This window comes from Methylobacterium gossipiicola (assembly GCF_900113485.1).
Lineage (GTDB): Bacteria > Pseudomonadota > Alphaproteobacteria > Rhizobiales > Beijerinckiaceae > Methylobacterium > Methylobacterium gossipiicola.
This window is the reverse complement of record NZ_FOPM01000005.1, coordinates 1-115343: the sequence shown is the minus strand read 5'-3', so window position 1 is coordinate 115343 and position 115343 is coordinate 1. Positions and strand designations below refer to the sequence as shown.

The window sequence follows — 115343 nt, the reverse complement described above, 5'->3', positions numbered from 1 at the left end:
GTGGGCAATGGGCCGACCGGCTGCCGCGCCTGATTCAGACCCGCCTGATCCAGAGCCTGGAGAATTCGGGTCGCCTGCGGTCCGTGAGCCGGCCGGGGGACAAGGTCGTCTCCGACTTCCAGCTGATCTCCGAGATTCGGGCTTTCGACATCGCCGCCGGGTCGGGCGAGGCCGTGGTCGATCTGTCGGCGAAGATCATCGCCGAGGGCACCGGCAAGGTGGTGGCCGCGCGGGTGTTCACGGCACGGGTGCCCGTTCCCAAGGTCGATGCCGGGACGGCGGCCGTGGGACTGGACGCGGCCCTGGCGCGGGTGCTGGGCGAGATGGTCGCCTGGGTGAATTCCGGACGCTGAAACCGTCCTGCTCGGGCTCCGCGCGACGTCCATCGAAGGGACGAACCCTCCGAAATCCCGTTACTCCATCACGGCGGCTTTCATGATCACCACCATGATGGCCTTGGCCGGCTCCGTGCCGATACACCGCACCGTATGGGGGCGGTCGCAACGGTAGCGCAGGGTCTCGCCCGTCCGCGCCCGCTGGACGGCGCCCGCGACCTCAACTTCGAGATGGCCGGCGGTGACCGTCAGGGATTCCACCGAGCCGCGCTGATGCGGATCGGAATCGAGGACCCCGCCGGGATCGGCCGAGACCTCGTACCATTGGAGCCATTCGACGGTCTTGATCCAGCCCACGATGGCGAGGCGCACCTTGCCGTCATCGGAGACCAGGATCGGCGTGTCGGCCCGCGAGGTCTTCTCGATGAAGGGTTCTTCGTCGCTGGTGGCCAGCACCCGCTCGATGGAGACATCCAAGGCCTGGCTTAGACGCCAGATCGTCGCCAGGGTCGGGTTGGTCTCGTTGCGCTCGATCTGCGAGATGATCGATTTGGCCACGCCCGATTGCTCGGCGAGTTCCGACAGCGACAGGTTGTAGGCCTTGCGCAGGCGCTGGATCGTCTTGCCGAGCTGGCCCGACAACAGCTGGGCACCCGTTAGGATATCGCGCTGCCGTCCCCGTTCGGGGGTCGTCACCTGATCGTCCATGGTCCCTGCTACCCGCCAGATCGTTCCATACATCGAACGAGCGTGCGGTACTTCAAACGCAATTTCCGGGTCGGCGCAAGGCTTTCGATTTCACGACCACAGGGCATGAAAGTGATGCACCGGCCCGTGACCCCGCCCCACCGGGACGGTGTCGGCGGCCTGAAGCGCCGCCGTGAGATAACGCTTGGCATCCTCCACGGCGTCCACGAGGGGGCGCCCATGGGCGAGCCCGGCCGCCACCGCCGCCGACAGGGTGCAGCCGGTGCCGTGGGTGTTGCGGGTGGCGACACGGGGGGCCGCGAACCGCCGCACGGTTCCATCGGCGCACAGGAGGTGATCGACGCTCTCGCCGCCCTCGCCGTGTCCGCCCTTGACCAGAACCGCCCGGGCGCCGAGGGCGAGGATGCGCTGCCCTTGGGCCACGGCATCGTTCTCGCTCTGCGGGGGCGCTTCTCCGATCAGCGTGCCGGTCTCGGGCAGGTTGGGAGTCACGAGGTCGGCGAGGGGGAGCAGCAGGCGACGCAAGGCCGCGACCGCATCGTCCGAGATCAGCCGGTCGCCGCTGGTGGCGACCATCACCGGGTCGAGCACAACGGGAATCCCCCTAGCCCGCCGCCGCAGGCCCTCGGCGACGGCCTCGATGGTGGCGACCCGCGACAGCATCCCGATCTTCACGGCGGCGACGTCGAGATCGCCGAACACGCTGTCGATCTGGGCGCCGACGAAATCCGCCGGCACATCGTGGATGGCCTGGACCCCGAGGGTGTTCTGGGCCGTCAGCGCCGTGATGACGCTGGCGCCGTAGGTGCGTAGGGCCGCGAAAGTCTTCAGATCGGCCTGGATGCCGGCGCCCCCGCCCGAATCCGAGCCCGCGATGGTGACGGCGATGGGGGTCATGATGGGGCTCCGGTTGCGGCGGGTCTACCGGGTGGCGCCGCGCGCGGCGAGGGCCGAATCGACCCGGTGGCGCAGATCGCGGGCGCGCGCCTCGGTGTCCTCGCCGCCGAACAGCGCCGAGATGACCGCGATTCCATCCGCTCCGGCGCCGATCACCGCCGCCGCGTTGCTGGAATCGATGCCCGCGATGGCGCCCAGGGGGAAGCCTGCGCCCCGCGCGAGCCGGCCCCGGAATACGATGCGGCCGAGGCCGTCGAGTCCCACGGGGGGATCGGGATTGTCCTTGCTGGTGGTGGCGAACACCCCGCCGATGCAGCCGTAATCCACGGGCAGGCGGTAGAGCTCGTCCGCTTGCGCGCCGGTCTTCAGGGTGAGACCGATGATCGCCGTACGGCCGAGGAGGCGGCGCGCTTCGGCCGGATGCAGATCGGACTGCCCGAGATGCACGCCCTCGACACCGGCCGCGAGGGCGAGGTCGACGCGGTCGTTGACGAGGAGCGGCACGCCGCTGCCCCGAAGCGCATCGTGGATCGCCCGGATGCGCGCGAGGGCGGCGCGGGCGTCGCTGATGGACTTTTCGCGGTATTGCAGGAGGGTGCAGCCGCCGCGCGCCGCCGCCGCCGCCATGGCGGCGAGGCGCTCCGCATCCGTGCCGCACACGCCCGTATCGAGGAGGCCGTAGAGGCGCAGATCCACCGGCACCGTCCGGGCCTGCGCGTCGTCCTGTCCGATCACGGCGTGTCTCCCGATCCTGTCGCGTTTAGTCTGTTGTAGGGACATGCGGAGAGCGCCGCAAAGGTGCGCGCCGTCCCTGGAGCGTGGTCGCCGCGACGGCGTTGCCCCTTCGAACGTAGCAGGACCGTACCGGATGGAACGCAGCCAGAAACAGAAGATGCTCGCGGGCGAACTCTACCATCCCGACGACCCGGAGATTCAAGCCGATTCTCACGACGCGAAGGCGTGGATGGTCCGTTACAATGCGTCGCTCGCGCTCTCGCCGGTCGAGCGCCGCGCTCTTCTGCGGGAGCGTCTCGCGGCGGTCGGCGACGGCGCCGTCATCCGGCCGCCATTCCACTGCGATTACGGCCTGCACATCACCCTCGAGGAGCACGTCTTCCTCAATTTCGGCTGCGTGATCCTCGATTGCGCCCCGGTCCATATCGGGGCGCGGACACAAATCGGCCCCGGCGTGCAGATTCTCACCGCCGATCATCCCCGCGATGCCGCGGCCCGTGAAGCCGGCCTCGAATTCGCGCGGGCGATCCGCATCGGTCGCAACGTCTGGATCGGCGGCGGCGCCCTGATCCTGCCGGGCGTCACGGTGGGCGACGATGCGATCATCGGCGCTGGCAGCGTCGTCACCCGCGACGTCGCGTCGGGCGACACCGTGGTGGGCAATCCCGCCCGCCCCCTGCCCCGGCGCGGGACGATCTGAATCCGGGCTCCGACCGATCGACCGCGCGCGCCGCCCGTTCATCGCGGCGGCGCAATGTGCCATGAGCGCGTGGCGGGAGAGACTACAGGTGGACGGGGGGACGACGGTGACCGACAGGCAGGGACGCGACACGGGCGCGCTCGCGAATCCGTCCGCCGTCGGGCTCGTTGCGGTCATCGTCGCGGCGACGGATGGCGAGCCCCGCGCCCTGACCGTCCAGGTGCCGGGTCAAGCCGGGGGCCGCTCGGACGGGTTGCCCGCCGGCCCCCTCGTCCCGGAGCATCCGACCCTGGAGCGTGGCCTGCGGGCCTGGGTCGAGCGCCAGACCCACCAGCGCCTCGGCTATGTCGAGCAACTCTACACCTTCGGAGACCGCGACCGGCAAGGCGACGAACCGCACGGGCTTCACACCCTGTCGGTCGCCTACCTAGCCCTCGTGCGCGAGGTCCGCCCCGGCGGACCCGCCGAAGCGTCCTGGCGGAACTGGTACCGCTACCTCCCTTGGGAGGATTTTCGCGATGGGCGGCCCCCGGCGCTCGCCGAGATCGAGGCGAAGCTTCTGGCCTGGGCCGGCGAGACGGCCGATCCGAAGCTGCGCCGCCGCCGCGAGGATCGGCTGAGCCTCACCTTCGGGCTGTTCGATGGTGCCTGGAACGAGGAGCGTGTGCTGGAGCGCTACGAACTCCTGTTCGAGGCGGGGCTGATTCCCGAGGCGCAAGGGCAATCGGGGGCCGCTACGCCCGGCGACGGCGCGGTCACCGGACAACCCATGGCCTTCGATCATCGCCGGGTGCTCGCCACCGCCATCGGGCGCCTGCGGGGCAAGATCAAGTACCGCCCCGTGGTGTTCGAGCTGATGCCGCCGACCTTCACGCTGTTCCAGCTGCAAAGAACGGTGGAGGCCCTGTCGGGCACCAACCTGCACAAGCAGAACTTTCGCCGCCTCGTTGCGCAGCAGGGTCTGGTGGAGGAAACGGAGGGCGTCACCAGCGGCGCCGCCGGCCGTCCCGCGCGCCTCGTGCGCTTCCGCCGCGAGGTGCTCCTGGAACGCCCGGCTCCGGGCTTTCGCCTCCGACCGGCCAAACGGCCCGGCTGACATTTGCACTGCACTGTCAAACGGTGCGGCGCGAAATCGTTATGCTCAAGTCCAGCATATCTGGACAAGGCCGTCCCGCACCCCTACGTTAGTCGGCACAATGCTCATTTTGAGCATAAGTGAGGACGAGCCCATGGCGGCCACCCTTCTTCCGACCTCCCAGGCGAATACGGCCGGTCTGCCCCTGCCCGACATCTACGCGCGGGTCAGCCGCCATGTGCCGGCCATCGAATGGCCCGCCCTCGCGGACGACGTGGCGGCGATTCTCGAACTGAAGAAGGCCCGCAACGCCGTCATCCTGGCGCACAACTATCAGGCGCCGGAGATCTTCCACACGGTGGCGGACATCGTCGGCGACAGCCTGGCGCTGGCCCGGGAGGCCGTGACGGTGGATGCCGACGTCATCGTGCTCGCCGGCGTTCACTTCATGGCCGAGACGGCGAAGCTTCTGAACCCGGGCAAGACCGTCCTGATCCCGGATCTCGGGGCCGGGTGCTCCCTCGCCGATTCCATCACCGCCGCCGACGTGCGCGGCTTGCGGGAGAAGTACCCCGGCGTTCCCATCGTGACCTACGTGAACACGTCGGCGGCCGTGAAAGCCGAATCGGACCTGTGCTGTACCTCCGGCAACGCCGTCGATGTGGTGCGGTCCCTGGGCGTGCCCCGCGTCCTGATGATCCCCGACGAGTTCCTGGCTCAGAACGTCCAGGCCCTGGTGCCCGAGGTCGAGATCCTGACCTGGGCCGGGCATTGCGAAGTGCACGAGCTCTTCACCCCGGCCGACATTCACGCCGTGCGCGAGAGCTATCCGGGCGTCACCGTCATAGCCCATCCCGAATGTCCGCCCGAGGTGGTGGCCGAATCGGACTTTTCCGGCTCGACTGCCATGATGATGAACTTCGTCACGGAAAAGCGCCCCCGGCAGGTGGTGTTGGTGACCGAGTGCTCCATGGGCGACAACATTGCGGCCGCCAATCCCGATATCGAGTTCATCAAGCCCTGCAACCTGTGTCCGCACATGAAGCGCATGAGCTTGAAGAACATCCGCCACGCCCTGGAGACCCTGACCCACGAGGTCACGGTGGAGCCGGACCTCGCCGACCGGGCGCGGCTGGCGGTGGAGCGCATGCTCGCGGTGCGGCCGCGATGAACGCGCACGCGCCCTTCTCCTTCGCGTCGCCCGACCGCGTCGTCGTGGTCGGCGCCGGGGTCGCCGGCCTCGCCACGGCCCTGCGCCTCGCGCCGCGTCCCGTCACCCTCGTCACCGCGAGCCCCCTCGGGCTCGGCACCGCCACGGGCTGGGCGCAGGGCGGCATCGCCGCCGCCATGGGGGCGGACGATGCCCCCGCCCTCCATGCCGTCGATACCCTGGCGGCGGGCGCCGGCCTGTCGGAGCCGGACGTTGCCGAACGGGTCGCGGCGGCCGGTCCCGGCCTCGTCGATTGGCTCGTCGGCCTCGGCGCGCCGTTCGACCGCGCTTCGGACGGAGCCCTCGCCCTCGGCTTGGAAGCCGCGCATTCGCGCCGCCGGATCGTGCGGGCGGGGGGCGATTCCACCGGACGCCTCGTCCTTGAAACCCTCGTTCGCGCCGTCGCCGCTTCTCCGTCCATCGACGTGGTGGTGGCGAGCGCCCGCAGCCTGATGCGCGATGCCGGTGGCGCCGTGGCGGGCCTCGTCTGTGAGCGCGACGGTACGGTCCTGCGCCTGCCGGCCCGTGCCGTGGTCCTCGCCACCGGCGGGCTCGGTGCCCTCTATGCTTCGACCACCAACCCGCGCGGCGCGCTGGGCGGCGGTCTCGCCCTGGCGGCGCGGGCGGGCGCGACCCTGCGGGACATGGAGTTCGTGCAGTTTCACCCCACCGCCATCGCGGTGGGAGCCGACCCCATGCCGCTTGCCACCGAAGCCCTGCGCGGCGAAGGCGCCCGCCTCGTCGATGCGGACGGCACCCCGATCATGGCCGGCATCGCGGGCGGCGACCTCGCCCCGCGCGATGTCGTCGCCCGGGCGATCTTCCAGGCGCAGGCCCGCGGCGCCCGGGTGTTCCTCGATTGCCGGGGCGCCCTCGGGGACCGCATGGGAACACGATTTCCCACCGTCGCGGGCCTCTGCGCCGCCGCCGGCATCGATCCACGCCGCGAGGCGATTCCCGTCCGCCCGGCGGCCCACTATCACATGGGCGGCGTGAGGGTGGACGCGTCCGGCGCCAGCACCGTGCCGGGCCTGTTCGCCTGCGGCGAGGTCGCCTCCACCGGGCTGCACGGCGCGAACCGCCTCGCCTCCAACTCCCTGCTGGAAGCCATGGCGTTCGCGCCCTGGATCGCCGAGGCCATCGAAAACGCGGCCCGGCCCGGCCGCGCCGAAGTCGAGCCCGAGCGGGTGCGCCCGATCTCCGACCTCGCCCGGATTCGCGCTGTCATGGAGACGCGGGTCGGTGTCGTACGCGACGCCGCCGGGCTCTCCGACGCCCTCGGTGACTTGGCGCCCTTGGCGCAAGCCGGTTGCGATGCGGCCCTCGTCGGCTTGGCGGTCGCTGCCGCGGCCCTGTCGCGCCGGGAGAGTCGGGGCGCCCATTGGCGCAGCGACCATCCCGATCAGGCCCCCGCGCGGCACACGCAGATGACCCTGGCGCAGGTTCTGGCCGCCGCCGAAACCGCCGCTTTCGCCTGATCGTTTCCGCCGGGCGCAAAGCCCCGATCCGCCCGGAAGGCCCATCATGACCGACGCCGCGCTCCTCGTTCCCCTGCCCCGCCTCATGGTCGAGCCCATCGTGCGGGCCGCCCTGCTGGAGGATCTCGGCCGGGCGGGCGACCTGACCACGGACGCCATCGTGCCGGCGGGTCTGACGATGAACGCCGTCATCGCCGCCCGGCAGGAGGGCGTGATTTCCGGGGTCGACACGGCCGTGATCGCCTTCGGGCTCATCGATCCCGCCGTGGCCGTCACCGTCGAGCGCGGCGATGGCGCCCGCGTGGCGCCGGGCGATGTGGTGATCCGGCTCGAAGGTCCGGCCCGCGCCATCATCACGGCCGAGCGGGTCGCCCTCAACCTCCTGTGCCGGATGTCGGGCGTCGCCACGGCGACGGCGGGGCTGGTCGCGGCGGCGCGCCCCCACGGCAAGGCCCGGATCGTCTGTACCCGCAAAACCACGCCCGGGCTGCGCGCTCTGGAGAAGCACGCCGTGCGGGCGGGCGGCGGCTCGAACCACCGGTTCGGCCTCGACGACGCCGTGCTCATCAAGGACAATCACGTCGCGGTGGCGGGCGGCATCGTCCCGGCGATCACGCGGGCGCGGGCCTATGCCGGCCATCTCGTGAAGATCGAGGTCGAGGTCGACACCCTGGCGCAACTCGACGAGGCCCTGTCGGTCGGGGCCGACGCCGTGTTGCTCGACAACATGAGTCCCGACCAGCTCACGGAGGCCGTGCGGCGGATCGACGGGCGTGCCATCGCCGAAGCGTCGGGCCGGATCACCCGTGACACCGTCGGGGCCGTGGCGGCGTCCGGTGTCGATCTCATCTCCTGCGGCTGGATCACCCACAGCGCGCCGATCATCGATCTCGGTCTCGACGACGCCTGACGGCGGGGGCGGTCAAGCAAACGCGCCACACTGTTGCCAGGGAGTCACGACGTCGCGGCAACCGATGCTGCAGTGCGGATTGAGCTTGGCTTTGGACCCCCAGCGTTTACGCATTGGGGACGCTTCGCACTGTAATGTGCGTCGAGCCGACCCCAACAAATCGACTGCCTTCGAGAGGCCCCGATGCGCCGTTTCGCCCCCGCCCTCACCGGGCTCGCCTGTGCGCTTGGCGCCCTGGCGACGCCCGCTTTCGCCTACGAGATCGATCCCCTCACCCGCCAGCCCCTCGACAACGCCCTGGTGATCCGGGTGCGTCCGCAGGCCGAGCCCGCCCCCGAGGCGGCCGCCGCCGCCGTACCGACGTCGAACGCCTCGCTGTCCCCGGCCGACCCCATGGCGTCGGCCGTGCCGCAGATGTCGGCGATCCAGCGTGAGCAGGTCGCTTATCCGGGCAACTACGCGCCCGGCACCATCGTGGTCTCCACGGCCGAGCGGCGCCTCTACTACGTGCTCGGTGGCGGGCAGGCCCTGCGCTACGGCGTCGGCGTCGGTCGTCCGGGCTTCACTTGGGGCGGTGTGCAGACCATCACGATGAAGCGGGAATGGCCCGATTGGCGTCCCCCGGCCGAGATGCTGCGCCGTCGCCCCGATCTGCCGCGCTTCATGAAGGGCGGCATCTCCAACCCCCTCGGCGCCCGCGCCATGTATCTCGGCAACTCGATCTACCGCATCCACGGGTCGAACGAGCCGGAGACCATCGGAACCGCCGTGTCCTCGGGCTGCATCCGCATGACGAACGACGACGTCGCCGACCTCTACACCCGCGCCAAGGTCGGCGCGAAGGTCATCGTCCTGCGCTGACCCCTTCAACGGACTCGGAGCGATACGAGAGGGCCGGTGGCAACACCGGCCCTTCTGCATTCGGGCTACTTCGACACCGCGAGGAAGCGCGACAGAAGCCATAGGGGCACCACCACCACGGCGCCGGCCAGGATCCAGCGGCCGAAATCGTGGAAGGTGTCGAGTCCGAGTTCGATGAGGCTGCGAACGGTGTCGTAGGCGTGCCAGAACAGCCGGCCGGGGGTGACGCCGAGCGTCGCCATGACGGCGCCGACGAGGACCGACAGGAACAGCAGCTTGACGAATACCGCCGCAGGCGAGCCGCCGATGAAGCGGCGCAGGGTCGAGCGGCGCTCCGGCTCGCCATATCCGCCGGCATAGGGCTGGCCCGGGAAGGGCTGGGGGCGACGCGGATCGTGATCGGGGCTCATGGCTGGATTCCTTGCGGCGCGCGGCCTGTTTCCCCCTAAGACCCACCGATGCCGGCGGAAGCGTGACCGAATCGACACACCCGGTCGAAACCGGATCGCCATTCGGGCGTTAGGCGGGTTGCTGCCGAGAGCCCAGGTGGCAATGCGCCTAGCTTTGTCCAAGTTCGAACGACCTGTTTTTGTGATGAGACGAAGCGATTCATGATCGACCACGCCCTGTTCGACCCGGCGACGATCGATCCGGAGACCAAGCGGCTCAATGCCGAGATCATCGCCGCCCACGCGGCCCAGCCCGACCCCTGGTCGATTCCCCTCGCGGAGGTTCGGGCGCGGCGGCGCCAGGGCACCAACGCGTCGCCGGCCATGCCGCGCAGTGCCCGCGCCGAGATTCTGACCATCGCGGGGCCGGGCGGGCCCCTGGAATTGCGGACGATCCGGCCCGACCCCAAGAAGTGGCAGAAGCTCCGGGGCGCCTACCTACACATCCATCGTGGCGGCTGGGTCTGGGGAGCGGCCGACGAGCAGGACCCGTGGCTCGAGCGCATCGCCGATACCTGTGGCTTCGTCTGTCTGTCAGTCGAATACCGGCTGGCCCCCGAGCATCCCTACCCGGCGGCCCTCGAGGATTGCGAGGCGGCGGCCCTATGGCTCGCGGGACCGGGCCGGGCCGAATTCGGCATCAACGCCCTCACCATTGGGGGCGAATCGGCCGGGGCGCAGCTCGCCGTGATGGTGCTGCTTCGCCTGCGCGACCGCCACAACCTGCCCCGCGCCTTCCGGGGCGCCAATCTCAACGCCGGCTTCTACGACCTCGGTCTGACGCCGAGCGTGCGCAATTGGGGTGACGAGCGCCTCGTGGTGAACACGAAGGACCTCACCACCTTCGCCAACGATTACGTCCGGGACGGGATCGACCGCCGCCGGCCCGACGTGTCGCCGCTCTATGCCGATCTACGGGGGCTGCCCCCGGCCCTCTTCACGGTCGGTACCCACGATCCGCTCCTCGATGACACCCTCTACATGTCGTCACGCTGGGCGGCGGCTGGCAATGGCGGGCACACGGCGATCTACCCCGGCGGCTGCCACGTCTTCGTGCGCTATCCCGGCGCCCTTTCGGAGCGCGCCCTCGAACTCATCGACCGCTTCCTCATGGCCCTCGCCTGAGCACGGCCCCGCCGGACCACGCCCTGCCCGAGGGTTTCGCGACCTGGTTCGCGGGGCGCGGCTGGGCGCCCAGGCCGCATCAGCTCGATCTTCTCGCCATCGTGCGTGGGGGGCGCTCGGCCCTCCTCGTGGCTCCAACGGGGGCCGGCAAGACCCTTGCGGGCTTTCTGCCGAGCCTCACCGCGCTCGCGGAGCGTCCACCGGCGAAGAAGGCGCGGGGGCTGCACACCCTCTATATCTCGCCCCTCAAGGCCCTCGCCGTCGACATCGCTCGCAACCTCGAAGCCCCCATCGCCGAGATGGGACTGTCAATTCGCGTCGAAACCCGGACCGGCGACACGCCCTCGCACAAGCGCACCCGGCAGGTGGAGCGTCCGCCCGACATCCTCCTCACCACCCCGGAGCAGCTCGCCCTCCTCATCGCTCACCGGGAGGCGACGGAGCTGTTCGCGAACCTCTCCTGCGTCGTCCTCGACGAGTTGCACGCCCTCGTCACCTCGAAGCGCGGCGACCTCCTGTCCCTGGCGCTGGCCCGCCTCCACCGCCTCAGTCCCGGCCTCACGGCCATCGGCCTGTCGGCCACCGTGCGGGAGCCGGACGACCTGCGGCGGTATCTGGTGCCGCAGCGCGTATCCCCGGTGGGCGAATCGCCCCCCATGGCCGACCTCGTGGTGGTCCGGGGCGGTGCCGCGCCCGACCTCCACATGCTCGACACCGGCCTCACGTTGCCGCTCGCCGGGCATACGGCGTGGCAGGCGATGCCGGCGATCTACGATCTCATCGGGCGGCATCGCACGGTGCTGGTCTTCGTCAACACCCGGCTTCAAGCCGAATACACCTTCCAGGAACTCTGGCGGATCAACGAGGAATCCTACCCCATCGCGCTGCATCACGGGTCCCTCGACGCCACCCAGCGCCGCCGGGTGGAGGCCGCCATGGCCGCGGGGCAACTCCGCGCCATCGTGTGCACCGCGACCCTCGACCTCGGCATCGACTGGGGCGACGTCGACCTCGTGGTCAATATCGGGGCGCCCAAGGGGGCGAGCCGGATCATGCAGCGCATCGGTCGCGCCAACCACCGCATGGACGAGCCCTCCAAGGCGTATCTGGTACCGGCCAACCGCTTCGAGATCCTCGAATGCCAAGCCGCCCTCGACGCCGTCGAGGCGGCGGCGCAGGACACCCCCGACGCCCGCCTCGGCGCGCCCGACGTGCTGGCCCAGCACATCCTCGGCATGGCCTGCGTCGACGCGTTCGATCCCGTTCAGCTCTACGACGAGATCGTCTCGGCCGCGCCCTACGCCACCCTGTCGTGGGAGGATTTCGAGGCGGTGGTCGATTACGTGGCGACCGGTGGCTATGCCCTGCGGGCCTACGAACGCTTCGCCAAGATCCTGCGCGGGCCGGACGGACTCTGGCGGGTGCGCGATGCCCGCACGGCGCAGCAATACCGCATGAATGTCGGCACCATCGTCGAATCAGCGAAGGTGAAGGTCCGTCTCGCCCGTGCCAACCGGGCGAAGCCCGGCGCCGTCCTGCCGCGCGGCGGACGGGTGCTCGGCGAGATCGAGGAAGATTTCGCCGACACGCTGACCCCCGGTGACACCTTCCTGTTCGCCGGCGAGGTGCTGCGGTTCGAGGGTCTGTCCGAGGACGAGGCACTGGCCACCCGCGCGGGTCCCGGCACCGATCCGGCGATCCCCTCCTACGCGGGCGCCAAGTTTCCGATCTCGACCTTCTTGGCGGCGCGGGTGCGGGCGATGATCGCCGATCCGTTCGAATGGGACCGCCTGCCGAAGCAGGTCTCGGACTACCTCGTGCAGCAGCGTACCCGCTCGATCCTGCCCGGCCCGACGGGGCTTCTGGTCGAGACGTTTCCGCGTTCGGGGCGCTACTACCTCACGGCCTTCCCGTTCGAGGGCCGTCTCGCCCATCAGACGCTGGGAATGCTCCTCACCCGCCGCCTCGAACGGGCGCGGATGCGGCCCCTCGGCTTTGCCGCAAACGATTACGGCATCGCCATCTGGATGACCCGCGACCTCTCGGCCCGCATCGCCCTGGAGCCGGATTTCCTCGAAGCCTTGTTCGCCGAGGACATGCTGGGCGACGACCTCGAGGCCTGGCTCGACGAATCGGCGATGATGAAGCGTACCTTCCGGCAATGCGCCGTCATCGCCGGCCTGATCGAGCGGCGCCATCCGGGGCAGGCCAAGACTGGGCGGCAGGTCACCATGTCGACGGACCTCGTGTACGACGTGCTGCGCAAGCACCAGCCCGACCACCTGCTCCTGCGCGCCGCTCGCCAGGATGCGGCAACCGGACTCCTCGACGTGAAGCGCCTCGGTGTGATGTTGAGGCGCATCCAGGGGCGCATCGTTCACAAGTCCCTCGACCGCGTCTCGCCCCTGTCCGTCTCCGTCATGCTCGAAATCGGGCGGGAAAAGGTCTACGGCGAAGGCGCGGACGAGATCCTGGCCGAGGCCGAGGCGCAGCTTCTCGAAGAGGCGCTCGGCTAAAGGTGGCGCCCCGCTCAATCCAAGACGAGGATGCGGTTTTGGCGCTCGGCGCACGACTCGAAAAGACCACCAAGGCCCCCGGCCTGACCCTCGCGGGCGAACACCTGACCTTGGACCTGTGCGGTGGTCTTTGGCTCTCCGCCCACCGCACCCTGATCGTGTCCGACCTCCACCTGGAGAAGGGCTCGGCATTCGCGGCGCGCTCGGGCCAGTTCCTGCCGCCCTACGACACCCGCGAGACCCTGGCCTGCCTGCACGAGGCGGTGGCGCGGTTCGATCCGGCCTGCGTCGTGGCTTTGGGTGATTCGTTCCACGACGCCAGGGGACCGGACCGGATGGAGCCGGGCGACCGCGCCATGGTGGCGGCCCTGCAGGAAGGGCGCGACTGGGTCTGGATCGCCGGCAACCACGACGAGGCGATCACCGAAGGTATCGGCGGCCGCTATGCCGACACCCTGACCCTCGGGGGCCTCACCCTACGGCACGAACCGACCGAGGTCGGCGTGGACGGCGAGATCGCCGGCCATCTGCATCCCTGCGGCAAGGTCGCGTTGCGGGGCCGTGCCGTGCGCCGGCGTTGTTTCGTCACCGACGGCCGCCGCCTGATCATGCCGGCTTTCGGCGCCTATGCGGGCGGCCTTAACGTACGCAATCCGGTCTTCGAGCCGCTGTTTCCCGGCGGCTTCACCGCGCACCTGCTCGGCGACGGACGGGTGTTCGCCATCGGCCGATCGATGCTGGTGAAGGATTAGGCGGCCCGCGTCAGGCGGCGATGAGGAGCGACAGGCCCGCCACCGCCGACAGGCCGAGGCGCAGGCGGCCGAGCCAGACGGGCACAAGGCCCCGCCGGGGCAGATCCTGATCGACGAGGCCCCAGGCGAGGACGAGGCAGCCCAGCATCCGCAGATCCCACGGGGCCGGGACCGCGAGGGCCGTCCAGGCGAGGAGCGACGGCACGATCGCGATAGCGTAATCGGCGCCGCCCCCGCCGCGAGCCGCGGCGGCACCCCAGCGGATGCCGCCGAGGAACGAAGCGATGACCGCGCCATAGGTCGACAGGACGGTGCGGGGGCTGAGGCCGATGGTGCCGAGGCCGGCATCGCCGCCGCTCACCGATAGGAAGGCGAAGCCGAGGAACGGAATCAGGCCCGCGATTCCGAGAATCAGGGCCACCGGCGGTACCGTCGTCACGCGCGCCATCGGCTCTCTGCTCGTCTCCTGGCATCCACCCCGGCCGGCTCATGCCGCCCGGAAGGATGCCCGCCCCATCTAAGCGGCTTGGGCCGCACGGGGGAAGGCGGCAGATACCCACACGGGTGGAATCCGGTCTTACGCTCGAGCGCTGCCGAACTCCGCCCTTCCGAGGAATCGAACGGAGTTCGGATGTGGGGAGCGTTCAGCCCCGACGCGGCGAAGTCGTCACCGGGGTGGGCGGCACCGCGCCGAGCAGGCTCATGGTCGGGGCGGCGGAGGCCGCCGGGGGCTCGTTGACGGCGGCATCGACGGGCTTGACCTTGAATGCCGCCACCAGAGCCCGCGCCGTGGCGAGATCCTTCGGATCGAGCTTGGCCGCCACATCGTCACGCTTCTTGGCCGAGTCGACATCACCGTGTGCGGCGGCGACGGAGAACCACAGGTAAGACTGGACGAGGTCCTGCGGCATGCCGAGGCCCCGGGCATAGAGCACGGCGAGGTTGTACTGGCTGTCACGCAGGCCATGCTCGGCCGCCTGTCGGAACCAGTGCGCGGCGGCGGCGTAGTTTGGCTTGGCCGAGGCCGTGGATGCTTCGGCCTGGATCACCGCCAGATTGTGCATGGCGCGGACATTGCCCTGTTCGGCGGCACGTCCGTACCAGGTCTTGGCGAGGTTGAGGTCGCGGGCCACGCCGATGCCCTTCTCGTGCAAGCCACCGAGCTTGTACTGCGCCGGCGCGTAACCGGCCTGTGCCAGGGCTTCGTAGAGCTTCTGCGAAAGAACGATGTCACGTCCGACGCCGCGCCCGTCGAAGAACCGGGTGGCGAGGTCGTAGACGGCCGCGCCGTCACCCGCGATGACGGCCTGACGCAGCCCGTCGAGATTGGCCGGGACAGAGGCGAGGTCGGCCGACAGGCTCGCCACGGCCGGAACCTGCGGCACCCGTGTCGCGCTGATCTTCTCGTCGGTGGCCTTGCCCGGCTCGGATTTGCTCGGCTCGGCTTTGGGGGCCGTCGTGGCGGCGGTCGTCTCGGGCTTTGCCGCTTCCGTCTTCACGGGCGGCGTGCTGGCGAGGGACTGGGTGGTGGTGGGCTCCGTGGCGGCGGTGCCGGTGCTTGCCGGCTGGTCGAGCCGGTGGACATCCGCGACGGTTTCTGGCGCGGTGTTGCGCGACTTGATGGCCTGGAGGGCGCCGAGCGCCAGGATGATGGCGGCCAGGCCGAGAAGCAGGGGCTTGCGGCGGCGGTCGATCTCGCCGCGCAGGCGATCGATCAGGCCGAGGGCCGTCGAAGGCGCATCCCCCCGGACGTCGGTGTCGGCGGAAGCCCGGGTGCGGACACCGGAGCCGTTGCCGGCGGCCTCCGCCTGCGCGACCTGCGCGGCGCGGCGCGCGGCCGCGATGAAGCTCGTCTTGATGTCGCCGTCCTGCGGGGCGGTCGCGGCGAACTCGGTGCGCTCCGCCTCGCGGACCGGACGTCGGGCGCCGGGCTCCAGGGGCAGGTCGCCGAGGATGTCGTCCGTAACGGAACGTACGGCCGGGCGGGCGGTGGGCCGCATCGCCGGGGCGGCGACAGGGGCGGCGGGCTTGGCCGCCATCTGAGCGGGCGGTGTCGCGGTCTTGCCGAGGAGGTACTCCGTCGCCGCGCGGGTCTCGGGTGCCACCGGAGCCGTGTCGGGCTTGGCGAACTGATTCGCGAGGCGTTCGAGGGCCGTGTGGACGCCGTTCAGGGTGGTTTGCAGCCGCTGTTCGGAGGCGGCGTGCTGGTCGCGCAGGTCGGCGAGGCCGGCCTGGAGGCGGCTGAGCTCGGCCTTGTCGGCGGCGGGCTCGATGGTGCCCGTGACAACCATCCGCTCGGTCACCGGAGCCTCGTCCCGCAGGGCCGAGACCTGAACGATGAGGTCGCCCATGGTGCGCTCGAGCCCGGCGAGGGCCGGGTCGATGGCACGGGTGTCGATGCGGGCGGCAAGCGCCAGCACTTGCTGCTCGAGGGAGTCGAGGCCCTCCGCCGAGACGGAATCGGAGGTGCCCATGCGGTCAACCTTCACGGAGAGGTCATGCAGCATGGCGCGGATGGCGGTGAGATCGGTATCGGGGGCGTCGGGCCGGCGAAGGCTCGCGCCAAGGCCTTCGATGCGCTCGATGAGGTCTCCGACGGGATTGATGTGAACGGCGTCCACCTTGGCCGAAAGGGCGTCGATGCGATCGATGATCGCATCCGAATCGGGCTGGACGGCGAGGACGGGGCCGTCGCGCAGGGCGTCGAGCTTGGCCGCCATGGCGTCGATACGGGCTTCGAGATCACCCTGCTCCGACGCATGGGCACCCGGCCGGATCTCGTCGGACGGGCTGCGCGACGCCGCTGCGCCGGCCTCCTGCGCGAGGGTGTTCTGAAGGCGCACGATTTCGGCGCCGATGGCGGCGACGTTGGCTGCCAGGGTCTCGATCCGCTCGGGCTTCGCGAGACCGGCGATGGCCGCGCGGATCTCCTGCAAGTCACGGAACAGGCCCTCGAGGGCCTCGCGGTCGGCAAAGGCCTCGGGTCCGCTGCCGATGACGGCGTCGACGCGCGCGCCAAGTTGTTCGAGGTCTGCGGTGAGGCGGGCCTGCGTTTCGCGCAGGGTCTCGCCGCCCAGACGCTCGACCGCCGTGCGGATCTGCTCGAGGGGCGCCTGCATCGCCGACAGGATGGCGGGGGGCGGTGCCCGTTCGATGCCGACGGCGAGGGCGCGCGTCGCCTGTTCGAGTATACCGACCTCGCGGTCCGTCGCGACGCCGTCGAGGGCCGCGCGCAGGCGGCCGGTCTCGTGACGCAGTTCCCCGATGACGGCGGCGGGCACCGTCGGACCGGCATCGAGTTCGCGCTGCCGCTGGCGGATCTCGTTCACCGCCTCGCGAACACCCCGGTTACGCAGCCCGGCCGGGCGCACGGCGGCGATCTGGCCGCTGACCTCGGTGATCCGGCGCTCGAGGTTCTCGAGGGTCTGGTTGGCCTTGTCCTGCGAGGCCAGGTGATCCTTCGCGATCCGGCGATCCATGGCATCGAGCCGCTCCATGAGCTGGGCGATGGCCAGGGTGGTCGTGTCGGGCATCGTTTCGGGGCGGGCCAGGGCCTGCTCGATGGCGATGGACGGCGCGACGTCGGGGGCCTCCGGGACGACTTTGGAAGCCTGCGGCGCGTCATGGACGGCTTCCGGCGCGTCATGGGCGGCTTCCGGCGCGACGGCGGCGGCGTCCGAGATCGGGGTCGGCTTCGGCTTGCGGGCGACGGCCGCCGACATCGGTCCGGTGCGCTTCACCGGGGCAGAGCGGGAGGCTTTCGCCGCATCGGAACTCGCGTCCGCCACAGGGTCCGGGGTGACGATGGAGGCGATCCACGTCTCGACGGGCACACCGGCCCGGCGCGCCACGTCACGGGCGGCGCCGAGGATGTCGGGATCGAAACCGTCGAGATCGATGGGGGCGGAACGTGTCATCGTCTAACCTGATTCGGCGAGGTCCGGTCTCGATTTGCGACACCGGACCTGGAGGGATGACGGCTCGGGGCGAAATCGCATCGTCTGACCCAACCATTAACATTCTTGGTAAAGAGTTGGTTAACCTCGACGCCGTTCGCCGGGCGGAACCGAAATGAGGGCGGGATTGTCTCGGCCCCCACTTTACCGCCTCGGGCGAGATGGTTTAGATGTGAACTATCAAAGCCGTGGGCCGGCGATTCGCGAGAACGCAAAGGCCACCGGGAACGGGAAGGACGCTGCGAGATGCCGAGCTACAAGGCGCCGGTCGAGGACGTTCTGTTCATTCTGAACGACGTGCTCGGGTTCCAACGTCAAAGCAATCTCAAGGGCTTCGCCGATGCCTCGCCCGATGTGGTCGAGGCGGTGCTGACCGAGGGCGCCAAGCTCGCCGAGGAGGTGCTGGCCCCCCTCAACGCCGTCGGCGACCGCGAGGGCTGTACCCGGCAGGCCGATGGCAGCGTCACCACGCCGAAGGGCTACCGCGCCGGTTACGATGCCTATGCCAAGGGCGGCTGGATGGGCCTCTCGGTGCCGGAGGAATTCGGCGGCCAGGGCCTGCCCCACACCCTCAACACCGCGATTCAGGAATTCGCCTCCGGCGCCAATCTGGCGCTGAGCATGTATCCGGGTCTGACCCAGGGGGCGATGGCGGCCCTCCTCGTCCACGGTTCGGACGAGCAGAAGGCGACCTACCTACCCAAGATGGTCGAGGGCGCCTGGACCGGCACCATGAACCTCACCGAGCCGCATTGCGGCACGGATCTCGGTCTCCTCAAGACCAAGGCGGTGCCGAACGGCGACGGATCCTACAGCCTCACCGGCACCAAGATCTTCATCTCAGCCGGCGAACACGACCTCTCCGAGAACATCGTGCACCTCGTCATCGCCCGGATCGAGGGCGCTCCGGCTGGCACCAAGGGTATCTCCCTGTTCGTGGTGCCGAAGTTCCTGGTGAATCCGGACGGTTCGCTCGGCGCCCGCAACGGCGTATCCTGCGGCTCCATCGAGCACAAGATGGGCATCCACGGCAATTCGACCTGCGTCATGAACTACGACGGCGCCACGGGCTGGCTCGTCGGCCAGGAGAATCGCGGCCTCAACGCCATGTTCGTGATGATGAACGAGGCGCGCCTCGCCGTCGGCGTCCAGGGGCTCGGCCAGTCCGAGGTCGCCTATCAGAACGCCGTGGCGTACGCGAAGGATCGGCTTCAGGGTCGGGCGCTCACCGGCGCCAAGGCCCCCGACAAGGCGGCGGATCCCATCATCGTCCACCCGGACGTGCGCCGCACCCTCATGGGCATCCGCGCCTTCAACGAAGCGGCCCGCGCCCTGATGCTGTGGACCGCCCTCCAGGCGGATATCGGCCACCGCTCCGAGGATGCGGCCGAGCGGCAGCGGGCCGAGGACCACATGGGTCTGATGACTCCGGTGGTGAAGGCGGTGCTGACCGACAAGGGTTTCGCCAATGCCGTCGAGGCACAGCAGATGTTCGGCGGCCACGGCTACATCGAGGAATGGGGCATGTCGCAGTTCGTGCGCGATGCTCGCATCGCCATGATCTACGAGGGCGCCAACGGCATCCAGGCCATGGATCTCATCGGCCGCAAGCTGCCGAAGGACGGCGGCCGCGCCATGATGGGCTTCCTCGCCGAGGTGCAGACCTTTGTGAAGGACCATGGTGAGGACGAGGGCTTGAAGCCCTTCGTCGGCCCGCTCCAGGCCGGGCTGAACGATCTCCAGGGCGCCACCATGTGGTTCATGCAGAACGCCTTCTCGAAGCCCGACAATGCCGGCGCCGGCGCCACCGACTATCTGCACCTCCTCGGCCTCGTGGCCCTCGGCTACATGTGGGCGCGCATCGCCAAGGCGGCGCTCGCCAGCCAAGCCGAGGCCGCGTCCGACCGGATGGCCGACAAGCTCGTGGTCGGCCGCTTCTTCATGGAACGGATGCTTCCCGAAACGGCCCTGCGGCTGGTGCGGATCAAGGCCGGGTCGGAGACGACCATGGCGCTTGCCGCCGAGGCGTTTTAGACCCCGCCGACGCAAGCTCTCCTCCTCCTCGCGGGGAGGAGCCGGCGGTGGGGTGGTCGGGTGCCCCTCAGCCGGTCGAGGCTGGCGGCGCCACCCCACCCGTATCCCCCACGAGGGGGAAAAACGCCCGAGTCTTTAGGGTCGAGACAGCGAGGACGCGCATGCCCGAGGCTTATATCTACGACCACGTCCGCACCCCCCGGGGACGCGGCAAGCCGGATGGGTCGCTGCATGAGGTGACGGCCCTGCGGCTGGCCGAAGTGGCGCTGCGCGCCCTGAAGGATCGCAACGGCCTCGATACGAAGCGCGTCGACGACGTGATCCTCGGCTGCGTCGATCCCGTGGGTGAGGCCGGCGGCGACATCGCCCGCGCCGCCGCCCTGGTGGCCGATTACGGCACCCACGTGCCGGGTGTGCAGATCAATCGCTTCTGTGCCTCGGGCCTCGACGCCGTGAACTTCGCCGCCGCGCAGGTCATGGCGGGCCAGCATGACATGACCATCGGGGGCGGCGTCGAATCCATGAGCCGCGTCGGCCTCGGCGCCTCGGGCGGCGCGTGGCCCGTGGACCCGGCCATCGCCATCAAGTCGTGGTTCATGCCGCAGGGCGTATCGGCCGACCTCATCGCGACCAAGTATGGCTTCTCCCGCGCCGATTGCGACGCCTACGCCGTCGAGTCACAGAAGCGTTCGGCCGCCGCCTGGGCCGAAGGCCGCTTCGCCAACGCCGTGGTGCCCGTGCGCGACATCAACGGCATAACGTTGTTGGCCACGGACGAGCACATGCGGCCGTCCACCGACATGCAGTCGCTGGGCCAGCTCAAGGCGTCGTTTATCCAGATGGGCCAGATGGGTGGGTTCGACGCCGTCGCCGTGGATGCCCATCCGGATGTCGAGGCCGTGGAGCACGTCCACCATGCCGGCAACTCGTCGGGCATCGTTGATGGTGCCGCCGCCGTGCTCATCGGCTCGCGCGACGCCGGGGACGCCGCCGGTCTCAAGCCGCGCGCCCGCATCCGGGCCTTCGCCAATATCGGCTCGGACCCGGCCCTGATGCTCACCGGCCCCGTCGACGTCACCCGCAAGGTGCTGGCCCGCTCGGGCCTCGGCCTCGGCGACATCGACCTGTTCGAGGTCAACGAAGCCTTCGCGGCCGTGGTCCTGCGCTTCCAGCAGGCGTTCGACCTCGATCCCGCCAAGGTTAACGTTTGCGGCGGCGCCATCGCCATGGGCCACCCCCTCGGGGCCACCGGGGCGATGATCCTCGGCACCGTTCTCGACGAATTGGAGCGCACCGGGAAGGAGCGCGCCCTCGTCACACTCTGCATCGGTGCCGGCATGGGCACGGCCACGATCATCGAGCGGGTCTGATCCGTTTCCGGTCCTTTGGATACGGCAACTGCCAAACCCCTCGAAACACTGGTAGATGGCGGCGCCCGTCGCGTCCGCGCGACGGGTTCAAACCATAAGAACTGGAAGAGACGCCACCATGACGCGCCTGCTCGCTACCCTCTGCCTCACCACCGCCCTGTGCCTGCCGCTCAGCGCCCGCGCCGACGACGCAGCTGACCGCGTGTCGGTGGCGAAGGAACTGGTGCAAAAGACCCTGATCAAGAACCTCGAGACCGGCTTCACCGGCGCCCTTGAGAAGACCGTCGCGACGATGCCCGAGGAGAAGGCCGAGGCCGTGCGAAAGGAGGTCCGCGCCGAGTTCGACAAGCAACGCGAGGTCATGCTCGACGGTCTGTCGAAAGCCTATGCCGAGAAGTTTACCCTCGACGAGCTGAAGCACCTCAGCGGCATCTACGACGACAAGACCTACCAGAAGTTCCAGGCCGTCAACGCCGATCCGGCATCCAGCGTCACGGCGATCTCGCAAGCTTCGGTGACGAAGCTCCTCAACATGCTCGCCATCGCGCAGGCCGGCGACAGCAAGGCCGGCACCCCGCCCCTGCCGACGCCGGTGCGCTAGGATCGCGGCGCGTGCCGGTCTCCCCCGTGCTCACGCTCCCCTGCCCTCCGGCCCGGATTCGTCCGATCCGGGGAGCGGGCTCAGGCGACGAGTCGGGGGGGCGTCGGCTCCGTGGTGGTGGACCCCGAATATCCCGTGACGGGCGGCAGATGTTCGATGGCGGGTCGGGCGAAGTAGTAACCCTGGAACAGGCTCGCACCCAGGTTCCGCAAAGTGGCGAGTTCGGCTTCCGTCTCCACCCCCTCGGCGATCACCGCGATGTCGAGGTCGCGGGCGATGGCGATGAGGTTGCCCACGATGACCTGCCGGCGCCGGTCGGTGTCGATGCCGCGCAGGAGGTCCATGTCGATCTTGATGAGGTCGGGCTGGAAGTTCGTCAGCAGGCTCAGGCCGGCGAAACCGGCGCCGAAATCGTCGAGTGCCGTGAGGAAGCCCTGCTTGCGGTACTCGGTGACGATGTTCGTGACATGAGCGGTGTCCCGGAACTTCTCGTTCTCGGTGAACTCGAACATGATCCGGTCATGGGAGAAGCCGGCCCGGCGCGCGGCTTCGAGGGACGAGCGAATGCAGGCCGCCGGCTCGTAGACGGCGTTGGGCATGAAGTTGATGGACAGGCGGGTCCGGTCGTCCGCCGGGAACAGGCGCCCGGCGAGGTCGATGGCCTTGACCCGCGCCGCCTGATCGAACCGGTAGATGGTCTCGGGTGTGACCCGTTCGAGGATGGCCCCGGCCGGCTGGCCCTCGGAGCCCCGCACCAGGGCCTCGTAGCCCCAGACGCGGCCCGCCGCGACATCGAGGATCGGCTGGAACGCCATGGTGAAGGTGAAGTCGAGGGCAGCGCCCTCGCCGCACCCTTTGCAGCGGGTCCGTGCAGTCATCGCCAGTTTCCTGAATGCGGTTTCTCCCCCCGCGTTCTCGGTCTGCACCCGCAAGTTTTGAGATTGGCTTAAGGGCATTCGGCCCGACTCTTCGACCCGAATTTTCGACCCGAACCCGAGGATCAGCGATGGATCTCACCAATTTTCGTTTCGAGACCGATGCCGACGGTATTGCCCTCGCGACCTGGGACATGCCGGGCCGCTCCATGAACGTCTTCACCAACGCGGTGATGGACGATCTCCATGCGGTCATCGACGCCGTGGTGGCCGATCCGACGATCAAGGGTTGCGTCATCACCTCGGGCAAGGACAACTTTTCCGGTGGCGCCGACCTCACCATGCTGCAGGGCCTCGGTCGGGCCTTCGAGACGCTCAAAGCCGAGCGCGGCGAAGAGGAGGCCATGCGCCACTTCTTCGAGGAGTCACGTCGGCTCACCCTGCTGTTCCGGAAACTCGAAACCTGCGGCAAGCCGTTCGCGGCGGCGGTGAACGGCATCTGCCTCGGCGGCGCGTTCGAACTCGCCCTGTCCTGCCATCACCGGGTGCTGTCGGACGATCCGAAGACCCGTGTCGGCCTGCCCGAGATCAAGGTCGGGCTGTTTCCGGGGGCCGGCGGCACCCAGCGCGTGCCCCGCCTGATGCAGACGGGCGACGCCCTCCAAATGCTGTTCAAGGGTGAGCAGATCCGCCCCCTCATGGCGAAGAACATGGGCCTCGTGCACGAGGTCGCGGGCAAGGATGAGATCGTCGGCAAGGCGAAGGCCTGGATCCTCGGCGGCGGCTCGGCCGTGGCCCCGTGGGACGTGCCGAAGTTCAAGGCGCCGTCCGGCAAGGTCTATTCGCCGGCCGGCATGATGACCTGGCCGCCCGCCAACGCCATCTATCGCCGCGAAACCCATGACAATTACCCCGCCGCCAAGGCGATTCTGGGCGCCGTCTACGAGGGGCTGCAACTGCCCATGGATCTCGCCCTGCGAGTCGAGAGCCGGTACTTCGCCAAGATCCTGCGCTCCAAGGAAGCGGCGGCCATGATCCGCACGCTGTTCCTGTCCATGGGCGAACTCAACAAGGGCGCGCGCCGTCCGAAGGATGTGGCCCCAACCTCCGTCAAGCGGGTCGGCGTCGTCGGCGCCGGCTTCATGGGCGCGGGCGTCGCCTATGTCTCGGCCCATGCCGGTCTCGACGTGGTTCTCATCGATCAGTCGACGGAAGCGGCCGAGAAGGGCAAGGCCTATGCCCACAAGCTCGTCACCGACCAGATCAACAAGGGCCGCGCCAAGACCGCCGACCGGGATGCCCTGCTGGGGCGGATCACCACCAGCGCCGACTACGCTGACCTCGCCGCCTGCGATCTCGTCATCGAAGCGGTCTTCGAGGACCCGGCGGTGAAGGCCGAGGTCATCGCCAAGGTCGAAGCCGCCATTCGGCCTGATGCGATCTTCGCCTCCAACACCTCGACCCTGCCGATCACCGGCCTCGCCCGGACCTCGGCCCGACCGGAGAACTTCGTCGGCATCCACTTCTTCTCCCCCGTGGAGAAGATGATGCTGGTCGAGATCATCAAGGGCGACCAGACCGGGGACACGGCGCTGGCCACGGCCCTCGACTACGTGCGGACCATCAAGAAGACCCCCATCGTGGTGAACGATGCGCGGGGCTTCTTCGCCAACCGCTGCGTCGGCGCCTACCTCCTCGAAGGCCACACCATGCTCAACGAGGGCATCCCGGCGGCCATGATCGAGAATGCCGGCCGTCAGGCCGGTATGCCCGTGGGGCCGCTCTCCCTGACGGACGAGGTGGCGGTCGATCTCGCCCTCAAGATCGTCAAGGCGACGGAGGCGCAACTCGGCCCCGACAGCATCGATCCAGCGCAGAAGACACTGCTCACCACCCTGGTGGAGGGCGAAGGCCGGCTCGGCCGCAAGAACAAGCGTGGCTTCTACGATTACCCGGAGGGCGCGCCGAAGCGCCTGTGGCCCGGCCTGAAGGCGCTGCAGACCAATCCGGTCGATGCCGAGGCGGTGGATTTCGAGGAGTTGCAGCAGCGCCTCCTCGTGGTCCAGGCCCTGGAGGCGGCCCGCACCGTCGGCGAGGGCGTGGTCACCGATCCGCGCGAGGCCGATGTCGGTTCGATCCTGGGGTTCGGCTTCGCGCCTTTCACGGGCGGGGCCCTGTCGTATATCGACTTCATGGGCGCGAAGGCCTTCGTGGCCCTGGCGCAGAGGCTGGAGGCCAAGCACGGGCCGCGCTTCGCGGTGCCGCAGAACCTGCTGGATATGGCCGAGCGCGACGGCACGTTCTACGGCGACGCGGCGGCTCGCAAGGCGGCCTGATACGACGCGCATCGTTTATTCGGGAAACGGGTGTCGAAGGGCATAGCCCTTCGCGGGTCCAGGGCTGGCCCTGGCCTTCCGTCGGGCTCCGCCCGATACCCGCCCAAGGGATGATCCCTTGCCCGAGGGAGATTCCTTGCCCGAGGGAGATTCCTTGGGAACCCCTAAACCTCGAGGCTGGCGCCCCGGCGCAGGTGTTCGTCGAGGCGGGGCATGATCTCGACGAAGTTGCAGGGGCGGTGGCGATAGTCGAGCTGGGCGGCGAGGATCCCGTCCCAGGCATCGCGACAGGCACCGGGTGAGCCGGGTAGGACGAACACGTACGTCGCATTCACGACTCCGGCCGTCGCCCGGGATTGCAGCGTCGAGGTGCCGATCTTGTCGTAGGAGATGCGGTGGAACACCGCCGAGAAGCCGTCCATCCGTTTCTCGAACAACGGTTCGAGGGCCTCCGGAGTCACGTCGCGGCCGGTGAAGCCGGTGCCGCCCGTGGTGAGGACCACGTCGACGGCAGGGTCCCGCGACCAGGCCTCGACCTGCCCCCGGATACGGTCGATCTCGTCCGGCACGACGGCCCGCGCGGCGAGGCTGTGCCCCGCCGCCGTGAGCCGATCCCGCAGGGTGTCGCCCGAGCGGTCGTCCTCAAGGGAACGGGTGTCCGACACCGTCAGCACCGCGATCCGCAGGGGAATGAAGCTTCGCGTCTTATCGGCTGCGACCATGGCTTTCGCGCCTCTCAACGATGGGGTCAGTTCCCCGCCGCCCGGAAAGTATCACAGGATTTGGTCTGGCCGCTGCGGTAGCCGGTCATGAACCAGCGCTGGCGCTGAGCCGACGAGCCGTGCGTGAACGAATCCGGCACCGCATAACCCTGCGACTGCTTCTGCAGCTTGTCGTCGCCGATGGCGCTGGCGGCATTCATCGCTTCCTCGATGTCGCCGGGCTCCAGGGCATTGTACTTGTCGTTGGAGTTCTTCGCCCAGACGCCGGCCAGACAATCGGCCATGAGTTCGACGCGCACGGAAAGCTGGTTCGACTCGACCTTGCTCGACGCCGCCTGCTGGCGCCCCTGGACCTTGCCGAGGATGCCGAGTTCGTCCTGAACGTGGTGGCCGACTTCGTGAGCGATGACGTACGCGTAGGCGAAGTCGCCCTTCACGCCGAACTTCTGCTCCATTTCCTTGAAAAAGGAAGTGTCGAGATAGATCTTCTTGTCGAGCGGGCAGTAGAACGGCCCCATGGCGGCCTGGGCCGAGCCGCAGCCGCTGCGAGTTCCGCCGGTATACAGCACCATGGTGGTGGGCCGGTATTGCCGTCCGGTCTGGTTCGGCAGGATCTCCTTCCAGACGTCTTCTGTGTTGCCGAGGATCGCGGCGGCGAAGCGTCCGCTCTCGTCCGTCGGCTTCGTGCCGCGTCTTGCCTGCGTCTGCGGATCGACCTGTTCCTGACGCGAACGACCGCCCCCCGTCATCTGCTCGGCGCCGCCGATGAGCACGGCGGGGTTGATGCCCGTCACCCAGCCGATAATGCACAGGATGACGATGGCGCCGATGCCGAGACCACCGGCGCCGCCGCCCGGAAAGCCGCCCCCACCGCCGCCTTCACCACGACGATCCTCGACATTGTCCGAACTGCGGAAATCTTCCCAGCGCATCTCTTCGCCACCACTCGTCCCGGACCGCGCGACGACGACGCGCGCCGGAACCAATCCCCGCGCGCGCCATACGGTTCCGCTTGGCTGCTGCCTAACCGCCTTGTGCTTTGCCGTCGAGGGCCGCGCGGAGGGTGCGAAAATCCCGCCAGGCGAGGCGCTTCTGTAGGGGCTGGCGCAGGAGGTAGGCCGGATGCAGGGTCGCGAGGACCCGGATCTCCCGGTCCCCCACCCGGTAGGGATAGAACCGGCCCCGCGTCTTCAGGATTCCGTCCTTCGTGCCGGTAATGGCCTGGGTCGAAAGCCCGCCGACGCAGACGATGATGTCGGGATCGGCGAGTTCGATCTGCCGCTCGATGAACGGCTTGCAGATGGTGACCTCCTGCGGCGTCGGATTGCGGTTGCCCGGGGGCCGCCAAGGCACGACGTTGGCGATGTAGGCGCTGGTCCGGTCGAGGCCGATGGCCGCCATCATCCGGTCGAGGAGCTTGCCCGAGCGGCCCATGAACGGCTTGCCGACGCGATCTTCGTCGGCGCCGGGCGCCTCACCGATGAACATGAGCTTGGAGGCCGGATTGCCGTCGGCGAAGACAAGGTTCTTCGCCGTGAACTTCAGCGGACAGCCGTCGAAGCCCGCCAGTAACTTTTCGAGGTCTTCGAGGGATGTCACGTCCTTGGCGCGGGCGCGGGCATCGCCGGCGGCGGCCTCGGGGCGCGCGGCGGCCGATTGTCCGAAGGTTCGGGCCGGGGACGGAGCCTCGCCACGGGGCGGCAACTCCCGGCGTGGTGGGGCGATGGGCTCCGGGGCCGGTTCGGCGACGCGCGCAGCGGGCCGCGGCGGGGCGTCCACCTCCGCGAAGCGATCGTGCGGCTCCTCGTCGAGCATGAGATCGACCCCCGCCGCGACGTGGAAGTCGAGGGTGGCGATGAGGTCGCGCTGGCGGTCTTCGCTCGCAGTCATAGCACCGGATGTGGCGTGTTCGACGCCTGTGGACAACCGGGCACGCGACCGCCACGGCGCTGCGCCCACGCCTTTCGCACCGCGCGACTCTTCACCACGACGGGGATCACGCTTCTCTGGCCGCTTGCGTTCCCATCTTGGAATCGGTTGAGAGTGATCGCAATCGGTTGTTTCGGCCTCGCTCGGCGGGGTGCGACAGGAGGATGACGGAATGGCACTGCCCGAACGCGAGGGGATGGATTTCGACGTGGTGATCGTCGGCGCCGGGCCGGCCGGCCTCGCCGCCGCCATCCGCCTGAAGCAGCTGTCGTCCGACGTCACGGTGGTGGTGGTCGAGAAGGGCTCGGAGGTCGGCGCCCATATCCTGTCGGGCGCCGTCGTCGATCCGGCCGGGCTCGATACGCTCGTGCCCGACTGGCGGACGGACGAGGACCGTCCCCTGAAGACCGCCGTGGAGCGGGACGAGTTCATGTTCCTGACGAAGAACAGCGGCGTCACCATGCCGAACCTGTTCTTCCCCAAATTCATGTCGAACCACGGCAACTTCGTCGGTTCGCTCTCCAATGTGACGAAATACCTCGCGGTCAAGGCCGAGGCGCTCGGTGTCGAGATCTATCCGGGCTTCCCGGCCGCGGAGGTGCTCTACGACGACAGGGGCACGGTGGTCGGCATCGCCACGGGCGACCTCGGCATCGGCCGCTCCGGCGAGCCGCGCGACGACTACACTCGCGGCATGGAGCTGCGCGGCAAGTACACGATCTTCGGCGAGGGCGCGCGCGGATCGCTCACGAAGACACTGATCGACCGGTTCAAGCTCAACGCCAACAGCGACCACCAGAAATACGGCCTCGGCGTCAAGGAACTCTGGCAGCTCAGCCCGGACAAGTTCCAGGCCGGCCTCGTGCAGCACACCATGGGCTGGCCCCTGCCGAACAAGGCCGGCGGCGGCTCGTGGCTCTACCACTTCGACGATCACCTCCTGTCCGTCGGCTTCGTCACGCACCTGAACTACGAGAACCCGACCCTGTCGCCGTTCGAGGAGTTCCAGCGGTTCAAGACCCACCCGATGATCCGCGAGACCTTCGAGGGGGCCAAGCGCATCGGCTACGGCGCCCGCGCCATCATGGAGGGCGGCTGGCAATCGGTGCCGAAGCTCGTGTTCCCCGGCGGCTGCCTCGTCGGCGATTCCGCCGGCTTCGTGAACGTGCCGCGTATCAAGGGCTCGCACAACGCGGTGCTGTCGGGCATCCAGGCGGCGGAGGCCATCGCGCAGGCCCTCGAATCCGGCCGCCAGGGCGACGAACTCGCAGCCTATGAGAATGGCTGGCGCGACAGCGCCATCGGCCAGGACCTGAAGCGCGTGCGCAACGTCAAGCCCCTGTGGTCGAAGTACGGCACCCTCGTGGGCGTCGGCCTCGGCGGAGCCGACATGTGGGCCAACACCCTCCTGGGCACTTCGCTGTTCGGCACCCTGAAGCACGGCAAGCCCGATCACGCCTGCCTCAAGCCGCTCTCCGAGGTGACGCCCATCGTCTACCCGAAGCCGGACGGCAAGCTGACCTTCGATCGCCTCTCGTCGGTGTATCTCTCGAACACCAACCACGAGGAGGACCAGCCGCCTCACCTCAACGTGAAGAACCTCGACCTGCAGAAGGCATCGGAGCACGACGTCTATGGCGGCCCCTCGGCGCGCTACTGCCCAGCCGGCGTCTACGAGTGGGTGGCTGATGCGGCCCAGAGCGACGGCGTGCGCTACCAGATCAACGCGCAGAACTGCGTCCACTGCAAGACCTGCGATATCAAGGACCCGAACCAGAACATCAACTGGGTGACGCCGGAGGGACCGGGCGGGCCGAACTACCCCAATATGTGACCCCGACGCAGCCGCAGGGCGGGAGGCCCGCATCGATCATTCCGGCCCATGCGCGGCGGCGTTACGCCTTGCGGGCCGGGTGGGAAGAGTCCAGTGTCCCGCCCGATCAAGCGCCGGCCCCGGTTCGGGCCGGCGCGCAGACTCCGTGAACGGTGCCCATGAACGGAAACGCCAAGACTTCTCGGATTGGCCGCCGCACCCTGTCGGCCCTCGCCCTCTGCCTCGCGGCGACCGTGTCGGTTCAGGCGGCGCAGCCCCGGGAATCGACCCCCCTGCCCGAGTTCGAGCCGGCGGAATCCCTGGAGGGCAACTTCCTCGCCGCCTATATCGCGGGGGCCTCGAAGGACACGGCGGCGGCAGCCAGCTTCTACCGCGAGGCCGTGAAGGCCGATCCGCGCAACACCGAACTGCTGGAGCGGGCCTTCGTGTCCCTCCTCGCCGACGGTGCCCTGCCGGATGCGTTCCGGGCGGCCGAGCGTCTCACGAGCCGCGACGGCACCAACGGCCTCGCGCAGCTCGCCCTCGGGGTGCGCCAGATCAAGGCCGGTCAGTTCGCGCAAGCGCGCCAGAACTTCGCCCGCAGCGGCCGGGGGGCGGCGGCCGACCTCACGGCGACGCTCCTCACCGCCTGGGCCTTCGCCGGGGCGGGCGACGGCAAGCGTGCGCAGGAAACCATCAACAAGCTGAAGGGCGAGCGCAACTACAGCACCTTCCGGGACTATCATGCCGGCCTCATCGCCGCCGTCACGGGAGACCAGGCCGAGGCCGAGCGCCGCCTGAAGGCGGCTTATGACGGCGACCACAACACCCTGCGGGTGGTCGATGCCTATGCCCGCTTCGAGGCCCAGGCGGGCCGTACCGATCTGGCGATCCAGGCCTACAGCGATTTCGACAAGCTGCTGCCGCGCCACCCCATCGTGCGCGATGCCTTGAATCGCCTGAAGGAGGGCAAGCCCCTCCCCCGCCTCGTCACCACGGCGCAGGAAGGGGCCGGTGAGGTGCTGTACGGCCTCGGCTCCGCCGGCTCGACGCAGGGCGACGAGTTGCCCGCCGTGGTCTACCTGCGCCTCGCCCTGTATCTCGCCCCCGAGCACGCCCTCGCGCGCCTGACCCTGGCCGATATCCTCGACCGGATGAAGCAGCCCGAGCGCGCCAACGAGACTTATGCGCAGATCCCGGCGAACTCGCCCCTGCGCCTCAATGCCGACGTGCAGATCGGCCTGAATCTCGAGCAGATGGGCAAGGGCGAGGAGGCGATCCAGCACCTCGACGCGGCCATGAAGGCCCATCCCAACGACATCGACGTCATCACGGCCCTCGGCAACGTGCAGCGCTCGCGCAAGAAGTACGAAGAGGCGGCCGAGACCTATAGCCGGGCCATCAGCCTCATCGGCGACCAGCCGGCCTCGAACTTCTGGACGACGTTCTACTTCCGCGGCACGGCCTACGAGCGGGCCAAGCAATGGGTCAAGGCCGAGGCCGACCTCAAGAAGGCCCTCGAACTCGTGCCGCCCTCGCAGCCGGCTGCCCGCGCGCAGGTGCTGAACTACCTCGCCTATTCCTGGGTCGATCAGAACATCAACATCGACGAAGCCTTCACCATGCTGAAGCAGGCCGTGGACGCGAGCCCGCGCGACGGCATGATCATCGACAGTCTCGGGTGGGCCTATTTCCGCCTCGGACGCTGGGACGAGGCCATGCGCGAGCTGGAGAAGGCCATCGAGCTGAAGCCCGGCGATCCGACGATCAACGACCACCTCGGCGATGCCTATTGGCGCGCCGGCCGCCGCCTCGAAGGCAAGTTCCAATGGCAGCACGCCAAGGATCTGAACCCCGATCCGGAGGAGCTCGAGAAGATCAACGCCAAGCTCAAGGACGGCCTGCCCGAACTCGACAAGCCGGCCGCCACCGCCGAGAATCCGCCCGCTGAAAAGGTGAATCCCGAACTACCGAAGGGTGCTCCGGCCCCGAGCGAGCCGCCGGGTGCAGCCGACAAGAAGAGCGGCGGCTGATTGCCGACGACTTGACGCGGACGGGGAAGCGGGGCCAGACCGGCGCCCCGATCCCCGAACAGAACGTCGAGAGCCCGTGTCAATCCTCGTCACCCGCGCTCCGGCGAAGATCAACCTCACGCTTCACGTCCTCGGCCGCCGCGCCGGGGACGGCTACCACGAGCTCGAAAGCCTCGTGGCGTTCTCGGGGGCGGGCGACGCCCTCTCCCTCGTGCCGGGCGGCGACCTTACCCTTACGGTGTCGGGTCCAACCGCCGGTCCCGCCGGCCCCCTGGACGACAACCTCGTCATCCGGGCCGCGCGTCACCTGGCCGCGCGCCGGCCGGGCCTGACCCTGGGTGCCTTCCACCTCGTCAAGCGCCTGCCCGTGGCGGCTGGGATCGGTGGCGGCTCGTCGGATGCGGCGGCTGCCCTGCGACTACTCGGTCGCAGCAACGGCCTCGACGCCGCCGATCCCGTGCTTCTGGAGTCCGCGCGGGCGACGGGAGCCGATGTCCCCGTTTGCCTCGATCCCCGGGCGCGGATGATGCGCGGCGCCGGGGAAAGCATCGGCGCCGCCCTCGGTATGGCGCCTCTCCCCGCCGTTCTCATCAACCCCGGTGTGCCCGTCGAGACCGCTCCGGTGTTCCGGGCCCTCGGCCTCGCCGTCGGCGAGCGGCATCGTCCCGAGCCGCATCCGGAGATTGCCTCGGGCGCCGATGCCGAAGCGGTTCTGGCGGCGATCGGTCCGGCCCGGAACGATCTCGAGAAGCCGGCCCTTGGCCTCGCCCCGGTCATCGGCGCGGCCCTGGAGGCGTTGTCCCGCGAGCCCGGCTGCCGGCTCGCCCGCATGTCGGGCTCCGGAGCGACGGTGTTCGGCGTGTTCTCCGACCGCTCCATGGCGGCGCGGGCGTCGCGCCGTATCCTGCTGGCCCATCCCGCTTGGTGGGTGAAGCCGGTCGTGCTGCGCTGACAGCAACACCACGCAATCCCGCGCAGTCGCCGCCCGGCGCGAGGAGAAGAATATCTTTACGGTGATGAAAGGGTCTTGCGGTTAGTGTGCCTCCGCCAGGGAGCGGTGGATGGACCAGACGAGAGAGACTTCCTGGAATCGGGACATGCTGCACGAGGCCATCTGCCTCGTCCTCATCGCTCTGTGTATCTGGGTCGCCGGGACGCAGCTCGATCTGTTCCGGCATCTCCTGAATTTGACCGGCGTGCAGCGGCTGCAGGACGCTTTCATGCTGGCGGTCTGCATGAGCGTCGGGCTCTTCGTCGCGTCCCTGAACAAGTCGCGCAAGCTCCGCCGGGCCGTCCTCGCGCGTGATGCTGCCCGTGATCAAGCCGATTTCGCCGGCCGCCACGACGCTCTCACGAAGCTCGCCAACCGCCGGATGTTTCAGGACGCTCTGGGACATCTCCTGTCGCGGTCCGATGCGGGAACGGTCGCGGTGCTCGCCATCGACCTCGACCGATTCAAGCCGGTGAACGATCTGCACGGTCGCGGCGCCGGTGATGCGGTTCTGTGCGCCGTCGCTGAGCGACTTCGCGTCCTGGCCCCTCCGAATGGGCTCGTGGCCCGGATCGGTGGCGACGCGTTCGCTCTGTTGGTGAACGGCCTCGACGGCGAAGCCGCGACGCACCTGGGCGAATCTATCGTGGCGAGCCTGGTGAAACCCGTGTCGTGGGAACAGACCCGCATCGAGATCGGCGCCACCATCGGCATCGCCCTCGGTTTGCCGGGCCACACCGATGCCGTGTCGCTCCTGCACGAGGCTGAAGTGGCCCTGGATCGTGGCAAGCGCGACGGTCGGGGGACCGTCTGCCTGTTCCACCTCGACATGGAGCGTGCCCTCAAGCGCCGCGCTCGCATCGAGGGCGATCTCTGTCTCGGCATCGAGCGCGGTGAGATCGAGCCGTTCTACCAGCCCGTGGTACGCTTGCCCGGCCGCGAACTCATCGGCTTCGAGGTTCTGGCGCGCTGGCACCATCCCGAGCACGGCCTCCTCGGTCCGAACGAGTTCATCGCCCTCGCCGAAGAGACCGGCATGATCTCCGATCTCACGTGGTCGATCATGCGCAGGGCCTTCAACGACGCCAGATCCTGGCCGGCCCACCTGCAACTCGCCATCAACATCTCGCCGCTGCAATTGCGGGACCGGATGCTGCCGCAGCGCATCCTCGCGATCCTGACCGAGACCGGGTTCGCCCCCGGACGCCTGGAGATCGAGATCACCGAGACCGCCCTCGTGAACGATCTCGACGCCGCGCGCGTCACTCTCAAGTCTTTACAGAATTTCGGCGTACGGATCGCCCTCGACGATTTTGGGACCGGCTATTCCAACCTTCACCACCTGCGCGAATTGCAGTTCGACAAGCTGAAGATCGACCGCAGCTACATCGCCTCGCTTCCCCTCGGGGAGGACCCGGGCAAGATCGTCGATGCGATCATCGCGCTCAGCGCGAATCTCGGCCTATCCACCACGGCGGAGGGAATCGAGACCGAGTCGAGTGTCGACCGCCTCGCCGATCTCGGCTGCACCTACGGGCAAGGCTTTCTGTTCGGTCGGCCCATGACCAAGCTGGCGACGGACGAACTCCTCGCGCAATGGTCGGATGCCAGCGGCAACATCGTGATCGCCGATCCCACGGCTGCGGCGAACGAACAGAGGATGCCCCTGGCCATCGCCGTCTGATTCCGTTTCGGATCAGCCAACCGGACTATGGCGAGCGCCGATCCTCTTCCCCGGAACGAGAGGCAGCCCTTCACGTCTCACTGACGCGAGCCGATCGACCGGAAGCGGCACGATCCGGTCCGCACGCGATCGGAGCGGAACCGAGAGGCCCGGGTGGTGCTGGAGCGAACGCGCTCAGTGCGCGCGAGCGATGCAGAAATCCACCACCTGCAGCAGGGCCTGCTTCATCGGACCTTTCGGAAAAAGCCCGAGGGCGTCGCGGGCCATGGCGCCGTAATGGCGGGCCCGTTCCAGGGTGTCTTCGAGGGCCCGGTGGCCGCGCAGGATGGTGAGTGCCGTCGCGAGATCCTCGTCCGACACGTCCCCCGCCTCCAGGGTGCGCTTCCAGAAGGCGCGCTCGGCGTCGGTGCCTCGGCGGAACGCCAGCACAATGGGCAGGGTGATCTTGCCCTCACGAAAATCGTCCCCGACATTCTTGCCGAGGCTTGCGCTGGTTCCGCCGTAGTCGAGGACGTCGTCCACGAGCTGGAACGCGATGCCGAGATTCATGCCGTAGGCGCGGCAGGCCGCCTGTTCCGCCCGCGGGCGCTCGGCGATGACCGGCCCGACCTCGCAGGCGGCCGCGAACAATTCGGCGGTCTTGGCTCGGATGACGGCGAGGTACTCGTCTTCCGTCGTCTCGGTGTTCTTGGCGGCGGCGAGCTGCATCACCTCACCCTCGGCGATCACCGTGGCGGCGGCCGAGAGAATGTCGAGGGCCTTCAAGGACCCGACCTCGACCATCATGCGGAAGGCTTGCCCGAGGAGGAAGTCGCCGACGAGGACGCTGGCTTCGTTGCCCCACTTGATCCGGGCCGCGACGCTGCCCCGGCGCATGTCGCTCTCGTCCACGACATCGTCGTGCAGGAGGGTCGCCGTGTGCATGAACTCGACGCTGGCCGCGAGTTTCACGGCGCCGTCGCCGGCATAGGCGCACATATCCGCCGTCGCGAGGGTGAGGATCGGGCGCAGGCGCTTGCCGCCGGATGCGATAAGGTGGTTGGCCACCTCCGGGATCATCTGCACGGACGAGCCGGTGCGCGACAGGATGGTCGCGTTGACGCGCTCCATGCCCGTGGCGACGAGGGCCACGAGGTCCGTCAGGCTCGCTTCCGGATCGGGACGGTTCTCGTCCAAGGGTATTACGACGCCCAAAACCCCGTTGCCTCCCAACCCGACGGCCGAATGCGGGTCCATTGAAACCGACCCGTATGCTCAAATCCGTCTTGCGTGACCGACTTCCGTGCGGCACCCCATTCGCATGGGCTCGGAGGCGCTGCAACACGCAGCATGCCGCAAGGCTCGCGGACCACGACCGAATCCGCCCCTCCCCCGACCGTTCCCGTTGGAAACCGCGATGACCGAACTCATTCGCAGCAACGATATCATTCTCATCGGGTTCGCCGAGTCCCTCCTCGTCGGCGCTGAGATTCCCGCCTTCGTCGCCGACAACCATATGAGCGGACTCGAGGGCTCCATCGGGGCGTTCGCGCGCCGGCTGCTGGTGCCGGCCGATCACGCGGCGCGGGCGCGGCGATTGCTCACGGAGGCGGGTCTCGCCCATGAACTGCGCGACGCCTGAGCCGGCCGCGTCCGCTTCCTGGCTCGGAGGCCGCCTGCGGCTGCGCCAGCCCGAACGCGGCGCCCATCGCGCAGGTACGGATGCGGCGTTGCTCGCGAGCCTCGTCCGGCCCTCCCCGGGCCTCACCGTCTGCGATGTCGGCGCCGCCACGGGGGCCGTGGGCCTCGCCGTCGCCCTCCGGGCACCGGATTGTCGCGTGATCCTGGTCGAGCGCGACCCGGATCTCGCCGCCCTCGCCTGGGACAACGCGACCCTGAACGGAGTGTCGGACCGAACCACCATCATCGCCGCAGACGTGCTCGCGCGGGGAAACGAGCGCCGCGCCGCCGGCCTCGTGCCGGCCCTCGCCGACCTCGTTCTGACCAACCCGCCGTTCTTCGAGACCGGTCGGCACCGGGCATCCCCCGTCGCCGGCAAGGCTGCGGCGCACACCTTTCCGGTGAACGGCCTCGACGGCTGGCTACGAACCTGCGTCGAACTTCTGCGCCCCCGGGGACGCCTCGGGATGATCCACCGCGCCGATGCCTTGCCGGACTGCCTCGACGCCCTGCGGGGCCGGTTCGGCGCCATTTTGGTCCGCCCCGTGCAGGCTCACGCCGCGGGCCCGGCGATTCGAGTCCTCATCTCGGCCGTGAAGGGGAGCCGGGCGCCGTTCACCCTGGCCGCGCCCCTCGTGCTGCACGCCCAGGACGGATCGTTCACACCCGTCGCCATGGCGCTGGCATCGGGCACGGCCTGGATCGAAGACGGCGACGCGCCCTGAGCGCGTTGGCGAAGTCGGGACCACGACCCATCTTTGAGAGAACCCACCCGTCCCGCGCGGCTTCCGCGTCCTTATCCTGACGAGACATCATGGCATTCACGATCCCGGCCGGGCTGCGGTCGCTCCTTCCCGCGCGCTGGCGCAAGCGCAAGCCCCGGGTCGCGGTGGTGCGTCTCGATGGCGCCATCGGAGCGGTGTCGCCGTTCCGGCAGGGTCTCTCCATGGCGAGCCTTGCCGCTCCCCTGGAGCGGGCCTTCGCGACGCCGCGCATCGCGGCCGTGGCCCTGGTGATCAACTCGCCCGGCGGCTCTCCGGCGCAATCGCACCTCATCCATCAGCGCATCCGGGCGCTCGCCGCCGAAAAATCCCTTCCGGTCTATGCCTTCGTGGAGGATGTGGCGGCCTCGGGCGGCTATATGATCGCCTGCGCGGCCGACGAGATCGTAGCCGACCCCACCTCCCTCATCGGGTCCATCGGCGTGGTCTCGGCGGGTTTCGGGTTCGACCGCTTCATCGAACGCCTCGGCGTCGAGCGCCGCGTGCACACGCAGGGCGAGGCCAAGGCGATGCTCGATCCGTTCCGGCCGGAGAACCCCGACGACATCGCCCGTCTTAAGCGGATTCAGGCCGACGTACAGGATCTGTTCACGACCCTGGTCCGAGGGCGCCGTTCCGGCCTCGATCCGAACGGCGAGAACCTGTTCACCGGGGCGGTGTGGACCGGGCGCCAAGCCGTGAGCCTCGGCCTCGTGGACGGGTTGGGCGATGCGCGGTCCAGCCTCCGCGCCCGTTTCGGCGCGGACGTGGAACTGGTGATGATCGCCGAGAAGAAGGGTTCGCTCATCGCTCGCATCCTGCGGCGAGCCGGTCCCGGAAGCACCGCCGGCTTGGCCGGCGAAGCCATCGCGGCCATCGAGGAGCGCACGGCTTGGGCCCGATTCGGTCTTTGAAGGCCGTTCCGGAATACCGAAAGATCATCCCTTCGGCGGATGCCGGGCCAAGCCCGGCAAATCCCAGCGTTCAGCGCGCGCAGGCTTCGCTGCCGTAACCGGCATACACGACCCGGACCTTGCGGGTGCAGGTCTCGGCCTGAACCGGGGCCGGCACGGTCACGACCTCGATGGTGGTGATCGGCGCCGGCATGGTCACGGCGGCGGGGTTTTCCTGGGTCGCGAAGGCGTTGGAGGCACTCATCACCAGCGGGGTGGCGACAAGGGATGCGGCGGCGATGGCGGTGAACACTGCGAAAGACGAGCGCATGGCGCGTTGATCCAATTGGTCGCCGGTCGATCGCGACGGCGAAGACTGCGTGATTGCTGGATCAACTTGGCAGGGAGCGTGACAGTTCCGGCAGCCCACGCCAAATGTGTCGGAATTGCGTGCGACGGCACACGGACTTCGCTTGACACCCCCGGCCCGCCTCTTAAACGCTGGCCGCCCGTTTCCGGACCGGATTGCCCATGTCGAGCGCCGTCGATCTCTCGCCCCAAACCTCGTTCCAGGGGCTGATCCTGACGCTGCAGCGGTTCTGGGCGGCGCAGGGCTGCGTGATCCTGCAGCCCTACGACATGGAAGTGGGCGCCGGCACCTTCCACCCGGCGACCACCCTGCGGGCCCTCGGGCCGAAGCCCTGGAGGGCGGCCTACGTTCAGCCGTCGCGCCGCCCGAAGGACGGGCGTTACGGCGAGAACCCCAACCGGCTGCAGCACTATTACCAGTTCCAGGTGATCCTGAAGCCGAACCCGGAGAACCTTCAGGAACTCTACCTCGCTTCCCTCGATGCCATCGGGGTCGATCTCAAGCTCCACGACATCCGCTTCGTCGAGGATGATTGGGAGAGCCCGACCCTGGGCGCCTGGGGCCTCGGCTGGGAATGCTGGTGCGACGGCATGGAAGTCAGCCAGTTCACCTATTTCCAGCAGGTGGCCGGCGTCGAATGCGCGCCCGTGGCGGGCGAACTGACCTACGGCCTCGAACGCCTCGCCATGTACGTTCAGGGCGTCGAGAACGTCTACGACCTGAACTTCAACGGCGGTGAAGGCGACGACAAGGTCACGTATGGCGACGTCTTCCTACAATCGGAGCAGGAATATTCGCGCCACAATTTCGAAGCCGCCGACACCGCGATGCTGTTCCGGCAGTTCACCGACGCCGAGAAGGCGTGCCGGAGCTACCTCGACGCCGGGGCGCCGACGGACGAGGCCGGCCCGCACCGGATGGCGCAGCCGGCCTACGACCAGTGCATCAAGGCCAGCCACGTGTTCAACCTCCTCGACGCGCGCGGGGTGATCTCCGTGACGGAGCGGCAGAGCTACATCCTGCGGGTGCGCGAGCTCGCGAAGGCGTGCGGCGCGGCCTACCTCCGGACGGCGGGCGGCGGCGCAGCCTGATCAGACCACCTCTTCTTCGAGCCAAACCGAGGGTTGGGCTCGAAGGAGGTCCGGCGGTCGAGAGCCGCCGCGCGGGCAGACCTCGATGGGTCGGGTTTATTGAGGTCTGGTCTAGTGCATCAATCCAGACGGAGGCTTCAGCCGAGTCTGGGAAAATTGATGCAAAACAAAAGCCTCGTGCTCTGGCGCATGAACGAAGTGATTGCGTCACAGCACGAGGATGCCGGGCTCTGCCCGACTTTCGCCGGAGGGGTAATCCCTTCGGGATCCCGATGAGGCACGGGGGATGCGGATGGATTGGATCGGGCGGGCGGGCATCATCGCCGTTTGTCTGTCCGCCTTGGCCGGTCCGGCCCTGGCGGACGAAACGCCCACCGACGTGGTTCGCCGTCTCTATGCCGAGCCCGGGGCAGGCGCGTCCCCCCTCCACACCACCCGCCTGCGGGCCCTGTTCGGCGCAGATGTGCGACCACGATCCGGGGGCGCTCTGACCTTCGATTATCGGGTGAACCACGAACCCGTCGCCCGCGACGTCACCGGCGATGTCAGCTTCGTCGAGACGCGTGCCGGTCCGGCGCGGGCGGAGGTCGATGTGAGCCTCGTCGACGACCGGCCGCAGCGCCTCGTCTACACGGTGGTCCGCGAGGACGGTGTCTGGCGTATCGACGAGGTTCGCTCGATGGGTGAACCGAGCTGGGTGCTGTCGGCCCTCCTGAAGGGAGACACCCACTGACGGTGGCCGCATGAGCGCCCCCGTCATCGCGGCGGTTCTCTGCGCGGCCGCCCTTCACGCGGGCTGGAACGCCGTCCTGCGCGGCGGCCTCGACCGGCTCTGGGCCTCGGCCCTGATGTGCCTCGGCATGGCGGCCGCGTCCGCTGTGGCCCTGTTGGTTCTACCCCTGCCGGCGCCCGCGAGCTGGCCCTATGCCGCCGCGTCCGGCGGGCTCCACCTCGGCTACATGTTCGCCCTCACGGCAACCTACCGCGCGGGCGAGCTCGGCGAGACCTATGCCATCGCCCGGGGCGCGTCGCCGGTCCTCGTGGCTTTGGCCGCCGCCGGGGTGGCCGGCGAGCGCCTTGGCCCTACGGCCTGCCTCGGCATCGGTCTGGTCTCGGCCGGGATCCTGTCCCTCGCCCTCCGCACGGGGTTCCACCTTAAGGCGCTGCCCGTCGCCATCCTGACGGGCATCTTCATCGCAGCCTACACCGTGGTGGACGGCATCGGCGTGCGGCTGGCGGGGGACGCCATCGCCTACACGGCGGCGATGTCCCTGTCGTGGTGCCTCGTCCTGCCGCTCCTCGTCGTCGCGTGGTCGCGGGGCATTCCCCGCGCCACAATGAGCCAGACCCTGTGGGGCCTCGGCGGCGGATTCGCCGCCATCCTGGCCTACGGCATCGTCATCTGGGCGATGCAGCACGACGCCATGGGGGCGGTCTCGGCTCTGCGCGAGACCAGCGTGGTCTTCGCCGCCGTCATCGCCCGTCTGTTCCTCGGCGAGGAGCTGACGGCCCGGCGTCTGGCGAGCTGCTGCGCCATCACCCTGGGGGCCGCGTGCCTCGCCCTCTCGGGGTGAGGCCGCACCCCTCGACACCCCGTTCGGCCCGTCTTATTGCCTGCCCATGCCCGATCTGCTCCTTGAACTCCGCTCCGAAGAAATCCCCGCCCGCATGCAGCGGCGCGCGGCGGAGGACTTGAAGAAGCTCGTCACGGACGCGCTGGTTGAGCGCGGCTTCCTCTATGACGGCGCCAAGGCGTTCGCGACGCCGCGCCGCCTCGCCCTACACATCGCCGGCCTGCCGGCGCGCGGCAAGGATGTGCGTGAGGAGCGAAAAGGCCCCCGCGTCGGCGCGCCCGACGGGGCGGTGCAGGGCTTCCTCAAGAGTTCGGGCCTCGCCAGCCTCGATCAGGCGACGGTCGTTTCCGATCCGAAGAAGGGTGAGTTCTACGTCGCCGTCATCGAGAAGCCCGGCCGCGACACCCTCGATGTCCTGGCCGAGATCCTGCCGGCGATCATCCGGGCGTTCCCGTGGCCGAAATCCATGCGCTGGGGCAAGGCGTCCGCCCAGCCCGGTGCCTTGCGCTGGGTGCGCCCGCTGCAATCCATCGTCGCCACCTTCGGCCCCGAGACCGAGACGCCCGAGGTGGTGCCGTTCAGCATCGACGGCATCGCGGCCGGGACCACCACTTACGGCCACCGCTTCCTCGCGCCCGAGCCCATCGAGGTCCGCCGCTTCGACGATTACGTCGCCGCCCTGGAGCGCGCCAAGGTCGTGCTCGACGCGGATCGGCGCAAAGACATCATCCTGCACGACGCCCGCGACCTCGCCTTCGCGCGCGGCCTCGAACTCGTGGAGGACGAGGGCCTGCTCGAAGAGGTGGCGGGCCTCGTCGAATGGCCCGTGGTGCTCCTCGGTACCTTCGACCCCGCCTTCCTCGACATCCCGGCCGAGGCCATCCGGGCGACGATCCGGGCGAACCAGAAGTGCTTCGTGCTGCGCGAAGCCGGTTCGGACCGTCTCGCCCCGGCCTTCATCCTCACCTCGAACCTCGTCGCCAGCGACGGGGGGGTGGCCATCACGGCCGGCAACGAGCGCGTCGTCCGCGCGCGCCTGTCGGACGCGAAGTTCTTCTGGGAGACCGACAAGGCGATCAAGCTCGAAGACCGGATGCCGAAGCTCGACACCATCGTGTTCCACGAAAAGCTTGGCACGCAGGGCGAACGGGTGAAGCGCATCGCGGCTCTCGCGCGGGAACTCGCACCGCTGGTCGGAGCCGACGCCGATTTCGCGGAGCGCGCGGCGCGCTTGGCCAAGGCCGATCTCGTCACCGAGATGGTCGGCGAGTTTCCCGAGCTTCAGGGCCTCATGGGCCGGACATATGCGGCTCTGCAGGGCGAACACGCGAGCATCGCGGCTGCGGTCGAGGATCACTATAAGCCGGTCGGTCCCTCAGACCGCGTCCCGACCGATCCCGTCGCCATCGCCGTGGCGCTGGCCGACAAGCTCGACACACTGGTCGGGTTCTGGGCCATCGACGAGAAGCCAACGGGCAGCAAGGACCCATATGCCCTGCGGCGTGCGGCCTTGGGCGTGATTCGGCTGATCACCGAGCGGCAGGTGAGATTGAGGCTGCTGGAGCAGTTCGACGCTGCCGGTCAAGCTTTGTCTCACAAGTCCGCTGACGCGCCTGCCAAGACGAAGACTAATTATCTCACCGACCTCCTGGCCTTCTTCGCCGATCGTCTAAAAGTCTACCTCCGCGACCAGGGCGCCCGCCACGATCTCATCGACGCCGTGTTCGCTCTGCCGGGCCAGGACGACCTTCTGATGGTGGTGCGCCGCGTTGAGGCGCTGGGCCAATTTCTCGAAACCGAGGACGGCAAGAACCTCCTCGCCGGCTACAAGCGCGCAGCCAACATCCTGCGCATCGAGGAGAAGAAGGACGGGCGCACCTATGAGGACGCACCCGATGCAGGCCTGGCGGCGCAGGGCGAGCCCGAGGAGCGTGCCCTTTCGGACGCCCTCGTCTCGGCGCGCGAGGCGGCCTCGAAGGCCGTCGCGGCGGAGGATTTCGCCGGGGCCATGCGGGCCCTGTCGAGCCTGCGCGCGCCCGTCGATGCGTTCTTCGACAAGGTCACGGTGAACGCCGACGATCCGGCCCTGCGCCGCAACCGCCTCGCCCTCCTCAACGCCCTGCGGGCCGCCACTCGCGAAGTCGCGGACTTTTCCCGCATCGAAGGCTGAGATCGTCTTCAAATAATCGCCACGGATCGGTGAAGCGCGACGGGCTCCCTCCCCTGGAAGGAAAGGGTTGGGGTGAGGTGTGGTCGATCTCGGAAGCGGTCACACCTCATCCTGTCCCTCGTCGGCAGGGTGCGGGGACCCGCGCGCACGATCCGTCGCAGCCAGTACGACGTCATCGGTCCTGGGGAATTTGCGCAAGAACGGCGGAGCATTGGGAACGGTCCCCCGCACTGTCCCGTTAGGTGCGCAGATTTACCTGACGGAGTTTTCTCGATGCGCTCTTCGCTTCTCGCCGCCGCCACCCTGGCGCTCGTCATCGGCGCCCCGGCCCTGGCCCAGGCCGAGACCACGGTCATCCACCGCGACGGTCCCGATGTCGTGGTCGAGCGGCCCGCGAGCGAGCGCAAGACCGTGGAAACCCGCGAGAGCGGTGACGGCTGCTCCTCGAAGACCGTGACGCGTGAGAACGACGTCGGTGACCGCAAGACCGTCACCAAGGAGGTTTGCGACTAAGCGTTCCACCTCGACAGATCAGGCCCGGCGAAAGCCGGGCCGCCCGATCAAGCGTCACAGCGCCTTGACGTAGCGCCAGGCCTCCATGCCGTCCTCGTAATAATCTTCGAGGACGGCAAAGCGCGTATACCCCCGCCGCTCGTACAGGCGGATTCCGGCGCCGTTATCGGCCCGGACTTCGAGACGCAGATGCGTGCGGCCGTAGGCCTTCGCATCCGCTTCGGCCGCGTCGAGAACCAGACCGCCGAGGCCCTGGCCCGCGCGCGACGGCGCGATGGCGATGGAGGAGAGCCGCGCGTTGCGGCTGCCCTTGCGGCGCTCCAACGTCGCGGCCCCGACGAGAACCTCCTGCCCCGTCCCGTCATCGGCCAGGGCCACCAGCACCGTCATGCTTGGCGACCGGATGGCGTGGCGGATCGCCCGGCGTTCGGCCCGGTCGCTCACGAAGGCTGCATGTTCCAGGGCGACCAGGGCGTCGAGATCCTCGATCCCCGCCGGACGGAGAACGATGTCCGGCGTCGTTTCCCGGCCCTGCGCGGCCGCGCTCACGCGGCGGTCCAGGGATAGGTCCAGGTTTCCGAGAGCGCCCGACCGCCGCCGCGCAGGAACGCCCGCAGGTCGGTCGTCTGCCCGGCTGCCGAAACGGTGACGTCGATGGCGGCGCGCATGCCTCCGGTCTGCGGATTGACCACCAGGGACGTCGCCGTGACGGTGGCGTTCGCGGCACTCGCAACCACCTCCACCCGGCTCGGATCGGCCTGATAATAAGCGAGATCCCCCCCGGCGAAATCCACGAGGAACCGGCGGCTCAGCGCCCCTTTCGCCTCTTCGGTCTTGGCGGTGCCGCTCGCCACCGTGGCGGCCGCGAAGGTGTTCACCACCCGCGCGCCGGGATGGAGCGGTTCGTCCGCCACGCTGCGCACCCTGTAGGACAGGCGCACCGGCTCAGCCGCCGGATAGGGCTGGCGCGGGCGCCAACAGGCGACGATGTTGTCGTTCGTCTCCGTGTCGGTGGGCAACTCCATCAGCATCACGGCGCCCTCCCCCCAATCGCCCTCGGGCTCGACGAAGTAGCCGGGCCGCCGATGATAGCCGGCTTCCAGATCCTGGTAGGACTCGAAACGCCGGTCGCGCTGGAGCAGGCCGAAACCCTTGGGATTGGTATCGACGAAACTCGAGAAGCGCCGCGCATGCGGATTGTCGAGGGGCCGCCACAGCCACTCGCCGCTGCCGGACGCAACTTGCAGCCCATCGGAATCGTGGAGCTCGGGCCGGTAATCGTCGGAATGGCGCCGGTCGTTCTCGCCGATAAAGTACATGGAGGTGAGCGGGGCGAGGCCCAGGGTGGCGAGGTCCGTGCGCGGAAACAGGGTGGACTGCACCGCGACCGTGGTCTCGTCGCCTGGATGCACGGTGAAGCGGAACGCACCCGTCAGGCTGGGACTGTCGAGCAGCGCGTCGATCACCAGGGCGTCTGCATTCGCCTCCGGCATCGTCACCCAGAACTCGCGGAACACCGGGAACTCCTCCGGGCCGCCCGCGCCTTCGACGTTCACCGCGAGGCCACGCGCCGAGAGACCGTAAAGTTCGTGGCGCCCGAGGAAGCGGTAGTAGCTGGCGCCCAGGAACACGAGGAGTTCGTCGAGCACCTTCGGACTGTTCAAGAACGAATGGATGCGCAGGCCCGCGAAGCCGAGATCCACCGGCAGGGGCTTGTCGATCTTGGTCCGGCCCATATCGAACAGGCTCGCCTGATACGCGATGGGCGTCGCCACCCCGCCGCGCACGAGGTTCACCGTCACGGGCCGATCGTAGAGGAAGCCGAGGTGGAACAGCTGGAGCCGGAACGGGCTGCCTTCGGCGCCGAGGAACGCCTTGTCGGGTTTGAAGCGGATGTCGCGCCAGGCGTCGTAATCGAGCTTGGCGATGGCGGCCGGCAGGGGCGACACCTTCGCAGTGTAGGCGATCTTGGAGAGGTCGCGGGCGCGACGCTCGACATCCGAAAAGCCGAAGGGCTTCGGAGCGCCCTCCTGCGCCCGGGCGGCCCCATCCCGGGTCAGGACCGCTCCGCCGAGCAGGCCGGTGGTGGCGAGGCCGGCGACGACGGCACGGCGGTTCGGGTCTGTCATGGTCTGAGCGCCTCGCGGGCCGTCGGGAGAAATCGCCCGCTTGATGACCCGTTCGCCCCAGCTTGGAAAGGGGGCGCTGCCCCCGAGCGCGGCGTTTGTGCAACATCGCGGCTCTGTGACGTCACGGCATGGGCGAAAACACAGTTTTTCCTTGTTGCGGGAAGGCCCTGGGGATATACGGCCGATGCCCAATTTCGCACGTGCCTGTGGCCGCGTGTCGGTTGGTGGGCATCCGGCCAACTGCCGGACAGCCGCCAGGGGTCTTAAAGGATCGATGGTCGATGGGGTGGATTCCCCCCGGCCGGCATCCAGGTGGCGTCACCGGACCCCGACAACAACCGGCAGCCGGAGGCGAAACCGGCGAACCCCGCTCTCCACGGGGGACGCAGCTTAAAGCAACGACGAACGGGCTTTTTTGGTCTCGTCGGCCCTCCAAAGGCCGACACCGAAGAGGCTTGTTTCTCTTTGCCCGGCGTGCGGTGGGGATCTCCCTTCCAATCCAAGGCAGCTTCCGGGAGCGCTTGCGCCCGCAACGCCCGTGCGTGTCTCCAAAGCACGCAGAGCGTCGTGGCGCAGTGCCCTCAGACGCCGGACGGCCCCGTGCCGTCCAGACATTCGACAGCGCGCCCCGCGTGAGGGCGCTCGCGAACCTGTGGGTTGGAAACATGACCGATCGCATCCGCGATTTTCTGCGCGCGCGTCGTGACCTGGGTCAGGACGAAGGCCCTGTCATGGTCCTCGACCTCGATGTCGTGCGTGACAACTACACGGCCTTCGCACGCGCCCTCCCCGACACGCGGGTGTTCTACGCCGTGAAGGCGAACCCCGCCCCCGAGGTCCTGCGTCTGCTCGCCGAGATGGGCTCGTGCTTCGACACCGCATCCATGGCCGAGGTCGAGATGGCGCTGGCCGCCGGCGCCACGGCGGACCGGATCTCGTTCGGCAACACCATCAAGAAGGAGCGCTGCATCGGCCGCGCCCTCAAGCTCGGCGTGCGCCTGTTCGCCGTCGATTGCGAGGCCGAGGTCGAGAAGATCGCCCGCGCCGCCGAAGCGGTCGGCGTGAAGGCCGGCGCGGTCCAGGTGTTCTGCCGGATCCTCTGCGACGGCGCCGGGGCCGAGTGGCCGCTCTCCCGCAAGTTCGGCTGCGTGCCCGAGATGGCCGTCGGCGTCCTTGAGCACGCGTGCCGCCAGGGCCTGCACGCTTACGGCGTGTCGTTTCATGTGGGTTCGCAGCAGGGCAACACCGAGGCCTGGGACGGGGCGCTCGCTTCCGCCGCCGCGATTTTTCGCGAGTGCGCCGACCGGGGCATCACGCTGTCCATGGTCAACCTCGGTGGCGGTTTCCCGACCAAGTACCTCAAGGCGGTGCCGGGCGTGGAATCCTACGGCAGCGCGATCTTCCGCGCGCTCACCAAGCATTTCGGCAACCACCTGCCCGAGACCATCATCGAACCGGGTCGCGGCATGGTCGGCAATGCCGGTATGATCGAGGCCGAGGTCGTGCTGGTTTCGAAGAAGTCCGAGGCCGAGGACGAGATCCGCTGGGTCTACCTCGATATCGGCAAGTTCGGCGGCCTCGCCGAGACCATGGACGAGTCGATCCGCTACGCCATTCGTACGGCCCATGACGGCGACCGAACCAGTCCCTGCGTGCTCGCCGGCCCGACCTGCGATTCGGCCGACGTGCTTTACGAGAAGGCGCCGTATCCCCTCCCCGTCTCCCTTTCCATCGGCGACAAGGTGCTGATCGAGGGCGCCGGGGCCTACACCACCACCTATGCGGCGGTGGCGTTCAACGGCTTCCCGCCCCTGCAGCAATTCGTGATCTGATACCGTTTCCGGTCGAGCCGTTCGTTTGTCGGGGAGCGCGGGTCCTTCTCCTACCAAGGGTAGGGACCCGTCGCCGTTCATCGTTTCGGGGCCATCGCCCGAAACCGTATCCGATGATGCGCGAGAGGGGCGAGCCGCACCCTCGCAACAAATCCATCCCGGACAGAGGGCTTCGGCCCGATGCGAGGATCGTTCGTCCCCCGCCCAAACGTCGGGAAAGGGTGTGGCCTTGGTTGAGATCCGTTCCGAACATCCGGACGACATCGTCGCCCGCGAGTTCCTGCTCGATCGCTGCTTCGGCGAAAGTCGTCGCCTGAAGACGTCCGAGCGCCTGCGCGAAGGTCGCCGCCCCGCCGAGGGCCTCGCGTTCACGGCGGAGGCGGACGGCCGCCTCGTCGGCACCATCCGCCTGTGGCATGTCGCGGCCGGGTCAGACCGCCCGGCCCTGCTGCTTGGCCCCCTCGCCGTCGATCCGGACTGTCAGGGCGCCGGCCTCGGCGGGCGCCTCATGCGGCACGCCCTCGCGCGTGCGGAGGCGCTTGGCCATGGTGCCGTGCTGCTCGTCGGCGATGCACCTTACTATGCCCGATTCGGGTTCTCCCCCGCCCTCGCGGCCGGTCTATCCATGCCAGGGCCGTTCGAGCGAGACCGCTTCCTCGGCCTCGACTTACGGCCGGGGGCCTTGAAGGATGCCGGCGGGCTGCTTCGGGCCACGGGCGCCTGGGGCGAGGCGGACGTTCCCCGTCCGGCCATCGCTGACGCGGCCGCGGCGTCGCGACGACGGGTGGCTTGACGCTCCGCGGCGGGCTCTAGCGGGTGATGATCGTCGTTCCGGCGAGATCGCAACGGCGGCGGAACGCTGCGTTCCGCTCCCTCCCAATGGCGCGCAGGACGGTCCCCGCCAGGGTGATGATGCCGGGATCACGATCCACGGGCTCGTCGACCGGAGCCGGCAGATTCGAGACGAGGAGTGCGAGCATGGGTCTGGTCCTTGAGTCAGCGTTGTCGGCAGGGGGCGTCCACCGTGTTTGTTGCAAGGCAATATCGAGTTGAGGCCGCAGGGCCGCAATTCCGGTGGATGGACGGGACACCTGTGCTGAAAGCATGGGTGGATCCATCGAATCTCAGTATCCCGTCCGGCGTGCGTGACCGCACGGTTGACCGACCGAGCGCCAGCCGCCACTGAACCCGTCGCGTGCGCGTCATCTTCGCCGACTAGGTGCGTCGGCCACGTCCAAGCCGAAGCCCGCGCGCCGCGACGTCCGCGTAAGTTTGCGCGTAAGTTTGAAGGAACGCCTACCCCATGACTGAAGCCGCCACCGCCTGGCCCGTTCACGCCCGCATCACCGGTCCCATCGTGATGATCGGTTTCGGCTCCATCGGGCGCGGCACCCTGCCGCTCATCGAGCGTCATTTCGAGTACGACAAGGCCCGCTTCACCGTCATCGAGCCCTCCGACGCGCACAAGGCCCTGGCCGAGCAGCATGGCCTGCGTTTTGAGCAAGTCGCCCTGACGAAGGAGAATTACCGCGAGGTCCTCACGCCGCTCCTCACCGAGGGTGGCGGACAGGGTTTCTGCGTCAACGTCTCCGTCGACACCTCGTCCCGCGCCATCATGGAACTGTGCCGTGAACTCGGCGCCTTCTACATCGACACCGTCGCCGAGCCGTGGCCGGGCTTCTACTTCGACAAGTCGAAGAGCCAGGGTGACCGTACCAATTACGCCCTGCGCCAGGACATCCTCGACGCCCGCGCGGCGAACCCCGGCGGCACCACGGCGGTGTCGTGCTGTGGCGCCAATCCCGGCATGGTGTCGTGGTTCGTCAAGCAGGCGCTCCTCAACATCGCGGGCGATCTCGGCCTCGACGTGGTGGAGCCCACGGACCGCGCCGGTTGGGCCAAGCTCATGCGCGAAGTCGGCGTGAAAGGCGTCCATATCGCCGAGCGCGACACCCAGCGCGCGAAGAACCCGAAGCCCCGCGGCGTCTTCGTCAACACCTGGTCGGTGGAGGGCTTCGTCTCCGAGGGCAACCAGCCGGCCGAACTCGGCTGGGGTACCCACGAGACCTGGCGTCCCGACAATGCCCGCGACCAGGAGAAGGGATCGCGCTGCGCCATCTACCTGCTGCAGCCCGGCGCCGACACCCGTGTGCGGTCCTGGACGCCGACCGCCCAGGCGCAGTTCGGCTTCCTGGTCACTCACAACGAGGCGGTATCGATCTCCGACTACTACACCGTCCTGGAAGGCGACCGCGCCGTCTACCGGCCGACCTGCCACTATGCCTACCATCCCGCCGACGACGCCGTGCTGTCCCTGCACGAGATGTTCGGCAAGGCGGCCCAGGTGCAGGCGAAGCACCACATCCTCGACGAGACCGAGATCGTCGACGGCATCGACGAACTCGGCGTGCTCCTCTACGGCCACGAGAAGAACGCCTACTGGTTCGGCTCGCAGCTCTCCATCGAGGAAACCCGACGCATTGCTCCGTATCAGAACGCCACCGGCCTCCAGGTGACGTCCGCCGTCCTCGCCGGAATGGTGTGGGCTTTGGAGAATCCGCAGGCCGGTATCGTCGAGGCGGACGAGATGGATTTCCGCCGCTGCCTCGAAGTGCAGATGCCGTATCTCGGCCCCGTGGTCGGCGTCTACACCGATTGGACCCCGTTGACCGACCGCCCCGGCCTATTCCCGGAGAACATCGACGAGAGCGATCCCTGGCAGTTCCGCAACGTGCTGGTTCAGGGCTGAGCCGAGTCTTCACGGTGTCGTCCGCGCCCGCGCGGGCGGCGCCGTGACAGCTTGCGCGATTCTATTCGTCCGTGGTGATCCGGGGATCGCCGCGGACGATTTGCGTTCGTGGGGGTCATTCGATTCCAAGAGGGAGCCCCGGCCGAAGGCACGTTTCGGCCAAACGTTAATTTCAAGAGAACTCTTGCGGAACACTTCCGGAACGCCTATCGTGTTCGCGATTTGTTTCTGCGGCGTCGGACCGCATCCATCTACCTCCGGGGCGAGTGTCCGCAATGTTGACCCGTAAGCAATTGGAGCTGCTTCAGTTCATCCAGCTTAAGATGAACGAGGGTGGCGTTCCGCCGTCGTTCGACGAGATGAAGGACGCCCTCGACCTGAAGTCGAAATCCGGCATCCACCGTCTGATCACGGCCCTGGAAGAGCGCGGCTTCCTGCGCCGTCTGCCGAACCGCGCGCGGGCCATCGAGGTGATTCGGATGCCGGAAAGCCTAGGCGGTGCCGGCATGACCGCCTCCGCCCCTCCCCCGGAGGCAAGGCGCTTCACGCCGAGCGTGGTGGAGGGTGGCAAGGGCAAGGCGCCGGTTCCGGCGGTCGCGTCGGCGCGTCCGCCGACGACGCGGGCCACCGATGGCGAGGGCCGGGCCATCACCATTCCGGTCATGGGTCGGATCGCGGCCGGTACACCGATCGCGGCGATCCAGGAACAGAGCCATTCCGTCACCCTGTCGCCGGACTTTCTGTCGGGAGGCGAGCACTACGCCCTCGAGGTGCGCGGTGATTCGATGGTGGAGGCCGGTATCCTGGACGGCGACCTGGTTGTGATCCGCAAGCAGGACACGGCGAATACCGGGGACATCATCGTCGCGCTCATCGACGACGAGGAGGCGACGTTGAAGCGTCTGCGCCGGCGGGGTTCGTCCATCGCTCTGGAAGCCGCCAATCCGGCCTATGAGACCCGCGTCCTCGGCCCCGATCGTGTTCGCATCCAGGGCCGCCTCGTCAGCCTGGTTCGACGTTACTGAAAGTTCTCACCCGGTCCCTCTGAAGAGGGCTCGGGCTCTTCCGCCTCCCTATCCGGAGCGGAGGCCGCTTTCGTGGTGACTGGCCTAATCATCGGGGCGACCGGACGCCAGGGTACGGTCTCGCCGAGGTCGCGCGCCGTCCTCACGATGGGGTCGCCGACCACCGGAAACCGGATCGTTGTCGCTCCGCGAACGGCGAGGAATTGCCTGTCGAGGACGAGTTTGGCCGCACAGCCCGGCGGAGCCTCACGACGGGTGATGATGAGATCGGCGCGGGCACAATCTTCGGTCAGGGCACGTTTGTCGAGGACGAGGGCGAGGACGCCACCGTTGGGCAGCCGGGCGGTACAGCCGAGGCGGTCGCACCGGGCATCCGGCGGGGCAGCGACGGCGCTGGGCTTGCGGTCATCGCCATCGGCCTTGAGCCACTGCTCCAGAACGAAAGCCGGCGGTTTGCCGAGTGTCGCGAGGCGACCGTCCGGGGCGCGGATCGCGGCGCCGCCTCCCTCCCGGTCGATATAGAGATCCGGCCGGATCGGATTGGCGGCAAGAACGATGCCCACGGCCATCGGCAGCAGGCCGAGCCAGCGCAGGCGCGAGACCGGCAGGGTGAGGGTGACGAGGCCGAAGGCCATGGCGGCGAGCGCGCCCGGGCCGAAGGCCGGAATGACCGTGACGGCGCGGTCGAAGCCGGCGATCCAGGCTGAGATCGCCAGCATTCCGCGCACGGCGAGGCCCATCAGCCACCACACCGGCTGATCGAGGGCGAAGGGATAGGCCAGAATCCCCAAGACCGCCGCCGGCATCACAGCGAGTGAAACGAGGGGCAGGGTCAGGGCGTTGCCGACGAGGCCGAAGGGTTGCAAGGTCTGGAAATGGTAGGTCGCGAACGGCGCCGTGGCGCATTGCGCCACCAGGGTCGTCGCCAGGGTGCCGATGATGGCGGTGGCGATCCGGATGGCGGTGCGGCCGAGGGGACCGAGGCCCTGCCCGCGCAGGCTTAAGGCCCCGAGCAACGGTGCGCAGGCGATGAGGCCGGCGACAGCGCCGAAGGACATCTGGAAGCTCGGGCCGAGTAAGCCGTCGGGCTCTCGCGCCAGGGCGATGATCGCCGCCAGCGACAGGTTGCGCATACTCAAGGCCGGGCGGTCCACCAGGATCGCCCCGAGCATCACCAGCGTCATGATGAGGGCGCGCTCGGCGGCGATGTCCCAGCCGGAAAAGACGCAATAGGCGGTGACGCCCAGCATGGCGCAGGCGGCCGCGAGCTTCTTGATCGGCCAGCGTAGGGCGAGGGGCGGCACCAGGGCCAGCAGCGCCCGCACGAGCCAGAACACGACGCCGGCCGCCAGCACCATGTGTAAGCCCGAGATCGAAACGACGTGGTAGATTCCGGCGGCGCGCAGGACGTCGTTGGTTTCGGCGTTGATGAGCCCCCGCTTGCCCGTCACCAGGGCGGCGGCGACGGCGCCCGCCTGTCCGCCGTTGGCGTCGGTGATGCGACGGGTCAGGGCGTTGCGGGCATCGTCGACGGCAGCGGCGACGCGAAGGGAGCGGGGAAGGTCGTCGGGCGGCGGACGAACCTGGATCGTGCCGACGAGGGAGCCCACCGCTCCGATTCCACGGAAATAGGCGTCGCGGGCAAAATCGTAGCCGCCCGGGCGCGCCGCGTCCGGCGGCGGCAGGAGGCGGGCCGTCGCGGCAATGCGGTCGCCGGGTTTGAGCGGTGGCGCCTTCTTGAACGACACCCGGACCCGGCGCGGCCGCGCCTCCGGCGCCAAGGTGCCGAAGCTCTCGACTCGAACGACGAGCCGCGCTCCCTCCTCCCGCTCGTCGAGGGCCTCAATCAGACCGACCAAGGGTGCGATGGTGGTTCGGGGGAGAACCGGCCCCGCCACCTGCGTGAGGCGGAATGTGGCGGCGGCGAAACCGAGGAAGCCCGCCACGAGGCCGAGGATCAGGCCAAGGGCGACGGGTCGGGCGGCCAGAAGCGGCGTTAGGGCGGCGAGGGCCGCCGCGACCACGAGGGGGGCCGCGAGGGCGGGCGTGCCGGAAGTGGCGGTGAAGCAGACGAGGATGCCGATGCCGAAGGCCACGGCGAGCCAGGGAAACAGCCGCCGCTGCTCGACCTCGCGGGTGAAGCCCACCGCGACGCCGCCTCGGAGACCGTCGAGCCAGAGGGAAGGCGCAGCCAGGCGATGGGCGGCCACCGCCCACACCCGTCCGGCGGTGCCTGCGCCCTCCCGCCCCATTCCGCCACGTCTCCGGGCGTGCTTCCGTCGTCCCCGAGCAGTGTCGGGGTGACGATTTCTTAACGCCCGCCGCGGCGCATGCTACACGCGCGTTCCAGGGCCGGTCGATCCGGTGCCGGTCCTCTTCCCCGCAGAAGTTCAAGCTCTCACTCGATGTCGTCTTCCGTCGTCACGCGCTTCGCGCCGTCCCCCACGGGCTATCTCCACATCGGCGGCGCGCGCACCGCCCTGTTCAACTGGCTGTATGCCCGGCGCTTCGGCGGCCGGATGCTGCTGCGCATCGAGGATACGGACCGCGAACGCTCGACGCAGGGAGCCATCGACGCGATCCTCGACGGGATGCGTTGGCTCGGCCTCGATTGGGACGGGGACGTGATCTATCAATATGCCCGGGCCGACCGGCACCGCGAAGCGGCCGAGAGCCTGCTCGCTTCGGGACATGCCTATCGCTGTTACGCGACTCCGGAGGAACTGACGGCCATGCGCGAGGCCGCGCGCGCCGAGGGACGGCCCCTGCGTTACGATGGACGCTGGCGTGACCGGGACCCGTCGGAGGCGCCGGCCGGCGTGAAGCCGGTGATCCGCCTGCGCGCACCCCTCGATGGCGAGACCGTGGTGGAGGACGGCGTCCAGGGTCGGGTGGTCTGGCAGAACAAGGATCTGGATGACCTCGTTCTGCTGCGTTCCGACGGCAATCCGACCTATATGCTCGCCGTGGTGGTGGACGACCACGACATGGGCGTCACCCAGGTGATTCGCGGCGACGACCACCTCACCAACGCGGCGCGCCAGCGCCAGATCTTCGACGCCCTCGGTTGGGAAGCGCCCGCCATGGCGCACATTCCCCTCATCCACGGCGCGGACGGGGCGAAGCTGTCGAAGCGTCACGGCGCGCTCGGCGTCGATGCCTATCGCGACCTCGGCTACCTTCCGGCGGCCCTCCGCAACTACCTCGTGCGCCTCGGCTGGAGCCACGGCGACCAGGAGGTGTTTTCTACCGACGAGATGGTGGCGGCGTTCGATCTGAAATCCATCGGGCGCTCGCCGGCCCGTTTCGACTTCGCCAAACTCGAGAACCTCAACGGCCTCTACATCCGGGGCGCGGCCGATGCCGACCTCGTCGCCGCCATCGATGCCGTGCTGCCCGCCCTCGGACCGGAGCGGGGCATCGCGCATCCCATGAGCCCCGACCTGCGGGACAAGCTCACGGCGGCGATGCCGGGCCTGAAGGAGCGCGGCAAGACCCTCGTCGACCTCCTCGACAGCGCCTATTACCTCACCGCCGCCCGGCCGCTCGCCCTGGACGAGAAGGCCAGGGGCCTCCTCGGCCCCGAAGCGCGCGAGCGCCTCGCCGCGATCCTGCCGGCCCTCGAAGCCCTGCCGGACTGGAATGCAGCCACGACGGAAGGGGCCGTACGGGCCTTCGCCGAATCGGCATCGGTCAAGCTCGGCCAGATCGCACAGCCCCTGCGGGCGGCGCTCACCGGCCGGGCGACGTCGCCGCCGGTGTTCGACGTCATGGCCGTGCTCGGCCGCGACGAATGCCTCGGCCGCCTGCGCGACCAGATCGGCGGCTGATACGGCGTCCGCTGATTGAAGCAATCGCTGGATCAGCGATCCCACGCAGCGTTTGAGTGTCGCCGAACTCCGCCGTTCCGGAGGGATCAGTCGGAGTTCGTACGATGCGCTTTCGGCTTGGAGGAGACGCGATCAGGAAGAATGACAATTCGGCCCGGATCTCGCTTCATGGCCTTCGTGAGGCGGGCGCTCAGTTGAAGGTGCTCCACCGATCCGTTAACCCGGTCCCAGTGTGAGCAAGTGCAGCATGCGTTGCCCTTGCGCCCCGGAGCCGCGTTGGCGAACCATCGCCACGCGGGCCGGCGCCGCCCCGCTGCCACGAAAGGGTCCACGTCTCCATGAGCGCCAACAGCACCATCACCGTGGGCGACGCGCAGGTCGAGCTGCCGATCAAATCCGGCACCATCGGCCCCGACGTCATCGATATCGGCAAGCTCTACGCCAAGACCGGCAAGTTCACCTTCGACCCGGGCTTCACCTCAACCGCCTCGTGCGAATCGAAGATTACCTACATCGACGGCGATGCCGGCGTGCTGCTCTATCGCGGCTACCCCATCGACCAGATCGCCGAGAGCGGCGACTTTCTCGAAACCTGCTACCTCATGCTGTTCGGTGAATTGCCGACGCCGGCCCAGAAGGCGGATTTCGATTACCGGGTCACGCGCCACACCATGGTGCACGACCAGATGAATCGCTTCTTCCAGGGCTTCCGCCGCGACGCCCACCCGATGGCGATCATGGTTGCCTGCGTCGGCGCCCTGTCGGCATTCTATCACGACTCGACGGACATCTCGGACGACAAGCAGCGCATGGTCGCGAGCCTGCGCATGATCGCCAAGATGCCGACGCTCGCGGCGATGGCCTACAAGTATTCCATCGGTCAGCCGTTCGTCTATCCGAAGAACGACCTCGACTACACCTCGAACTTCCTGCGGATGTGTTTCGCGGTTCCGTGCGAGGAGTACAAGGTCAATCCGATCTTCGCCCGGGCGTTGGACCGGATCTTCATCCTCCACGCCGACCATGAGCAGAACGCCTCGACCTCCACGGTGCGCCTCGCCGGCTCGTCGGGCGCCAACCCGTTCGCCTGCGTCGCCGCCGGCATCGCCTGCCTGTGGGGACCGGCCCATGGCGGCGCCAACGAGGCGGCCCTGAAGATGCTCGAAGAGATCGGGCATCCGGAGAACGTCGCGAAATACGTCGCCAAGGCGAAGGACAAGAATGATCCGTTCCGCCTGATGGGCTTCGGCCACCGTGTGTACAAGAACTACGATCCGCGCGCGCGGATCATGCAGAAGACCACCCACGAGGTGCTCGGCCAGCTCGGCATCAAGGACGATCCCCTCCTCGAAGTCGCCGTGCAGCTCGAGAAGATCGCCCTCGAGGACGAATACTTCATCGAGAAGAAGCTCTATCCGAACATCGATTTCTATTCCGGCATCACCCTCAAGGCGCTGGGTTTCCCGACCTCGATGTTCACCGTGCTGTTCGCGCTCGCCCGCACCACGGGCTGGATCGCCCAGTGGGCCGAGATGATCGAGGACCCCTCACAGAAGATCGGCCGCCCGCGCCAGCTCTATATCGGCCCGGAGAAGCGGGAATACGTGCCCATCGACCAGCGCGGCTGATTCGCGCTACGGCGAAAGGAGGGGCGTTCATCACCGGTCTTGACCCGTGGCGGACGCCTCTTTTCATTTTCGCTTGGTGCGCACCCTGACGATTTCGGCGTCCGAGATCCTCGAGCGAGTCAGGATTCGAGCCGAGGGGCCACCGTAGACGTCGGCAGACGGATGAGGCGCGGACGCCAGATGCCGAGCATCACGTTTGCCGTCGCCACGATCAGAAGCAGCCACAGGGTGTTTGCCTCTGCGCCGAGGGACTGGCCCAGCAAAGCCGGATCGCCCGTGCCGGCGAGGGCGGCGACGCTGAGTTCGGCCTCCTGACGCATCGGTCCCTGTACGTAGACCAGACCGCCCTCGAACATCAGCACGCCCGTGGCGAGCTTCACCCAGGCCCAGCCCGCCTTGTGGAAAACGCGTTGCGCCAGGGCGAGGAGGCCAGACAATAGGGTCAGGGCGAGGGATGGCAGGAACACCCAGGTTGCGACAGCCCCCATGGCGGCGCGCATCAGCGCGTAGCCCGATAGGGCGCTGGACGGGGGCGTGAAGCTCAGGAGCACGAGGAGGCACGCCATCGCCCCCATCAGGCCGATGGCCCCCATGGTGTGAAGGAATTTGAGCGTGCGCCGCACGGTGTCCGTACTCCCGTTCCGGATGGCTTGGCGCAAGGCTAGAGCATTTTTTGTCGGGGTGGAGGCCGGTTCGGTGCAAGACAGCGGTCGCGCCGGCCCTGGACTTCGTCGATCAGGCAGCTCGCGTGGCGCCGAGGACGATACGGGCGGCTTTGCGGCTCGGTTCGTCGCCATCGGTGAGCCGCATCAGACCGTCGATCCGCGACAGGGCTTCGACCTGCACATCGCGAGCGGCGCCGCCACTCAGCAGGGGACCTAAGGCCTCCGCCAGATTCGAGGCGGTGCAGTCGGCCTGGATGAATTCCGGCATGGCGTTCTGGCCGAGGATGAGGTTCGGCAGGACGATCGTGGGCACCTGGATCAGGCGCCGGGCCACAGCCTCTTCGATGCGGGAGACCTTGTAGGCCACCACCATGGGAACGCCGGCGAGCGCCAATTCCAGGGTGACGGTGCCGGACGCCGCGAGCGCCGCGCGGGCCCGTCGGAAGGCCGCGTGCTTGGCCGCTTCCCCGTGGACGAGACGTACGGGCGTACCCCAGGATCCGGCCAAGCGTTCGATGAGGGCCCGGTGCCGGGTCACGGCGGGTAGCACTGCCTCGATGGGGCCGAATTGCCGCGTCAGGCCGCTGAGGGTCGCGCCGAAGACCGGCATTAGCCGCTCGATCTCCGAGCGACGCGAGCCCGGCAGGATCACCAGGGTCGGTGGCAGGGCCATGCGGGCCACCGCCTCGTCGGCATCGGGCCGTAGGTCGTCGAGGCGCTCGATGAGCGGATGTCCGACATAGGTGCAGGCCGGTCCGCCGAGGCGGCGATGGGCGTCGGGCTCGAACGGCAGGAGGGCGAGGACGTGGTCGATGAACGGACGCATCCGAGCGGCCCGCCACGGGCGCCACGCCCATACGCTCGGCGACACATAATCGACGATTGGCAAGCCCGGCATCCGTTTGCGTACGCGGGACGCCACCGCGTGGGTGAAGCCGGGGCTGTCGATGATGACGAGGACGTCGGGCCGGGCCTCGACCACATCGCGTACGGTCTGGCGGATGCGACGCAGGAGGGTACGCAGGCGGGCCGCCACGGGCAGGTAGCCCATCACCGCGACATCATCGATGGGAAACAGCGAAGTGAAGCCTTCGGCCGCCATGGCCTCGCCTCCGACGCCGCCGAAGCGGATCGGCCGGTCGGACAGGGCGGCCAAACCGCGCATGAGCTTGGCGCCGAGTTGGTCGCCGGAATCCTCGCCGGCGACGAGCCAGATTTTTCTCCCAGGGGGAACCTCGCTCATGCGTCGAGGCTCACACCGGTGAGGAAGAGGCCCGCCCGGTCGGCCGCCGCGACGGTGGCGGGCCGGTCGATGATGAGGGTGAACCCGGCCTGGATCGCGAGGCCGCTGCATCCCGCAGCGGCGGCGTTCACCACGGTGCGGGGACCGATGGCCGGCAAGTCGACCCGTAGGTCCTGCCCGCGCTTGGCGACCTTCACCAGCACGGTGCCGGCTTGCGCCGCGCCGTAGCCGAACGGCTTGCGTCCGAGACCTCGGGCGCGGGCGAGCATACGGTCGGTTCCCTCCGGCCCTTCGACCGCGATGGCGCGCTGGGCGACCATGACGGCGGCCTGACCGACATCGTAAGGAGCTAAGGCGCTCAGGAGCGCACGACCGGCCGCGATGGATTCGGCGGCGGCGGCGTCGGGGCGAAAGCGGCCCATGATCCCCTCGGGACTGAGGAGATCGGGCGCAGCCTCGTGGACGCCGACGATGCCGTGGCCGTTCTCCTCCAGCAACGCGAGGGCGCCGCGCAGGAGCCGGTCGTCGCCGCCGCTGGCGATGGCCTTGAGGGCATCGCGGTTGCGCAGGGCCGCCGCCGCGTTGAGGATGGCGGCGGGATTTGGCCGGGAGACGCCGCCGGCCGGCACCACGCTCACTGGACCCCAGGCTTTCAGGATCGCCAACACCCCGGCGATGTCGAGGAGATCGACGGAGGCGGCCGCGCGCGCGCGCATCGCACGTTCGGCGAAGCCCCGGATCGCCAGGATCCGGAACGGGCGTCCGGCGCGGTCGAGGGATTCCGCCACGAGTTCGGGCAGACGCCCCGCCCCGGCGACGAGAACGAGGGGGGCCGTCAGCGCGGTCACGGCGCGCTCGGACTTTCGCGCGGGGTACAGATCGAGCGCTTTCCGCCGGCGCGGATGAACGCGACGATCTCGGCGACACCGCGATGCGAATCGAACTCGGCCGCCACGTCCTCGACCCGCTCCATGAGCGTACCCTCGGGCGCGAACAGCAGCCGATAGGCGCGGCGCAGGGCGTGGATATCCTCGCGGGCGAAGCCCCGACGCTGCAGGCCGATGATGTTGAGGCCCGACAGGTAGGCGCGGTTGCCGAGCGCCATGCCGTACGGGATGCAATCGTTCTCCAGCCCCGACAGGCCGCCCACGAAAGCATGCGCTCCGACGCGGGCGAATTGGATCACCGCCGCGCCACCGCCGAGAATCGCGAAGTCGCCGACGCTGCAATGCCCAGCCAGCATGACGTTGTTGGAGAAGATCACCCCGTTGCCCACCCGGCAATCGTGCCCGACATGGGAGTTGGCCAGGAAGGTGCAGTTGTCACCGACCGTGGTCTCGAGGCCGCCGCCGGCGGTCCCCGGATTCATCGTCACGCCCTCGCGGATCAGGCAATCGGCGCCGATGGCGAGAGTCGAGGGCTCGCCCTTGAACTTCAGATCCTGTGGCGGATGCCCGATGGAAGCGAAGGGATAGAGCCGCGTGCGCGGCCCGATGGCGGTCCGGCCCGCCACGACCACATGGCTCACGAGTTCGCAGCCGTCGCCGAGACTGACCTCCGGACCGACATGGCAGAACGGGCCGATCCGCACGTCCGCCCCCAGGGTGGCGCCATCCTCCACGATGGCGCTGGGGTGGATCCCCACGGGCGTCGTCACTCCGTCACCAGCATGGCGCCGATCTCGGCCTGGGCCACCAGGGTGTCGCCGACGCGGGCCTCGCCCTGGAACCACCACATGGTCTTGCGCTGGTTCAGCTTCGTCATGTGGTAGCGCACGGTGTCGCCGGGCACGACGGGCTTGCGGAACTTGCACTTGTCGATGGTCATGAAGAACACCTGCTTGGTGCGCAGCTCATCGGTCATGATGTGCCGGCAGCAGATCGCCCCCGCCGTCTGCGCCATGCCCTCGATGAGGAGGACGCCCGGAAAAACCGGCAGGCCGGGGAAGTGTCCGGTGAATTGCGGCTCGTTGATCGTGACGTTCTTGATGCCGATGCAGGACCGGTCACCGTCGATCTCGATGATTCGGTCGATCATCAGGAAAGGATAGCGGTGCGGCAGAAGCTCCAGAACCTTCTGGATATCGGCCGAGCCGAGTTCGCGCGGCATCTCGTTCATCGATCGAATCGTCTCTCTGGCGTGCGGCGACCCGCGATGCGTTCCGCCCAGCTCGGTTTGGGCCCGCCCTTTGGGTGGAGGAGACGTCTTTCGGCAGATTTCTCGCCCGATGCAACCCCCAACGACTGGCGCTACTCACCCGGCGAACTCGAACGACCCGAACCGAACCGCTGACAGCAACGTGATTTGGTCTGTCGGTCGATGTGAAATTCGCGAGTATCCAACCGATCGAAATCGCGCCATGACGTACTGTATCCACCGGATTCAAATTGATCGCAGCCACTCTTCCAGCCAAGGAGCCTGGAATTTTTTTGCACTGACATCCGATTCTTGAAAGCCGAAATTTTTTGCCCTTCTATCTCCACGCGGAAAAATGATATCCGGCTTCGCCTCGCGATAGGCGCCTTGAAACTTAACGCATGTGAGGACCGCTCGTGCTGGTGCATTGGATCAAGCTGTGCCCGCCTCCAAGGTGAACCGCTTCCGCCGGAAGCTCGAAAGTCTCGCGTCCCTCTCGCTTTTGGACGGCGACCTCGTGGACCGAATGCTCCTGAAGCAGGATCTCGCGCCCGCTCGGACAGACCTCGTCCCGCAGCATGAGCGTAGCGGCGGTCGTCTCGTGCTGATGGAGGGATTCGCGTGCCGATACCGGAATCTGCTCGGGGGACGCAGGCAGATCACCGCCTATCTGGTACCCGGAGATAGCTACGACCTCGATACGGTCCTGGAAAGCGACACCGACCATGCGATCATGGCACTCACCCCGGTGCGCGCGGTGCGCCTCTCGCCTGCCGAGGTGAGCGTGCTGATGCGGGAGGCGCCTGCGGTCGGTGAAGCTCTGCGCCGCGCCGCGCGCATCGAGGAAGCGACCTTGCGCGAATGGCTCGTCAATATCGGCGGCCGTCCGGCCCTGGCGCGGATCGCGCATCTGTTCTGCGAACTCGACTGGCGCCTGAAGGCGGTGGGCCTCGTGGAGGATGACCGCTTCGAGATGCCGATCACCCAGTACGATCTCGCCGACACGGCCGGTCTGTCGAGCGTCCACGTCAACCGGACGCTTCAGGATCTGCGCCGTCAGGGCCTCATCGCTTTGGCGGGGCGATCCCTGACGATCCTCGACCGCACGACCCTTCAGGCCCTGGGGGACTTCCAGCCCCATTATTTACGCCACCGCGTTGCGGCATGACGGATCGCGCACGGGCACGCCGTGCGCGATCCCGTCAATCCTTCGAGTCCTCGGCGGGGGCGCGTTCGGCGAGGCGGGCCAGGGTCGTGAGTTCGCGGAACCAGGCCCGAACGGGCTTGGCCGGGGTGCCGCCCCAGCGGCTGCCGGGGGGCACGTCGCGGTTCACGTTCGAGGATCCGGCGATCTGCGCCCCCATGCCGATGCGCAGGTGACCGACGACGCCGACCTGACCGCCGAGAACGACATAGTCCTCGAGGGTGGTCGAGCCCGAGATGCCGACGCCCGAAACGATGACGCAATGGCGGCCGATCACCACGTTGTGGGCGATCTGCACGAGGTTATCGATCTTGGTCCCCTCCCCGATCACCGTGTCGCGGCTGGCGCCCCGATCGATGGTGGTGTTGGCGCCGATCTCGACATCGTCCTGCACGATCACCCGGCCAATCTGCGGCACCTTGAGATGACCGCCCGGACCCATGGCGAAGCCGAATCCATCCTGGCCGATCCGCGCCCCGGGATGCACGATGACCCGGTTGCCCACGAGGGTGTGGATCAGGGTGACGCCGGCACCGATGGCGCAGTCGCGCCCAACTCGGACATTGGGGCCGAGGACGGCGCCCGGGCCGATGACGGTGCCGGATCCGATCTCGGCATCCGGCCCGATCACCGCGCCGGGATCGACGCGCACGCCGTCCTCCAACCGGGCTTGCGGATGGACATGGGCGCCCGGCGCGATTCCCGTCGAACCGAACAGGGAAGCCGGTCGCATGGCGTCCGGATGTAGTCGGGCCAGGATCCCCGCATAGGCACGGTAGGGATCACGCAGCACGAGGGCGACGGTCGTACTCGGGACGCGGGCGGCGAAGCGTGGGGAGACGAGGCACAGTCCGGCACGAGTCCCGCTCAGGGCATCGCCGTAGCGGGCATTGTCCATGTAGGCGATGTCGTCCGGGCCGGCGCTTTCGAGGGGAGCCGCCCCGCTGAAGATCGTCTCCGGATCGGCGCCGGAGGGCAGTGAAACGCCGACAGCCTCGGCGATGGCGCCGAGGCTGAGGGTGGTGTCGGGTGAGAAGAAGACGGGATCAGCCATGACCGGCAACGCGCCGCCCTCCGAAAAGGGCGACGCTCTCGGTGTTCTTAGAAGCGGGAGCCACCGGAGAACCGGAAGGCCTGGAGCTGATCCTTGCCGATCCGGAAGTTGGTGCCCGGAACCTTCACGCCCTCGTCCTTGGTCAGGGCGTAGGCGTAATCGAAGCGGATCGGGCCGAGCGGCGAGTTCCACAGGATGGAGGCGCCGATGGACGACCGGATCACCGCCTTGTCGTGGACGTTCACGCACTCGGGTTCGACGCCGATGGTCGCGGAGTTGAAGTTGCAGACGCCGCCGGGGGCGATGCCGTTGATGAAAGCATCGCCGTTGACGTTGAACTGCGTACGGCCATTGTAGCCGAACAGCGTACCGGCATCGGCGAAGACCGCGCCCTTGAGACCCAGATCCTTCGGGATACCCCAGATCGGGAATTGAAGCTCGACGGTGCCACCCACGTAGGTGCTGCCGCCGATGGCGTTGGACCGGCTGTCGGCGATGCCGACGTCACGCGGGCCGAGGCCGTTGGGGGCGAAACCACGGACCAGCGACGGGCCGAGGAAGAACTGATCGGTGATGCGCAGGGGCTCGTTGTTGAGCGCCGAGATGTGACCGCCCTGAAGGCGAATGAAGCCGACGACGTCCTCGTAGAATTCCTTGTAGTAACGGGCGTCACCCGTCACGCGGAAGAATTTCGAGTCGCCGCCGATGCCGGCGACGTCCGGCTTCAGCTCGGCGTAGAGACCGTTACGCGGCAGGCCGATATTGTCGAGGGTCGAATAGGCCAGCGTCAGACCGGCGAGCGACGTCAGGGTGTTGCCCTGTGATCCCTTGAGGGCGATGGAGGCCTCGCCGTCGAAGGCGCAGTTCGGGTACTTCGCCAAGCCAGCGAAGTCAGGACGCGGCACACCGTTAACGATGTCGTTCGCACCATACACTTGCGTGTACCCGGGAATCGGGTTCGAACAATCGTTGTACGGCCGCTTGAGCGTGTTCGGAACCTTCAGCTCGGTGTTGTAGAGCGAGTACCGCAGCGTGACGCCGAATTCTTCCGTGATCGGCAGGCCCACGCGAATCTGACCGCCGTAGACGGTGGTCTCGTAGCGCGAGAAGCGGGTCTGGTCGGAGTACTTGTAGAACGCATCGAAGCCGGCCGCGAGCCGATAGCCGAGGAAGTACGGTTCCGTGAACGAGAAGTCGATGCCGCGGGCGAACTGACCGGCAGTACCGGCGACACGCACGTACTGACCACGACCGAGGAAGTTCGATTCGGAGACCGAGACTTCACCGATGATTCCGTCCTGGGTCGAGTAGCCACCCGCGACGGAGAACGAACCCGTGGGCTGATCCTCGACGTCGATGTTGATGATCACGCGGTCGGCCGCCGAGCCCGGCTCGTTGGAGAAGCGGACCTTCTTGAAGAAGCCAAGGCCGTTGAGGCGACGCTCGGCCCGGTCCGTCAGCACGCGGTTGTAGGCGTCGCCCTCGGTGATATCGAGCTCGCGGCGGATGACGTAATCGCGCGTCCGGGTGTTGCCCCGGATGTTGATGCGCTCGACGTAGACACGCGGGCCGTCCTCGACCACGAAGCCGAGGGCCACCGTATGGGTGGCCGGGTCACGCTGTCCGGTGGGACGCACCTGAGCGAAGGGATAACCCTGACGGGCGACCTGGTTCGTGACGCCGCTCAGCGTCCGCTCGACATCCTCGGCGTTGTAGACGTCGCCGACCTGCGCCCGCACTTCACCATCGAGGCCACGGGCATCGAGGCCGGGCAGGCGCGAATCGATGGCGACGGCGCCGACCTTGTACTGCTGACCTTCGTCGACGACGATGTCGATGACCCAGCCGGCATCGGTCTCGGCCTCGACGTAGCGGGCATCGGCCTTCACGACCCGGAAGTCGGCGTAGCCATTCTTCAGGTAGAAGCGGCGCACGAGTTCGAGGTCGGCGGCGATCCGGTCGGGATCGTACACGTCGGACGTCTTGATGAACGAGAGGAAGTTCATCTCCGACGAGGACATGAGCTCCTTCAACTTCTTATCGGAGAATTCCCGATTGCCGCTGAAGTTGATCGCCTTGATGCCGGTCTTGTCGCCTTCCTCGATGACGTAGATCACGTCGAGGCGGCCGTTCGGCAGATCGACGGTGCGGAAGCTGACCTTGGCGCTGCCACGGCCCGACCGGCGATAGATTTCGCGGATGCGCTGAAGGTCGGCCGTGACGATGCCCTGATTGAAGGGGCCACGGGCCTTGGCCTCGACCTCGCCTTCGAGGGTGGCCTTCTCGACCTTCTTGTTTCCTTCGAACACCACGCGGTTGATGATGTTGTTCTCGCGAACGGTCACGACGGTGCTGCCGCCGCTGCGAGACACCTTCACGTCGGAGAACATGCCGCTCGCCAGCAGGTTGCGGCGGGCTTCCTCGGGAGACCCCGAGGCGGTGCCGGTCACGTAAGACCGGATGGTATCGGAATCGACGCGCTTGTTACCCTGGACGACGATCTGCTCGGCCTGCGCCGTGCCACCGAGAACCAGCCCAGCGGCTGTGGCGGCGACTAGGACGATGGTCTGCTCCGCCGACTTGCGTCGGCGCTTCCCCGTCATCGACATCATGTAATCGCCCGTCTCTTTTTATCAGTACGGGTTTGCACCCGCGGACGGGCGCCGGTTCTCCGGTCGTCCCGTCATCTGGTCTCAGGCTCAGCTTCTACCGGGTTTGCCGGTCGAAGCAAACGCCGGGGCGTCCGCCCCACAGGGGATTTCGGGGACACGTGGCGTTCCGGTCACGGGCGATGAACCATTCTCTTCGAACATGGTGAAGAAATCCTCACCACAATCCCCCTGCCCGGCGGATTCACCCGCCATGCTTGGGACTTGCGTCCGGTCCGACCGGCCGCCGAAGCCCGGTCAGGTGCCCCGCGCTCCCCAGGAGGCACCGAGGTTCAGCACGTCGTTCCAGGCCGCGAACAGCATGAGGAACAGTACGAGGGCGAGGCCGATTCGGAAGCCGATTTCCTGCGTGCGCTCGCTGAGGGGGCGGCCGCGCACGGCCTCGAAGGCATAGAAAAGGAGGTGGCCACCATCGAGGAGCGGCACCGGAAACAGGTTGAGGAGGCCGATGGAGACCGACAGCAACGCTATGAGGCCGATGAGGCCGCCGACGCCGCCGACCTTGGCGACCTCGCCCGAGACCCGGGCGATGCCGATGGGACCGGACAGCTGATCCGCCGATTCCCGCCCGGTCACGAGCTTGCCGATGTAGTCCACGGTGCGGTCGACCACGAAATAGGTCTCGTAGACGCCCTGCCCGATCGACTGCACGGGTCCGTAATGCACCAGCTTGGCCTCGTGCCCCTGCGGCCCGCGAATGCCGAGGCGCCCGAATCGGTGACGGCCGAACGGTGTACGCTCCTCGACCCCATCGGGGATCGCCGTCAGCACCTTCGTCTCGCCGCTGCGCTCGACCGTGATGGCGAGGCTGGAACCGGCGCTCGCGGTGACGGAGCGCTGCATGTCGGCGAAGCTCTGCACCGGGGAACCGTCGATGGCCCGGATGATGTCACCGGGCTGGAAACCGGCGCGCTCGGCGGCGCTGCCCGCGATCACCGCCTCGACGCGGGCCGGAACCTCGTAACGGCCGCCGAAATAGATCGACCCGGAGAACAGCACGATGGCGAGGAGGAAGTTGGCGATGGGGCCGGCGGCCACGATGGCGGCGCGCTTCCACAGGGGCTGCGTCGCGAAGCTCGTGGCGCGCTCCTGCGGGGTCATGCGGGCGACGGCCTCGGTGTCCGGCACGCTGGCGCCATTGGCATCGCCGTGGAACTTGACGTAGCCGCCAAGCGGTACGGCCGAGAGTTTCCAGCGGGTCCCGTGACGGTCGTTGAAGCCGAACAGTTCCGGGCCGAACCCGAGGGAGAAGGCGTGGACGCCGACCCCGCACCAGCGGCCGACGAGGAAGTGCCCCATCTCGTGCACGAACACCACGACGCTGAGCACGATCAGGAACGGGATCACGTTGCCGAAGAAACCGGCGGCTGTTCCGCCCATCGCAGTCAGAAAGTCCATCGTCGTTCCTCGCGGCGCGCAGCGGCCCACCGATTCGCCTGTAGCAGATCGGCACCCGGAGCGGCGAACGCAAATGCGTCAGGATGGTTGTGCCGCCGCACCGGGGCGAAGACCAGACGGAAACCCGGCTTTCCTGCGATCTCGGTAAAGACCGGACCGGCTCAATGGCCGCCCCCGCCCGCGAGGGCCGCGCGGGGGCGGCGGATAAACGGCACGGCGCAGGCCATGAGCAGGAAGAGGCCGGTGAGGACGAGGAACACGTCCGAGAAGCTCATCACCAGCCCCTGGATGCGGACGACGTTCATCATGGCTTTCAACGCCATGGCGTCCGGGTTGCCGCCCAGCCCCTCGAAGCTGCGCCGAGTCATCTCCAGGCGTTCGAGCACGGCGGTGTTGGTCCAGGTGAAGCGCTCGTGCAGGCGGGGGAGGTGGAGGTCCCAGCGGTCGTTCAGAACCGTGTTGATGAGCGCGAGGCCCACGGCGCCGCCGAGATTGCGCGTGAGATTGTAGAGGCCGGAGGCGTTCTTCATCCGGGCCGGTGGCAGGGTTCCGAGGGCGATGTTGTTGATGGGGATCATGCACAGCATCAAGGAGCAGCCGCGCAGGATCTGCGGCAGCAGCAACTCGCCGAAATCCCAGTCCTTGGTGAGACCGGTGACGATCCAGGTGCCGGCGGCGAAACCGATGAAGCCGAGCCCCATGGGAATGCGCGGATCGACCTTGCCGAGGAAGCGACCGGCAATGGGCGCGGTGGCGAACATGCACAGGCCGGAGATGAACATGGTCTCGCCGATCTGCAGGGCGGAGTAGCCGCGCACCCGCCCGAGATAGACCGGGTAGAGGTAGGTCAAGCCGTAGAGGCCGATGCCGAGGACGAAGCTGAACAGACAGCCGGCGGTGAAGTTGCGGTCCGAGAACGCCCGCAGGTCGACGATGGGCTCGGGCGCCGTGAAGGCGCGCCAGAAGAAGGCCGGCCCGGCGACGGCGCAAATCATCGCGCAGGCGAGCACCGCCTCGTCGGCGAGCCAGTCGTGGTTCGGCCCCTCCTCCAGCACGTATTCGAGGCAGCCGAGCATCAGTGCCATGAGAACGAGGCCGTACCAATCGAACCGCCGAAACAGGGCGAGGTTCGGCTCGTCGAAATCGACCAGCAGATACGTCGAGACCGTCACGACGATGCCCGGCACGACGTTCACCAGGAACAGCCAGTGCCAGTCGAACAAGTCGGTGAGGTAGCCACCCACCGTCGGGCCGATGGTGGGGGCCAGCGTCGCCACGAGGCCGATCATCGGCGAGACGATGGAGCGCTTCGAGGGCGGGAAGATCGTGAAGGCCGAGGCGAACACCGTCGGGATCATGCCGCCGCCGATGAAGCCCTGCAGGGCCCGCCAGACAATCATCTCGTTGATGCTCGTGGAGGTGGCGCACATCAGGCTCATGAGGGTGAAGCCCCCGGCCGAGATCACGAACATCCACCGGGTGGAGAGCACCCGCGAGAGGAAGCCTGACAGGGGAATCGCGATGACCTCGGCGATGAGGTAGCTCGTCTGCACCCACGGGATCTCGTCGCCCGATGCCGAGAGACCCGCCTGGATCTCCGCCAGCGACGCCGACACGATCTGGATGTCGAGGATGGCCATGAACATCCCGAACACCATGCAGACGAACGCCACCATGCGGCGGCGGTCGAGGGGGGGCTCGGCGGCTAGAACGGACATCGGTGCGCCCATGGCGGCGGCTCTTACGGCTGGACCGCGGCGGTGCGGGTCACCCCCGCGCGGGTATCGACCCGCACGGTGACGGAGAGGCCCGGGCGCAGGAGCCCTTCGCGGGCGACGTCCGCCGGCACGCGCACCCGCACGGGCAGGCGCTGGACAATCTTGGTGAAATTGCCCGTGGCGTTGTCGGGCGGCAGCAGGCTGAACACCGAGCCCGAGGCCGGCGACAGGGATTCGACGAAGCCGACGATGTCGCGATCCGGGTAGGCGTCCACGGCGATGTGGACGGGCTGGCCGGCCCGCATCCCCTCGACCTGGGTCTCCTTGAAGTTGGCGTCGACGCGGACGCTCTGGAGCGGCACCAGGGCGGCGATGCGCGAGCCCGGCGCCACGTAGGCGCCCGCCTCCACGGCCTTGTTGCCGATGACGCCGTCGAACGGCGCGTGCAGGACGGTGAAGGCGAGGTCGCGGGCGGCCCGCCGCTCGGCCGTCCGGAGTTCGGCCGCGAGGCTCTCGGCCTCCGCGCGCTGGGCCCGCAGGACCTCGACCTGGGCCTTCATGGCGACGAGGGACGCTTCGGCCCCCTTCTCGGCGGCTTGGGTGCGGTCCCGATCGGCCCTCGCCTGCTCGATGCGGGCTTTCGCGACGAAATCGACCTTCTCGAGCTGTTGCTGGCGCGCGTAATCCGCCGCCGCCCGCACGGAATCGGCCCGCGCCGCCTCGATCTGCGCCGCGCTCTGCAGCAACTGCGCCTGGGCTGCTTCCACCTGCCGGCCGATACGGGCGATGGCGGCCTCCTGGGTGGCGAGCTTTTCGTGCGCGGCTTCCTGGGCGAGGCGATAATCGCCGTCGTCGATGCGGGCGATGACATCGCCGGCCTTCACCGCCTGCCCGTTCACGACCGGGACCGCCGCGAGGTAACCCGGCACCTTGGCGGCCAGCACCGAGATGTCGGCTTGGACGTAGGCATCGTCCGTCGAGACGAAGAAACGTCCGACCGTCCACCACGTATAAGCCTTGTAGCCTCCTCCCCCGAGAATCGCGGCGGCCAGAAGGAGGAGGACGAGCTTTCGCGCGACCTTGCGCGCAGGACGCGTTGCCTCGGTGGCCGGAACGGTCGGGGGTACCGACGGCGCGGGTCGCGGGCCGGTGGCGCGTGCCGCCATCGTTTCCCCCTCCACAGGCACGTCGGTCTGCGAAGCGACGTCCCGATCCTCGGATTCACGCAGGGTCATGATCGCTCAAGCCGCCTCGAGTCTTGACCGAACCGTTCGGTCAACGCGATGTACGGGTTGAACCCCGGCTCGCCTCCCGCTAGTTAGATTGACCGAACGGTTCGGTCAAGGCTGGGAAAATTCGATGGTCAGTGGGGTGAGAGCGCCATCCGCGAGTCTCGGCGAAGGCGCTGCCCGGGGCGAGCGGACGTCTTCGGAAACCGACAAGAGGCGTCAGATCCTCGAAGGCGCCCGGACGGTTTTCCTCGCCTCGGGATTCGACGGCGCCAGCATGGGGGAGATCGCGCGGGCGGCCGGCGTCTCGAAGGGCACGCTCTACGTCTATTTTGATAGCAAGGAGCGCCTGTTCGAGGCCTTGACCATCGCGGAGCGCCAGGGACTGGCGGAGGCTCTGTTCCACCTCGACGCCGACGATCCCGATGTCGCCGGCGTTCTCACGCGCCTCGGTCATAGCTATCTCACGGAACTCGCGCGCCCCGACCATGTGGCGGTGATCCGGATGGTGATCGGCGCGACGGAAAAGTTTCCGCGCTTCGGCCAAGCCTTTTACGAGGCCGGTCCGGTGCAGGGCGTCACGCGCCTGACGACCTATCTCACGCGGCAGGTGGGGGCGGGGCGCCTCGTGGCGGCCGATCCCGAACTTGCCGCCCTGCACTTCCTGCACCTGTGTCAGGCCGGGCTCCTCACTCGCCTGCTGTTCGCCGTGGGCGAAGCGGTAACGGCCGAGGACATCACCCACCGGGTGGACGAAGCAGTACGGGTATTCCTCGCGGGTTACGGCCCGGAGGATCGCTGATCCGGGGTTTCCGAAGGGCTCGCCCTTCAAAACCCATTTTCAGGCGAAGGGCTGCGCCTGAATCAGGCCGCGAGGGCCTGCGTGCTCCAGGCGCGGACCTCTGCGTCGATGGCCAGAGCCTCGTCGACATCGGCCGGGGCCTGGCCGTGGATGCCGGCGAAATGCGTGCAGGCGCGCTCCACGAGGTCGCTGATTCCGTAGAAGCCGATGGCGCCCCGGATGAAGGCCGCGACGGCGATCTCGTTGGCGGCGTTCATCACCGTGGGCGCGGCGCCGCCATCCCGCAGCGCGGCGCGGGCGATGCGCAGGCACGGGAATCGGGCCTCGTCGGCGGCCTCGAAGGTGAGGCTCCCCACCGCCGCGAGATTCACCGGTCGACCGCGCGCGATGGTCAGGCGCTCTCCCAACCCGAGGCAATGCGCGATGGGCACCCGCATGTCCGGCATGGCGAGGCCCGCGGTCACGGCGCCGTCACGCCAGTTAATGAGGCCGTGCACGATGGATTGCGGATGCACGATCACGTCGAGGCGGTCGGCCTCGATGCCGAAGAGGTGATGCGCCTCGATGAGCTCGAGGCCCTTGTTCATGAGCGACGCCGAATCGATGTTGATCTTCATCCCCATCGACCAGGTCGGATGGGCGGCGGCCTGCTCGGGCGAGGCCGCGGCGATGCGCTCGGCGCTCCAGGTCCGGAAAGGGCCGCCGGAGGCCGTGATGGTCATGCTGGCGACATCCGCGACCTTGCCGTCGCCCAGCGCCTGCGCCAGGGCGTTGTGCTCGGAATCCACCGGCAGCAGGCTGGCGCCGTAGCGCTTGGCGTCGCGCATGAAGGCGTCACCGGCACAGACGAGACTTTCCTTGTTGGCGAGGGCCACGGTGCGTCCGAGGCGCAGGGCCGCGTGGGTCGGACGCAGGCCGGCGGCGCCGCTGACGGCCGCCATGACGATATCGGCATCCCGCGCGACGGCCTCCAGGACGGCGGTCTCGCCGGCTCCGTTCGGAATACCGGTGCCGGACAGAAGATCTTTCAGGAGTGGTCCCTGCGCGGCGTCCGCCAGGGCGACAAAATCGGCACCGATCTCACGGGCAAGCTTCGCGATGGCCTCGGCATCACGACCGCCCACGAGGGCGCCGACGCGAAAGCGCTCTGGGTGCTGGGCGAGGAGATCCGTGGTGGAGCGGCCGATGGAACCGGTGGCACCCAGGATGGAAACGGTGAGACTCAACGCAAACGTTCCTTCAGACCGCGCCCATGCGATGCGCGAGGAGATACAATCCAGCCAGCAGCGCCACGGCCGCGAACCCGTCGAGGCGGTCCATGACACCGCCATGGCCGGGAATCGAGCGGCCGGAATCCTTGACGCCCCAATGCCGCTTGAGGGCCGATTCGGCGAGGTCGCCGGCCTGGCTGAACACCGAGGCGGCGGCACTGACGAGGCCGACCACGAGGAGCGAGGTCGCCGCGAGGGGGCTCCAGCCGTAGCCGCGTGCCAGCATCACGAGGCCGATGCCCGCGAGGGTGCCGGCCGCGAGGCCGCCGAGGGCGCCCGACCACGTCTTCTTCGGGCTCACGGCCGGCATGAGCTTCGGACCTCCGAACGTCCGCCCGGTGATGTAGGCGACAACATCCGTCGACCAGACCACGGCGAACATCCAGGCCGGGCCGAGGATGCCGATGGCGGGATCGTCGCGTAGGCCCGGTGGCACCAGGGCGACGACGGTCCCACCCGCGAGGCCCGCCACGGCCCGGCCCCGTGCCGCCCCGTCCTGGGCCAGCACGAGGAGACCGAGGGTCCCGAGGGCCGCGACCCCAAGAAACACGATGGGCGCGGCGCCCTCGCGCAGGCAGAGGGACAGGGCCACGAGGGTCACGCCGATGAGGGTGAGCAGCAGACGGCGCGGTCCGGTACGGCTCATGCCGATCCATTCCGCCGTACCGACGAGGGCGGCGGCCAGCCACACGAGGGCGAACAGACCGCCGCCGATGATCAGGGCCGAGACGACGACGGTCGCCAGCACCACGCCGGAGACGAGGCGGAGTTGGAATTCGCGCCCCGCCAGGGGATTGCGCCGGATGCCGGAGGCGGCTTCGCTCGGAGTCGCCATCACCCGGTCTTGCCGCTGAGGCCACCGAAGCGCCGATCACGGCGATGGTATTCGCCGATCGCCGCGACGAATGCGTCGTGATCGAAATCCGGCCATAGGGCCGGCGTCGTCACGTACTCGGCATAAGCCGTCTGCCACGTGAGAAAGTTCGAGAGGCGCATCTCGCCCGAGGTGCGGATGACGAGGTCGGGGTCGGGGATGCCGGCGGTGTCGAGGGCCGCCGTGACCGCGTCGCTGTCGATCGCCTCGGCGGCCAAGCGGCCTTCCGCGCAGGCCCGCGCGAGGGCACGCAGGGCCCGGACGATTTCCTGCCGGCCGCCGTAATTGAACGCCACCACGAGGGTGAGGCCTGAATTGTTCCGCGTCATCGCCTCGGCCTCGTCGAGGAGGCCGACGATGTCGGGGGTCAGCCCGTCGCGGTCGCCGATGATGCGGACACGGACCCCGTTGCGGTGGAGATCGGCGAGATCGCGGCGCACGAACAGCTTGAGCAGTCCCATGAGGTCGGCGACCTCCGTCGGCGGACGGCGCCAGTTCTCGGACGAAAAGCTGTAGATCGTGAGGTAATCCACCCGCAGGTCGATGGCCGAGCGCACGGCTCGGCGTACGGCCTCGACGCCCCGCCGATGCCCCTCGACGCGGGGCAGGCCCCGGCTGGCCGCCCAGCGGCCATTCCCGTCCATGATGATGGCGACATGGGCCGGGGCCGGAAGGGCGAGACCGGCGGGAAGCGCAGGGCCACCCCGCGCGTCTTCGGCTCCAGCCTCGATATGACGCGCGCCTTCGATCCGCCCCAACGCGCCCCTCCCCTGCCCAATCCAGTCCGCTCACGAATCCCGCGGGTGCAGGAATCGTACCCGGGGATCCGGACCCGATTCCATAGCGTCGGATGCAGGCGTTCTTCCAGTCTAACTCGAACGATTTGAAGGCGCTGACGTCTCAAACCTGCATGATTTCCTTTTCCTTGGCGGCCAGGACACCATCGATCTCGGCGATGTGCGCGTCGGTGGCCTTCTGGACCTCGGCGGCCTGACGCTTCTCGTCGTCCTCGCTGATGGCGCCGTCCTTCTCCAGCTTCTTCAGATGGTCGAGGCCGTCGCGGCGCACGTGGCGGACGGCGACGCGGGCCTCCTCCGTGTACTTATGGGCAACCTTGACCATTTCCTTGCGGCGCTGTTCGTTCATCTCCGGCACGCGCAACCGGATGGTCTGCCCCTCGGTCTGCGGGTTCATGCCGAGATCGGACTCGCGGATCGCCTTCTCGACGGCGCTCACCATGCCGCGATCCCACACGGAGATGCTGAGGAGGCGCGGCTCCGGCACGCTCACGGTGGCGACCTGAGCCATGGGCATCATCGCGCCATACGCATCCACCTGGATGGGGTCGAGGATGCTCGGGGTCGCGCGGCCCGTGCGCAGGGACCCGAGGTCGCCCTTCAGGGAGGTCACGGCGCCCTGCATACGGCGCTTGATATCATTCAGATCGAATTCGGGGATGGCAGCCATGCGTTCAAGAGTCCCGACGCGAAGAGATTGAGGGGGGTCGGGCCTCAGGCCCGTTCAGCGGCTTCAATGAACCAAAACCCCGTGGCCCGCAAATGGCCTTCGGGGTTTGCGCGCCCCTGGATTCAGGGAACCACGCGGGTGGCGGGCGCTTCGCCCGTGAGGATCGCGCGGATCGAACTCGGGGCGTGCACGGAGCCGACCACGATGGACAGGCGGCTCTCGCGGGCCAGGGCGAAGGCGGCGGTGTCCATCACCTTGAGGTCGCGGGCAATGGCTTCGTCGTGGGTCAGGCAGTCGTAGCGGGTGGCGGAGGGATCGGTCTTCGGATCGGCCGAGTAGACGCCGTCGACCTGGGTCGCCTTGAGCACGGCCTCGCAGCGCAGTTCGGCGGCGCGCAGGACGGCGGCCGTATCGGTGGTGAAGAACGGGTTGCCGGTGCCGCCGGCCAGTACGATGACCTGGCCCTTGTCGAGGTGGTGCAGGGCCGGCTGCCGCGCGAAGGTCTCGCAGATCGTCGGCATCGACACCGCCGACATGGTGCGGGCCGGGACGCCAGCGGCGTTGAGGGCCGTCTCCAGAGCCAGCGAGTTCATCACCGTCGCCATCATGCCGAGCGAATCGCCGGTGGCGCGGTCGATCCAGCCGGCGGACGAGATGCGGGCTCCCCGGATCATGTTGCCGCCGCCCACCACGAGGGCGAGCTGGATGCCGGCCTCGCGGGTCCGGGCGATGTCCTCGGCGATGCCGGCGAGCGTCGGCGGATGCAACCAATAGCCGTCGGGGGCGGCCAGGGCCTCCCCGGAGAGCTTCACGAGGACGCGGCGAAACGGTGTGGTCTCCGGCATCGAGCCAGTCCCCTCAAAACCAGTCCCATCACGGACCGGAGAGCCAATCGGAAGCGGAGGGTGTCTAGCGCAAGCCGGGCCGAAACGTCGAGGGGCGGCGGCCTTTCGGCCACCGCCCCAAGATAATTTTAGCGAGATGTTTGTCGTCGGACCGAAGCCCGCATCAGCCGCGGGCGGCGGCGGCCACCTCGGCGGCGAAGTCAGGAGCCTCTTCCTTCTCGATGCCCTCGCCGAGGGCGTAGCGCACGAAAGCCTTCAGCACGACCGGCGCGCCGGCCTTGCCCTCGGCTTCCTTCAGGACCTGGGTGATCGTCTTCGAGCCGTCGTGCACGAAGGGCTGCTCGAGGAGGGTGACCTCCTTGTAGTAGCTTTTCAGGCCGCTCTCGACGATCTTGGCCAGCACGTTCTCGGGCTTGCCGGCGTTCTTCTCGCGCAGGATGTTGATCTCGCGGTCGAGGATCGTCTGATCGACGCCAGCGGCGTCGAGGGCCACCGGGTTGGTGGCGGCGACGTGCATGGCGATCTGGCGACCGAGGGTGGAGAGCACCTCCGCATCACCCTCGGACTCGAGGGCGACGAGGACGCCGATCTTGCCGAGGCCGTCGGCGACCTGGCCGTGGACGTAGGAGGCGATGACGCCCTTGGACACGTCGAGCTTGGCGACGCGGCGCAGGGTCATGTTCTCGCCGATGGTGGCGATGAGGTTGGCGAGGCTGTCCTTGACGGTGCCCTCGGCGCCGTCGAACTTGGCGGACTCAAGGCCCTCGAGGGTGCCGTCGGTGTCGAGGGCGAGCTTGGCGGCTTCGCGGGCGAAGCCCTGGAAGCTGTCGTTGCGGGCGACGAAGTCGGTCTCGGAGTTCACCTCGACGATGGCGGCGCGCTGGCCGACGGAGACCACGGCGACGAGGCCCTCGGCGGCGACGCGGCCAGCCTTCTTGGCGGCCTTGGCGAGGCCCTTCTTGCGCAGCCAGTCCACGGCGGCTTCGATGTCGCCATCCGTCTCGTTGAGGGCGCCCTTGCAGTCCATCATGCCCGCGCCGGTCTTTTCGCGGAGCTCTTTCACCAGTGCGGCGGTGATGTTGGCCATGGCCTGTCCTTTCTGGGACTCTTGAAGTTAGAGAGCCCGGCGCTCTGAAAAAAGCACCGGGCTTCAGGATGATGCTGTCGGAGGCGGCCCGCTGTCGGACACAGGTCCGGTGCGGGCCGCCCTGCGGGATCAGGCGGCGGCGGCGGCCTCGACGAAGCCACGGGCCTGATCGACCCAGCCGTCACGGCCGATGCGGCCGTTAAGCTTGAGGTCCGAATCGACCTTCGCGACGTCACCCTCGCTCATGGCAGCGAGCTGCCAGTAGTGGTAGATGCCGGCCTCGTTGAGCTTCTGCACGATCTGCGGGCCGGCGCCATTGAGCTTCGACAGGTCGTCGGGAGCGCCGCGGGGAGCCGAGAGCAGCTCGAAGTGCTCGGTGGATTCCACCAGGGCGGCGACGTCGGCCGCGTTCAGGGAACCGGCATCCTCGTAGGCCGGCAGCTCCTCGGCGGTGGGCTCTTCGGAGGCACCGAGGTCGATGCCGCTCGAACCCTGGCCGCGCGAGATACCGTCGATGGCGGCGCGGGCGATGAGGTCGCAGTACAGCGCGATGGCGCGGCCGGCGTCATCGTTGGCCGGGACGACGTAGGTGATGCCGTCCGGGTTGCAGTTGGTGTCGACGATGGCGGCGACGGGGATGCCGAGGCGCTGGGCCTCCTTGATGGCGAGCTGCTCCTTGTTCGTGTCGATCACGAACAGCAGGTCGGGCACGCCGCCCATGTCCTTGATGCCGCCGAGCGCCTTCTCGAGCTTGTCCTTCTCGCGCCCGAGCATCAGGCGCTCCTTCTTGGTGAGGCCTTGCGCGCCACCGTCGAGGATCTCGTCGACCTTGCGCAGGCGCTGGATCGAGCCCGAGATGGTCTTCCAGTTGGTCAGCATGCCGCCGAGCCAGCGGGAGTTGACGTAGTACTGGGCCGAACGCTTGGCGGCCTCGGCGATGGTGTCGGCGGCCTGACGCTTGGTGCCGACGAACAGCACGCGGCCACCCTTGGCGACGGTGTCGCTTACGGCCTGCAGGGCCTGGTGAAGGGCCGGCACGGTCTGAGCCAGGTCGATGATGTGGATGTTGTTGCGCGTCCCGAAGATGTAGGACTGCATCTTCGGGTTCCAGCGATGGGCCTGGTGCCCAAAGTGGGCGCCGGCCTCGAGGAGCTGACGCATGCTGAAATCAACGGCCATGATCTTCGTTCTCTCCGGTTATGCCGCCGTGGAGGAAGTGAACCGACCCCTCGGGGCCGCGATCACCGGAAACGCCCCATTCAGGCATGAGGCCGGCTCCACGTGTGGAATGGGCGGGGCCTTACCAGACGATTTTTAGAATGGCAAGGTTCTGGAAAGCAGAGTTTTGAAGTGTCGTCCGGATCAGCCGCCGAATACGGCGGCGATCTCCCCCTCGCCCATGATGCGGTAGGCCCCGGCATCGAGATCCCCAGGCAAGTCGAGGCCACCGATTCGGTCGCGGTGCAGGGCCACGACGTGGTTGCCCAGGGCCGCGAACATGCGCCGGACCTGATGGTAGCGCCCCTCGTGCAGGGTCACGGCCACCCGGGTTTCGCCGTGGATCTCCGTCTCGACGGGCAGCAGCGGCTTGTCCTCGCCCTCCAGCATCAGGGTGCCGGAGGACAGGATCGCGGCCTCGTTGCCCTTGAGCGGGCGGTCGAGGGTCACCTGATAACGTTTGGCGACATTGGATTTCGGCGCGATGATCCGGTGCAGCAGGGCGCCGTCGTCGGTGAGCAGCAGCAGGCCGGAGGTTTCCTTGTCGAGGCGGCCCACGGTGGAGAGGGCCGGATCGCGCCGTCGCCAGCGATCGGGCAGCAGGCCGTAGACGAGCGGGCCGGCTTCCTTGTGCGAACAGGTGACGCCGAGCGGCTTGTGCAGCATCAAGGCGACGCCCGGCGGCGGATCGAGGGGTTCGCCATCCACCAGCATGCGCTGGGCGAGATCGGGCGTCACGGGAATGCGCTGGTCCGAATCGCGCAAGGGCGCGCCGTCGAGGACGACGAGACCGGCGCCGGTGAGCAACCCGATCTCGCGCCGCGAACCGTAGCCCATATTGGCCAGCAGCCGGTCGAGGCGCAGGCTCGGGACCTTGCCGGGCCTGCTCACTTGCGCGCCTCGAACACCTTATAGCCACCCGAAGCGGCCTTGACCTCGACGGTCTTGAAGGCGGCATTGAGGGGCTTCTCGTACGGCAGGTGCATGTTGGCCGTGAGCCACAGGGTGCCGCCGGGACGCAGGGCCTCGGCCGCGCGGGCGATAAAGCCCTGGCCCAGCGCCTGGTCCTCGAAGCCGCCGTCATGGAAGGGCGGATTCATCACCACGAAATCGAGGCGACTGAGCCCGAGATTGCCGGCGCGGATATCGGCCCAGCGCAGGGTCGCGCGGGGATCGTCGACGTTGCGCCTCGCCATCTCGACGGCACGCCGATCGATGTCGATGAGGGTGAGCGCCGTCACCTTCGGCGAATGCAGCACGGATCGGGCCAGCACCCCGAGCCCGCAGCCGAAATCGGCGCCGCTACCCGCGAGGGGCGGCAGCAGCGACAGGAGCAGGGCCGAGCCCGGATCGAGGCGATCATAGGAGAAGATGCCGGCCTGCGAGCAGAGGGCGAGGTTATCGATGTGGCGCGGACCGCCCTCCTCCAGTGCGGCGTCGAGGTCCTGCAGCGTCTCGGGCCGCTCGACGAGGCAAATGCGGTGGTGGCGCCGGGCGCTCTCGGCGACGGGGGCCCCGAACCCCGTGAGTTCCTTTGCGAGGCGCGAACCGCCCCGGTCCTTCGGAGCGAGGGCCGTGAGGTGTCCTCCCGGTCGCAGGGCGCGCAGGGCTTGGGCGAGGACGTAGCGCCGCTCGATGGTGCCGGCGGGTGCCAGCACGTCGATCCGCTCCAGACTGGCGGACGCGACGTCCTCCAGGCGTGCTGAGCCGGGGATCAGGGGCGAGACCTGAACGGCCCCGTCAGAGCTCTCGGTGAGTTCGGCGGGCGGCAGGCCGTAGACGGCGTGATGGAACGAGGCGGTGGACATGATGATGTGATTCCGCCGCGACGGCGCACGCGCGCCCCGGCGGCTCTAAGCATGAACGAATGATGGACGTCGGGTTTCAGCGGGCCTTCCCAGAACTCCGGGCCCCTGGGCGGCTCTCCCTGGGAGGCCGACCACGGAGCGGGAGTTTTATGGAAGATACTCAGCCGCGTGGGAATTCCAGGCCCATCTCGCGGTAGCGCGCGGGATCGTCGGCCCAATTCTCGCGCACCTTCACGTGCAGGAACAGGTGGACAGTCTGCTCGGCGGCTTCGGCGATCTCGCGGCGCGCCGCCTGCCCGATGGCCTTGATGGTCTGGCCGCCCTTGCCGAGCACGATGGAGCGCTGACTCTCGCGCTCGACGAAGATCGTCTGCTCGATGCGGACGGACCCGTCGGTCCGCACCTGCCACTGATCGGTCTCCACGGTGGAGCGGTAGGGCAATTCCTCGTGCAGGCGGTCGTAGAGTTTCTCGCGGGTGATCTCGGCGGCGAGCATACGGATCGGCGCGTCCGAGACCTGATCCTCGGGGTAGAGCCACGGGCCTTTCGGCATCATCCCGGCGAGCGTCGTCTTCAGGGTGTCGATGCCGTCGCCGTTGAGCGCCGAGACCATGAAGGTGTGGGTGAAGGCGATGCGCTCGTTGAGCGAGGCGGCGAGCGCCAGGAGGCGGTCGCGGGGAATGAGGTCGATCTTGTTGAGAATCAGCACCTTCGGGCGCTTCACGTCGGGGAGCTTGGCGAGAATCGCCTCGACTTCGTCGGACACGCCCTTGCGCGCATCGATGAGCAGGCAGACGGCGTCGGCATCCGAGGCACCGCTCCAGGCGGAATGCACCATGGCGCGGTCGAGGCGGCGTTTCGGCGCGAAAATCCCGGGGGTATCGACCAGGATGATCTGCGCCGCGCCATCCATGACGATACCGCGCACCAGCGCCCGCGTCGTCTGCACCTTGCGGGAGACGATGGAGACCTTGGTGCCCACGAGACTGTTGAGCAGGGTGGACTTGCCAGCATTCGGAATACCGATGAGGGCGACGAAGCCGGCGGCGGCGTTCTCCGGCATCGGCGCTGCCGGCTGCGGCACCAGCGGCGGCAGATCCCGCGCGTCGTCGTGATCGTTCTCGAAATCGGGATCGGACATCGTGGGGTCAGGCATCGGGGGGATTTCCTTCGCGGACGTCCGCCGACGTCTCCTGGGTTAAGGGGAGATTCTGGGCCGTTTGTGGATTGAGGCCGAGCACTTCCCGCTCCAGCACGAGGCGGGCGGCCTCCTGCTCGGCGAGGCGCTTCGACGGGCCGGTGCCGAAGCCGGGCGCGAAGCCTTCGACGCGGGCGGCAATGCGGAACACCGGCGCGTGGTCGGGGCCGGAGCGCTCCACCACCTCGTAGACGGGGATCGGCAGGCCGCGACCCATGGCCCATTCCTGCAGGGAGGACTTGGCGTCGCGGCCCCGCGGCGCGGCGGTGTCGACACCCGGCGTGAACGCGGCCTCGACGATGGCCCGGGCCTTGGCATAGCCGGCATCGAGGAAGACGGCGCCGAGGATCGACTCGCAGGCATCGGCCAGGATGGTCTGGTTGCGGCGTCCGCCGCTCTGGACCTCGCCGGGGCCGAGGAGCAGATGGGGTCCGACATCCCAGGCCGTAGCGACGGCGGCGCAGGTCTCGCGCCGAACGAGGCCCGCGAGGCGACGGGACAGCTCGCCCTCATCTGCCCCCGGAAAGGCCTCGTACAGCAGGTCGCCGATGGCGAGGCCGAGCACCCGGTCGCCCAAGAATTCCAGGCGCTGGTAGCTGCCGAGCCGTCCGTTGCCGCTGGCCTTGCTGACATGGGTCAGGGCGAGGGTCAGGAGCTTCTGATCAACGAAGGCATGGCCGATCGCGGCTTCGAGCACGGCGAGGCCGGGCTTCGGACGGGGCGCGCGCCGCGCCCGGCTGGAGGGACGCGCCTCTTCGTCCACGATGATCTGCAACCCTAGTGAATGGTGGTGAACAGCCGGCCCCAGCGGACTTTCGCCGGCCAGTTCCAGATCTGCCACGCCGGCGTGCCTTCGTCGATGGAGAAGAAGATCATCTCCGCCCGGCCGACGAAATTCTCGAACGGCACGTAGCCGACGCTGGAGAGATCGCGGGAATCCGTCGAGTTGTCGCGGTTGTCGCCCATCATGAAGAACCGGCCCTCCGGCACGACGTAGGGCTCGGTGTTGTCCCAGTAGCCGTTGTCGCCGTCACGCTCGATCACCCGGTGGGTGACGCCGCCCGGCAGGGTTTCGAGGTACTGATCGACCTTCACCTGCTCGCCGTAGGGACCCGTGGTCTCGTAGGGCGCGATCTTCTCACGCTTCACCGGCACGTCGTTGATGTAGAGCAGACCGGCCTTCATCTGGATCTTGTCGCCCGGCAGGCCGATGACGCGCTTGATGTAGTCCGTGGCGTTGTCCTTCGGCAGCTTGAACACCGCGATATCGCCGCGCTTCGGGTTGGCCGCCCAGATCCGCCCGTCCGCCGTGAACGGCAGGTACTCGCTCAAGGGGAGCGAGTATTTGGAATAGCCATAGGAGTATTTCGAGACGAACAGGTAGTCGCCGATGAGGAGCGTCGGCACCAGCGATCCCGACGGGATGTTGAACGGCTGGAACAGCAGCGTGCGGACCACGAGGGCGATGAGCAGGGCCTGCCCGCCGACCTTAAGGGTCTCCTTGATGCTGGCCCAGGTCCCGGTCTCGGCGGCCTTCAGGTCATGCTTCGTCTGGTGGTCCACGCGGGCACGTTCCATCTGGCTGGCCTTGTCCGGTTCGCTACGGGAGGCCGGAATTCGAGTGTCGTCGGCTGTCGACGGTTGAGCGGCGGCATAGACCATGCGCCGGGGCGCCGCAACGCGACGGGGTCGGGTCGGCGGCTATGGGGTGTTCGACGGCACCGCCTCGATGATCACGAAGGCTTGCGCCATGGGCGGATCGTCCGTGAGGGTGATGTGGATCCGTGCCTCGTGTCCGGCCGGCATCATGGCGGCGAGCCGCGCCGCCGCCGCCCCGGTAAGCTCCAGGGTCGGGCGGCCGCCGGGGAGATTCACCACCTCCATGTCGCGCCAGAACACCCCCTGCGCGAGGCCGGTGCCGAGGGCCTTGGCGCAGGCTTCCTTGGCGGCGAAGCGCCGGGCATAGGACGGCGCGCGGGCGGCGCGGCCATCGCATTTCGCCCGCTCGCCCTCGGTGAACACCCGGTGGGTGAAGCGCTCGCCGTAGCGTTCGAGGGAGCGGGCGATGCGGCGGATGTCGCAGAGGTCCGAGCCGATCCCGACGATCATGCGGGCGTTCCCGCGCGGGCCGCGTCCATGGCGGCCCGCATGTCGCGGATGGCCTGGGGCAGGCCGACGAAGATGGCCTCGCCGATGAGGGCGTGGCCGATGTTGAGTTCGGCGATCTCGGGCAGGGCCGCCACCGGCCCGACGCTGTCGAGGGCGAGGCCATGGCCGGCATGGATCTCGAGGCCGAGGCCGGCGCCATGGGTCGCCGCGCGGGCGATCCGGGCGAGTTCCGTGGCGACGCGGGCCGCGTCACCCGCCGCGACCGCCTCGCAATAGGTGCCGGTGTGAAGTTCGACCACGGGGGCACCGAGGCGTCGGGCCGCCTCCATCACGGCCAAGTCGGGCTCGACGAACAGGGAGACGCGCACGCCCGCTTCACGCAGGGCCGCGATGCGCGGCGCGAGGTGATCGTGGCCGCCGACGATGTCGAGGCCGCCCTCCGTGGTGCGCTCCTCGCGCTTCTCCGGCACGAGGCAGGCGGCGTGGGGCTTCAACCGAATTGCCATCGCCACCATCTCGTCGGTGGCCGCCATCTCGAAATTGAGGGGCACCGTGAGGATACGGGCCAGCGTCTCCATGTCGGCGTCGCGGATGTGCCGGCGGTCCTCGCGCAGGTGCGCCGTGATGCCGTCGGCGCCGCCTTCCACGGCGATGCGCGCCGCCCGGATGGGGTCGGGATGGGCGCCGCCCCGCGCGTTGCGCACGGTGGCGACGTGATCGATGTTCACGCCGAGGCGCAGGGGCTGCGAAGAAAGGGGACGTGCGGACATGGTTCTGGCGTGCTCCAACGCGATCCCGCTCGGGATCGTCGCGGCCCGGCCATTCTCCCCGAGCGCGCGCTCGATGCCTACATAGGCGCAGCACGCACGAACGGGGATACGGCACGCCATGGGAATTCTCGACGGTCTGCTCGGCCACGGCAGCGACCTCTCGCCGGCGGAGGTCAACGAACAGCTCTCCGGCATCCTCGTGCCGGGCGAGATCGTTCAGGTAGCCTTCCGGATCATCCGCGACCTCATCGTATTCACGGACCGGCGCCTCATCCTCGTGGACAAGCAGGGGATCACCGGCCGCAAGGTCGCGTACATGACTGTGCCGTACCGGGCGATCACCTGCTTCTCCGTCGAGACGGCGGGCAATTTCGACCTCGATTCGGAGTTGAAGATCTGGGTCTCGGGCCGTGAGCCGATTCAGAGAACCCTGAAGCGCGGAGCCGATATTCTGGGGATTCAGCAGGCTATCGCGGCTTCGCTTCGGTGAATCGGAAGTCAGGCGAACGGTCGGCGTTCCTTGACATCCTGGCGGAATGATTTAAGCGCCAGCCCTCGCGTTCGCTCCGGCTGGGGGCTGAACGGACGGTGCCGATTCGTCGGCACAGGGGTCGGGTCCGTCCAACGGGCCGTCTCCGTCGTCCGGTGTCTCCGCCTTCGATCAACCGCTCGGGCCTTCAAACGGCTCGAAGGGCTTGGCGCCGGAGGAACCGCGTATGAACCGGCCCGACGCGTTTTGCCTACAGCACAACAGTTTCGTCGGGTCCCTTGGACATGAAGGGCCCGTTAATGCCTCTTTACGAACACGTCTTCCTGGCGCGCCAGGACGTGACGACCCAACAGGTCGAGACCATGGTCGAGACCTACAAGGGCGTCATCGAAGCCAACGGCGGCAAGGTCGAGAAGATCGAGATGTGGGGCGTGAAGTCCCTCGCCTACCGCATCAAGAAGAACCGCAAGGCTCACTTCACCCTGCTCAACGTCGATGCTCCCCCGGCGGCCCTCGCCGAAATGGAGCGCCAGATGCAGATCTCCGAAGACGTTCTGCGCTTCATGACCGTCCGCGTCGAAGAGCTCGAGTCCGAGCCGTCGGCGATGATGCAGAAGCGCGACCGCGATGACCGTAAGGATCGTGAGCGCGGCCGTCGTCGTGACGACGAAGGCTTCGGCGGCGGTGGTGGATTCGGCGGCGACCGCGAGCGCGGCGACCGTGGCGATCGGGGTGACCGGTCCGAGCGTAACTTCGGCGGGGAGGCTTAAGCGATGGCATTCGGTGCTGGACCCGGCGCGGCGCCTGCCGCTGGTGGTGGCGCGGGCGGCGGACGTCGTCCGTTCTTCCGTCGTCGCAAGACCTGCCCGTTCTCGGGCGTGAACGCGCCCAAGATCGACTACAAGGACGTCAAGCTCCTGTCGCGCTACGTCTCCGAGCGCGGCAAGATCGTGCCGTCGCGCATCACGGCGGTGTCGGCCAAGAAGCAGCGTGAGCTCGCCCAGGCGATCAAGCGCGCCCGCTTCCTCGGCTTCCTCCCCTACGTGATCAAGTAATCGCGTCGCCCCGGCCCGGTGATCCGGACCGGGGCACCCCGCGCGGCTTTGCGCGAGGGTTTCGTACCGGCCGTCGATGGTGAGGGCCGGGAGTCGTTGGGGCTGGAAACGCCTCTAACCCTGCCCGTGATCGGGACAGTGGGACAGCGGGATCCATGGGTCAGTTTTTCGGTATCGGCATCGGCGCGGGCCTCGTCTCCGCCCTCCTCTTCGGCCTATTGCTGAAGGCGACGCCCCTCGCCATCCTGCTCTATCTGCTCGCCCCCCTGCCGATCCTCATCGTCGGGCTGGGCTGGAGCCACCGCGCCGCCCTCGTCGCCGCCTTCACCGGAAGCCTGGCGCTGGCCCTCGTGGTGCAGCCCTTCCTCGGCATCGGCTACCTCGCCTATCTCGCCCTGCCCGCCTGGTGGCTGGCCTACCTCGCCCTGCTCGGCCGGCCCGGTGCCGACGGCACCATGGAATGGTACCCCACCGGCCGGCTGCTGGCCTGGACCGCCGGCACGGCGGGCCTCGCCTTTGTCGCCGTCGCGGTGATCGTGGCGCCGAACTACGAGACCTTCCATACGCAGCTGCGCGACATGACCCGCAGCATCGTGACGATCCAGATGCAGGGACGCGGAATGAACCCCGCTCCCGCCAAGCCCGTTGCACCCGCCGACAGCACCAAATCGGACGAGGCCAAATCGCCCGAGTCCCAGCCGGACGAGCCGAAACGGGCGGATGCCCTCCGCGAGGACGTGGCGGACGCCATCGCCCGCGTGGCGCCGGGCCTGGCGACGCAAGGGCTCGCGGTTCTCCTCGTCTTCTACCTCTGGGCCGCCGGCCGCATCGTCAAGATCTCGGGGCGCCTGCTCCGTCCGTGGCCCGACCTGCCATCCACCCGGATGCCGCGAGCGGTCCTGGCAATCCTCGCCGGCTCCCTCGTGCTGACGTTCGTCTCCGGCTATCCGGGCGTGCTCGGCGTCGCCCTCGCGGGGGCCCTGAGCGCCGCCTTCGCGATCCAGGGGCTCGCCGCCTTCCACGACCGCAGCCGGGGCCGCCCCGGGCGCCTCGCGCTGCTGCTCGGCCTCTACCTCATCCTGTTCGTCACGCAAGGCGTCGCCTTCGTGGCCCTCACCCTGTTCGGCATCGCCGACACCGCCCTCGACCGGCGCCGTCCCAAGGACGTGTCCGGATCATGAGCCCCGCCGCCGATCGACGGCGGCTTTCACCCCCCAACCGAAGGACCACCACCATGGAAGTCATCCTCCTCGAGCGCGTCGCCAAGCTCGGCCAGATGGGCGAGACCGTGAACGTGAAGCCGGGCTACGCCCGCAACTTCCTCCTCGCCCGCGGCAAGGCCCTGCGCGCCACCGCCGGCAACAAGAAGCACTTCGAGACCCAGCGCGCCCAGCTCGAAGCCCGCAACCTCGAGCGCAAGACCGAGGCCCAGGCCGTCGCCGAGACCCTCGAGGGCAAGAGCTTCGTGCTCATCCGCCAGTCGGGCGAGACGGGCGTGCTCTACGGTTCGGTCTCGACCCGCGATCTCGCCGAAGTCGTCACCGCCGAGGGCTTCACCGTCGGCCGCGACCAGTTCGCCCTCAACCAGCCGATCAAGACCCTCGGCCTGCACACCGTCCCGGTCGTGCTGCACCCCGAGGTCGAGGTCACCGTCACCGTCAACGTCGCCCGCTCCCCCGAGGAAGCCGAGCGTCAGGCCCGTGGCGAGTCCACCACCGAGCGTGAGGCGTTCAACCTCGACGACCTCGGTCTCGAAGTCGGCGCCGCCCTCGCCGAGGCTGGCGACGACCGCGAGTAAGACCCGTTCCCGTCCCTCGGGGCGGTGGACAATGGGGAACACGGCCCGCACGGGTTGACTTGTTCCCCATATGTTCCAGCATGGACGCCCGCGTCTCGCCCGAGTCGCGGGCGTTCGCGCGTTCATGGCAGAAGCCCTCCGGGCCTCGCCCGACGGACCGCCGGACGGGGAGCCGTCCGCCTATGGCCGGTTTCGTGAGAGACACTTAACCATGCCGGTCCATGGTCGGCCCCAGTATGATGGCGGACGGGAGTCTCGGATCCCCCGTTCGCCCAGGTGAAAACGAGTCGGAGCCTCGAGTCAGTCCATGGCCCTGCCCAATGCCCTGGTGGCGAACCTTCAGCCGGTGACGCAGGAATTCCGCGTCGCGCCCCACAACATCGACGCGGAGCAGGCCCTGCTCGGCGCGATCCTGGTCAACAACGACGCCTATTATCGGGTCTCGGACTTCCTCCTCGCCGAGCACTTCATGGAAGATGTCCACCGCCGGATCTTCGAGGTGGCGGCGAGCCTGATCAAGGGCGGCAAACTCGCGACCCCCATCACCCTGAAGACCTATCTCGGCGACGCGGATCTCGGCGGCCAGACGGTGATGCAGTACCTCGCCCGCCTCGCGGCCGAGGCCACGACGGTGATCAACGCCGGCGATTACGGCCGCACCATCTACGACCTCGCCATCCGGCGCCGGCTCATCACCATCGGCGAGGATCTGGTCAACGGCGCCTACGAGGCCCCGGTGGAATCCTCGCCCCGCGACCAGATCGAGGGGACCGAACGCCGCCTCTATGAACTCGCCGAATCGGGCAAGTACGACGGCGGCTTCCAGAAATTCTCCGAGGCGCTCACCACCGCCGTCGACATGGCGGCCAAGGCGTATCAGCGCGAGGGCAAGCTTTCGGGGATTGCCACGGGCCTGTCCGACCTCGACGCCAAGATGGGCGGCCTGCAACCATCGGATCTCATCATCCTCGCCGGACGCCCGGCCATGGGCAAGACCTCGCTGGTGACGAACATCGCCTTCAACATCGCCAAGGCCTACCAGGGCGAGAAGGGCGCGGACGGTATCGTCAAGACGGTCAACGGCGGCATCGTCGGGTTCTTCTCCCTCGAAATGTCGGCCGAACAGCTCGCCACCCGCATCATCGCCGAGCAATCGGGCGTCCCCTCCTACAAGATCCGCCGCGGCGACATCCGGCCGGAGGAGTTCTACAAGATCACCGACGCCGCCCGGGACATGCAGACGATCCCGTTCTACATCGACCAGACCGGCGGCATCTCCATCGCGCAGCTCGCCGCCCGCGCCCGGCGCCTCAAGCGCCAGAAGGGCCTCGATCTCCTCATCGTCGATTACCTTCAGCTCCTGTCGGGTTCCGGCAAGCGCTCGGACAACCGCGTGCAGGAGATGACCGAGATCACCACGGGCATGAAGGCCCTGGCGAAGGAACTCGCCGTGCCGATCATCGGCCTGTCCCAGCTCTCGCGTCAGGTTGAAAATCGCGAGGACAAGCGACCCCAGCTCTCGGATCTGCGTGAATCGGGCTCCATCGAGCAGGATGCCGACGTGGTGATGTTCGTGTTCCGCGAGGAATACTACGTCAACAACAAGAAGCCCCGCGAGGGAACGGAGGAGTTCTTCGCCTGGGAAGCCGAGATGAACCGCGTCCACGGCAAGGCCGAAGTGATCCTGGGCAAGCAGCGCCACGGCCCCACCGGCACCGTGGAACTGCAGTTCGACGCCAACATCACCCGGTTCTCGAACCTCGCCCAGTCGGACCGGATTCCCGATCAGCATATGTGATCGGATTTCCCGCAGCGCGCGCGCCGACCTGAAGGAAGTGAGACAGCCTGTGATCGAACCGAGCCACGGCGCCACCCTCACCATCGATCTCGGGGCCATCGCGGCGAATTGGCGTCGCCTCGCCGCCGAGGCGGGCGGGCTCACTTGCGCCGCCGTGGTCAAGGCCGATGCCTATGGCTGCGGCCTCGCTCGGGTGGCCCCGGCGCTGTGGGCGGCCGGATGCCGGACCTTCTTCGTGGCGCATCTCGGCGAGGCCGTGGCGGCCCGCGCGCTCCTGCCGGAGGCGACGCTCTACGTCCTGAACGGACTTCTGCCCGGCACCGGGCCGGCGCTCGCCGCCCACGGCTTACGGCCGGTCCTCGGATCGCGCGACGAACTCATCGAATGGGCGACCCTGTGCGCCGCTTCGGGAGTCCCCCTGCCGGCGGCGTTGCATGTCGATACCGGCATGAATCGGCTCGGGTTCTCCGTCGCCGACGCCCTGGTCCTGGCGGGCGATTCCCTCCTGGCCCAAGCCGGCATCGATCTGCTGATGACCCACCTCGTCAGCGCCGAGTTGCCCGAGGACGATGTCAACGCCCGGCAGGCGGCGGATTTCGCGCGGCTCCGCGCGGCGCTTCCACATCTGCCCGCTTCGTTCGCGAATTCGTCCGGGGTCTACCTCGGCGCATCCGCGCATCACGATCTGCTGCGGCCCGGCTACGCCCTGTTCGGCGGCAATCCCACGCCGGGGCGACCCAACCCGATGCGGCCGGTGGTGCGCTTGGACGCGGCGATCGTCCAGGTCCGCACCGTCACGGGCGGCGAGACCGCCGGCTACAACGCCCGCTGGACGGCGGACGGTCCGCGCCGCCTCGCCACCCTGTCGCTGGGCTACGCCGACGGCTATCCCCGGTCCGCGAGCGGCCGGGGCGCCGCCCTCGTGAACGGTGTGCGCTGCCCCATGGTCGGCCTCATCTCCATGGATCTCGTCATCCTCGACGTCACCGATGCGCCGGAGCCCAAGCGCGGCGACACCGCGCTCATCATCGGCGACAGCCTCGACATCGACACCGTGGGGCGAGCGGCCGGAACCATCGGGTACGAGATTCTGACGGGTCTGGGTTCTCGCTATGTTCGCCATTATGTGACAGGAACCGGGGCCTGAGGGCCTCTCCCGGACCCCGCGGTTCCCGTCACGATGGCCAAGATCCAACAGACATTCGTGTGCCAGTCCTGCGGCGCGGTCTACAACCGCTGGCGTGGCCGCTGCGAAGCCTGCAACGGCTGGAACTGCATCGTCGAGGAGAGCAGTGCCGCCGGCCCGCAATCCGGTCCGGTCAAGACGCGGCCGAGCCGGGCCAAGGGCCGGGTGTTTCCCCTGGAGGGCCTCACCGGCGCGGTGAAACAGGCGCCGCGCATCCCGTCCGGCATCGGCGAACTCGACCGCGTCACCGGCGGCGGCTTCGTGCGCGGATCGGTGATCCTTCTGGGCGGCGATCCCGGCATCGGCAAATCCACCCTCTTGATGCAGGCCACCGCCGCCATGGCGCGCACGGGGGAACGTGTCGTCTACATCTCGGGCGAGGAGGCGGTGGCGCAGGTGCGCCTGCGGGCCGAACGCCTCGGGCTCGCCGACATGCCGGTGGAGCTCGCCGCCGAGACCAACGTCGAGGACATCGTCGAAACCCTGTCGCAGGGCACACCGCCGGCCCTGTGCATCATCGATTCGATCCAGACCATGTGGACCGAGACGGTGGAATCGGCCCCCGGCACGGTCACGCAGGTGCGCGGCTCGGCCCAGACCCTGATCCGTTTCGCCAAGACCGTCGGTACCGCCGTGATCCTCGTCGGCCACGTCACCAAGGACGGCCAGATCGCCGGTCCCCGCGTGGTCGAGCACATGGTCGATGCGGTCGCGTCGTTCGAGGGCGACCAGGGCCACCATTTCCGCATCCTCCGGGCCGTCAAGAACCGCTTCGGACCCACCGACGAGATCGGGGTGTTCGAGATGACTGACCGGGGTCTGGCCGAAGTGCCGAACCCCTCGGCCCTGTTCCTCGCGGGCCGTGACCATGCCGCCCCCGGCACGGCGGTCTTTGCCGGCATGGAGGGGACGCGGCCCCTCCTCGTCGAGATTCAGGCCCTGGTGGCGCCCTCCTCCCTCGGGATGCCGCGCCGGGCCGTGGTCGGCTGGGACCCCAACCGCCTGTCCATGGTGCTGGCGGTGCTCGAAGCCCATGGCGGCATTCGGCTCGGCACCCACGACGTCTATCTCAATGTCGCGGGCGGCCTGCGGATCACCGAGCCGGCGGCGGATCTGGCGGTCGCCGCCGCCCTAGTCTCGTCCCTATCGGGCGCCGCCCTACCGCCCGAGACGGTGTATTTCGGGGAAATCGGCCTGTCGGGGGCCATCCGGCCCGTGGCGCAGGCGCCGGCCCGGCTGAAGGAAGCCTTGAAGCTCGGCTTCGCCAAGGCGGTGACCCCGCAGGGGCGTGGCGACGGCGGCGGCGACGGATTTCCAACCGAAGCCCTGCGCCACATCGCCGACCTCGTGGCCGGCATCGCCAGCAACGGCCCGCGCCGGGTCGGTTCGGGGCGGGGACAGCGCGCGGTGGAATACGACGAAGACTGAAGCTCACCCCCCGAGGTGGAACGGGTTGAAGTCCGTGTCGCGATCGAGGTGATCCTCCCCCTCCGCCCGCTTGAGCCAGCCGATCAGCGGCAGGCTGACTGGGAGCGCCGCGACTTCCCAGGCGACCTTGAGCGCCCAGGCGCCGAAGCCGATCCGCCCGAGCTCATCGAATGCGAAGACGCCCGCGAAAGCGAGGGTCACGAACAGCGTGGTGTCGATGGCCTGCCCGACCATCGTCGAGACGATGAGGCGCAGGGCGAGGAAGCGCCCGGCGGTGCGGAGCTTCATCCTGGCCAGCACGTAGGCATTGGCGAGTTCGCCGAAGAGATAGGCCGCCATGCCGGCGAGGGCGATGCGCGGCGTCGATCCGAGCACGGTCTCGAAGGCTTGCTGGTGCGGCCAGAACGGCGCCGGCGGCAGGGCGGCGGCGGCGGTGTAGCTCGCGATCCAGACGATCTGCGCGGCGAATCCGGCCCAGACCACACGCCGCGCGCTGGCATAGCCATAGACCTCCGTCAGCACGTCGCCGAACAGGTACGACAGGGGGAACACGATGACGGCGGCGCTGAAGGTCAGCCCGGCCAGGGACACGATCTTGCCCGCCAGGATCAGCGAGACGATGAGCACGCCGCTGAACAGGGCGGCGATGGGCACGAGGTAACGCCGCTCGCTTCGGTCTCGCATCGCACCTCCGGCCCATCGACCCCGCCACGGGATAGCGGCCGCGAGGGTGACGGCCAGGGTTCGGCAGGATATACAGGGCCGCGGCCGGGGGAAGCCGCAGCATGCCCCTGTCGTCGCCGCAACTCCCTACGAAGTGACAATCGCCCGCGATGCCGTTCTCCGTTCTCGATCTCGTCGTGCTCGGCATCGTCGTGGTGTCCGCGTTGCTCGCGGCCGTGCGTGGGGCCACCCGTGAGGTGCTGGCCATCATCGCCTGGGTCGCCGCCGCGGCCGTCGCCTGGAAGCTCTATCCCCTGCTGCTGCCCACCATGAGCCAGCACCTCACCAACGCCACCGTGGCGCTGGTCGCCTCCATCGCGGCGATCTTCCTCGGTACGCTCATCGTGGTGTCGATCCTCACCGTGAAGGTGTCGGACATGATCCTCGATTCGCGCATCGGCGCCGTGGATCGGTCCCTCGGCTTCCTGTTCGGCGCCGGGCGCGGCTTCCTCATCTGCGTCATCGGCTGGGTGTTCCTGGCCTGGCTCGTTCAGGGCAAGATGCCCGATTGGGCGGCCCAGGCCCGCAGCCGGCCAATGCTGGAGAAGTCCGGCGAGGCCCTGGTGGCGCAGCTGCCGGAGAATCCCGAAGGTCTCCTGAAGCAGTTCAAGAAGCCGAAGGTGGAGACCCCGGCCGACCCCGTCGAGCCGCCGGAAGGCGATGTGCCGGTCCAGCGCCGCAGCGACGCCACGTCTCCGGCCACGGCATCCCCGACAACCGCATCCCCAGCCACGACGGCGCCGCGACGCTGATCTGCGCGTCCGCGCTTGGTGCCGGCGCGCGGGCCGCTTACATGACGGCTTGTTGACAGCGCCGCTCGAGCTCCGCGTCGGGCAACCCAGGGATCCGCCTCACATGTCTGCAGCGAAACCGAGTGCCCGGTGCGAAGCACAAGCGGCGGCCGGAACCGTGGACGGCCTCGACCGCGACGGCGACACCCTGCGCGAGGAATGCGGCGTCTTCGGCATCTTCGGCCACCCGGATGCTTCGGCCATCGTGGCGCTCGGCCTCCACGCCCTTCAGCATCGCGGGCAGGAGGCGGCCGGCATCGTCTCGTATGACGGCTCGGTCTTCCATTCCGAGCGGCGGCCCGGCCTCGTCGGCGATTCGTTTTCGGACGGCGAGACCATCGCGCGCCTGAAGGGACAGGTGGCCATCGGGCATGTCCGCTATTCCACGACCGGCGGCACCATCCTGCGCAACGTGCAGCCGCTCTTCGCCGAACTCGCCAGCGGCGGTCTGGCGGTGGCCCATAACGGCAACCTCACCAATGCCCTGTCGATCCGCCGCGACCTCGTGCGCGACGGCGCCATCACGCAATCGACCTCCGACACGGAGGTGATCCTGCATCTCGCCGCCCGGTCCCGCGCCCCCCGCATCGTCGCGCGCTTCACCGAGGCCCTGAAGCAGATCGAGGGTGCCTACGCCATCGTGGCGCTCACCAACAAGAAGCTCATCGGCGCCCGCGATCCCATGGGCATCCGCCCCTTGGTGCTCGGCGAACTCGACGGTCGCTACATCCTCGCCTCCGAGACCTGCGCCCTCGACATCATCGGCGCGAAGTTCATCCGCGACATCGAAAACGGCGAGATCGTGGTGATCTCCGAGGAGGGCATCGAGTCGATCCGGTTCGCCCCCGCCCGGCCAATGCGGCCGTGTATCTTCGAGTACATCTATTTCGCGCGGCCCGATTCCGTGGTAAACGGCAAGAGCGTCTACGCCGTGCGCAAGAATATCGGCCATGAACTCGCACGGGAATCAGCGGCGCAGGCCGACGTGGTGATTCCGGTTCCGGATTCCGGCGTGCCGGCGGCTTTGGGCTTCGCCCAGGAAACCGGCCTGCCCTTCGAGATGGGTATCATCCGCAACCACTATGTCGGCCGCACCTTCATCCAGCCGACCCAGTCCGTCCGCGAACTCGGCGTGCGCATGAAGCACTCGGCCAACCGCGCCGTGGTCGAAGGCAAGCGCATCGTCCTCGTCGACGACAGCCTCGTGCGCGGCACCACCTCCATCAAGATCGTCCGGATGATGCGCGAGGCCGGCGCGCGCGAGGTGCATTTCCGCATTGCCTCGCCGCCGATCACCTATCCCGATTTCTACGGCATCGACACGCCGGAGCGGGAGAAGCTGCTCGCCGCCACCCACGACCTCGAGGGCATGCGCCGCTACATCGGCGCCGATTCCCTCGCCTTCCTGTCCATCGACGGTCTGTACAAGGCCATGGGCGAGGAGCGGCGCGACGAAGCCTGCCCGCAATACACCGACCATTGCTTCACGGGCGACTATCCCACTACCCTGACCGACATGGCCATCACCGGCCCCCGGCGGTTGGCCATGCTGGCGGAAGCCGACTGAACCCATGACCACCGCTTCGCAGACGTCCCTCGCGGGGCGCGTCGCCGTCGTCACGGGCGCATCCCGGGGCATCGGCCGGGCCACCGCCCTCGCCCTCGCGAAGGCCGGGGCGCATGTCGTCGCCGTCGCCCGCACGCAGGGGGCCCTGGAGGAGCTCGACGACGCGATCCGGGCCGTGGGTTCGAGCGCGACCCTCGTCCCCCTCGACCTCACGGATTACGACGCCATCGACCGCCTCGGCGCGGGCCTCCACGAGCGGTGGAAACGCCTCGACATCGTGGTCGGGAATGCCGGCATCCTCGGCAACCTCACGCCCCTCGGCCACGTGACGCCCAAGACCTGGGCGCAGGTGATGGACATCAACGTCACGGCGAATTGGCGCCTCATCCGCTCGTTCGATCCGTTGCTGCGCGCGTCCGATGCGGGGCGTGCGATCTTCGTGACCTCCGGGGCCGCCCAGAAGTGCAAGGCCTATTGGGGACCGTACTCCGTCTCCAAAGCGGCCCTCGATGCCCTGGTGCGGACTTACGCCGCCGAGACCGAGCGGACGCCGATCCGGGCCATGCTGGTCAACCCCGGCCCCCTGCGCACGGACATGCGCCGCGCCGCCATGCCGGGGGAGGATCCCGAGACCCTGCGGACACCGGAGGACCTCGCCCCCCACATCGTCCGGCTGGCCGACCCCGCCTGGACCGAGACGGGCCGGATCTTCGATTTCCCGAGCGACCGCCTGCTCACCCCGCGGATGGCGGACTGACGGCTTCGCCGCTCTCCCGCCGTCCCGAAGGACCGTGACACCATGATCGACGTTCGCTGCATCTGCGCCATCGGCCAACGGGGCCAACTCGGGCTCAATGGGCAGCTCCCGTGGGAGGGCAACACCGATCCCCTGTTCGTCGAGGACGTGACCCGGTTCTTCGCCCTCACCATGGGGCACGTGCTCATCGCCGGGCCGAAGACCGTGGCTTCGGTGCCCGACTTCGCGTTCAAGGACCGCACCATCGACGTGATCCGCAGCCACGAGGACCCGGAAGCGGTGCTCAAGCGCTATCCCGGCCGGCGCATCTTCGTCGGCGGCGGAATCGCCGTGTGGAACGTCTATGCCAAGTACATCCAGCATTGGGACGTGACCCGCCTGCCCTACGACGGCGAGGCCGACCGCTGGTTCGATCCGGCGTGGCTCGTCGGTGGACCGTTGCGGACCTAACGGCACCAGGGGCGTCCTGGCGGGTTGAGAAGGGCCCACCCGCTGCGAAGGCGCCCGATGAGCCATCACACCTACCGATTCGGCATCGAGGAAGAGTATTTCCTGGCCGATGCCGAGACCCGGGGCACACCGGACCGGTCGCTGTCCGCCTTCCACGACGCGGCCGGCGCCGCCCTGCCGGCGATCGGCCGCGAACTTCTCGAATCGCAGGTGGAGGCCTGCACACCCCCCTCCGACAGTTTCGCCGAGGCTCGCGACGTCCTTGCGCATCACCGTAAGACCCTGGCGCGGATCGGCCGTGAGCACGGTGTGCTTGTCTTCGCCGCCGGCACCCACCCCGTCGCGGCGTGGTCCCGCCAGGCCGTGACGCAGGGTGAGCGCTACACCGGTATCCTGGCGGATGTGGGCTTGGCTGGGCAGCGCAGCCTGATCTGCGGCATGCATGTCCATGTCGAGGTGCCGGACCCCGACGCGCGGGTCGATCTCATGAACCGGCTGCTGCCGTTCCAGCCGCTGCTTCTCGGTCTCTCGGCCTCGTCGCCCTTCTGGCAGGGCAGGCCGACGGGCCTCGCCGCCTACCGCCTCAGCGCCTTTGGGGAGTTGCCCCGTACCGGCCTGCCGAACCTGTTCGCCGACCGCGCGGCCTACGAGCGTTATGTCCGCATCATGAACCAAGCCGGCTCCATCGCCGATGCGAGCTTCCTGTGGTGGTCCCTGCGCCCGTCCATCAAGTTCCCGACCCTGGAACTGCGCATCGCCGATTCCTGCACCCGGCTCGACGATGCGATCACCATCGCGGCGCTCTATCGTTGCCTCGTCCGCTGCGCCGTGCGGCGACCCGACATGAATGCCGATCTCGACGGCGTCTCGCGGGCGCTCGCGCAGGAGAATCTGTGGCGCGCCCAGCACGCGGGCACGGCGGCGGAACTGATCGACGAGGCGCGCGAAACGGCACTCCCCTTCGCGGAAGCCCTCGACGACTTGCTGAGCCTGATCCACGAGGACGCGGACGCCCTGGGCTGCATGGGCGAAGTCGAAGCCGCCCGGCGGATCGTCCGTGACGGCACCAGCGCAACGGGTCAGATCGCGGCCTCCGAGGGGGCCGGGGGTGAGACGGTCCAATTCTCCGTCGTGGCGGTCGTGGATTGGTTGGCCAAGACGACGCGGGGCGAGACCGTCTCGGGTTGAGACGCCCCGCTTTTCAGGCGTTAGGACGTGGGCGAACGCCCGCTGCGTTAGCATCACGACTTGGTTCAGGCGAAGATAGAGCCTTCACGCCATGTCGGACGCCATCACCCGCCGCATCGTGCTGTTTCTCGACGGGACGTGGAGCGACGACAACGGCAAGAGCCCGTTGACGAACATCGTCCGACTGCGCGAGGCCCTGAAGATCGGGATCGACACGCACAAGGCCCAGACCGTGCCGGGCGATGTCCCGGTCGAGGGCCAACGCCTGAAGACCGATCGGGGGGAGATCGAATACGTCGTCTCTTACGATTCCGGCGTGGGAACGGGTCCGTGGGACTGGGTCTCGGGCGGTCTGACCGGCATTGGATTGGACGCCAAGATCCGGCAGGCCTACCGCTTCCTCAGCAAGCATTATCGGCCGGGCGACGAGATCCATCTCATCGGCTTCTCGCGGGGGGCCTACACGGCCCGCAGCATCGTCGGCTATCTGTTCGCCGCGGGGCTGTTGAAGCCCGAGCACTGCACGCAGGAGCGCGAGGAAGAAGCCTGGCGTCACTATCGCACGAGCCCGGTCGACCGGAACTGCGGACATCGGCATGCGCTCGAACCGTTCCTGCATGACGGCGATCGCCTAAGGATCAAGTCCCTGGCCGTGTTCGATACGGTGGGGGCGCTCGGGATTCCGAGCCGCCTTCTCCTCGCGGCGAACCGGCGCTGGTTCGAGTTCCACGACACGCGCTTGTCGTCCATCGTGGAGAACAGCTTCCATGCCGTGGCCATCGACGAACACCGTCCCTCCTTCGAAGCCGCCCTGTGGCACAGGCCGAAGTCAAAATCTGTGACAAACACCCATGTGGAGCAGGTGTGGTTCCCCGGCGCCCATGGCGATATCGGCGGGGGCTATAGCCGGTGGAACGAGGGCGAGGCCGGTCGTCAGGACATCGCGTTCGCGTGGATGCGTCGGCGCCTCGTGGATCACTTGGGCCTCCACTTCGCAGACCTCGACCCGAATGCATCGATCCCGGCCCTACGCTGCGATCCCACCGCGCACCTGACTTCGCCCATCCACCGACCCTGGGACATGGTCGATCACATCCGCTCGCAGGCTGCCCGAGCCATCAACCAGACGCGGCCCCTGGCATCCTATGGCTCTCCCACGAAAGGGCGCGGCACCGTCGCGGTCGGGCTCGTGGCGAACGAGGACCCGATCGGCGAGATGATCCACATCAGCGCCCTGGCCCTCCTCGATGCGGCGGAGGAGCCGACCATCACCCTCGCGTGGGAGAAACTCTCCCGACGCTATCCCTATCGGCCACCGAACCTCATCGCGGTCCTGCCCCTCATCGCGTTCACCTACCGGGCCTGGGACCCGACGGCCTGGGCGATGTGGAAGCCGTATGCCGATGCCATCCCCCGCGTCACCGCAGAGCCCAGAACCCTGTCGATCGTGGGTTGGGACGGGCAGATCCTTCCCGCGCAGCCGCCGGAGGCGTCCGAGGCAGCGTCCGAAGACAACGTGTTCCGCTATCTCGGTTCGGACCCGGCGGCCTTCGGTCTGTCCCGGGCCTCAACCCTTGTTGTCTCGGTCGAACGGGTTCTTGGAGGTCCGGAGCGACAGGCGGATCGGTACGCCGGGTAGCTCGAACGCCTCCCGCAGACCGTTGACGAGGTAGCGGGTGTAGGATTTCGGCAGGCCGTCGAGCTGGTTGCCGAACAGGGCGAAGTGCGGCGGGCGGGCCTTCACCTGGGTGGCGTAGCGGATCTTGATGCGCCGGCCGGACACCGCCGGGGGCGGGTTGCGCTGGGTCGCCTCGCTCAGCCAATCGTTGATGCGCGAGGTTGAGACGCGGGTGTTCCACACCTCCTCGGCGCCGACCACGGCCTGCATGAGCTTGTCGATGCCCTCGCCGGCCAGCCCCGAGAGCGGCACCACGGGCACGCCGCGCACCTGCGGCAGCAGGCGGGTGCAATCCTCGCGCAGCTTCTTCAGGAGGCCGTTCTGGTCGGCCACGAGGTCCCACTTGTTGAGGCCGATGACCAGCGCCCGGCCCTCGCTCTCGATGAGGTCGATGATGGTGAGATCCTGCTTCTCGAACGGGATCGTGGCATCGAGGAGCACCACCACCACCTCGGCGAAGCGCACGGCGCGCAGGCCGTCCGACACGGCAAGCTTCTCGAGCTTGTCGTCGATGCGGGCCTTGCGGCGCATGCCGGCGGTATCGTGGAGCTTGATCCGGCGGCCGCGCCACTCCCAGTCGAGGGAGATCGAGTCGCGGGTGATGCCGGCCTCGGGTCCGACGAGGAGCCGTTCCTCGCCGAGCATCCGGTTGATGAGGGTCGATTTACCCGCATTCGGGCGGCCCACGATGGCGACCTTGAGGGAACGGTCGGACGGGTCCTCGTCCGCGTCGTCCGGGTCCGGCGCCGGCAGGGCCTCGGACAGGGCGTCGTGGAGTTCGCCGATGCCCTCGCCGTGCTCGGCGGAGAACGGGATCGGGTCGCCGAGGCCGAGGGAGAACGCCTCGTAGGCCCCGGTCAGGCCAGCGCCGCTCTCGGCCTTGTTGGCGATGAGGATGACGGGGCAGCCGGCCCGGCGCACGAGTTCGGCGAAGGGCTGGTCGGCGGGCAGGATACCGGCGCGGGCGTCGATGACGAAGAGGACGACGTCGGCCTCCAAGATCGCCGCCTCCGTCTGGGCGCGCATGCGTCCCAGCAGGGAATCGGCATCGGCCTGTTCGAGGCCGGCCGTGTCGATGATCCGGAAGACGAGACCACCGAAGTTGACGTCGCCCTCGCGCCGGTCGCGGGTCACGCCGGGGCGGTCATCCACCAGGGCGAGCTTCTTGCCCACGAGGCGGTTGAAGAGGGTCGACTTGCCGACATTCGGCCGGCCGACGATCGCGACGGTCGGCATGTCCATGGTGTGCTCGATTCAGTCGGTTGGGATCGGGAAGCTTGGATCAGCGCGTGACGGGGGGCGGGGCCGCCGGTTCGGGCGTCGCCGCCGTCACCGTCACGGGGCCACCGGCCACGAGGGCGGCGTAGACCTCGATGCGCTGGCGCAGATTCTGCGGCGCCTGCGGATCGGCGTTGATCTGGTCGAACCAACGCCCGGCCGCGTCGTATTCGCCGCGCCGCAGGGCGACGAGGCCGAGCATCTCGCGGGCGGTGTGGCGGAAAGCGCCGGTCGGCGCGGCGAGGCCCTGGAGGCTCGCCAGCGCCGCATCCGCCTGCGGTCCGTCGAGGCGCAGGAGCGCGGCGCGCAGGCGGGCGAGGTCGCGCAGGGCGTCGCTCACGCCCGTATCGGCCGCGAGGGCGTCGTATTCGGTCGCACCCGCCGCGGCATCGCGCTTCGCGGTCTCGGCGGCGGAACGGAAGCGAGCCAGCAGGCGATAGCCGGCCGGCGCGTCGGCTTCGAGGGCCGCGAAGGCCTTGTCGGCCTCCTCGGTCTTGCCGTCATGGGCGAGGCGATTGGCGGCGTCGAACCGCTCCGAGGCCGCGTCGGCGCGCACCCGCTGGTCGTGCTGCCAGTAGCGCCAGCCGCCGACCCCCGCCACGACGAGGACCGCCACAGCGATGATCGCGCCGCTGTAGCGACGCCAGATCGCGGCGATCTGATCCCGGCGATAGTCCTCGTTGACCTCGCGGATGAACTCGTTGTTCTCGGCCATGCTGCCTCACGCCATCCGGGCACCCGGACGACCACGTCACGAAAGAGGGAGGTCTGCGCCTAGCACAGGCCCGCGCCGTTGGCGACTGGGGTACCGAGCGGTGTCCTCAGGGCTGTTCTGGCTAAGGGCCTGTCAGGCCTGCCCCGGCCAAGCCACGACGCCGATGAGCAGCGGGTGCAGGTACTTGCCGAACACGAACCAGACGATGAAGCCGATGGCCACCGCCAGGGCATCGTTGCGCCATCCGGCGGGCGTGGCCACCGGGCCGTGCTGGGCCGCCACCGCCGTGGGACTGAGCGCCCGGCGCTTGGCGCTGATGCGGGCAACGACGGCCCAGGCCAGGAAGGCGCCGAACAGCAGCATCGAGCCGAGATCGCCGTTGGCGAGGAGATGGGCCGTGGCCCAGATCTTCACGGCGAGCAGCATCGGATGCTTCGCCTTGGCGCGGATATGCCCGGGGAGATACGCCGAGGCCAGGACGATGAAGGCGAGAAGGGTGAGGAGCAGGGCGAGGTGACGGGTCCAGACCGGCGGATTCCACACGGCGATGTAGCCGGACTGGCGATAGAGGTGGAAGCCGTAGGCGATGAGCACGAGGCCGACGAGCGACGCCCCGGTATAGATGAGCTTGTACCGGCTTTCGCCGACCTCTCCGATGATTCCGGCGCGCTTCGTCCGCGCCATGGAAAAGGCGTGCGTGCCGAGAAACAGCACGAGGCCGAGGATGAGGATCAGCATGGCGGGCTTTCACGGTTGAAGATGGGGATGGCCGCGATGTGCGATGCCCCGGCAATCTGTCTGTAACGGTTCAAAACCCAAACTCGCCGGGATGTCCAGGCACACGCGATGACGCGCCGCTTCCTCACCGCCCTGCTGCTTGGCCTCCTCGCGGGCGGGGCGCGGGCCGCCGCCGAGCCGCCGCTCTCGGCTCTGACGCTGATCGGACCGCCGAGCGTGATGTTCAAGGCCGGCCGCGACGCCTGTGATGGCGCCGACGTACCCGACGCTTCGGCCCGCGCCTTTCGCGAGCCGTCGGGGGCGGTCGCGCTCTTCGGGATGCACTATCGCAATCGCGCCCTGCGGGGGCCGTCCCTCGACGCGCTCAAGCTCGACTGCGCCGTGGTCCTCGAGTCCGGTGAGAAACCAGATCCGGCCCTTTACGACGACCGGTCCTGGATCACCGCCACCTGGACGGACGACGGCAAAGCCGTGGCCGCCCTCCTCCACCACGAATATCAGGCGAACGAGCATCCTGGGCGCTGCCGCTCCAAGGTCTATCTGGCGTGCTGGTACAACACCGTGGTGGCCGCCGCCTCCGGGGATGGCGGGCGGCATTTCGCGCGCGGCACGCCGCCCGTGGTGGTGGCCGGGGCGCCGTTCCGCCAGGAGACGGGTCAGGGGCGCCATCGCGGTTTCTTCAACCCGTCGAACATCTTCGGCGACGGGCGCTGGCGCTACATGTTCGCCTCGACCACGGGGTGGGACGTCAGGGGCAGCGACCAAGCCGCCGGGGTCTGCCTGTTCCGAACCGACGATCCGGCCGACCCGACGCGCTGGCGGGCTTGGACCGGCACGGGCTTCACGGCGGCGTTTCCCGATCCGTACGCGAAGGCGGCCCCGACCCCGGCCACCTGCGCGCCCATCGCCCCCTTCCCCACCCCGGTCGGCGCCGTGGTGCGCCATCGCGGCAGCGGCGCCTGGATCGCCGTGTTCATGGCGAAGGCGGCGGAGGCATTCCCCCGATCCGGCTTCTACTGGACGAGTTCGCGCGATCTCCTGACCTGGGACAAGCCGCGCCTGCTCATGGCCGGGGCGACCCTGTACGACGATCCGTGCGCGGCACCGGGCGGCCTCATCGCCTACCCGTCACTCCTCGATCCCACCGCGAGGGGTCGCAACTTCGACGATACCGGCGACTCGGCTTACCTCACCTACGCGACCCTGCGCACGGACGGCTGTCACATCACCTCCGACCGCGACCTCGTGCGGCAGCCCCTCGCCATCAAGGTCTGGCCATAGACTTCGAAGGTCTGTCAGGTGCGTCGCCCTCAGAGCTTGCACGCCCCGGCGAGGGCGGTGTTCTCGGCTTGCGTGAACAGGCGTGAGCGGATGAGGAAGCGCTTATCGCGTCCGTTCTCGAGGGAGAACATGCCGCCGCGCCCGGGCACCACATCGAGGATGAGGTGGGTGTGCTTCCAGACCTCGAATTGCGGCCGGCTGATCCAGAAATCGGCGCCCGCCACGGTTCCGAGATGGACGTCGCTGTCGCCCGTGAGGAACTCGCCCTGCGGGTAGCACATGGGCGATGAGCCGTCGCAGCAACCGCCCGACTGATGGAACATCACGGGCCCATGGTCGGCCCGCAGCTCGTCGATGAGGGCGAGGGCCGCGGGCGTCGCGGTGACGCGCAAGGGGGTGCCGTCGGTGCCTGCCTGATCGGCGGTGGACGGGTCGGAGACGGCGGTGTCACGCATCGGGCAATCCTCACGCGGGGTTTCGAGCCGGGAAATAGGGCGGCGAACGAAAAAGCCCCGGCCTTTCGGCCGGGGCAAGGTGATCTCGGGGGTGAGATTTTTTAAAAGAAGCCGAGCTTCTTGGCCGAGTAGCTGACGAGCATGTTCTTCGTCTGCTGATAGTGATCGAGCATCATCTTGTGGTTCTCACGGCCGATGCCGGACTGCTTGTAGCCGCCGAAGGCCGCGTGGGCCGGATAGGCGTGGTAGCAATTCGTCCAGACGCGGCCGGCCTGAATGGCGCGGCCGAAGCGGTAGGCGCGGGTTCCGTCGCGGGTCCAGACGCCGGCGCCGAGGCCGTAGAGGGTGTCGTTGGCGATGCTGAGCGCATCGGCATCGTCCTTAAAGGTCGTCACCGAGAGGACGGGGCCGAAGATCTCCTCCTGGAAGATCCGCATCTTGTTGTGGCCCTTGAACACCGTCGGCTTCATGTAGAAGCCATCGGCGAACTCACCGTCCTTGACGTTGCGCTCGCCGCCCGTGAGGCATTCGGCGCCTTCCTGACGGCCGATATCGACGTAGCTCAGGATCTTCTCGAGCTGCTCCGAGGACGCCTGGGCGCCGATCATCGTGGCGGGGTCGAGGGGCGAGCCCTGCGTGATCGCCTCGACGCGTTTGATCGCCCGCTCCATGAAGCGGTCGTAGATCGACTCGTGCACGAGGGCGCGGCTCGGGCAGGTGCAGACTTCGCCCTGGTTCAGGGCGAACATGGTGAAGCCTTCCAGCGCCTTGTCGAAGAAGTCGTCGTCCTCGGTGGCGACGTCCGAGAAGAAGATGTTCGGCGACTTACCGCCGAGCTCCAGTGTCACGGGAATCAGGTTCTGCGAGGCGTACTGCATGATGAGGCGACCCGTGGTCGTCTCACCCGTGAACGCGATCTTGGCGATGCGGGGCGAGGAGGCGAGCGGCTTGCCGCATTCGAGGCCGAAGCCGTTGACGATGTTGAGTACGCCCGGCGGCAGCAGGTCGGCGATGAGTTCGGCCACCACGAGGACCGAAGCCGGGGTCTGCTCGGCGGGCTTGAGCACCACGCAGTTGCCGGCGGCGAGGGCGGGCGCGAGCTTCCACACGGCCATCAGGATGGGGAAGTTCCACGGGATGATCTGGCCGACGACGCCCAGGGGCTCGTGGAAGTGGTAGGCTACGGTGTCGTGGTCGATCTCGGAGATCGCGCCTTCCTGCGCCCGCAGGCAGCCGGCGAAGTAGCGCCAATGGTCGATGGCGAGCGGGATATCGGCGTGGGTGGTCTCGCGGATCGGCTTGCCGTTGTCCCAAGTCTCGGCGAGGGCGATGAGATCGAGGTTGTCCTCCATCCGGTCGGCGATTTTGTTGAGGATGCGGGCGCGTTCGGCGGCCGAGGTCCGGCCCCAGGCTTCCTTGGCGGCGTGGGCAGCGTCCAGCGCCTTGTCGACGTCGGCGGCCTCCGAACGAGCGACTTCGCAGATGACGCGGCCGGTGAGCGGCGAGGTGTTCTCGAAGTAGCGGCCGGAGACCGGCGCGACCCACTGGCCGCCGATGAAGTTGTCGTACCGGGCCGAGAACGGCGCCTTGGTACCGGCGTTCAGGAATTCAGGCTTGTTCATGGCTCATTCCTCCGATGTTGTTTTTGTGCGGGTAGACAAGGCCAGCCGGCGGATGGATGCAAGATAGACCTTTGGCCAACCGTGTCTCGGCTTCACCCCTCATGGCGTTCGGGCGTGCGGCGGGATGTTAGATCCGTTGCGGTGCCGCGGCGACCCGGTTTCGGCGCAGGGCCGGACACGGAGGGACGTCGTGAGGGGATGGCCTCGCTCTCGACACCGTGGCGGAACACAGGACGGGGCCGGGCGCTTCGCTCCCACACACTTCACACCATGTCCCGCCCGGTTTCGAGGATCGCTCTTGTCGGTGACCGCTTCGCCTGCCCCGGTGCCCTCCGGCTCCGCCCCCGTCTGGAACGGTCCGCGATTCGGCGAGTTCGTCGGCATCGTCGCCCTGATGATGGCGGTGACGGCCATCTCCATCGACAATCTGCTGCCGGCGTTTCCCCAAATCCAGGCGGAGTTCAGGGTCGCGGACCCGAACAGGCTGCAATGGCTGATCTACATCTACATGATCGGCTTTGGCACGGCGCAGATCGTCTACGGCCCCCTGTCGGACACCTACGGTCGCCGGCCCGTGCTCCTGGCGAGTCTCGCGATCTACGGCGCCGGCACGGTGCTGGCCATGGTGGCGCCCTCCTTCGCCTGGCTTCTCGCCGCCCGGGTACTCCAGGGAATCGGCGCCGCCGGCGGGCGGGTTCTGTCCACCGCCATCGTACGCGACCGCTTCGCCGGGCGCGAGATGGCGAGTGTGATGTCGCTCATCATGATGGTGTTCCTCATCGTGCCGATGATCGCCCCGGCCATCGGCGGCGCCATGCTGCACCTCGGCTCGTGGCATTACGTCTTCGTGTCGATGCTGGCATTGGCCGGCCTTCTCGTGGCGTGGTTCACCCTACGCATGCCTGAGACCCTGCATCCCGCGTACCGGCGGCCGTTCTCCTTGCCGGCGGTGGGGCGCGCCGTCTCGCTCACGTTCCGCAACCGCGCCGCCGTCGGTTACGCCACGGCGCTCGGCCTGCTGACGGGGTGCATCATGGGCTATGTCGGCTCGGCCCAGCAGGTGTTCGACACCGGGTTGTACCATCTCGGTGCCCTGTTCCCCCTCGCCTTCGGGCTCGTGGCCGGCGCCATGGGGGCCGCGACCCTCGTCAACGCCCGCCTCGTGCGCCGGATCGGGATGCGGCCCCTGTCGCATGCGGGGCTCACCGCCTTCGTGATCGTCGCCGCCGGACAGGTGATGGTGGGCCTCGCCTATGGCGGACGGCCGCCGCTGGCGCTGTTCCTCGGCATCCTCGCCGCCAACCAGTTCCTGCTCAGCTTCGCCATGCCGAACTTCAACGCCCTGGCGTTGCAGCCGCTCGGCGAGATCGCCGGCACGGCCTCGTCGTTCCTCGGCTTCTACACGACGATCCTCGGCGCCCTGTGCGGCTTCCTCATCGGGCAGGCCTTCGACGGCACGGTGCTGCCCATCGGCTTCGGCTATGCCGGGCTCGGCGCCCTCGCCCTCGTCGTGGTGGCGTGGACGGAGCATGGGCGGCTGTATCGCGGCGGTGTGTCGGGGTGAGGGCTTAACCTCGTCTTCAAACCCTCGGGGTCATGGTTTGTTCTCAATCGAACAGACGGAGCCCCCGACGTGCCCGGCCGTATCCATGACGGAACGCTTCTCCTCGCGCGGCTGCTCCTCGCCGCCGCCCTGTTGCCGACGGGAATCGCCCGGGCCCTGAACGTCGCGGGCTTCGCCCTGACGTTGGCCGGCACCGGCCTGCCCTCCCCCAACCTCGTGGCGACGTTCGCCGTCGTCGTGCAGGTATTCGGCCCCCTCGCCCTCGTCGTCGGAGTGCTGCCGCGCGCCACGGGCGGCGCGCTCGCGGCCTTCGCCTTGGCCATGGCGGTGCTGCTGCATCCGTTCTGGCTGTTCTCCGGCCCGGCGGCCATCGCGGAGCGTACCCTGATGCTCGCGGATCTGGGCCTCGCCGGAGGCTTCCTCATCTACGCCCTGACGGGTCCCGGCGCCTGGAGCTGGCAGGGCTGGCGGGCGAGCCGTCTCTTCCAGGCCCCGGCCCGCCCGGCTCAGCCCAAGTCCGCCGCGCCCAAAGCTGCCGCCGCGCCCAAAGCCGCGGCCGCGAAGGCCCCCCGGCCAAAGCGCCCGTCCACGCGCGCGCCGGCGCGCACAGCCGCCTGACCTACGGAACGACCCGGCCCGGCGCCGCCTCGCGCCGGCGCTGACCGGACACCTCGGCGCCGGCATCCGGCGCGAGGCGGCGGAAGGCGAACACCGACAGGACCGAGATCGCCGCCACGGCGTAGAAGGCGAACGGAAAATCCTCCGCCCGGATTTCGGTGCGGCCGTGCCAGCCGGCCGCCCCCTCGAGGGCCAGCGCCCCGAACGAGACGCCGAGGCTGAGCGACAATTGCTGAGCGACGCTGGCGAGGCTCGTTCCCGCGCTCATGTCCTTGGCGTCGAGGTCGGCATACGCAATGGCGTTGACGCAGGTGAATTGCAGCGACCGCACACAGCCGCCCACCAGCAGGATACAGACCATGACCGGGTGCGGCGTCTGCGCCGTGAACAACCCGTTCACCGCGAGGAAGCCCGACGCGACGACGGCGTTGACGAGCATCACCGGCCGGAAGCCGTAGGTCCGCAGGATACGTGGACCGACCAGCTTGATCAGGAGGGCGCCGGCCGCCGCCGCGAAGGTCAGCAGCCCCGATTGCAGGGGATCGAGGCCGAACCCGATCTGCAGCATCAGGGGTAGCAGAAATGGAATCGCCCCCGTGCCGATGCGAAACAGGCTGCCGCCCGTCACCGCCGCGCGGAACGTCGGATAGCGCAGGAGATCGAGCCGGATCACCGGATGCGCCACCCGGCGCGAATGGCGGAGGTACAGCGCCAGGAGCACGATCCCGGCGGCGAGGCATCCCCACGACACGCCCTCCGGCAGGAGGTGCCGGCCCGTCGAGGCAAGGCCGAGCATCAGAATCGCGAGGCCGAGACCGGAAAGAAGGAACCCGACGATGTCGAGGGGCGGCCGCGCCGGTTCGCGGACATTCTCGAAGAAGACGGTTGCGAGTCCGATCCCGGCGATCCCGATGGGGATGTTGATGAGGAAGATCCAGCGCCAGTCGAACGCCGTGGTGATGAACCCGCCCAGCGGCGGCCCCATGATCGGCCCAATGAGGGCGGGAATTGTGAGGTAGGCGAGCGCGCTGACGAGTTCGTTTTTCGGCACGCTGCGCAGGATCACGAGACGGCCGACCGGCACCATCATGGCGCCACCGATGCCCTGGAGGAAGCGGGCCGCGACGAAGCCCGCAAGGGAACTCGAGGCGGCGCAGGCCAGGGAGCCGGCCATGAACACCCCGAGGGCCGCCCGAAATACCGTGCGGGCGCCGTAGCGGTCGGCGGCCCAGCCGCTGATGGGAATGAAGATCGCGAGGCTGACGAGGTAGGCCGTCAGGGCGAGCTTGAGGGCAATGGGATCCTCGTTCAGGCTTCGGGCGATGGCGGGCAAGGCCGTGGCGATCACCGTCGCGTCGGTGTTCTCCATGAACAGGGCCGTGGCGACGACGAGGGGGACGATCTGAGACGGGCGCATCGGAGGGCAAGAAGTCTTCTGGGCGCGTACGGGTTGCGTATCGGCGCTGGAAAAGTCGCGTTACAGCGCGAAAGAGCAGCACTTATTGCTGCATCATGGATGAAATCGGGGCGGCCAAACGCGTAAACCCGGCGTGGCGCTTGCGCCACAGGCCGGCGCCACCGGGCCGGTGGCGGGCCGAAGACCTTTCCCCCGGGTCGCCGGCCCCGCTAAGCTGTCGCCCAGCATGGACGGGTTTGCGCCGGTCGCGGACAGACAGTCCCGAACGTTCGCAAGAGCCGTCCCTTTCGTCCTTCGGTCAAGGTTCCTGGATGCCCTCGCGCTTCAAACGTCGTCTCCGGGTGCCGGGCATGAGCGCCGGTCTGGCCCTGCTTCTGGCCATGTCCGGCTGCGGCACGGTCCTTCTCAACGACACCGGTTCCCTGAGCCGTTACGACCGCCTCGTCAGCAGCGACGAGGTCGCGACCCGGGCGAAAATGTACATGGATCGCGCCGCCATGGCCCGCGCCCGCACGGTGCGGATCGTGCCGACGGCGTTCTCCGAGGCCGTGTCGGGTCCGGGCCTGACCCCCGTCGAGCGCCGCCTCGTCGCCAACGCCGCCGACCGCGCACTCTGTTACGAGCTGTCCCTGCGCTACGACGTGGTTTCGGGCCGCAAGGCGGATCTCACCGTGCGGGCCGCCGTGACCCGCATCGAACTCACGGGTCTCGTCGGTGCCGGCACCACCATCGCCACTTCGGCGGGCGTCAGCATCGCGTCGCAGGCGGGCGTGGGCTTTGCCACCTCCATCGGCCGCGTTCCGATTCCCCGCCTGCCCATCGGCCTCGGCAGCCTCACCATCGAGGCCGAGGCCCTCGACGGACGCAACGAGCAGCGCGCCGCCATGGTGTGGGGCGGAGCCGCCAACTCGTTCACGAGCCAGCCGCGCTTCTCGCCCATCTCCGACGCCTACGACCTCGCCGGCGATTTCGGCCAGGATTGGGGCGGCTACCTCGTGACCGGCGTCGATCCGTTCAAGGCGCCCCTGGCGATCCCGAGCTACGACCGCATCCGCGTCACGACGCTCGGCGAAGCACCCCTCGATCCCGATTGCGAGGCGTTCGGCCGCGCCCCGGGCCTCGACGGCATCGCCGCCGACTACATTGGCCTGCCGCCGGAATACACCGACAAGGGGCCGACCGCCCCGGTCAACTGAAGCGATCCGGCCGAAGCCATGCGGCCGGGGGATATCCCCCCGCATCCGGAGATTCCGCCTTTGCGCGGGTCGGGCTCGCATGATACTGGCCCGTGCCAACTCGATGACGCCGGAGCCGGCGTCTCAGGCCCGTTTGGGAGTTGGTTCATGGCCCGCATCACCGCAGATTCCATCATCGAGGGCCTGACCTTCGACGACGTCCTCCTGCGACCCGCCGCCTCTTCGGTGATGCCCACGGAAGTGAGCGTGGCGAGCCGCCTCACCCGATCCATCCACCTCAATCTGCCGATCCTCGCCTCCGCCATGGACACCGTGACGGAAGCGCCCATGGCCATCGCCATGGCGCAGAACGGCGGCATGGGCGTCATCCACCGCAACCTCGAGCCGGAGGAGCAGGCCGAGCAGGTTCGCCTCGTCAAGAAGTACGAGTCGGGCATGGTGCTCAACCCCATCACCATCCACCCCGACGAGACCCTGGCCGACGCCTTCGCGCTGATGAAGCGCAACCGCATCTCCGGCATCCCGGTGGTCGAGCGCGGCCCCAACGGCTCGCGCGGCAAGCTCGTCGGCATCCTCACCAACCGGGACGTCCGCTTCGCCACCAATCCGGGCGAAACCGTCGCCGAACTCATGACCCGGGACCGGCTCATCACCGTGCGCGAGGGCGTGAACCAGGACGAGGCCAAGCGCCTCCTACATCAGTTCCGCATCGAGAAGCTTCTGGTGGTGGACGACCACTACCGCTGCATCGGCCTCATCACCGTCAAGGACATCGAGAAGCAGGTCGCGTATCCGGGCGCCGTCAAGGACGAGCAGGGCCGTCTGCGCGTCGCCGCCGCCACCACCACGGGCGATGGCGGCTTCGAGCGGGCCGAGCGCCTCATCGACGCCGGCTGCGACGTGGTGGTGGTCGACACCGCCCACGGCCACTCGATCAAGGTGCTCGACGCCGTGCGCCGGGTGAAGCAACTCTCCAACACCGTGCAGATCGTCGCCGGCAACGTCGCCACCCGCGACGGCGCCCAGGCCCTCATCGATGCGGGCGCGGACGCCATCAAGGTCGGCATCGGCCCCGGCTCCATCTGCACCACCCGCATCGTCGCGGGTGTCGGCGTGCCCCAGCTCACCGCCCTGATGGAGGCCGTGGAGGCCGCTGACCGGGCCGACGTGCCGGTCATCGCCGATGGCGGGATCAAGTATTCGGGCGATCTCGCCAAGGCCATCGCGGCCGGCGCCTCCGTCGCCATGCTGGGATCGCTGCTGGCGGGCACCGACGAGGCCCCCGGCGAAGTGTTCCTGCACCAGGGTCGCTCCTACAAGAGCTACCGGGGCATGGGCTCGGTGGGCGCCATGGCACGCGGCTCGGCCGATCGCTACTTCCAGGCCGAGGTCAACGACACCCACAAGCTCGTGCCGGAGGGCATCGAGGGTCAGGTCCCCTACAAGGGGCCGGTGGCGGCGGTGCTGCACCAGCTCGCCGGCGGCCTGCGCGCCGCCATGGGCTATGTCGGCGCTCCGACCATTCCGGAGTTCCAGGACAAGGCGCAGTTCGTCCGCATCACCAATGCGGGCCTGCGGGAGAGCCACGTCCACGACGTGACCATCACCCGCGAGAGCCCGAACTATCCCGGCCGCGCCTGACACTCAAAGTCCGGAACAGGAGCAGTCCCATGCGCGTGCTCGTCGTCGGTGCCGGAGCCACCGGAGGGTATTTCGGAGCGCGTCTCGCCGAGATCGGGCGGGACGTGACCTTCCTCGTGCGCCCGGCCCGCGCCGAAAAGCTTGCCGCCTCGGGCCTCCGGGTGAAGAGCCCGCATGGCGACTTGACCATCCCGGCGCCCAAGACCGTGACGGCCGCAGCCCTGCCGGAGGCCGGGGCCTTCGACCTCGTGTTCCTGAGCTGCAAGGCCTACGACCTCGACGCGGCCTTGAACGATGTCGCCCCGGCGGTCGGACCCGACACCGCGATCCTGCCCGTCCTCAACGGCCTGCGCCACCTCGATGCCCTCGACGACCGGTTCGGAGCGGAGCGGGTGCTCGGCGGCACCTGCGCCATCGCGGCGACGCTGGGGGCCGACGGCACCGTCCACCAGATGAACGACCTCCACACCCTCACCTACGGCGAGCGTGACGGCAGCCTGTCGCCGCGCATCGAGGCCATCGATGCCCTGATGCAGGGCGCCACCTTCGAGCCGCGCCTCAGCCGCACCATGCTGCTGGAAATGTGGGAGAAGTGGACGTTCCTGGCGACGCTCGCCGGTTCCACCTGCCTCATGCGGGCGACCATCGGCGATATCGTCGCGGCCCCAGGCGGCCGGGCCTTCATCGAGGCCCTGCTGGAGGAATGCCGGAGCATCGCGGAAGCCTCCGGCCACGCTCCCAGAGAAAAATTCTTGGGCCGCACCCGCGCCACCCTCACGGCGGAGGGCTCAGGCTTCACCGCCTCGATGCTGCGCGACATCGAGAACAAGGCACGGATCGAGGCCGACCAGATCATCGGCGATCTCATCGCCCGCGCGCCCGACACGGTCGGGCATCCGCTGCTCGACCGCGTCTACACGCATCTGAAAGCCTATGAGGCCCGCCGCGCCCGCGAAGACGCGTAGCACGGCCCAGCGAAGAGCCGCCAGGGCTCTGCCCTGGACCCGCAAAGGGCTTAGCCCTTTGAACCCGATATTAGTAGCGCGGGCCGGGCGGGGGCGGATTGCCGTATTCGAGCTGCGTCTTGGCATCGGGCCGGCGCGGTGGCGGGGTCGGATCGGTGGCCGCCGGGGCCGTCGCGCAGGCGGCGACGAAGAGCATCACGAGGCCGGCGAGGCCGAGATGGATGACGGGGGGCATGGGGTTCTCTAAAGCTCCGGGCGCCGGACGAGGCGGCCCCACTCCCGGTCTGATCTGAAAATGTGACCCAGCCTCGTCACAAGCGTGGCCGTATCGCGGCGTCGCCGCAACCCGAAGGAATTTCACCCTGACGCCCCCCGCCCGCCTCTCCGCCGCCATCGAAGTCCTCGCCGACATCGCCGCGCGCCGCCGTCCCGCCGCCGATGCCCTGAAGGATTGGGGCCTCGCCCACCGCTTCGCCGGCTCCGGCGACCGCGCCGCCATCGCCAGCCTCGTCTATGACGCCCTGCGCCGCCGTGCCTCGGCCGCCTGGATCATGGATGACGACGCCCCGCGCGCCCTGGTGGCCGGCATGTTGCGTCTGCAATACGGTGTCGCCGCCCCAACCATCGCCGGCCTGTTCTCCGGCGAACGCTTCGCGCCTGAGCCCCTGTCCGATCACGAGCGCGGCCGCCTCACGGACATCACCCTCACGGATGCCCCCGACCATGTCGCCGGCGACGTCCCCGAATGGGTCCTGCCCGCCCTCGAGAAGACGTTCGGTGCCGCCCTCCTCGACGAAACGCGCGCCTTGGCGCGTCGGGCGCCCCTCGATATCCGCATCAACACCCTCAAGCATAGTCGCGAGGTGGCCATGGGGGGCCTGACCCACCTCGCCCCCGTGGCGACGCCGCATGCCCCCAACGGCCTGCGCATCCCCATCGGCGAGGACGGACGTGGCCCGGCCCTCCACGTCGAGCCCGAATTCCTGGATGGTTGGTACGAGATTCAGGACGAGGGCTCGCAGCTTGCGAGCCTCCTCTCCGGTGCGCGGCCCGGTGAGACCATCGTCGACCTCTGCGCCGGCGGCGGCGGCAAAACCTTAAGTCTCGCGGCGATGATGGCCAATGACGGTCGCCTGATCGCCAGCGACGACGATCCGCGTCGCCTCGCCCCCATCCACGAGCGCCTGCGCCGGGCCGGGGCAAAGGCGGAAGTTCGCACGCCGCGCGGCGGCCGGGCGCGCGCGGACGTCCTCGGCGACCTCGACGGCACCGTCGACCGGGTCCTCGTGGATGCGCCCTGCACCGGAGCCGGTACCTGGCGGCGCAATCCCGACGCCAAGTGGCGGATGCGCCCGGGGGCGCTGGCCGCCCGCGTCAATGAGCAAGCGGCGGTCCTCGACCGGGCCGGGCTCCTCGTCCGGCCGGGCGGGCGCATCACCTACATCACCTGCTCGCTGTTGCCCGACGAGAACGACGCGGCGGTGGCGGGCTTTCTTGCCCGCACGGGCGCGGCTTTCCAGGTCCTACCAGCCGCCGAAGTGGTCAGGGCGACGAAATCCGATCTCGCGCCCTTCCTCCGCTTCACCGACCATGGCCTGCAGATGAGTCCGGCCCTGACCGGAACGGACGGGTTCTACGTCGCCACCCTGGAGCGCCGGGCCTGAGGGGAGCGCATCCCCAGCCCATCGCGGGCCGGAGGGCGACCTCTCCGTTGCACCGCGCCGACGCCTCGTCTAACTCCGGTTCCATGAATACCGACCACGACAAGATCCTCATCGTCGATTTCGGCTCGCAGGTGACGCAGCTCATCGCGCGGCGCGTCCGCGAGGAGGGCGTGTATTGCGAAATCGTGCCGTTCACGAAGGCGGCCGAAGCCTTTGCGGAGAGCCGACCCAAGGGTGTCATCCTTTCGGGCGGCCCCGAATCGGTCACCACCGACGCCTCGCCGCGCACCCCGCAAATCGTGTTCGATTCGGGCGTGCCGGTCTTCGGCATCTGCTACGGCCAGCAGACCATGGCGGCGCAGCTCGGCGGTGAGGTCGAGGCCGGACACCATGCCGAGTTCGGCCGCGCCGAAATTCAGATCCTGTCCGACTGCCCCCTGTTCAAGGGCGTCTGGCATGTCGGGGAGCACTACCCCGTCTGGATGAGCCACGGCGACCGGGTGACGAAGCTGCCCGACGGCTTCACCACGGTGGCGATGTCGCCGAACGCGCCGTTCGCGGCGGTTGCCGATGAATCGCGGCACTACTACGCGGTCCAGTTCCATCCGGAAGTGGCGCATACCCCCCACGGCGCCCTCCTCATCCGCAACTTCGTGCGGGACATCGCCGGCTGCTCCGGGGACTGGACCATGGGCGCCTATCGCGAGGAGGCCATCGCCAAGATCCGCGAGCAGGTCGGGTCCGAAAAAGTGATCTGCGGCCTGTCCGGCGGCGTCGATTCCTCCGTGGCGGCGGTTCTCATCCATGAAGCCATCGGTGATCAGCTCACCTGCGTGTTCGTCGATCACGGACTTTTGCGCCTGGGCGAGGCCGAGGAGGTCGTGCGCCTGTTCCGCGACCACTACAATATTCCCCTCGTGCACGTGCAGGCGCAGGAGCTGTTCCTCGGCGAACTCGAGGGCGTCAGCGATCCGGAGATCAAGCGCAAGACCATCGGTCGCCTGTTCATCGACGTGTTCGACGCGGAGGCGAAGAAGATCGGCGGCGCCAAGTTCCTGGCCCAGGGTACCCTTTACCCGGACGTGATCGAGAGCGTGTCGTTCACCGGTGGCCCCTCGGTGACCATCAAGAGCCACCACAATGTCGGCGGCCTCCCCGAGCGCATGAACATGCAGCTCGTCGAGCCCCTGCGGGAGTTGTTCAAGGATGAGGTCCGGGTGCTCGGCGAGGAGCTCGGCCTACCGGAAGCCTTCGTCGGCCGCCACCCCTTCCCGGGGCCGGGCCTCGCCATCCGCTGCCCCGGCACCATTACGGGCGAGAAGCTCGAAGCCCTGCGCAAGGCTGACGCGATCTACCTCGACGAGATCCGCAAGGCGGGTCTGTACGATACCATCTGGCAGGCCTTCGCGGTGATCCTGCCGGTGAAGACGGTCGGGGTGATGGGCGACGGCCGCACCTACGACCACGTCTGCGCCCTGCGGGCCGTCACCTCGGTGGACGGGATGACGGCGGATTTCTACCCCTTCGATATGGCCTTCCTCGGCCGGGTCGCGACCCGCATCATCAATGAGGTCAAGGGTATCAACCGCGTGACCTACGACATCACCTCGAAGCCGCCCGGCACCATCGAGTGGGAATGATGTGGTCGGCGCCCGGCAGCATGCTACAACGCGACATAAATAATCGAGATAGCTAGTGCAGTGACGCGGACGGAGGATTCACAGGCTGGGTGAGGTCTGCGAGTTTGGGCCATGGCTCAGACTGTCTGCGTACTTCCCGATGGGGTCGACACGGCCCGGCTCACTGCGATCGCAGTGATCGCTCCCGTCCGCTGAAGCACATTGAGCGCGCCCTCATCGTCCTGTTCTCAGCCGAGCGCCTAGGGCCTGTCGTCGCTTGAACGGATTGGCGCGTTTTGCGTTTTCGTCTCTCTGATTGCGGGAGGGACGATGCTGAGCGACGCGCAATGGTCTGAACTGGAGCCTCTGGTCGAGGCGTGCCGGCCCAAGGCCAAGACGCCGCCGCAGGACCTGCAACGCACGCTCTCGGCGATCCTGTGGCGGCATCGGAACGGCGCCAAATGGCGGGCGATCCCGGAGGAACTGGGTCCGTGGTGGCGGGCCGCCCAGATCTTCATCCGCTGGTCCCGGGCCGGTGTCTGGGAGCGGCTGCTCAGCCTGGTGCAGGAGCGCGGCG

Annotated in this window: 105 protein-coding genes (1 of these 105 running past the window's edge); 57 read left to right on the top strand and 48 right to left on the bottom strand. The window is 68.4% G+C overall.

Annotated elements, in window-relative coordinates:
• On the top strand, positions 1-353 hold the 3' portion of the coding sequence (locus tag BM249_RS05925; RefSeq protein ID WP_091969921.1) for an ABC-type transport auxiliary lipoprotein family protein. 232 nt of this gene lie to the left of the window's left edge; the window shows 353 of its 585 coding nt (coding positions 233-585); its start codon lies beyond the left edge, outside the window; the stop codon is at positions 351-353.
• A gap of 60 nt (positions 354-413) precedes the next feature.
• On the opposite strand, the gene BM249_RS05920 is transcribed toward BM249_RS05925, so the two are convergent.
• From BM249_RS05920 to thiE, 3 genes are all read right to left on the bottom strand, one after another.
• Entirely contained in the window at positions 414-1043 is a 630-nt protein-coding gene (locus BM249_RS05920; protein WP_091969919.1) for a helix-turn-helix domain-containing protein, read from the bottom strand.
• A 90-nt stretch (positions 1044-1133) separates the two neighbouring features.
• The gene (thiD, locus tag BM249_RS05915) at positions 1134-1940 is read right to left on the bottom strand and encodes a bifunctional hydroxymethylpyrimidine kinase/phosphomethylpyrimidine kinase (RefSeq protein ID WP_091969917.1); all 807 of its coding nucleotides are present in this window, start codon (positions 1938-1940) and stop codon (positions 1134-1136) included.
• A 24-nt stretch (positions 1941-1964) separates the two neighbouring features.
• A complete protein-coding gene (thiE, locus tag BM249_RS05910) occupies positions 1965-2675 on the bottom strand; it encodes a thiamine phosphate synthase (RefSeq protein WP_244528606.1) in 711 nt (236 codons plus the stop codon).
• Positions 2676-2808: 133 nt separating this feature from the next.
• Here thiE and BM249_RS05905 point away from each other — a divergent pair, with 133 nt between their 5' ends.
• From BM249_RS05905 to BM249_RS05880, 6 genes are all read left to right on the top strand, one after another.
• The gene (locus tag BM249_RS05905) at positions 2809-3375 is read left to right on the top strand and encodes a sugar O-acetyltransferase (protein ID WP_091969913.1); all 567 of its coding nucleotides are present in this window, start codon (positions 2809-2811) and stop codon (positions 3373-3375) included.
• Positions 3376-3481: 106 nt separating this feature from the next.
• Positions 3482-4471 (top strand): NUDIX hydrolase, encoded by a 990-nt coding sequence (locus BM249_RS05900; protein WP_091970109.1) that lies wholly within the window; start codon positions 3482-3484, stop codon positions 4469-4471.
• A gap of 133 nt (positions 4472-4604) precedes the next feature.
• Entirely contained in the window at positions 4605-5621 is a 1017-nt protein-coding gene (gene nadA / locus BM249_RS05895) for a quinolinate synthase NadA (protein ID WP_091969911.1), read from the top strand.
• Positions 5618-7138, top strand: a complete 1521-nt coding sequence (locus BM249_RS05890) for an L-aspartate oxidase (RefSeq protein WP_091969909.1) — start codon at positions 5618-5620, stop codon at positions 7136-7138. Before nadA ends, BM249_RS05890 begins: the two co-directional genes overlap by 4 nt.
• Before the next feature lie 46 nt (positions 7139-7184).
• Positions 7185-8048 (top strand): carboxylating nicotinate-nucleotide diphosphorylase, encoded by an 864-nt coding sequence (gene nadC / locus BM249_RS05885; RefSeq protein ID WP_091969907.1) that lies wholly within the window; start codon positions 7185-7187, stop codon positions 8046-8048.
• Between the two features lie 183 nt (positions 8049-8231).
• Entirely contained in the window at positions 8232-8909 is a 678-nt protein-coding gene (locus tag BM249_RS05880) for a L,D-transpeptidase (RefSeq protein ID WP_091969906.1), read from the top strand.
• Positions 8910-8974: 65 nt separating this feature from the next.
• Here BM249_RS05880 and BM249_RS05875 read toward each other — a convergent pair whose 3' ends face one another.
• Positions 8975-9319 (bottom strand): DUF6460 domain-containing protein, encoded by a 345-nt coding sequence (locus BM249_RS05875; RefSeq protein WP_091969905.1) that lies wholly within the window; start codon positions 9317-9319, stop codon positions 8975-8977.
• Positions 9320-9520: 201 nt separating this feature from the next.
• Between BM249_RS05875 and BM249_RS05870 the strand changes: the two genes are divergently transcribed.
• From BM249_RS05870 to pdeM, 3 genes are read left to right on the top strand one after another with little or no spacing between them, the layout of a single operon-like run.
• A complete protein-coding gene (locus tag BM249_RS05870) occupies positions 9521-10483 on the top strand; it encodes an alpha/beta hydrolase (RefSeq protein WP_091969904.1) in 963 nt (320 codons plus the stop codon).
• Positions 10480-12999 carry a ligase-associated DNA damage response DEXH box helicase gene (locus tag BM249_RS05865; protein ID WP_177232337.1) on the top strand — a complete coding sequence of 840 codons (2520 nt, stop codon included), beginning with the start codon at positions 10480-10482 and terminating at the stop codon, positions 12997-12999. The genes BM249_RS05870 and BM249_RS05865 overlap by 4 nt, the downstream gene beginning before the upstream one ends.
• A gap of 38 nt (positions 13000-13037) precedes the next feature.
• A complete protein-coding gene (pdeM, locus tag BM249_RS05860; protein WP_091969902.1) occupies positions 13038-13751 on the top strand; it encodes a ligase-associated DNA damage response endonuclease PdeM in 714 nt (237 codons plus the stop codon).
• A 10-nt stretch (positions 13752-13761) separates the two neighbouring features.
• Here pdeM and BM249_RS05855 read toward each other — a convergent pair whose 3' ends face one another.
• Entirely contained in the window at positions 13762-14199 is a 438-nt protein-coding gene (locus BM249_RS05855) for a DUF3429 domain-containing protein (protein WP_091969901.1), read from the bottom strand.
• Positions 14200-14395: 196 nt separating this feature from the next.
• Positions 14396-17668 carry a tetratricopeptide repeat protein gene (locus tag BM249_RS05850; RefSeq protein ID WP_091969900.1) on the bottom strand — a complete coding sequence of 1091 codons (3273 nt, stop codon included), beginning with the start codon at positions 17666-17668 and terminating at the stop codon, positions 14396-14398.
• A 285-nt stretch (positions 17669-17953) separates the two neighbouring features.
• On the opposite strand from BM249_RS05850, the gene BM249_RS05845 reads away from it, so the two are divergent.
• The 3 genes from BM249_RS05845 (at position 17954) to BM249_RS05835 (ending at position 21712) form a co-directional block, all read left to right on the top strand.
• Positions 17954-19741 (top strand): acyl-CoA dehydrogenase C-terminal domain-containing protein, encoded by a 1788-nt coding sequence (locus BM249_RS05845; RefSeq protein WP_091969899.1) that lies wholly within the window; start codon positions 17954-17956, stop codon positions 19739-19741.
• A gap of 161 nt (positions 19742-19902) precedes the next feature.
• The gene (locus BM249_RS05840) at positions 19903-21111 is read left to right on the top strand and encodes an acetyl-CoA C-acetyltransferase (RefSeq protein WP_091969898.1); all 1209 of its coding nucleotides are present in this window, start codon (positions 19903-19905) and stop codon (positions 21109-21111) included.
• A gap of 118 nt (positions 21112-21229) precedes the next feature.
• On the top strand, positions 21230-21712 hold the full coding sequence (locus tag BM249_RS05835; RefSeq protein WP_091969897.1) for a DUF2059 domain-containing protein: 483 nt from the start codon (positions 21230-21232) through the stop codon (positions 21710-21712).
• A gap of 80 nt (positions 21713-21792) precedes the next feature.
• Here the strand turns inward: BM249_RS05835 and BM249_RS05830 are convergent, their stop codons facing one another.
• Entirely contained in the window at positions 21793-22590 is a 798-nt protein-coding gene (locus BM249_RS05830) for an EAL domain-containing protein (protein ID WP_091969895.1), read from the bottom strand.
• Positions 22591-22718: 128 nt separating this feature from the next.
• Between BM249_RS05830 and BM249_RS05825 the strand changes: the two genes are divergently transcribed.
• Entirely contained in the window at positions 22719-24923 is a 2205-nt protein-coding gene (locus tag BM249_RS05825; protein ID WP_091969893.1) for a 3-hydroxyacyl-CoA dehydrogenase NAD-binding domain-containing protein, read from the top strand.
• 164 nt (positions 24924-25087) lie between these two features.
• On the opposite strand, the gene moaB is transcribed toward BM249_RS05825, so the two are convergent.
• The 3 genes from moaB to BM249_RS05810 form a co-directional block, all read right to left on the bottom strand.
• On the bottom strand, positions 25088-25645 hold the full coding sequence (gene moaB, locus BM249_RS05820) for a molybdenum cofactor biosynthesis protein B (RefSeq protein WP_091969891.1): 558 nt from the start codon (positions 25643-25645) through the stop codon (positions 25088-25090).
• Between the two features lie 26 nt (positions 25646-25671).
• Entirely contained in the window at positions 25672-26577 is a 906-nt protein-coding gene (ypfJ, locus tag BM249_RS05815; RefSeq protein WP_091969889.1) for a KPN_02809 family neutral zinc metallopeptidase, read from the bottom strand.
• Between the two features lie 91 nt (positions 26578-26668).
• Positions 26669-27535 carry a uracil-DNA glycosylase gene (locus BM249_RS05810; RefSeq protein ID WP_091969887.1) on the bottom strand — a complete coding sequence of 289 codons (867 nt, stop codon included), beginning with the start codon at positions 27533-27535 and terminating at the stop codon, positions 26669-26671.
• Positions 27536-27746: 211 nt separating this feature from the next.
• Between BM249_RS05810 and BM249_RS05805 the strand changes: the two genes are divergently transcribed.
• The 4 genes from BM249_RS05805 to BM249_RS05790 all read left to right on the top strand — a co-directional run bounded on the left by BM249_RS05805 (position 27747) and on the right by BM249_RS05790 (position 34095).
• Positions 27747-29408 carry an electron transfer flavoprotein-ubiquinone oxidoreductase gene (locus BM249_RS05805; protein WP_091969886.1) on the top strand — a complete coding sequence of 554 codons (1662 nt, stop codon included), beginning with the start codon at positions 27747-27749 and terminating at the stop codon, positions 29406-29408.
• Between the two features lie 158 nt (positions 29409-29566).
• A complete protein-coding gene (locus tag BM249_RS05800) occupies positions 29567-31420 on the top strand; it encodes a tetratricopeptide repeat protein (RefSeq protein ID WP_091969884.1) in 1854 nt (617 codons plus the stop codon).
• 76 nt (positions 31421-31496) lie between these two features.
• Positions 31497-32372, top strand: a complete 876-nt coding sequence (locus tag BM249_RS05795; RefSeq protein ID WP_091969881.1) for a 4-(cytidine 5'-diphospho)-2-C-methyl-D-erythritol kinase — start codon at positions 31497-31499, stop codon at positions 32370-32372.
• A 109-nt stretch (positions 32373-32481) separates the two neighbouring features.
• Positions 32482-34095 carry a putative bifunctional diguanylate cyclase/phosphodiesterase gene (locus BM249_RS05790; protein WP_091969879.1) on the top strand — a complete coding sequence of 538 codons (1614 nt, stop codon included), beginning with the start codon at positions 32482-32484 and terminating at the stop codon, positions 34093-34095.
• A 174-nt stretch (positions 34096-34269) separates the two neighbouring features.
• Here the strand turns inward: BM249_RS05790 and BM249_RS05785 are convergent, their stop codons facing one another.
• Positions 34270-35289, bottom strand: coding sequence for a polyprenyl synthetase family protein (locus BM249_RS05785; RefSeq protein WP_244528615.1), 1020 nt, complete (start codon positions 35287-35289; stop codon positions 34270-34272).
• A gap of 202 nt (positions 35290-35491) precedes the next feature.
• Here BM249_RS05785 and BM249_RS05780 point away from each other — a divergent pair, with 202 nt between their 5' ends.
• The 3 genes from BM249_RS05780 to BM249_RS05770 all read left to right on the top strand — a co-directional run bounded on the left by BM249_RS05780 (position 35492) and on the right by BM249_RS05770 (position 37429).
• The gene (locus BM249_RS05780) at positions 35492-35716 is read left to right on the top strand and encodes a putative signal transducing protein (protein ID WP_091969875.1); all 225 of its coding nucleotides are present in this window, start codon (positions 35492-35494) and stop codon (positions 35714-35716) included.
• On the top strand, positions 35697-36479 hold the full coding sequence (locus BM249_RS05775; RefSeq protein ID WP_091969872.1) for a tRNA1(Val) (adenine(37)-N6)-methyltransferase: 783 nt from the start codon (positions 35697-35699) through the stop codon (positions 36477-36479). Before BM249_RS05780 ends, BM249_RS05775 begins: the two co-directional genes overlap by 20 nt.
• An 89-nt stretch (positions 36480-36568) precedes the next feature.
• Positions 36569-37429 carry a S49 family peptidase gene (locus BM249_RS05770; RefSeq protein WP_091969869.1) on the top strand — a complete coding sequence of 287 codons (861 nt, stop codon included), beginning with the start codon at positions 36569-36571 and terminating at the stop codon, positions 37427-37429.
• A 70-nt stretch (positions 37430-37499) separates the two neighbouring features.
• Here BM249_RS05770 and BM249_RS05765 read toward each other — a convergent pair whose 3' ends face one another.
• Complete coding sequence (locus BM249_RS05765; RefSeq protein WP_091969867.1) at positions 37500-37739, bottom strand: hypothetical protein; 240 nt, start codon at positions 37737-37739, stop codon at positions 37500-37502.
• Between the two features lie 200 nt (positions 37740-37939).
• Here BM249_RS05765 and BM249_RS05760 point away from each other — a divergent pair, with 200 nt between their 5' ends.
• The 5 genes from BM249_RS05760 to BM249_RS05740 all read left to right on the top strand — a co-directional run bounded on the left by BM249_RS05760 (position 37940) and on the right by BM249_RS05740 (position 43126).
• Positions 37940-38869, top strand: coding sequence for a glycine--tRNA ligase subunit alpha (locus BM249_RS05760; RefSeq protein ID WP_091969865.1), 930 nt, complete (start codon positions 37940-37942; stop codon positions 38867-38869).
• Positions 38870-39161: 292 nt separating this feature from the next.
• Complete coding sequence (locus BM249_RS05755) at positions 39162-39602, top strand: hypothetical protein (protein WP_091969863.1); 441 nt, start codon at positions 39162-39164, stop codon at positions 39600-39602.
• Between the two features lie 10 nt (positions 39603-39612).
• Positions 39613-40443: an EamA family transporter gene (locus BM249_RS05750; RefSeq protein ID WP_091969861.1), complete on the top strand. Its 831-nt coding sequence runs from the start codon at positions 39613-39615 to the stop codon at positions 40441-40443.
• Positions 40444-40489: 46 nt separating this feature from the next.
• Positions 40490-42613 carry a glycine--tRNA ligase subunit beta gene (gene glyS / locus BM249_RS05745; RefSeq protein ID WP_091969859.1) on the top strand — a complete coding sequence of 708 codons (2124 nt, stop codon included), beginning with the start codon at positions 40490-40492 and terminating at the stop codon, positions 42611-42613.
• Positions 42614-42886: 273 nt separating this feature from the next.
• Complete coding sequence (locus BM249_RS05740) at positions 42887-43126, top strand: hypothetical protein (RefSeq protein ID WP_091969858.1); 240 nt, start codon at positions 42887-42889, stop codon at positions 43124-43126.
• A 54-nt stretch (positions 43127-43180) separates the two neighbouring features.
• Here BM249_RS05740 and BM249_RS05735 read toward each other — a convergent pair whose 3' ends face one another.
• Both BM249_RS05735 and BM249_RS05730 read right to left on the bottom strand, forming a co-directional pair.
• A complete protein-coding gene (locus BM249_RS05735; RefSeq protein WP_244528605.1) occupies positions 43181-43675 on the bottom strand; it encodes a GNAT family N-acetyltransferase in 495 nt (164 codons plus the stop codon).
• Complete coding sequence (locus BM249_RS05730; protein ID WP_091969856.1) at positions 43672-45255, bottom strand: OpgD/OpgG family glucan biosynthesis protein; 1584 nt, start codon at positions 45253-45255, stop codon at positions 43672-43674. Before BM249_RS05730 ends, BM249_RS05735 begins: the two co-directional genes overlap by 4 nt.
• A gap of 665 nt (positions 45256-45920) precedes the next feature.
• Here BM249_RS05730 and BM249_RS05725 point away from each other — a divergent pair.
• Together BM249_RS05725 and BM249_RS05720 are read left to right on the top strand one after the other, a co-directional pair.
• A complete protein-coding gene (locus BM249_RS05725) occupies positions 45921-47087 on the top strand; it encodes a type III PLP-dependent enzyme (RefSeq protein ID WP_091969855.1) in 1167 nt (388 codons plus the stop codon).
• Positions 47088-47316: 229 nt separating this feature from the next.
• The gene (locus BM249_RS05720) at positions 47317-47880 is read left to right on the top strand and encodes a GNAT family N-acetyltransferase (RefSeq protein WP_091970107.1); all 564 of its coding nucleotides are present in this window, start codon (positions 47317-47319) and stop codon (positions 47878-47880) included.
• A 16-nt stretch (positions 47881-47896) separates the two neighbouring features.
• Here BM249_RS05720 and BM249_RS21570 read toward each other — a convergent pair whose 3' ends face one another.
• Positions 47897-48067, bottom strand: coding sequence for a hypothetical protein (locus tag BM249_RS21570; protein WP_177232332.1), 171 nt, complete (start codon positions 48065-48067; stop codon positions 47897-47899).
• A gap of 323 nt (positions 48068-48390) precedes the next feature.
• On the opposite strand from BM249_RS21570, the gene BM249_RS05715 reads away from it, so the two are divergent.
• Entirely contained in the window at positions 48391-49836 is a 1446-nt protein-coding gene (locus BM249_RS05715; protein WP_091969854.1) for a homospermidine synthase, read from the top strand.
• Between the two features lie 275 nt (positions 49837-50111).
• The gene (lexA, locus tag BM249_RS05710; protein ID WP_091969853.1) at positions 50112-50861 is read left to right on the top strand and encodes a transcriptional repressor LexA; all 750 of its coding nucleotides are present in this window, start codon (positions 50112-50114) and stop codon (positions 50859-50861) included.
• On the opposite strand, the gene BM249_RS05705 is transcribed toward lexA, so the two are convergent.
• A complete protein-coding gene (locus BM249_RS05705; protein WP_091969852.1) occupies positions 50855-53113 on the bottom strand; it encodes a ComEC/Rec2 family competence protein in 2259 nt (752 codons plus the stop codon). The two genes, lexA and BM249_RS05705, sit on opposite strands and share 7 nt — an antisense overlap.
• Before the next feature lie 153 nt (positions 53114-53266).
• Between BM249_RS05705 and gltX the strand changes: the two genes are divergently transcribed.
• On the top strand, positions 53267-54691 hold the full coding sequence (gene gltX / locus BM249_RS05700) for a glutamate--tRNA ligase (protein ID WP_091969851.1): 1425 nt from the start codon (positions 53267-53269) through the stop codon (positions 54689-54691).
• 338 nt (positions 54692-55029) lie between these two features.
• On the top strand, positions 55030-56319 hold the full coding sequence (gltA, locus tag BM249_RS05695) for a citrate synthase (RefSeq protein WP_091969850.1): 1290 nt from the start codon (positions 55030-55032) through the stop codon (positions 56317-56319).
• Between the two features lie 119 nt (positions 56320-56438).
• Here gltA and BM249_RS05690 read toward each other — a convergent pair whose 3' ends face one another.
• From BM249_RS05690 to fabZ, 5 genes are all read right to left on the bottom strand, one after another.
• Positions 56439-56942, bottom strand: a complete 504-nt coding sequence (locus tag BM249_RS05690; RefSeq protein ID WP_091970106.1) for a hypothetical protein — start codon at positions 56940-56942, stop codon at positions 56439-56441.
• Between the two features lie 112 nt (positions 56943-57054).
• Positions 57055-58227 carry a lipid-A-disaccharide synthase gene (lpxB, locus tag BM249_RS05685; protein ID WP_091969848.1) on the bottom strand — a complete coding sequence of 391 codons (1173 nt, stop codon included), beginning with the start codon at positions 58225-58227 and terminating at the stop codon, positions 57055-57057.
• Positions 58224-59075 carry an LpxI family protein gene (locus BM249_RS05680; RefSeq protein ID WP_091969845.1) on the bottom strand — a complete coding sequence of 284 codons (852 nt, stop codon included), beginning with the start codon at positions 59073-59075 and terminating at the stop codon, positions 58224-58226. Before BM249_RS05680 ends, lpxB begins: the two co-directional genes overlap by 4 nt.
• Positions 59072-59884 (bottom strand): acyl-ACP--UDP-N-acetylglucosamine O-acyltransferase, encoded by an 813-nt coding sequence (lpxA, locus tag BM249_RS05675; protein WP_091969843.1) that lies wholly within the window; start codon positions 59882-59884, stop codon positions 59072-59074. The genes BM249_RS05680 and lpxA overlap by 4 nt, the downstream gene beginning before the upstream one ends.
• The gene (gene fabZ / locus BM249_RS05670; RefSeq protein WP_425284797.1) at positions 59881-60336 is read right to left on the bottom strand and encodes a 3-hydroxyacyl-ACP dehydratase FabZ; all 456 of its coding nucleotides are present in this window, start codon (positions 60334-60336) and stop codon (positions 59881-59883) included. The genes lpxA and fabZ overlap by 4 nt, the downstream gene beginning before the upstream one ends.
• A 466-nt stretch (positions 60337-60802) precedes the next feature.
• Between fabZ and BM249_RS05665 the strand changes: the two genes are divergently transcribed.
• Positions 60803-61531: a Crp/Fnr family transcriptional regulator gene (locus BM249_RS05665; protein ID WP_091969839.1), complete on the top strand. Its 729-nt coding sequence runs from the start codon at positions 60803-60805 to the stop codon at positions 61529-61531.
• A gap of 34 nt (positions 61532-61565) precedes the next feature.
• Here the strand turns inward: BM249_RS05665 and lpxD are convergent, their stop codons facing one another.
• The 5 genes from lpxD to BM249_RS05640 form a co-directional block, all read right to left on the bottom strand.
• The gene (lpxD, locus tag BM249_RS05660) at positions 61566-62621 is read right to left on the bottom strand and encodes a UDP-3-O-(3-hydroxymyristoyl)glucosamine N-acyltransferase (RefSeq protein WP_091969837.1); all 1056 of its coding nucleotides are present in this window, start codon (positions 62619-62621) and stop codon (positions 61566-61568) included.
• Positions 62622-62668: 47 nt separating this feature from the next.
• Positions 62669-65233: an outer membrane protein assembly factor BamA gene (gene bamA / locus BM249_RS05655; RefSeq protein ID WP_091969835.1), complete on the bottom strand. Its 2565-nt coding sequence runs from the start codon at positions 65231-65233 to the stop codon at positions 62669-62671.
• Positions 65234-65527: 294 nt separating this feature from the next.
• The gene (gene rseP, locus BM249_RS05650; RefSeq protein WP_091969833.1) at positions 65528-66688 is read right to left on the bottom strand and encodes an RIP metalloprotease RseP; all 1161 of its coding nucleotides are present in this window, start codon (positions 66686-66688) and stop codon (positions 65528-65530) included.
• A 161-nt stretch (positions 66689-66849) separates the two neighbouring features.
• A complete protein-coding gene (locus BM249_RS05645; RefSeq protein WP_091969832.1) occupies positions 66850-68418 on the bottom strand; it encodes a DHA2 family efflux MFS transporter permease subunit in 1569 nt (522 codons plus the stop codon).
• Positions 68419-68429: 11 nt separating this feature from the next.
• The gene (locus tag BM249_RS05640; RefSeq protein ID WP_091969830.1) at positions 68430-69641 is read right to left on the bottom strand and encodes an HlyD family secretion protein; all 1212 of its coding nucleotides are present in this window, start codon (positions 69639-69641) and stop codon (positions 68430-68432) included.
• A 136-nt stretch (positions 69642-69777) separates the two neighbouring features.
• Here BM249_RS05640 and BM249_RS05635 point away from each other — a divergent pair, with 136 nt between their 5' ends.
• Complete coding sequence (locus BM249_RS05635) at positions 69778-70437, top strand: TetR/AcrR family transcriptional regulator (protein ID WP_244528604.1); 660 nt, start codon at positions 69778-69780, stop codon at positions 70435-70437.
• 62 nt (positions 70438-70499) lie between these two features.
• On the opposite strand, the gene dxr is transcribed toward BM249_RS05635, so the two are convergent.
• The 14 genes from dxr to BM249_RS05565 form a co-directional block, all read right to left on the bottom strand.
• Positions 70500-71663 (bottom strand): 1-deoxy-D-xylulose-5-phosphate reductoisomerase, encoded by a 1164-nt coding sequence (gene dxr / locus BM249_RS05630; RefSeq protein ID WP_091969826.1) that lies wholly within the window; start codon positions 71661-71663, stop codon positions 70500-70502.
• A gap of 13 nt (positions 71664-71676) precedes the next feature.
• Complete coding sequence (locus BM249_RS05625; protein ID WP_091969824.1) at positions 71677-72543, bottom strand: phosphatidate cytidylyltransferase; 867 nt, start codon at positions 72541-72543, stop codon at positions 71677-71679.
• Positions 72543-73340, bottom strand: coding sequence for an isoprenyl transferase (locus BM249_RS05620; RefSeq protein ID WP_091969822.1), 798 nt, complete (start codon positions 73338-73340; stop codon positions 72543-72545). Before BM249_RS05620 ends, BM249_RS05625 begins: the two co-directional genes overlap by 1 nt.
• A 142-nt stretch (positions 73341-73482) precedes the next feature.
• Entirely contained in the window at positions 73483-74049 is a 567-nt protein-coding gene (gene frr, locus BM249_RS05615; protein ID WP_091969820.1) for a ribosome recycling factor, read from the bottom strand.
• Between the two features lie 122 nt (positions 74050-74171).
• Positions 74172-74894 (bottom strand): UMP kinase, encoded by a 723-nt coding sequence (pyrH, locus tag BM249_RS05610; RefSeq protein WP_091969818.1) that lies wholly within the window; start codon positions 74892-74894, stop codon positions 74172-74174.
• 163 nt (positions 74895-75057) lie between these two features.
• Positions 75058-75981 (bottom strand): translation elongation factor Ts, encoded by a 924-nt coding sequence (tsf, locus tag BM249_RS05605; RefSeq protein WP_091969816.1) that lies wholly within the window; start codon positions 75979-75981, stop codon positions 75058-75060.
• A gap of 129 nt (positions 75982-76110) precedes the next feature.
• Positions 76111-77160 carry a 30S ribosomal protein S2 gene (locus BM249_RS05600; RefSeq protein ID WP_091969814.1) on the bottom strand — a complete coding sequence of 350 codons (1050 nt, stop codon included), beginning with the start codon at positions 77158-77160 and terminating at the stop codon, positions 76111-76113.
• Positions 77161-77343: 183 nt separating this feature from the next.
• Positions 77344-78036, bottom strand: coding sequence for a pseudouridine synthase (locus BM249_RS05595; protein ID WP_091970104.1), 693 nt, complete (start codon positions 78034-78036; stop codon positions 77344-77346).
• Positions 78037-78086: 50 nt separating this feature from the next.
• Positions 78087-79007: a class I SAM-dependent methyltransferase gene (locus BM249_RS05590; protein ID WP_091969812.1), complete on the bottom strand. Its 921-nt coding sequence runs from the start codon at positions 79005-79007 to the stop codon at positions 78087-78089.
• 160 nt (positions 79008-79167) lie between these two features.
• The gene (era, locus tag BM249_RS05585) at positions 79168-80163 is read right to left on the bottom strand and encodes a GTPase Era (RefSeq protein WP_425284794.1); all 996 of its coding nucleotides are present in this window, start codon (positions 80161-80163) and stop codon (positions 79168-79170) included.
• On the bottom strand, positions 80156-80968 hold the full coding sequence (rnc, locus tag BM249_RS05580) for a ribonuclease III (RefSeq protein ID WP_091970102.1): 813 nt from the start codon (positions 80966-80968) through the stop codon (positions 80156-80158). The genes era and rnc overlap by 8 nt, the downstream gene beginning before the upstream one ends.
• Before the next feature lie 14 nt (positions 80969-80982).
• Positions 80983-81783, bottom strand: a complete 801-nt coding sequence (gene lepB / locus BM249_RS05575; RefSeq protein ID WP_091969808.1) for a signal peptidase I — start codon at positions 81781-81783, stop codon at positions 80983-80985.
• Positions 81784-81906: 123 nt separating this feature from the next.
• Entirely contained in the window at positions 81907-82314 is a 408-nt protein-coding gene (gene acpS / locus BM249_RS05570; RefSeq protein ID WP_091969806.1) for a holo-ACP synthase, read from the bottom strand.
• Complete coding sequence (locus tag BM249_RS05565; protein WP_091969804.1) at positions 82311-83084, bottom strand: pyridoxine 5'-phosphate synthase; 774 nt, start codon at positions 83082-83084, stop codon at positions 82311-82313. Before BM249_RS05565 ends, acpS begins: the two co-directional genes overlap by 4 nt.
• Positions 83085-83202: 118 nt before the next feature.
• On the opposite strand from BM249_RS05565, the gene BM249_RS05560 reads away from it, so the two are divergent.
• From BM249_RS05560 to radA, 8 genes are all read left to right on the top strand, one after another.
• Complete coding sequence (locus BM249_RS05560; protein WP_091969802.1) at positions 83203-83574, top strand: PH domain-containing protein; 372 nt, start codon at positions 83203-83205, stop codon at positions 83572-83574.
• Positions 83575-83873: 299 nt separating this feature from the next.
• Complete coding sequence (rpsF, locus tag BM249_RS05555; RefSeq protein ID WP_091969800.1) at positions 83874-84344, top strand: 30S ribosomal protein S6; 471 nt, start codon at positions 83874-83876, stop codon at positions 84342-84344.
• Positions 84345-84347: 3 nt separating this feature from the next.
• Positions 84348-84629, top strand: a complete 282-nt coding sequence (gene rpsR, locus BM249_RS05550) for a 30S ribosomal protein S18 (RefSeq protein WP_091969799.1) — start codon at positions 84348-84350, stop codon at positions 84627-84629.
• A 155-nt stretch (positions 84630-84784) separates the two neighbouring features.
• Positions 84785-85810 (top strand): DUF2232 domain-containing protein, encoded by a 1026-nt coding sequence (locus BM249_RS05545; protein WP_091969797.1) that lies wholly within the window; start codon positions 84785-84787, stop codon positions 85808-85810.
• A 53-nt stretch (positions 85811-85863) separates the two neighbouring features.
• The gene (rplI, locus tag BM249_RS05540) at positions 85864-86427 is read left to right on the top strand and encodes a 50S ribosomal protein L9 (protein WP_091969795.1); all 564 of its coding nucleotides are present in this window, start codon (positions 85864-85866) and stop codon (positions 86425-86427) included.
• Between the two features lie 307 nt (positions 86428-86734).
• Positions 86735-88225 carry a replicative DNA helicase gene (locus BM249_RS05535; protein ID WP_091969793.1) on the top strand — a complete coding sequence of 497 codons (1491 nt, stop codon included), beginning with the start codon at positions 86735-86737 and terminating at the stop codon, positions 88223-88225.
• Between the two features lie 49 nt (positions 88226-88274).
• Positions 88275-89372, top strand: coding sequence for an alanine racemase (gene alr / locus BM249_RS05530; protein ID WP_143103691.1), 1098 nt, complete (start codon positions 88275-88277; stop codon positions 89370-89372).
• Positions 89373-89405: 33 nt separating this feature from the next.
• Positions 89406-90839, top strand: a complete 1434-nt coding sequence (radA, locus tag BM249_RS05525; RefSeq protein WP_091969791.1) for a DNA repair protein RadA — start codon at positions 89406-89408, stop codon at positions 90837-90839.
• 3 nt (positions 90840-90842) lie between these two features.
• On the opposite strand, the gene BM249_RS05520 is transcribed toward radA, so the two are convergent.
• Positions 90843-91523 carry a queuosine precursor transporter gene (locus tag BM249_RS05520; RefSeq protein WP_091969789.1) on the bottom strand — a complete coding sequence of 227 codons (681 nt, stop codon included), beginning with the start codon at positions 91521-91523 and terminating at the stop codon, positions 90843-90845.
• Positions 91524-91672: 149 nt separating this feature from the next.
• Here BM249_RS05520 and BM249_RS05515 point away from each other — a divergent pair, with 149 nt between their 5' ends.
• The 6 genes from BM249_RS05515 (at position 91673) to BM249_RS05490 (ending at position 97954) form a co-directional block, all read left to right on the top strand.
• Positions 91673-92314, top strand: coding sequence for a CvpA family protein (locus BM249_RS05515; RefSeq protein ID WP_091969787.1), 642 nt, complete (start codon positions 91673-91675; stop codon positions 92312-92314).
• Between the two features lie 103 nt (positions 92315-92417).
• Complete coding sequence (gene purF, locus BM249_RS05510) at positions 92418-93920, top strand: amidophosphoribosyltransferase (protein WP_244528603.1); 1503 nt, start codon at positions 92418-92420, stop codon at positions 93918-93920.
• 4 nt (positions 93921-93924) lie between these two features.
• Positions 93925-94677: an SDR family NAD(P)-dependent oxidoreductase gene (locus BM249_RS05505; protein ID WP_091969783.1), complete on the top strand. Its 753-nt coding sequence runs from the start codon at positions 93925-93927 to the stop codon at positions 94675-94677.
• Positions 94678-94719: 42 nt separating this feature from the next.
• On the top strand, positions 94720-95127 hold the full coding sequence (locus BM249_RS05500) for a dihydrofolate reductase (protein WP_091969781.1): 408 nt from the start codon (positions 94720-94722) through the stop codon (positions 95125-95127).
• Between the two features lie 57 nt (positions 95128-95184).
• Positions 95185-96315 (top strand): carboxylate-amine ligase, encoded by a 1131-nt coding sequence (locus BM249_RS05495; RefSeq protein ID WP_091969779.1) that lies wholly within the window; start codon positions 95185-95187, stop codon positions 96313-96315.
• Positions 96316-96406: 91 nt separating this feature from the next.
• Positions 96407-97954, top strand: coding sequence for a DUF2235 domain-containing protein (locus BM249_RS05490; protein ID WP_091969776.1), 1548 nt, complete (start codon positions 96407-96409; stop codon positions 97952-97954).
• On the opposite strand, the gene der is transcribed toward BM249_RS05490, so the two are convergent.
• The 3 genes from der to BM249_RS05475 form a co-directional block, all read right to left on the bottom strand.
• Positions 97883-99235 carry a ribosome biogenesis GTPase Der gene (gene der / locus BM249_RS05485; protein WP_091969774.1) on the bottom strand — a complete coding sequence of 451 codons (1353 nt, stop codon included), beginning with the start codon at positions 99233-99235 and terminating at the stop codon, positions 97883-97885. The genes BM249_RS05490 and der overlap by 72 nt on opposite strands.
• A gap of 40 nt (positions 99236-99275) precedes the next feature.
• Positions 99276-99986 (bottom strand): tetratricopeptide repeat protein, encoded by a 711-nt coding sequence (locus BM249_RS05480; protein ID WP_091969772.1) that lies wholly within the window; start codon positions 99984-99986, stop codon positions 99276-99278.
• Between the two features lie 132 nt (positions 99987-100118).
• Positions 100119-100724, bottom strand: a complete 606-nt coding sequence (locus BM249_RS05475; RefSeq protein ID WP_091969770.1) for an NnrU family protein — start codon at positions 100722-100724, stop codon at positions 100119-100121.
• Positions 100725-100832: 108 nt separating this feature from the next.
• Between BM249_RS05475 and BM249_RS05470 the strand changes: the two genes are divergently transcribed.
• Positions 100833-102005, top strand: a complete 1173-nt coding sequence (locus BM249_RS05470; protein WP_091969768.1) for a hypothetical protein — start codon at positions 100833-100835, stop codon at positions 102003-102005.
• Between the two features lie 29 nt (positions 102006-102034).
• Here the strand turns inward: BM249_RS05470 and BM249_RS05465 are convergent, their stop codons facing one another.
• Positions 102035-102460, bottom strand: a complete 426-nt coding sequence (locus BM249_RS05465) for a DUF779 domain-containing protein (protein WP_091969766.1) — start codon at positions 102458-102460, stop codon at positions 102035-102037.
• Between the two features lie 101 nt (positions 102461-102561).
• Complete coding sequence (adh, locus tag BM249_RS05460) at positions 102562-104082, bottom strand: aldehyde dehydrogenase (protein WP_091969763.1); 1521 nt, start codon at positions 104080-104082, stop codon at positions 102562-102564.
• Between the two features lie 394 nt (positions 104083-104476).
• Here adh and BM249_RS05455 point away from each other — a divergent pair, with 394 nt between their 5' ends.
• Together BM249_RS05455 and BM249_RS05450 are read left to right on the top strand one after the other, a co-directional pair.
• On the top strand, positions 104477-105646 hold the full coding sequence (locus tag BM249_RS05455; RefSeq protein WP_091970099.1) for a multidrug effflux MFS transporter: 1170 nt from the start codon (positions 104477-104479) through the stop codon (positions 105644-105646).
• A 69-nt stretch (positions 105647-105715) separates the two neighbouring features.
• Positions 105716-106264, top strand: coding sequence for a DoxX family protein (locus BM249_RS05450; RefSeq protein ID WP_091969760.1), 549 nt, complete (start codon positions 105716-105718; stop codon positions 106262-106264).
• A 1-nt stretch (position 106265) separates the two neighbouring features.
• Here the strand turns inward: BM249_RS05450 and BM249_RS05445 are convergent, their stop codons facing one another.
• Positions 106266-107681 (bottom strand): MFS transporter, encoded by a 1416-nt coding sequence (locus BM249_RS05445; RefSeq protein WP_091969757.1) that lies wholly within the window; start codon positions 107679-107681, stop codon positions 106266-106268.
• 311 nt (positions 107682-107992) lie between these two features.
• Here BM249_RS05445 and BM249_RS05440 point away from each other — a divergent pair, with 311 nt between their 5' ends.
• The 3 genes from BM249_RS05440 (at position 107993) to panE (ending at position 111483) form a co-directional block, all read left to right on the top strand.
• Entirely contained in the window at positions 107993-108877 is an 885-nt protein-coding gene (locus BM249_RS05440; RefSeq protein ID WP_091969754.1) for a DUF3313 domain-containing protein, read from the top strand.
• Positions 108878-109024: 147 nt separating this feature from the next.
• Entirely contained in the window at positions 109025-110518 is a 1494-nt protein-coding gene (gene guaB, locus BM249_RS05435) for an IMP dehydrogenase (RefSeq protein WP_091969752.1), read from the top strand.
• A gap of 29 nt (positions 110519-110547) precedes the next feature.
• Positions 110548-111483, top strand: a complete 936-nt coding sequence (panE, locus tag BM249_RS05430) for a 2-dehydropantoate 2-reductase (protein WP_091969750.1) — start codon at positions 110548-110550, stop codon at positions 111481-111483.
• A 70-nt stretch (positions 111484-111553) separates the two neighbouring features.
• Here panE and BM249_RS21565 read toward each other — a convergent pair whose 3' ends face one another.
• Positions 111554-111718 carry a hypothetical protein gene (locus BM249_RS21565; RefSeq protein WP_177232330.1) on the bottom strand — a complete coding sequence of 55 codons (165 nt, stop codon included), beginning with the start codon at positions 111716-111718 and terminating at the stop codon, positions 111554-111556.
• 127 nt (positions 111719-111845) lie between these two features.
• On the opposite strand from BM249_RS21565, the gene BM249_RS05425 reads away from it, so the two are divergent.
• The 3 genes from BM249_RS05425 to BM249_RS05415 all read left to right on the top strand — a co-directional run.
• Complete coding sequence (locus BM249_RS05425; protein WP_091969747.1) at positions 111846-113147, top strand: RsmB/NOP family class I SAM-dependent RNA methyltransferase; 1302 nt, start codon at positions 111846-111848, stop codon at positions 113145-113147.
• 83 nt (positions 113148-113230) lie between these two features.
• Positions 113231-114787: a glutamine-hydrolyzing GMP synthase gene (gene guaA / locus BM249_RS05420; protein WP_091969744.1), complete on the top strand. Its 1557-nt coding sequence runs from the start codon at positions 113231-113233 to the stop codon at positions 114785-114787.
• A 309-nt stretch (positions 114788-115096) separates the two neighbouring features.
• Positions 115097-115343 (top strand): transposase (locus BM249_RS05415; RefSeq protein ID WP_143103690.1); only part of this gene is annotated, 247 nt, incomplete at its 3' end.

Coding starts and splice junctions, on each gene's coding strand:
- BM249_RS05920 (WP_091969919.1), bottom strand. CDS start 1,043: ATGGACGATCAGGTGACGACCCCCGAACGGGGACGGCAGCGCGATATC.
- thiD (WP_091969917.1), bottom strand. CDS start 1,940: ATGACCCCCATCGCCGTCACCATCGCGGGCTCGGATTCGGGCGGGGGC.
- BM249_RS05905 (WP_091969913.1), top strand. CDS start 2,809: ATGGAACGCAGCCAGAAACAGAAGATGCTCGCGGGCGAACTCTACCAT.
- nadA (WP_091969911.1), top strand. CDS start 4,605: ATGGCGGCCACCCTTCTTCCGACCTCCCAGGCGAATACGGCCGGTCTG.
- BM249_RS05890 (WP_091969909.1), top strand. CDS start 5,618: ATGAACGCGCACGCGCCCTTCTCCTTCGCGTCGCCCGACCGCGTCGTC.
- nadC (WP_091969907.1), top strand. CDS start 7,185: ATGACCGACGCCGCGCTCCTCGTTCCCCTGCCCCGCCTCATGGTCGAG.
- BM249_RS05880 (WP_091969906.1), top strand. CDS start 8,232: ATGCGCCGTTTCGCCCCCGCCCTCACCGGGCTCGCCTGTGCGCTTGGC.
- BM249_RS05875 (WP_091969905.1), bottom strand. CDS start 9,319: ATGAGCCCCGATCACGATCCGCGTCGCCCCCAGCCCTTCCCGGGCCAG.
- BM249_RS05870 (WP_091969904.1), top strand. CDS start 9,521: ATGATCGACCACGCCCTGTTCGACCCGGCGACGATCGATCCGGAGACC.
- BM249_RS05855 (WP_091969901.1), bottom strand. CDS start 14,199: ATGGCGCGCGTGACGACGGTACCGCCGGTGGCCCTGATTCTCGGAATC.
- BM249_RS05850 (WP_091969900.1), bottom strand. CDS start 17,668: ATGACACGTTCCGCCCCCATCGATCTCGACGGTTTCGATCCCGACATC.
- BM249_RS05845 (WP_091969899.1), top strand. CDS start 17,954: ATGCCGAGCTACAAGGCGCCGGTCGAGGACGTTCTGTTCATTCTGAAC.
- BM249_RS05840 (WP_091969898.1), top strand. CDS start 19,903: ATGCCCGAGGCTTATATCTACGACCACGTCCGCACCCCCCGGGGACGC.
- BM249_RS05835 (WP_091969897.1), top strand. CDS start 21,230: ATGACGCGCCTGCTCGCTACCCTCTGCCTCACCACCGCCCTGTGCCTG.
- BM249_RS05830 (WP_091969895.1), bottom strand. CDS start 22,590: ATGACTGCACGGACCCGCTGCAAAGGGTGCGGCGAGGGCGCTGCCCTC.
- BM249_RS05825 (WP_091969893.1), top strand. CDS start 22,719: ATGGATCTCACCAATTTTCGTTTCGAGACCGATGCCGACGGTATTGCC.
- moaB (WP_091969891.1), bottom strand. CDS start 25,645: ATGGTCGCAGCCGATAAGACGCGAAGCTTCATTCCCCTGCGGATCGCG.
- ypfJ (WP_091969889.1), bottom strand. CDS start 26,577: ATGCGCTGGGAAGATTTCCGCAGTTCGGACAATGTCGAGGATCGTCGT.
- BM249_RS05810 (WP_091969887.1), bottom strand. CDS start 27,535: ATGACTGCGAGCGAAGACCGCCAGCGCGACCTCATCGCCACCCTCGAC.
- BM249_RS05805 (WP_091969886.1), top strand. CDS start 27,747: ATGGCACTGCCCGAACGCGAGGGGATGGATTTCGACGTGGTGATCGTC.
- BM249_RS05800 (WP_091969884.1), top strand. CDS start 29,567: ATGAACGGAAACGCCAAGACTTCTCGGATTGGCCGCCGCACCCTGTCG.
- BM249_RS05790 (WP_091969879.1), top strand. CDS start 32,482: ATGGACCAGACGAGAGAGACTTCCTGGAATCGGGACATGCTGCACGAG.
- BM249_RS05780 (WP_091969875.1), top strand. CDS start 35,492: ATGACCGAACTCATTCGCAGCAACGATATCATTCTCATCGGGTTCGCC.
- BM249_RS05775 (WP_091969872.1), top strand. CDS start 35,697: ATGAACTGCGCGACGCCTGAGCCGGCCGCGTCCGCTTCCTGGCTCGGA.
- BM249_RS05770 (WP_091969869.1), top strand. CDS start 36,569: ATGGCATTCACGATCCCGGCCGGGCTGCGGTCGCTCCTTCCCGCGCGC.
- BM249_RS05765 (WP_091969867.1), bottom strand. CDS start 37,739: ATGCGCTCGTCTTTCGCAGTGTTCACCGCCATCGCCGCCGCATCCCTT.
- BM249_RS05760 (WP_091969865.1), top strand. CDS start 37,940: ATGTCGAGCGCCGTCGATCTCTCGCCCCAAACCTCGTTCCAGGGGCTG.
- BM249_RS05755 (WP_091969863.1), top strand. CDS start 39,162: ATGGATTGGATCGGGCGGGCGGGCATCATCGCCGTTTGTCTGTCCGCC.
- BM249_RS05750 (WP_091969861.1), top strand. CDS start 39,613: ATGAGCGCCCCCGTCATCGCGGCGGTTCTCTGCGCGGCCGCCCTTCAC.
- glyS (WP_091969859.1), top strand. CDS start 40,490: ATGCCCGATCTGCTCCTTGAACTCCGCTCCGAAGAAATCCCCGCCCGC.
- BM249_RS05740 (WP_091969858.1), top strand. CDS start 42,887: ATGCGCTCTTCGCTTCTCGCCGCCGCCACCCTGGCGCTCGTCATCGGC.
- BM249_RS05730 (WP_091969856.1), bottom strand. CDS start 45,255: ATGACAGACCCGAACCGCCGTGCCGTCGTCGCCGGCCTCGCCACCACC.
- BM249_RS05725 (WP_091969855.1), top strand. CDS start 45,921: ATGACCGATCGCATCCGCGATTTTCTGCGCGCGCGTCGTGACCTGGGT.
- BM249_RS21570 (WP_177232332.1), bottom strand. CDS start 48,067: ATGCTCGCACTCCTCGTCTCGAATCTGCCGGCTCCGGTCGACGAGCCC.
- BM249_RS05715 (WP_091969854.1), top strand. CDS start 48,391: ATGACTGAAGCCGCCACCGCCTGGCCCGTTCACGCCCGCATCACCGGT.
- lexA (WP_091969853.1), top strand. CDS start 50,112: ATGTTGACCCGTAAGCAATTGGAGCTGCTTCAGTTCATCCAGCTTAAG.
- BM249_RS05705 (WP_091969852.1), bottom strand. CDS start 53,113: ATGGGGCGGGAGGGCGCAGGCACCGCCGGACGGGTGTGGGCGGTGGCC.
- gltX (WP_091969851.1), top strand. CDS start 53,267: ATGTCGTCTTCCGTCGTCACGCGCTTCGCGCCGTCCCCCACGGGCTAT.
- gltA (WP_091969850.1), top strand. CDS start 55,030: ATGAGCGCCAACAGCACCATCACCGTGGGCGACGCGCAGGTCGAGCTG.
- lpxB (WP_091969848.1), bottom strand. CDS start 58,227: ATGAGCGAGGTTCCCCCTGGGAGAAAAATCTGGCTCGTCGCCGGCGAG.
- fabZ (WP_425284797.1), bottom strand. CDS start 60,336: ATGCCGCGCGAACTCGGCTCGGCCGATATCCAGAAGGTTCTGGAGCTT.
- lpxD (WP_091969837.1), bottom strand. CDS start 62,621: ATGGCTGATCCCGTCTTCTTCTCACCCGACACCACCCTCAGCCTCGGC.
- bamA (WP_091969835.1), bottom strand. CDS start 65,233: ATGATGTCGATGACGGGGAAGCGCCGACGCAAGTCGGCGGAGCAGACC.
- rseP (WP_091969833.1), bottom strand. CDS start 66,688: ATGGACTTTCTGACTGCGATGGGCGGAACAGCCGCCGGTTTCTTCGGC.
- BM249_RS05645 (WP_091969832.1), bottom strand. CDS start 68,418: ATGGGCGCACCGATGTCCGTTCTAGCCGCCGAGCCCCCCCTCGACCGC.
- BM249_RS05640 (WP_091969830.1), bottom strand. CDS start 69,641: ATGACCCTGCGTGAATCCGAGGATCGGGACGTCGCTTCGCAGACCGAC.
- BM249_RS05625 (WP_091969824.1), bottom strand. CDS start 72,543: ATGGCGACTCCGAGCGAAGCCGCCTCCGGCATCCGGCGCAATCCCCTG.
- frr (WP_091969820.1), bottom strand. CDS start 74,049: ATGGCTGCCATCCCCGAATTCGATCTGAATGATATCAAGCGCCGTATG.
- pyrH (WP_091969818.1), bottom strand. CDS start 74,894: ATGCCGGAGACCACACCGTTTCGCCGCGTCCTCGTGAAGCTCTCCGGG.
- tsf (WP_091969816.1), bottom strand. CDS start 75,981: ATGGCCAACATCACCGCCGCACTGGTGAAAGAGCTCCGCGAAAAGACC.
- BM249_RS05600 (WP_091969814.1), bottom strand. CDS start 77,160: ATGGCCGTTGATTTCAGCATGCGTCAGCTCCTCGAGGCCGGCGCCCAC.
- BM249_RS05595 (WP_091970104.1), bottom strand. CDS start 78,036: ATGGGCTACGGTTCGCGGCGCGAGATCGGGTTGCTCACCGGCGCCGGT.
- BM249_RS05590 (WP_091969812.1), bottom strand. CDS start 79,007: ATGTCCACCGCCTCGTTCCATCACGCCGTCTACGGCCTGCCGCCCGCC.
- era (WP_425284794.1), bottom strand. CDS start 80,163: ATGCCTGACCCCACGATGTCCGATCCCGATTTCGAGAACGATCACGAC.
- lepB (WP_091969808.1), bottom strand. CDS start 81,783: ATGGAACGTGCCCGCGTGGACCACCAGACGAAGCATGACCTGAAGGCC.
- acpS (WP_091969806.1), bottom strand. CDS start 82,314: ATGATCGTCGGGATCGGCTCGGACCTCTGCGACATCCGCCGCATCGCC.
- BM249_RS05565 (WP_091969804.1), bottom strand. CDS start 83,084: ATGTCCGCACGTCCCCTTTCTTCGCAGCCCCTGCGCCTCGGCGTGAAC.
- BM249_RS05560 (WP_091969802.1), top strand. CDS start 83,203: ATGGGAATTCTCGACGGTCTGCTCGGCCACGGCAGCGACCTCTCGCCG.
- rpsF (WP_091969800.1), top strand. CDS start 83,874: ATGCCTCTTTACGAACACGTCTTCCTGGCGCGCCAGGACGTGACGACC.
- rpsR (WP_091969799.1), top strand. CDS start 84,348: ATGGCATTCGGTGCTGGACCCGGCGCGGCGCCTGCCGCTGGTGGTGGC.
- BM249_RS05545 (WP_091969797.1), top strand. CDS start 84,785: ATGGGTCAGTTTTTCGGTATCGGCATCGGCGCGGGCCTCGTCTCCGCC.
- rplI (WP_091969795.1), top strand. CDS start 85,864: ATGGAAGTCATCCTCCTCGAGCGCGTCGCCAAGCTCGGCCAGATGGGC.
- BM249_RS05535 (WP_091969793.1), top strand. CDS start 86,735: ATGGCCCTGCCCAATGCCCTGGTGGCGAACCTTCAGCCGGTGACGCAG.
- radA (WP_091969791.1), top strand. CDS start 89,406: ATGGCCAAGATCCAACAGACATTCGTGTGCCAGTCCTGCGGCGCGGTC.
- BM249_RS05520 (WP_091969789.1), bottom strand. CDS start 91,523: ATGCGAGACCGAAGCGAGCGGCGTTACCTCGTGCCCATCGCCGCCCTG.
- BM249_RS05515 (WP_091969787.1), top strand. CDS start 91,673: ATGCCGTTCTCCGTTCTCGATCTCGTCGTGCTCGGCATCGTCGTGGTG.
- purF (WP_244528603.1), top strand. CDS start 92,418: ATGTCTGCAGCGAAACCGAGTGCCCGGTGCGAAGCACAAGCGGCGGCC.
- BM249_RS05505 (WP_091969783.1), top strand. CDS start 93,925: ATGACCACCGCTTCGCAGACGTCCCTCGCGGGGCGCGTCGCCGTCGTC.
- BM249_RS05500 (WP_091969781.1), top strand. CDS start 94,720: ATGATCGACGTTCGCTGCATCTGCGCCATCGGCCAACGGGGCCAACTC.
- BM249_RS05495 (WP_091969779.1), top strand. CDS start 95,185: ATGAGCCATCACACCTACCGATTCGGCATCGAGGAAGAGTATTTCCTG.
- BM249_RS05490 (WP_091969776.1), top strand. CDS start 96,407: ATGTCGGACGCCATCACCCGCCGCATCGTGCTGTTTCTCGACGGGACG.
- der (WP_091969774.1), bottom strand. CDS start 99,235: ATGGACATGCCGACCGTCGCGATCGTCGGCCGGCCGAATGTCGGCAAG.
- BM249_RS05480 (WP_091969772.1), bottom strand. CDS start 99,986: ATGGCCGAGAACAACGAGTTCATCCGCGAGGTCAACGAGGACTATCGC.
- BM249_RS05475 (WP_091969770.1), bottom strand. CDS start 100,724: ATGCTGATCCTCATCCTCGGCCTCGTGCTGTTTCTCGGCACGCACGCC.
- BM249_RS05470 (WP_091969768.1), top strand. CDS start 100,833: ATGACGCGCCGCTTCCTCACCGCCCTGCTGCTTGGCCTCCTCGCGGGC.
- BM249_RS05465 (WP_091969766.1), bottom strand. CDS start 102,460: ATGCGTGACACCGCCGTCTCCGACCCGTCCACCGCCGATCAGGCAGGC.
- adh (WP_091969763.1), bottom strand. CDS start 104,082: ATGAACAAGCCTGAATTCCTGAACGCCGGTACCAAGGCGCCGTTCTCG.
- BM249_RS05455 (WP_091970099.1), top strand. CDS start 104,477: ATGATGGCGGTGACGGCCATCTCCATCGACAATCTGCTGCCGGCGTTT.
- BM249_RS05445 (WP_091969757.1), bottom strand. CDS start 107,681: ATGCGCCCGTCTCAGATCGTCCCCCTCGTCGTCGCCACGGCCCTGTTC.
- BM249_RS05440 (WP_091969754.1), top strand. CDS start 107,993: ATGCCCTCGCGCTTCAAACGTCGTCTCCGGGTGCCGGGCATGAGCGCC.
- guaB (WP_091969752.1), top strand. CDS start 109,025: ATGGCCCGCATCACCGCAGATTCCATCATCGAGGGCCTGACCTTCGAC.
- panE (WP_091969750.1), top strand. CDS start 110,548: ATGCGCGTGCTCGTCGTCGGTGCCGGAGCCACCGGAGGGTATTTCGGA.
- BM249_RS21565 (WP_177232330.1), bottom strand. CDS start 111,718: ATGCCCCCCGTCATCCATCTCGGCCTCGCCGGCCTCGTGATGCTCTTC.
- guaA (WP_091969744.1), top strand. CDS start 113,231: ATGAATACCGACCACGACAAGATCCTCATCGTCGATTTCGGCTCGCAG.